Source organism: Staphylococcus sp. FSL W8-1268 (genome assembly GCF_038003965.1).
GTDB lineage: Bacteria > Bacillota > Bacilli > Staphylococcales > Staphylococcaceae > Staphylococcus > Staphylococcus hominis.
The window spans coordinates 1845487-1960829 of the sequence record NZ_JBBOQE010000001.1; the positions used below are offsets into that span (position 1 = coordinate 1845487).

Consider the following 115343-nt stretch of genomic DNA (forward strand, 5'->3'; position numbering starts at 1 on the left):
TGCACTTGAAGACTTAATTAACGAATAGTATTTGGAGATTTAGTAATGAATGACAACAAGTTAACGTATATCTTACTACTTATCGCTAGTGTATTTTTAATTTTAAATGGTATCTTTGCTTTCGAAAAGAGTATTATTATGGTACTTTTATCTTTCTTCTTTATTATTATAGGATTATTATTAGGGTTTGTAGCTATACATTATTTATTAAAAACTAAAAAACCATAAAAAAAGGAAGAGCATCAATGCTCTTCCTTTTTTACATGTTAAACAATTCTATTTACATATCTTCAGGTTGCATTACATGATCAATTAAACCATATTCTTTTGCTTCATCAGCAGTTAAGAAGTTATCACGATCAGTATCTTTTTGAATTGTTTCAATATTTTGACCTGTACGTTCAGCTAAAATACGATTTAATTTTTCACGTGTTTTTAAGATATGGTTAGCAGCAATTTCAATTTCTGTCGCTTGACCTTGAGCGCCACCTAATGGTTGATGAATCATAACTTCAGCGTTTGGTAAGGCAAAACGTTTACCTTTTGTACCAGCTGCTAATAAGAATGATCCCATTGACGCAGCCATACCAATACAAATTGTTTGTACATCTGGTTTAATGTGTTGAATTGTATCGTAAATAGCAAATCCTGCTGTTACACTACCACCTGGAGAATTGATGTATAAATAAATATCTTTTTCAGAATCTTGAGCTTGTAAGAATAATAATTGTGATACAATTGAATTTGCAACATTATCATCAATTGCTGAGCCTAACATAATAATGCGGTCTTTTAATAGACGAGAATAAATATCATATGCGCGTTCACCACGATTTGTTGTTTCAATAACTGTAGGAATTAAATTCATTATATTTCCTCCTTGTAATTAACTGTTATATTTATTTTACAATAAAAGTCAAAAATGGTCAAAAATAATACCTTTACATTTATTTGACGTTGCGTTTTATAATTTTATACACTATTCATATATTCAAATTGTACTGTTAATTATATATTTAGTACAGAAATTAGTTTTTATATTATACTCCTCGTAGTGTAATGGATAGCACGTAAGATTCCGGTTCTTAAGATAGAGGTTCGATTCCTCTCGAGGGGGCTATTATTAAAAATAGGATGAAACGTTATATTAATGTTTCATCCTATTTTTTAAAACACATTTTATTTTATAATTCGACTTTTTCTCCATTTCTAATTTTATCAGCGAGTTCATTTAATTTTCGTAAGCGATGATTTACTCCTGATTTAGAAATAGGCCCATTTGATATCATTTCTCCTAATTCTTTCAAAGAAATTTCTTGATGTTCTACTCGTAATTTTGCAATCTCTCTTAAACGATCAGGCAAATTATCTAAACCTATTTCTTCATCAATTAATTGAATGCTTTGTACTTGTTTCATAGCTGCACTCACAGTTTTATTTAAATTAGCTGTTTCACAATTTACTAGTCTATTGACAGAGTTTCTCATATCTCTCACTATTCTTACATCTTCAAATTTTAATAGTGCTTGGTACCCCCCTATCAAACTTAAAAACTCAGAAATTTTCTCCGCTTCTTTCAAATAAGAGATACTTCCTTTTTTTCGTTCTAAATGCTTAGCATTTAATCCATAACTGTTCATTAGTTTAGTTAATCCCTCAGCATGCCCTTCATATTGAGAAAAAATTTCTAAATGGTAGGAAGAGGTTTCTGGGTTGTTTACTGATCCACCCGCTAAAAATGCTCCCCTTAAATAGCTTCTACGCATTTCATCATCTTTAATCATACTCGCATCAATATCATGAACAAAAATACCATTTTTTAAAATACCTAATTCATCAAGTATTTCTTTAACACGTACTTTAGTTCGACAAATATAGATATTATTCTTTTTTAATTTCATTTTTTTTCGTACTAAAATTTCTACTTCCACATTAAAAATACGCTTAATTAATGAATATATTCTTCGAGCCGTAGTCGCATTTTCAGTTTGAACATTAATTACAAATTGTTGATTAGATAAACTGAGTGCACCGTTCATCCGAATCAAAGCGCTAAGTTCAGCTTTAGCATTACTTTCATCGACTTCAATACGGGTCAATTCACTTTTCATATCTGATGCAAAACTCATTGATGCTCCCTCCTTTTCTCATCATCATTATTATATGTAATTAACATCTCAAAATATATAACACTCTATATCAAATTATTTTTAAATTCATTAAAATTTATTTTTTAGGTTTAAATTGAATTGTACTTGTTAATTCAAGTGCTAAATCATATATAAGGTTAGCAAGCACCTTTGTATTATGACGAACGAGGACGTGGTCATAAACTTCTACAAGATTTTTAGAAGTAATCATTTTAATATGATTTTCTGTTAATTTTATTTTATTCATATTAACAGGATGAGCATTACGTTCTTTATATCGTTGAAGAATCTGTTCATCAAATGCATCATTACTACAAATAACATAATCAATAAATGGTTCTCCAGCATGTTGATGAATAGCTTTAATATGATCGTAGACATCATAATCATTTGTTTCTCCTGGTTGAGTCATAATATTAGATATGTATAATTTCGGTGCTTGTGAACTTATTATTGCTTTAGAAATACCTTCAATACACAAATTTGAAATTACACTCGTATACAGTGAACCAGGACCTAGAACAATTAAATCCGCTTCTTGTAAAGCATCAACAGCTTCCTGCATGGGTTCTACATTAGATGGTTCTAAATAGACACGTCGAATTTTTTTATTTTTTTTAGGTATTTTAGATTCACCTTCAACAATCTCACCATCTTCTAATACAGCATTTAACATAACATTAGTATTAGTAGATGGAATCACTTTTCCTTTAATGTTTAAAATTTTACTTAATTCTTTCACTGCATGACCAAAGTCATTTTTTATATTTGTGAGTGCTGCAAGTAATAAATTACCTAATGAGTGACCTTCAATTTGATGTTCTTCAAAACGATACTGAAATAATTCTTCTAGAATAGGTTCCGCATCACTTAGCGCTGCAATGACATTTCTAATATCTCCTGGAGCAGGAATAGACATTTCATCCCTAATTTTACCTGTACTACCACCATCATCTGCGACTGTAACAATAGCAGTGATATCTATTGGATATTCTCGTAATCCTCTAGCTAGTACTGAGAGTCCCGTACCTCCTCCGATTAGTACTACTTTCAACTGTTTCATTTCTTCACGCCACTTTCAATATGTGCATCTCTATGATGAACATACACATTATAATCAAATATATCATTTAACTCTTCTCCGATACGCTTAGCTAAGGCTACAGAGCGATGTTGTCCGCCGGTACACCCTATTGCTATAACCAGTTGCGATTTACCCTCTTTTTTATAACCTGGAATCATAAAAATAAGTAAATCCATTAGTTTTTCAAAGAAAGTTTTAGTTTCTTTCCATTTCATCACATAATTATAAACTGCTTCATCTTCTCCAGTCATCGGTCTCAAGTCTTCAACATAATATGGATTAGGTAAAAAGCGTACATCGAATACTAAATCAGCATCTTTCTGAATACCATGTTTAAATCCAAAACTAGTTACATTAATACTAAATGAATTCATTTTTTCATTGGCGAAACGACGTTTGATTCTTTCTTTTAATTCTTTAGGCTTTAACTCTGTAGTATCAATAATGTAATTCGCTATTGACCTAATATTTGAAAGCAATTGTTGTTCTTCTAGAATTGAATCAATTAAAGACATTTGACCATTTTGATTTAAAGGGTGCGCTCTACGTGATTCTTTATATCTAGAAATTAATTTTTCAGTTGTAGCTTCTAAAAACATAATATCTACAATAACATCATTTCGCGTTTTAATTGCATCAATTTCATCTACAAGTGATTTAAATAACTCTTTTCCTCTTAAATCAATTGCAATTGCTACTTTTTGAAGTGAAGGATTACCTTGCTCCATTAACTCCACAAGTTTAGGTAGTAATATAGGCGGTAAATTATCTACACAGAAAAAGCCAATATCTTCTAAACATTGAATAACTAATGATTTACCAGCGCCAGACAATCCCGTAATAACTAATAGTTCACTTTTGCTCATTTCATCATTTATTTGATTAACCATTCTAAGCACCATCCATTTAAGCATACATATATTTATATAACATCATAGCATATATTTTTACATTGCTAACAATTTATATCGACTTTACTGCTAAGAAAAAAGCTAGTAATAATACTTCTATCAGAAGTGATTATTCTAGCTTTAATTAATATCTTAAGCTTCTTCTTTATCATTTAATTCTTCGATATAATCAATTGCACTTTGTGCAGCAATACTACCATCACCTGTAGCAGTTACGATTTGACGTAATCCTTTATCTCTCACGTCTCCAGCTGCAAAAATCCCTGGTACAGAAGTAGTCATATCATCTTTTGTAATAATATAGCCCATATCATTTGTAATACCTAAATTATTAAATGGTGCTGTTAGAGGTTTCATACCAATATAAATAAAGACACCGTCTGCATCTAACGTTTGCTCAGACGCATCTTTTGTTGAAACTAACGTTACAGATCCTACTTTTCCATCTTTTTCATTAATTGATTTCAAAGTGTGACTCCAAATAAAATCAATTTTTTCATTTTTAAATGCACGATCTTGTAGAATTTTTTGGGCTCTTAATTCGTCTCTTCGATGAACAATTGTTACTTTATCAGCGAATTTAGTAAGGAATGCACCCTCTTCTACCGCTGAGTCGCCGCCACCAATAACAAATATATTTTTGTTTTTAAAGAATGCGCCATCACATACTGCACAATAACTTACACCACGACCACCTAATTCTTGTTCACCAGGGACACCAATTTTTTTATATTCTGCACCTGTTGAAATAATCACTGCTCTAGCTGTTATTGTTTTATTTCCTAGATTAATCACTTTGTGATCGCCATTATCTTCAATTGATTTGATATCTCCATATTGATAAGAAGCACCAAATTTTTTCGCATGTTCAAACATTTTTGTTGATAAATCTGGACCTGTAATCATTTCAAAGCCTGGAAAATTTTCAACTTCTTCCGTATTTGCCATTTGTCCTCCAGGCATACCGCGTTCAATCATCACTGTATTTAGATTTGCACGTGATGCATAAACTGCAGCAGTCATTCCAGCTGGTCCAGCCCCAATTATCGCAACATCAAAATCTACTTCGTTCATTTTTATACCTCCTACGTTTATATTAATACGCGCATTATATAGTATTATTTGCTTTTCATAAATTTATATGCTCAATAATTTATCAATTGCGTTATCTAATTTATATCTTGTAGTATTAAAAATTTCAATAATTTTCTTTTTAGTTATATGCTTTTTATGATAACGGTAATATAAATAAACATGTGCCGCAATATATCTATTTAACTCTTTAAAATTAACGCCTTCAACGATTAAAGCTTCTCCTTTATCAATCCAACTGACAAATAATTCTGTATCAAACGATAGTTCTTCAACGTCATATATTTTCTTTAAGCCTTTATGAATAAAATCAAGCTTATTTAAATGTAATCCTTGAACTAAGTAAGTTAAATATAACTTTTCATAGTCATTCATGTTTTCCAATACTGACCAAATGTCTTCAGTCATTAGTATTTCTTTTCCATTTAACTGATTTAATAAAAATACGCCATATAATCGATAATGACTGTCATCATCTAATAATAAAGGTAATATTTTTTGTTCAAATGTGTATTTACTTTCTTCTAATACCCATGGGGCATACCCCACATTTACTTCAGAAATTTGCAATAATTTATCCCAAAATAGTTTACTTTGTTCTTTATTTCCTAAGTAATAATAGTTATAACTTAAAGCATTAAACATTTGAACTGAAACAAACTTACCCTTTTTATATAAAGGTAATAAAAGTTGTTGAGACGCTTTGTACTGTTTAAGATAACTTAGTACAATACCTAACTTAAAACTTTCATCTTCATTCATCGGCATCACTTTATTTAATATTTTTATATATTTGTGATACTTCTCTGTTTCATTAGTATTATATAATAGCAATGTATAATGACATAGTGCATGAACATCCGAGTTATCTTCAGCAAGCAATGTTTCGAATAATTCTTTAGCAATCTCATATTCACTCAAATAAAGATAACACATTGCTAGTAAATTTCTAATAACGCGATGCGACTGAATATCATCGTTTTGTTTTAAAATATACGTTCGTGCTTCTTGTAACCGTCCTTGAGCGAATAAATATTGAAATAATAATTGAACTGCAAATAATTGTGCTTCCATTTCAATTTTATTTTCTTCAATATAAGAAACTTCGAACATGTTTTCTAATTCTTCTCTAAAAGAATCATCATTTGATAAAACTACATAATTAATACCAAACAAGAAGGCCTTGTTTGGCTCATTAAGTTTAATATTCAGTTGACTCAATTGATAATAACTTTCTGATACATTATGATCATTTATAATGCTTTCATAAAACATTTTTTCTGCTTTTTTATTCAAATTCAATTCATTTAAACAATCGGCATACTTAAGTTTTATATCAAAATCTTCAGGTGACAAATCTAGCACATTTCCATAATATTCAGCTGCTTTTCTATAATTTCTCTGTTTATATTTTTGATCTGCCATCTTTCGATAAAAATTCTCATCAAAAGTCATTGGAATAATTTTTTGTTCCTTTCGTGCCATGCTTTGTCACCACTTTCTTATTTATTATGAATTTGCATGGGGTTTCCAAAAGCAATAGTATCATTGGGAACATCTTTAGAGACGATAGTACCTGCTTTAATCATAACGTTATGACCGATTTTCACTCCAGGTAAAATGGTCACATTTGCTCCAATTAAAGTATGAGAACCAATGTCCACTCGTCCATAACGATACTCATTTACTAAAATTTCATGCGTTAATATTGTTGTATTATAACCAATAACAGTATTACTGCCAATAGATATTAACTGGGGATGAAAAATATCAGGCATTACCTTATAGGCAAATGCAGTTCGTTCCCCAATTGACATCTTCAAGAAATGAATATAAACATATCGTTTCACATTTAAAAAAGGAATAAATCGACTTATTTCTATTATTACTGTATTTTTTAACACTTTAGAAAAACGAACAAATTGGTAAATGCGCCATAAGGGATTCATCGACTGTGTATTAATAATAGTTAATCGTCTCATTATTTTACTTTCCCTCTTGAATTCCAAGTTAATGGTCCAGCATTTTTATAAATAGCTGGTTGATATTTTATTCGACGATAGATAATCAAAGTCATACCAATAATAATTAAAATAATTGAAACAAGTTGAGCTACGCGAATATGACTTGTTAACATTAAACTGTCTGTTCGTAATCCTTCAACGAAGAAGCGCCCTAGTGAATACCAAATGAGATATAATGAAAATGTTTCTCCAACGCGTAGATACTTTCTAAGAGTAATTAATATAATAAAACCAAGTATATCCCAAATAGATTCATATAAAAAAGTAGGATGATAGTATACACCTTCAATATACATATTTCGAATAATAAATTCTGGAATATGCATATTTTCTAGAAATGTTCTTGATACTGGTCCGCCATGAGCTTCATGATTCATAAAATTGCCCCATCGCCCTATACCTTGAGCTAATATAATGCTTGGTGCAACAATATCTCCAATTTGAAAAGGATTAAGATTTTTCAATTTACATAGAATAATTCCAGTAATAAAGCCACCTATTAATCCACCGTGAATAGCTATCCCGCCATGCCAAATTTTAGGTATTTCTGATGGATTTTCCATATAATAAGGCCATTGAAATATAACAAAATAAATTCTTGCAACTAGAAATCCGAAAATTGCACAATAAAAAATAATATCTACTAATGTATCTTTATGTAGTCCTATAGATTTCAAGCTTTCTTGAGCAATAAAATATCCAATCAATATTCCTACTGCAATAATAATTCCATACCATTTTATCGATAAAGGACCTATATCGATAGCAGTAGGATTGATATAATTCAAATTAAAAAGCATATACTATATCCCTTCATTCTGATTCCCATTCTTGAGAATTTCTTCATTTAAACGTTGATTAAATTCTTCAGCTGTATTAATACCCATGATATTTAAACGATAATTCATTGCAGCTACTTCTATAATAACAGCAACGTTTCTTCCTGGTCTTACAGGGATTGTTTTTTTAGTTATTTCCGTATCTAAAATCTTTAACGTTTCTTCATTTAAGCCAACGCGATCATATAATTTATTCTTATCCCAATTTTCAAGATTTATATTTAACCGTATTTGTTTTTGGGTTAGAATTGACCCCGCTCCAAATAAAGTCATGACATTGATAATTCCTAGTCCACGTATTTCTAATAAATGTTCAATTAACTTAGGTGGTGTACCAATCAATTCATCTTTCGTAATTTCGCGAATTTCAACATTATCATCTGCTACTAAACGATGACCTCGTTTTACTAATTCTAATGCTGTTTCACTTTTTCCGATGCCAGAGTCTCCTGTAATCAATACGCCTACACCATATACGTCTACTAAAACGCCGTGTAGAGAGGTCGTTTTAGCTAACTCATGTTCTAAAAATGTCGTTAATCGACTCATTAAACTTGTCGTAGCATCTTTAGAAACAATCAAAGGTGTCTCCATTTCTCGAGCCGCTTCAATCAGTTCCTGAGGGGGTTCTAATCCTCTTGTCACAATAATTGCTGGGGTTTCAGGACGACATAATTTTCTCATTCGTCCTCGTCTTTCTTCATCTGGTAATAAATTGTAAAATGATAATTCAGTGGTACCTAATAATTGAATACGATTTGCTGCATAATGAGAAAAATAACCTGCCATTTCTAAACCAGGTCTAGAAATATCAATATTTTTAATTGTTTTATTTAATCCTTTTTCTCCAGTAAATAGCTTCAGTTTTAATACTTTAACCAATCTCTCTGTCGTTAACATGAGTTCACCTCAAAATTCCCTTGAATTAATTCATCTCTTATCATATCAAAAATATAACAATATGTTATATAAAAAAGGAGTAGAAAATTATTTTTCTACTCCTTTTTTCAAAACCATTAAAATGATATTCTACTTCATTTATACTCTAAAAAAGCACTATCGCACATTAAATTCTATTTTATTCATCTCGCACTTTATCACGTTCTAACACTGTTTTTAAGTACTTACCTGTATAAGAAGCTTCCACACTTGCAATCTCTTCTGGCGTTCCAGTTGCAACGATAGTACCGCCACCTTCTCCGCCTTCTGGTCCTAAATCTATAATATAATCTGCTGTTTTAATAACATCTAAATTATGTTCAATAATAACCACTGTATCTCCATTTTCCACAAGACGATTTAATACTTTTAATAATCGACTGATATCGTCAACATGAAGGCCTGTAGTAGGTTCATCTAAGATATAAATTGATCGTCCTGTAGAACGTTTGTGTAATTCTGAAGCCAGTTTCACACGTTGTGCTTCCCCACCAGAAAGTGTGGTTGCTTGTTGCCCTAGAGTAATATAGCCTAATCCTACATCTACAAGTGTTTGTAATTTTCTATGAATTTTAGGAATATTTTCAAAGAAATAAGTCGCTTCTTCTACTGTCATTGCTAATACATCTGCAATATTTTTTCCTTTATATGTGACTTCTAAAGTTTCTCTATTATATCGTTTGCCATCGCACACTTCGCATGGCACATATACATCTGGTAAGAAGTGCATTTCTATTTTAATAATGCCATCGCCTTTACAAGCTTCACAACGACCACCTTTAACATTAAAACTAAAGCGTCCTTTTTGATATCCTCTAATTTTAGCTTCATTCGTTTGAGCAAAAACATCTCTAATGTCATCAAATACACCTGTATATGTCGCCGGGTTAGAACGTGGTGTTCTTCCTATAGGTGATTGATCAATATCTATAATCTTATCCAATTGATCAATACCTTTGATCTCATCATGCTCTCCAGGTTTAACTTTAGAATTATTAATTGTTTGAGCTAATGATTTATATAACACTTCATTAACTAATGAACTTTTACCTGATCCAGAAACACCTGTTACAACCGTCATTACTGACAATGGAATATCTACATCAACATCTTTTAAATTATTACTTTTTGCACCTTTAATTGATATTTTACGATTCGTAATTTCTCTGCGATGTTCCGGGACGTCAATACGTTTTTTACCGCTCAAATATTGACCAGTTAAGGATTTCTTGTCTTTCATTACCTTTTTAGGAGTCCCACTTGAGACAATTTCACCGCCATGATTACCTGCACCAGGTCCGACATCAACAAGGTAATCGGCTGCTCTCATCGTATCGTCATCATGTTCAACTACAATGAGTGTGTTACCTAAATCTCTCATCTCTTTTAATGTATTGATTAAACGATCATTATCGCGTTGATGTAACCCGATAGAAGGTTCGTCTAATACATAAAGCACGCCTGTCAATCGTGATCCAATTTGAGTAGCAAGACGAATACGTTGTGCTTCTCCACCTGATAATGTTCCTGAAGAACGATTCAGTGTTAAATAATCAAGCCCTACATTATTTAAGAATGTTAATCTTGAAATAATCTCAATTAAAATTTGTTTAGCAATCGCTTTGTCTTGCTCTGATAACTCTATATTCTCATAAAATTTGAGTGCATTTTTAATGGAATATTCTACAACTTCTCCAATATTATATCCACCAACATATACTGAAAGTGCTTCTTTACTTAAACGTTTACCGTGACATGTTTCACATGGAAGTTCAGTCATATATCTACTCATCATTTCACGTGTATATTCTGATGGTGATTCGTGATAACGTCGATCTATATTAGGGACTACGCCTTCAAATTTCATTTTTCTACGACGTGTGCCTCCATTTCGACTATGAAATGAAAACTCAATTTCTTTATCACCTGACCCATTCATAAGAATATCTTTTTGTCTATCAGTCAATTTTTTATATGGCTTATCCATATTAATTTTATAAACTTCACATACTCGTTTTAATAATGTTGGATAAAAGTCGGAACTTGTGGGCTCCCAGGGTTCAATCGCGCCTTCATTTAAAGTTTTATTAGTATCAGGAACAACCAAATCTAGATCTACTGTAAGTCTTTGACCTAATCCATCACATGTCGGACAAGCGCCGAACGGACTATTAAAACTAAACATTCTAGGTTCTAATTCACCTATAGAAAATCCACAAATTGGACAAGCATGATTTTCAGAGAATTTGAGATCTTCTCCACCAATGATATCAACAGTAAGGTTTCCTTCACCCAGCTCTAAACTTGTTTCTATTGAATCTGCTAATCTTGTTTCTATTCCTGATTTTACAACTAAACGATCTACAACTACTTCAATAGTATGATTTTTATTTTTATCTAGTGCAGGAACGTCGTTTACATCGACCACTTCACCATCCACACGTAATCTGACATATCCCTTTTTGCCAATATCTTCAATTAATTTTTCATGGCTCCCTTTTCTATGTGAAACTAAAGGAGCTAAAATTTGAATTTTAGTTCTTTCTTCTAATTCTAATATACGATCTACCATTTGCTGCACGGTTTGCGATTCAATTTCGATTCCATGATATGGACAAAATGCTTTCCCCACACGTGCATATAATAATCGAATGTAATCATATATTTCAGTCACAGTAGCTACTGTAGAACGCGGGTTTTTACTTGTCGTTTTTTGGTCAATTGAAATTGCAGGTGATAGTCCCTCAATGGTATCAACATCTGGCTTATCCATTTGTCCTAAAAATTGTCGTGCGTAGGCACTTAACGATTCTACATAGCGACGTTGTCCTTCAGCATATATTGTGTCAAATGCAAGTGATGATTTTCCCGACCCAGAGAGACCAGTCATCACTATAAGTTTGTTCTTTGGTAACTCAATATCGATATCTTTTAAGTTATGTGCTCTTGCACCTTTAACTACGATACTTGGACCTTTCATGTAATAATCACCCTTCTGCTTTTAGTTCAAATAACATATCTCTCAATTCTGTTGCTCTTTCAAAGTCTAAATCTTTAGCTGCTTTTTTCATTTCTTTTTCAATATTTTCAATTGTTTTCTGACGTTCTTTCTTTGTCATTTTCTTAGGTACTTCAGTTTGTTGCTTTTCATTTGTTTCATCATTATCCACTGTAGCACTAATGACATCATGTATTTTTTTATTGATTGTTTTAGGAGTAATACCATATTTTTCGTTATGTGTCATTTGTATTTCTCGACGACGCTGTGTTTCATCAATTGCGTACTGCATAGAGTCTGTTATCTTATCGGCATACATGATAACTTCTCCTTTATCGTTACGTGCAGCACGTCCGATAGTTTGAATAAGTGAACGATTTGAACGTAAAAATCCTTCTTTATCTGCATCTAAAATAACTACTAACGACACTTCAGGTATATCAATACCCTCTCTAAGCAAATTGATACCTACTACAGCATCATATGTGCCCATTCTTAAATCACGTATAATTTCTATACGTTCAAGTGTTTTGATTTCAGAATGAAGATAATTCACTTTAATTCCTGCCTCTTTCATATATGTTGTCAAATCTTCACTCATTTTTTTAGTTAAGGTTGTGACAAGTACACGTTCATTCCTATCAATTCTTTCTTGAATTTCACTGAGTAAATCATCAATTTGATTCTTCGTAGGTCGAACATCAATTTTAGGATCTAATAAACCAGTTGGTCGAATAATTTGTTCTACCATTTTATCAGTATGTTCAATTTCATATGGACCAGGTGTTGCTGAAACATAAACGAGCTGTTTAGTTTTTTGTTCAAATTCTTCAAATTTAAGCGGACGGTTATCCATAGCACTTGGTAAACGGAAACCATGATCTACGAGTACTTTTTTACGTGCTTGGTCTCCATTAAACATACCTCTAATTTGTGGTAACGTCACGTGCGACTCATCTATCATTACAAGCCAATCATCACCAAAATAATCAAGTAAAGTATAAGGTGTGGAACCAAGTGGTCTTAATGTTAAATGAACAGAATAATTCTCTATTCCAGAACAAAAGCCCATCTCTCTCATCATTTCTAAGTCATAATTTGTACGTTGTTCTAGACGTTGTGCTTCTAATAATTTATTTTCAGCTTTCAATTCTTTTAATCGCTCTTCAAGTTCTTTTTCAATACGTTCAATAGCGACTTTCATTTTTTCTTCTCTAGTAACAAAGTGGGAAGCAGGGAATATGGCAAAATGTTCTCTTTCACGTATCACTTCACCAGTTAGATAATTTACTTCTCTGATTCTATCAACTTCATCGCCAAAGAATTCCACTCGGATACACATTTCTTCTCTTGAAGCAGGAAAGATTTCTACAACATCTCCTCTTACTCTAAATGTACCACGTTGAAAATCGATGTCGTTCCTTGAATACTGAACATCGACTAATTTTCGAAGAAGCTCACTTCTATCCATTTCCATTCCTACTCGAACGCTAACAACTAAGTCTTTGTATTCTTCTGGATTACCTAAACCATAAATACAACTTACACTTGCAATAATAATCACATCATCACGTTCGAATAAAGCACTTGTAGCTGAATGTCGTAACTGATCAATTTCATCGTTAATTGAGGCGTCTTTTTCGATAAATGTATCCGTTGATGGTACATATGCTTCAGGTTGATAATAATCGTAGTAACTCACGAAATATTCTACCCTATTTTCAGGAAAGAACTCTTTAAATTCACTATACAATTGACCTGCTAACGTTTTATTATGCGCTATAATTAATGTAGGTTTTCCAACTTCTTTAATAACATTACTCATGGTAAATGTTTTACCAGTACCCGTTGCACCAAGTAATGTTTGATGACGTTTACCAGCTTTAACACCTTCAACGATTTTTTTTATGGCTTGAGGCTGGTCCCCTTGTGGTTCAAATTCAGAATTTAATTTAAAAGGATGATGTTCTACCATTCTTTCAAGCGCCTCCTCAGTTTATTTTATTAATTGTTTATTTCAGTAAAAATAATATTATTTATACTTATTTTAACAAAAAAGCGAATAAAAAAACAAACGTTTGTTCGCTTACGTTTGCCATCATTTTTTATACATATATAAAAGATGAGACACAAATATAAATTCATTTCTATATTTATGCCTCATCTTAATATGTTGACGTATTTTTATTAGATATGTATTAATAATATAAAACAAATGGTATAGTACTGCAATTTTTTTGGCTTAGTCTTGATGTTTGTGAAATTCTAAATTATCAATTATCACATAACCAGCTAGGATAGATACTACATCTAAAAATATAATCCATTCATTATGAAAAAATCCTTTATACACTGAAGCGGCAATTAATATCAATGTTACAATAACGCCCACCCATTTACTTCTGGTAATTACACTAAATAAAATAACTAAGATACAAGGAAAGAAAGCAGCTAAAGTATACCATACCATTCTATTCACTCATTTCTTCTTCGTCGTTCTAAGATTGTCATTGTTGTTTCACGTAGTTCAGCACGAGGAATAAAGTTTTCCGTAAGCATTTCCGGTATAACGTGATCAATAAAATCTTGTACTGAACTTAAATGATCAAATTGCATTATTGTTTCTAGGCTATGTTCATAAATTTCAAAAAACAGATCTTCCGGATTACGTTTTTGAATTTCACCAAACGTTTCATATAATAAGTCAATTTTATCAGCTACTGATAAAATTTGGCCTTCTAAAGAATCATCTTTTCCCTCTTGAAGTCTTTTACGATAAATATCTTGGTATGGCTTCGGAATTTCTTCATTAATGAACGTATCTACCATTTCTTCTTCGACTTGAGAAAATAACATTTTTAATTCTCTACTTGCATATTTAACTGGTGTCTTAATATCCCCTGTAAATACTTCTGCAAAATCATGGTTAAGGGCTTTTTCATACAAGCTTTTCCAATCAATTGAATTACCATGATATTCTTCAACTGTTGCTAAGTATTGAGCTATTTTAGTAACTTTAAATGAATGTGCTGCAACATTATGCTCAAAATATTTGAATTTTCCTGGTAATCTTATTAATTTTTCAAGATCAGATAAACGTTTAAAGTATTGATGAACCCCCATAATGCGGTTATACCTCCTTATATTATTAAATAGAAATTATACTTGTATTTATTATATCAATCAATCGTTTAGTAAAAAGTTTTAATTGTGATAATTTCATAACTTTTATTTCTTTTTTTAAATAATACATTGCATTATTAATAACTAAAAAAACATCAACAAAACATAAGCTTTGTTGATGCTTTAACATTATAAATCCTTTGAAAATTTAATGTATAAAATTATAACTAGACGAATTATAAATTGTTCTATTTGTAACATCATTGAAATGACCATTCCAATTCATTTCTGAAACATAAAATGAACCATCATTGTTCACACGTTCTACGATGCCCACGTGACCATAATAACCCGCTGGTGTTTGGAAAACAGCACCTACTTCAGGACGATGATCGACCACTAAACCAGCATTTCTAGCTGAGCTTGCCCAATTATTCGCATTTCCCCAATAGCTCCCTACTGAACGTCCTAATTGTTGTCTACGATCAAATGCATAATATGTGCAGTTACCAAAATAATAATGATTACCTTGGTTATTTAAAGCACTATTATTATAATATACTGGTGCACTTACTGTTTCAGTATTGTAATTATTACTAGTAACATATGATGGAGACGCTACATATGACGCAGTTTCAGCGCTATTATAACTTAATGGTGCAGTTTCAGTTTCACTTGAATAAGGCGTAGCATATACACTACTATCACTTATCAATTGACTTTCTAATGTTGCTGAACCTTTGTCACTTACTGCGATTAAATCACCAGGATGAATTAGCGGTTTTACTCCTGGATTAAATGCATATAATTCATCTAATGTTAAATGATGAGCATTCGCAATGTTGTTTAATGTATCACCCGATTTAACTTCAACAATATCTTTATCAGGTACAACTATTGAAATATCTTTTTCAACTTCCTCATTACCTATATGATTTAATTTTTTTATCTCATCTGCAGTTGTAGAAAATTGTTGTGCCAATGCTTCTACATTTGTTTTTTCTTTAACAATGTGTGTTTGTTGTGCATGTGCTAACGTATTTAAACCTGTAATTGCTGCAATTGAAGCAAATGTTACAGTCATTGATTTTTTTAACATGTTGTCATTCCTTTGCTGTAGTGTATGCTTGTTCATTAATACTTTAGCATAAACAACATTAAAAAAGAGGAATGTTAAAACCTTGTAATATAAAGGTTAAATAACACTCCTAAATTAGTTTAAATTGATTAAATTAGTAATATTACAAGTCACGAATTACATTTTAAAGTTAGATTTATTTAGATTTTAAAATTTTATTTTTTATTAATAAACAACTCAATCAATCATTTTGTGACATCGTTTGTCGTAAATAAGCTTCTATAAATGGCGCAATATCTCCATCCATTACTGCATCTACCTTAGCAGTCTCTTCATTTGTACGATGATCTTTTACCATAGAATATGGATGGAATACATACGAACGAATTTGACTACCCCATCCTATTTCTTTTTGTTCACCACGAATTTCTGCCATTTCACGTTCTTGCTCTTCTAACTTCAATTGATATAATTTAGATTTCAACATTTTCATTGCAGCTTCACGGTTCTTGATTTGAGAACGTTCATTTTGGTTATTCACTACAATTCCAGTTGGATGGTGAGTAATACGGATTGCAGACTCTGTTTTATTGATATGTTGTCCACCTGCACCTGATGCTCTAAATGTATCTACTGTAATATCATCAGGATTAATTTCTATTTCTATCTCATCATTATCAAATTCTGGTATAACATCACAAGAAGCAAATGACGTATGACGTCTTCCAGATGAATCAAAAGGTGAAATTCTTACAAGTCGGTGTACTCCTTTTTCTGCTTTTAAGTAACCGTAGGCGTTATGACCTTTAATCAATAATGTAACGCTTTTTACTCCCGCTTCATCACCTGGTAAATAATCGATGGTTTCTATTTTAAAGCCTTGTTGTTCACCATATCTTTGGTACATTCTTAATAACATGCTAGCCCAGTCTTGAGATTCGGTCCCTCCAGCACCAGGATGCAACTCTAAAATAGCATTATTTGCATCATGTGGACCATCTAATAATAATTGTAATTCAAACTGATCGATTTGTTCTCTGAATGATACAATATCTTGTTCTAAATCTTCTTTGATTTCATCATCATATTCCTCTTGAAGTAATTCCCATGTTGCATCCATATCTTCTAATTTATGATTGAGCTCATAGTAACCATTAACTATCGATTTTAATGCATTATTTTTATCAATAACATCTTGAGCTTTATTTTGGTTATCCCAAAAGTCTGGTTCTGTCATCATTTCTTCATATTCTTGAATATTTGTTTCTTTATTTTCTAAGTCAAAGAGACCCCCTAATTTGTTCTAAATCATTATTATATTCATCAATATTACGTTTGATTTCTGATAATTCCACTATATATGTCTCCTTTATTTATAAATTCTTTAAATAAAATACGAGATCGCGACAAAAGCTTTTAAATGATAAGCAATATACGTCTCGATCTCGCCTAATTATAATTACTTGATATTAATCTTCTTTACCATGGCAATTTTTATATTTTTTACCACTACCACAAGGACAAGGATCATTACGTCCGATTTTTTCACCTTTTACAATAGGTTGTTTTTTTGCTTTTTCTTTGCCATCTTCAGCAGATACGTGTTGTGCCTTGCCAAAATCTGTTGTTTTTTCACGTTCAACTTGTTCGTCTACTTGAATAACAGATTTTAATATATATTTAGACGTATCTTCTTCAATAGCTTGCATCATTAAGTCAAATAACTCGTGTCCTTCATTTTGGTAATCACGAAGTGGATTTTGTTGTGCATATGAACGTAAGTGTATACCTTGGCGTAACTGATCCATTGTATCAATATGGTCAGTCCAATGAGTATCAATAGAACGTAATAAAATCATACGTTCAAATTCAGGCATTTGATCTCCAATTTTTTCTTTTTGGCTTTCATAACCTTTTTCAATTTTAGTCCATACCACTTCAAAAATGTCTTCAGAATCTTTACCTTTAATTTCTTCTTCAGTTAATTCTCCTTCTTGAATAAACACATCATTAACATAATTTATAAATGGTCCATAATCAGGATTATCATCTTCATCGTTGTTAATATAGTAGTTAATCGCTCTCTGTAAAGTAGTACGCATCATCGCAATAACAATTTCTGAACTATCTTCTGAATCTATAATGCTATTACGTTCATTATAAATAATTTCACGTTGTTTACGTAATACTTCATCATACTCGAGAATACGTTTACGTGCATCAAAGTTATTTCCTTCAACACGTTTTTGAGCTGATTCAACTGCGCGTGAAACCATTTTAGATTCTATTGGCGTTGAATCATCCATACCTAAACGATTCATCATTTTTTGAAGTCTTTCAGAACCAAAACGAACCATTAATTCATCTTGTAATGATAAGTAGAAACGACTATCCCCTTTATCTCCTTGACGACCTGAACGACCACGTAATTGATCATCAATACGACGAGATTCATGTCTTTCAGTGCCTATTACTGCAAGGCCACCTATTTCTTCTACGCCTTCACCTAATTTAATGTCTGTTCCACGTCCAGCCATATTAGTAGCAATAGTAACTGCACCTTTTTGTCCTGCATTGGCTACAATTTCAGCTTCTCTTTCATGATTCTTCGCATTTAATACATCATGACGTATACCGCGTTTTTTCAATAAATTTGAAATGTATTCACTTGTTTCTACTGCAACAGTACCTAATAAAACTGGTTGTCCTTGTTTATGTTTTTCAACCACATCGTCTACAACTGCATCAAACTTTCCTTTTTGACTAATATAAATTAAATCAGACTTATCTTGACGTTGAACAGGTTTGTTCGTTGGAATTTGAGTTACTGTCATATTATAGATATTACGGAACTCTTCCTCTTCAGTTTTAGCAGTCCCAGTCATTCCAGCTAATTTATTATACATACGGAAGTAGTTTTGGAAAGTAATTGAAGCCATTGTTTTAGATTCATTTTGAATTTTCACGCCTTCTTTAGCTTCAATAGCTTGATGCAATCCTTCAGAAAAACGACGTCCAGGCATTGTACGACCAGTGAATTGATCTACAATTAATACTTCTCCATCTACGACCATGTAATCGACATCGCGTTGTAAAGTCACATGTGCTCTTAAAGCAGTATTAATATGACTAATAATATCTACATTTTGAACATCATATAAATTATCAATTTTAAACATTCGTTCTGCTTTATCTGCACCTTGTTCTGTTAAATGAACAGCTTTTGTTTTTTCATCATATTTATAATCTTCATCCGCTTTTAACATCTTAGCAAAAACATTCGCTTGAGTATAAAGAGACGTTGACTTTTCAGCTTCACCTGAAATAATTAGCGGTGTTCTTGCCTCATCTATTAAAATAGAGTCAACCTCATCAATAATAGCAAAATGTAATGGTCTCATTACGCGTTCTTCCGCATAATTCACCATATTATCTCTTAAGTAATCAAAGCCTAATTCATTATTTGTACTATAAGTAATGTCTTTTGCGTATGCTTCACGTTTTTCTTCAGTAGATTTGCTATTTAGATTTAAACCAACTGTTAAACCTAAAAACTCATATAATTCAGCCATTTCTTCACTTTGAACACTAGATAAGTATTCATTGACTGTAATAACATGAACGCCTCGTCCTGCTAAAGCATTTAAATACGTTGGCATTGTCGCAGTTAATGTTTTACCTTCACCAGTTCTCATTTCTGCAATATCGCCTTTATGAATAGCAATACCACCCATAACTTGGACTTTATAAGGTGACATGTTAAATACACGTTTTGCACCTTCACGTACTAATGCAAATGCTTGTGGTAAAATTTTATCTAAATAGTCATTTTGTTTTTTTACATCTTCAATTGCTTGTGCTTCTTCTTGAAATTGCTTTGTTTTATTTCTGATTTCTTCGTCAGTTAAAATCGCCATTTTTTCCTCTAAAGCAAGTACTTCATCAGCTTTTTTACTTAAACGTTTCACTTCTTTCTTATTGCCGTCAACAATTTTTGATAAAAATCCCATTATGTTCGCTCCTTTAGCTAAAAAAACTGTTTGGCCTACAACAATTTATAATATCATTTATAAGTTCAAATTTATACTTAAATACTCATATAAACGATATGCTTAATTGTGTACAATAATTACTTTTATATTTAAACTTTCTTTCTATTTCAAAAAACTTACTATCTTTTAATTTTTAATTACCTCATTACATTAGCATAGCATGATTATACCGTCCATGAATAAGTGTAAAATAGCTAGTTGATAGTAGCTTCATACTCATTCTTCACATTGTACGATACATATAATATTTATTATTCTCTTCTAAATAATAAAAGTACCTGGGACATCAACTTGTCTCAGGTACCTTTAAACAAGGGAGTAGTCATTGACTGAATTGAATACGTGCCTATGTCATGCATTTTCAATTCTAGTCATAGCTCCTCTCATACTTAAACTTTCGTAAAGAACGTCTACATTCAACTATTCAATTGTTTCAATCAGACCATATTTACCATCTTTACGTCGATACACAATACTTGTACCATCTGTTTCACGATCTGTAAAAATGTAAAAATCATGCCCTAATAAATCCATTTGTAATACTGCTTCTTCAGAATCCATTGGTTTTAAGCTAAACTGTTTAGAACGAATAATTTCTATTTCATTCTCATTTGATGATTCAGAAGTCGCTTCCACATCCTCATTCACTACTGTTTGTTGCTCAGCAATAAATGGTTCTGGTTCTCCATTATCTCTATTCTTACGATTCACACGCGTTTTATATTTACGAACTTGACGTTCTAATTTGCTTGTAACTAAATCAATGCCTGCGTATAAATCGTCGTGTCGTTCTTCAGCTCTCAATGTAACATTTTTCAAAGGAATTGTTACCTCGATTTTAGTAGCTGAATTTTGATACGTTTTAACTTTTACATGTGCAACTGCATTTGGCACATTATTAAAATAACGTTCAAGTTTACCAATTTTTTCCTCAATATAGTTGCGGATAGCATCTGTAATAGTGAGGTTATCTCCATGAATTTCAAATCTAATCATAGTTATCTCTCCTTTAACCTCTAATATTGGTATTCTTACTATTATAATATCATGTTTAAGTCATCTTGAAAACGCAAACACTTTGAATTTTCTGACTTTTTTATTACATAATACACTCCCCGCATAATGAACTGTCAAACCGGTAGTATAGATATCATCAATCAGTAAAATATTTTTATTCGTAATATCTATATTTTCTTTAAGATAGAACGGATTGTCAGCTTTAAATCGCTCTTTTTTTCCAAGTCTTGATTGCTTAGGTCGTGAACGTGTCCCTAATAATTCTATATAGCTTATCCCCATTTTGTCCAAAACAGTGGTTACTGGATTAAACGTTCGATGTTCATCTCTTTTATAAGGGGATGGGATAGGGACAATATAGTCATATGACGTTTTAGGCAATGTTAACTTTGAAGCTAAAACCTCAGCTAAATAGTAATCCTTCATAAATTTGTAATGATGAATCGTTTCTTTCATTATTCCATCATATTTATATTCACAATACAGTTGTGACATTAGAGTAAATTGTTGATTGAGACATTTACAGTCTAAACATTCATCACTTGCTTTTATTTTATAATTAAGACATCTTGTACATCTTTTTTTATCATTGATATCAAGTTTAATGGCTTGCCATTGTTTTGTGCATGTTTCACAAAATTGTTGTGGTGATTTATAAAAATTAAATATAGATAGTTCTTCGTGAATAGGAGTAGCACACTGAATACATTTATTCATCAATCCACCCTCTTTGAATCCCTAATTTATTCATTTTTGTAATATCTTTTTTAGCCATCAACATTGATATACTCACACCTTCATGAAGAAATAATACCTTTCCTGTGGGAGCTTCTTGTTTACGTCCAACTCTTCCAGCAATTTGTACTAATGCAGCCTTTTCAAATGTATCTGCATTAATTACGATAACGTCTAATTGAGCCATAGTAAATCCACGTTCTAAAATTGTTGTTGTAAAAACAATTCGATGTTTTCCTTCACGAAGTGCTTTCACTTTTTCAAAACGTAAAGCATCTTCACTTGAAATACATATCAAATCTGAAAATATTTTTTTATAGTATTCGGATATCTTAATCATATTTTCTATATTATTAAAAAATACTAACGTAAATCTTTTATGTTCAATCTGATTTAATAACATGTACTTTAAAAAACTTTGAGTACGATTCATATTTAATTTAAAATATTTAAATTTTGGAACTGGTAATGGGTGTCTATGAAAGCGAGCAGGTAACTGTATAATGCGATGTTTTGGTATATGATGCAGTAAATGTCTAGGTGGCGTTGCAGTCATATAAATCAATGTAGATAGCGGTTTAGCCGCTTGTTTAATAGCATTTTGTAGATGATGATCCATAGGAAGCGGAAATGCATCAACTTCATCGACAAAAATAACTTCAAAGTGATTTTTAAATCGATATAGTTGATGGATAGTACAAATTACAAAATGTCCGTTATATTGTTGTTTACTTGATTGATGCAATACGTCAATATTTTCTTTCAAAAAAACTTCTTTAATACGCTGGCTAATCTCTATTACTACATCTACTCTTGGAGAGATGACTGCTACATTAAATCCTCTTTTACGTGATAAGCTAATACCCTCATATATCATCTCTGTTTTTCCTGCACCAGTTACCGCATATAATAGTAAGTTTTCACAGTTTTCTATAGCAGATAAGATTTTTTCTGATGCATAACATTGCTGTTCAGATAATTTAAAAGATAATGTATATAATCCCTCTGATTTAACATTTTTACTTTTAATGATTTTATATTCAGTAATATTATCCATTCTTCCTAGATGTATACATTGTCGACAATATATTACTTCTTTATTAAGAATAGAGGAAAAATATTGATAGAAATGAGCACTATCTTCATTACCACATTGAATACATCGATATCCTTTTGAACTCTTTACGATACCTAACGTTTTCTCACTGATTATTTCATCTTTTAATTCTATTTCTGAAGATACTAATCTTCCATAATATTTAATATTTCATCACTTCCTTATTAAAATAAAAAAAGTCTAATCGAAAAGGAGATGGGTACCTTAGCCCTCCATGTTCTCACTTTTAACGATTAGACCTTCATCTTATTCGATTACAATTTTTCTTGGGAAATATCCAACTCCGATTCCACCTGAACCTAAATGAGATGCAATGACTGGTCCATATTCACAATATTGAATATTAATGTTTGAATATTTCTCTTTTAATTTAGCACAAAAATCTTTACCCTCTTTTGTTTTATCTCCATTAATCACAAACACTGTTACATCATTAATATTTTTCGCAATATCAAGTGCATGTTGTTCTATAGAATTATAAGCTCGCTTACGTGTACGTACTTTTTCTAAAGGATGAATTTTTCCATCTTCTTCAAACTTAAGCACTGGCTTCATTTGTAAAAGTGTTCCAATCCATGCTTGGGCACCAGTAATACGACCACTTTTTTGTAAATTTTTTAAATCATCAACAAATAAGTATGCACCTGTATCTTTACGAATAGACGTTAATTCCTCAATAATTTCGTTAGGGGTTGCTCCGTCTTCAATCAATTTTAATGTATAAATCACATAGCTGCCTTCAACCATAGAAGCTAATCTTGTATCAAATGTGTGGACTTGAATGCCATCTACCATTTCACCTGCTTGTGTTGCTGATTGATAACTCCCACTAATACCACTTGATAAATTAAAGACGATAACATCTGTATAACCTTTATCTCTCAATTCCTCGTAGTTCTTTATCCATTCACCAATAGCTGGTTGACTTGTTGTAGGAATTGTTTTAGATGCGGCCATTTTTTTATAAAAAGATTCTTTTGAAAGATCTGGATGTTCAGTAAATGTTTCTCCATCATCAAATGTTACACTCAGTGGTGCAACTGGTATCTGATATTTTTCAATAATATGTTTTGGCAGATTCGCAGTAGAGTCTGTCATTACTGCAATTTTCATAATCGTCCTCCTCAATTATACTCACCAGTATTATAAATTATTTTAATAAAAAAGGAAATTCATAATCAATTATTTATCTAAAAGAAAACAAACGTGTATAATAAAATTCATATTAATCATATCGTGGAGGTATTTATCAATTGAGTGATCGTGTTATTACTATAAAAAAAGAACATATTATTGAAAATACAATTAATAAATCTCGATTTATTGCTCATATCAAACCTATTTCCTCAGAAGATGAGGCTAAGATGTTTATAGAAGAAGTAAAACAAACTCATAAAGAAGCAACACATAATTGTTCTGCATACACTGTTGGCAATCAAATGAATATACAAAAAGCCAACGATGATGGAGAACCAACAGGAACAGCAGGTATTCCTATGCTTGAAATATTAAAAAAACTGGATATTCACAATGCTTGTGTGGTAGTTACTCGGTATTTTGGTGGTATTAAACTTGGCGGTGGCGGATTAATTCGTGCATATAGTGGTGCAGTACGAGATGTGATTTACGATATCGGCCGTGTAGAATTAAGAAATGCTATTCCCACTACTGTTACCATTAATTATGACTTAACAGGTAAATTTGAGTATGAACTTGCTTCAACTTCTTTTTTTCTAAGAGACAAAGTTTACACTGATAAAGTGAGTTATAAGATTGATGTTGTAGAAACAGAATACGATTCATTTATCGAATTTTTAAACCGTAATACAGCAAGTCAATATGATTTAGAAAAAGATACACCTAAGCAATTACCTTTTGATATTGAAACAAATTAATTAAATTACAAAAGCCAGCAAACGCTTAAGATTGCTGGCTTTTGTAAATAAGTGAATAAAAATATTATTTGTGGTTTGTCTTATGACGAGATGCATCGTCATTTTTTTTAGAAATTAAATTAAGAATAGGACGATAACTATCATCTATTAAACCAGTAAATTCAACGATGAGTTCAATTGTGATGACGATTAAGATAAACATTAGTAATACACCTAATGGTTGAGATAAATACAATATAATACTCGATAAACTAAACATAATCGCAATAGAGTATATCAGTAATACTGTTTGACGATGTGTATATCCTAATGCAAGAAGTTTATGATGTAAATGTGATTTATCTGCTTGCATAATGTGTTGACCATTTCTCACTCTTCTAATCATTGCAAATAAGGTATCAATAAATGGTACCGCTAAAATAACAATTGGGAAGAATAAAGAAATAAATGTGATATTTTTAAAACCTAGTAAGGATAAAAAGCCAATAATAAATCCAATCATTAATGCTCCACTATCGCCTAAAAAGATTGTAGCAGGATGGAAATTAAAGAATAAGAAACCAAGTAATGCGCCAATCAGCAAACTACAAATCATAATGATAAATACATTTCCTTGTAATATAGCTATGAAACCAATGGTAGTTAAACCAATAACTGACACACCTGATGCCAAACCATCTAAACCATCTATTAAATTTATTGCATTTGTTATTGCTACAATCCATATAATTGTAATCGGTATACTTAAAATACCAAAATGAATGGTTGGACCAATTGGAAAAGAAATAAAATCTATGGTAATCCCGTAAAAAACAACAACTGATGCCGCTATAATTTGTCCAATTAACTTTAAAATTGGCTTCAAATCATAAATATCATCAATGATGCCTACAAAATACATAATAATTAAACCAATTACCAAAGGTTTAACTGCCCTCTCTATGGGATGGCCTAACCATAAACCAATAAGAAATGAAAGTAGTATGACAGTACCTCCCATGACTGATACTGGTTTTGTATGTACTTTTCTATAGTTAGGTCGATCTACTAAATTAAATTTAAAAGAAACCTTTATTATAATAGGCGTTATTATTAAACTGATTACCAATGTTACAACAATAAGTAATAAAGTATACATCAGTTCACCTTCAATATATTCCTGTTATTTTTTCATCTATACTATTTAAACAATTATTATCAATTTTTTAAATTAGACTATAGTAGTATATATACTTTTTCAATTTTATATATTATTAGTCTGTTTATTTTCTTCGTAATAATCTATTCATTAAACAGACCACTTTTAATCATGTATCATAAACTAATTAAAATTAATTGTAAATTTTTTGTAAAGATACGTATTTTTTATATCATATCATTTTGTTATAAATTTGAACATGAAAGTCTATCTGAAATTCATAATATATATTTTATAACAAACAACTTAATGACAAATAGTAAGTTTTCACTTACAATTACTAATGGTTAATTTAAAGGAGTCGATCCCAATATGTTTGAAGCAACTATTTACAATATTGCCGTTATGGTAGCTGGAATTTATTTATTCCATCGATTACAATATTCAGAAAATAAAATCATGATATTTTCTAAAGGTTATGTCACAATTTTAATGACTTTGGTGGCATTACTAATAACAGCTTACCCTATTCCTTTTCATCATCAATATCTTATTCGTCTAACTTTTGTTCCGTTACTATTCCTTGGTCGCTATACAAACGTCGGTTACACTTTTATTGCCTCACTTATCATAAGTCTAGTGGATATATTTTTATTCGGAAATTCATTTTTTTATAGCGTCGTTCTTATTATAATAGGTATTATTGTTAGTTTAATTGGGCCGTTTCTTAAAAAAAATGATATTATTGCTTTAATTATTTTAAATGCTATCAGTATTGTTATTATTTTTGTTTTATCTATCTTCACAACTTTATATGATTTAACTGAATTAATTATACTTATACCTATTTCATTCGTACTAACGATTACTTCTGCTGTTACCTTTGTTGATATCTGGCATTTCTTTTCGCTTGTTACACGGTACGAAAATGAGGATAAGTATGATTATTTAACAGGTTTAGGTAATGTAAAAGAATTTGATAGACATTTAAATAAGATTTCTCAAAAAGCCGAAATAGAACATACTAGTCTCGCACTTTTACTCGTTGACATTGACGGATTTAAAGATGTTAATGATACATATACTCATAAAGCAGGAGACGCTGTACTAAAACAAATGTCTCAATTGCTTAAAAATTATGTACCACATCAATTTAAAATCTTCCGTAATGGCGGTGAAGAATTTTCTATTGTCATCTTCGATTATTCTTTAGATCAAAGTGTGAAACTTGCTGAAAATATTAGGATGGCAGTCGAAAAATCTTCGTTCCATTTACCTAATAAAGAAGTTATAAAACTATCTGTATCTATTGGCGTTGGTTATTTATCTCCAGATGAATATAAATCTCAACGTAAAGTATTTAAAGACGCCGATGATATGGTCCATGTAGCTAAAAAAGAAGGTCGTAATCAAGTAATGTTTAATCCTATAATTAAATTATAGACGTTACGATTTAATTTGAGATGGAACGTGGAATTCGAAATGAATTCTGTTGCATCTCTTTTTTATACTCTTTTAACATCTATATTATTTATTTGTTATTCTACTTTTAAAATGACTGATTTAGTAATAAAGTATTAATACAAGCGAAGAATATTATAGATATACACGAAAATCATTATATATTTTAATTATTGTGGAGGTGCTTTTATGAATAATTCAATCACTATTATCGATGAAAATAAGGTGATTGATGTTGTATTAATAGCTGGTCGCATTCTCTTAGAATCTGGAGCTGAAACTTACCGCGTTGAAGACACTATGAATCGAATTGCTCATAGTTATGGTTTAAATGATACATATAGCTTTGTCACATCGACCGCTATCATTTTCTCACTTAATGATCGAACAAATACAAGGCTTATAAGAATTAGAGATCGTACTACAGATTTAGAAAAAATTGCTCTTACAAATAGTCTTTCTAGAAAGATTGCTAAAAATGAGCTAACCATTGATGAAGCTAAATCAGAACTGATTCATTTAAGTAAAGCTTCATTACAATATTCTTTTTTATTGAATTTTTTTGCTGCGGCAATTGCATGTGGCTTTTTCTTACTCATGTTTGGCGGTGTTGTTTCTGATTGCTGGATTGCTATTTTAGCTGGCGGCGCTGCGTTCTTAACTTTTAGCTTTGTCCAGCGTTTCATTCAAATTAAATTCTTTTCTGAATTTGTAGCATCAGCAGTAGTCATTACAATTGCTGTTACATTTACTAAACTAGGCATTGCTACAAATCAAAATATTATAACAATTTCTAGTGTTATGCCCTTAGTACCTGGAATTTTAATTTGTAACGCTATTAGAGATTTAATGGCTGGCGAGCTACTTGCTGGAATGTCTCGTGGTGTAGAAGCTGCACTAACATCATTCGCTATTGGTGCAGGCGTAGCGATTGTTTTATTAATTCTTTAAGAAAGGCTGTTTATGTATGTTATTTTATCTATTTCATTTTGTTATCAGTTTTATTTCAACAGTACTTTTTTCTATTATATTTAATGCTCCTAAACGACTTTTGCTTGCTTGTGGATTTGTCGGCGCCTTAGCTTGGACAATTTATCAATATACTGTAGATATGGATTTAGGAAAAGTTGGCGCTGCGTTTTTAGGTAGTTTAATTCTTGGTTTATTAAGTCATGTGATGAGTCGACGCTATAAAAGACCCGTGATTATCTTCATTGTGCCAGGTATAATCCCTCTTGTTCCTGGTGGTACAGCATATGAAGCAACACGATTTTTAGTATCTAATGACTATACTCATGCTGTGAATACATTTCTAGAGGTCACATTAATTTCTGGTTCAATTGCTTTTGGGATATTGGTAGCAGAAATTCTCTACTATATTTACACACGTATTAAGCAATTTTATGGTAAAATCAAAGGAAAAACGTATAGAAAATCTTACAATATGAACAATAGAGTCTAAGGGGATGTTTCGTTATGAAAGTACAGATTATAGATAGATTATCAAGATATGTAAAAATAGATACACAATCAAATCCCGAATCGAAATCGACGCCTTCTACTGAAAAACAATGGGATTTATTACATTTATTACAAAAAGAACTGCAAGACTTTGGATTAGAAACAGAATTGGATAATAATGGTTATCTGTTTGCCACTTTAGAAAGTAACATAGAAAAAGAAGTTCCTACGGTCGGTTTCTTAGCACATGTAGATACCTCACCAGATTTTAATGCGACAAATGTTAATCCTCAGATTATAGAAGATTATAATGGTCAACCTATTAAATTAGGTCAAACAAATCGAGTATTAAGTCAAGATGTATTTCCAGAACTTAAAAAATTAGAAGGTCACACTCTAATGATTACAGATGGTACATCTTTACTCGGTGCCGATGATAAAGCAGGTGTTGTAGAAATTATGGAAGCAGTAAAATACTTGCAGACTCATCCAGAAATTAAACATGGTCGCATACGTATAGCTTTTACACCTGATGAAGAAATAGGTCGTGGTCCTCACAAGTTTAATGTGGAACGCTTTAATGCCGATTTTGCCTATACTATGGATGGCAGTGAATTTGGAGAATTACAATTCGAAAGTTTTAATGCAGCAGAAGCAACAATCACTGCCCATGGTGTAAACGTTCATCCTGGTTCTGCAAAAAACGTAATGGTTAATGCTATTGGATTAGTACATCAATTCCATAGTCTACTACCTGCTAATGAAGTACCAGAACGTACAGAAGGTTATGAAGGATTCTATCATTTAATGAAAATAGAAGGAACAGTTGAAAAAGCTTCTTTACAATATATTATAAGAGATCACGATAGAAAATCTTTTGAACTCAAAAAGAAAAAACTTTTAGAAATTCGTGATGATATTAATATTCATTATGAAGATTATCCAGTAAAAGTAGATATCGAAGACCAATACTACAATATGGCTGAACAAATTAAGCCACATCCGTATATTATTGATATTCCTAAAAAAGTATTTGCAGATTTAGAGATAAAACCAAATACTGCGCCTATACGTGGTGGTACTGATGGTTCTCAGCTTTCATTTAAAGGTTTACCTACACCTAATATTTTTACAGGATGTGGAAACTTCCATGGTCCATTTGAATATGCTTCTATCGATGTAATGGAAAAAGCAGTACAAGTGATTATTGGTATTGCTCAAGAAGTAACACAATATGAAAAATAATAAATAAAAAAAGTTTAGTTCATTCTTTGAACTAAACTTTTTTATTTATTTTATTCCCTTAGCTGTAGTTTTTAATAATCGTAAAGCTTGAACTGTATAATGTCTAATTTGAAGACCCATTTTAAAATCTGTGTATGTTTTCGGCATTTCAATAAATGTGTTAAACATGGCTGTTACGCGATGATGATTAAATATATCAAACTTATCATTAGTCGCACAAATTGCAATAGATGGTTTGTGATATTTTTCTGTAAGTTCCGCAATAGTCAATGTGGTTGTTTCAAGCATATGATCTTCTTCTTTTAAACCCTCTCCAAAGATAATTAAATCTGCCTGAGATACTAACTCATCTAAATGTGTAATTTGATTTACTAGTTCATGACTCGTTAAAATTTCTGTGTTGTATAATGCTTTCAACACCGCAGCTATACCGCCACCGGCTCCGCCACGTTCAATAGGTCCTAAAGCAATATGTAATTCATTTTTCATAATCTCATTTAAGTACCAAATTAAATTATCAATTTCCACTGCTTTTTTGTGTGGAATTTGATGGTTATAGCTTAATTTCATAATTTCACTATTTTTTCCATACAACTTACTAGAAAAATCCGTCATCACTTGTAGTCTGACATTTTCCAATGTACTAGGCAGTCCAGAAATGTCAATATGACGAATGAACTTAATCATTTGTGCGCCTTCTCGTGCGTCAAGTTCTCTATTTTCATCATCATAAAATTTAGCTCCTAAAGCTTGTAGCATCCCTACGCCACCATCAAAACTATCCATACCACCTAAAGATATAATAATATGATCTGTGTCCTTGTTTAATGCATCTAAAATAACTTCTCCTAACCCAAAACTAGTACGTTGTTCAATTGCTTTATGACCTTTTGAAAATAAATTACTTTCAATAATTACAGTACCTTCTTCAGTTTGTCCATATATCGTTTCAATCTCATTCATATCGGCATCATGAACATTCACTTTATATTTTGTACCTGAGTGCCAAAGAAATACTGAATTTAATAATTCATGACGTCCGTTAAATAAAGGTACCTGTACAATATCTGCATGATCAATTTGACTTGCTATTGCCTCTTCCACATAACGATTCGCTTGATAACTCGAAATAATACCGTTAAATTCATCCATGGCTACTAAAATTTTCATTCTATTTTCACCTCATGCCACTTTCTATCTTTCTTAAATTCATACGTTATAACTTCACTTTCACATTATACATAGGTTCATCGCATATTTCATTTTTTACATTTTATAAATATAAAAGTCATTTAAAATGATAAAAATGTAGATATAATAAAGAGCTGGTAACAAAAAATGTACCAGACTCTTAAATCGATATATTATCTTTCTTATTCTTCAGCTTGTGCTAATGTAGATACATTAATATCACTATGACTAGCATTCCATACAGCTTTTCCATCTACAAAATAAAAAGCTTGTGGTGATTCATGTTTCACATTTGTCTTTTCAGCAATATAATCAGAAAGTTTTCTTTCTTCTTGAACTACTAGATAATATCCATCTATGTCTCTTTCATATAAAAACTTATTAAATTGATCAAATGCTGCAGCTGAAATTGGACATGTGTCACTATGTTTTAATACAAATACATCGTTATGTTCTTCTAATACTTGTTCAAACTGGTCAATCGAACTCAGCTTTATAGCCATTCTATTCACCTCTAAATTTTTTAACTTTGTCCCTTTTTTTAAATTAAACTTCTCAATGGCTACAATTATACACATTTCATCATATAATGTTAACCAAAAATTTAAATTTAGGTTTTATTCGTTTTGCTATACTTTTTCTAATTTTGTTTTAAAGTTGTGATTTCCCTTACTTAAATCTTTACCCGTTTTAGGCAGTTTCTCAACATTAATTTTTGAAAGTTGATCTTCAATCTTAATAGTTGTTTCACGTGTCTCATAATAATTAAGTAAATTATAGTACATTTCTATCGCATTTTTACGAGCATTGTTTACATGTGAATCTGTAATATTAGTCTGATTTAAATCTTTAATCTGTTTTTGTATCAGTGGTTTTATATGCTCATTAATTGCTTTTGAAGTAGGATAATTATCTTTTTCTAAATATTTTTGAGCAGTTTTTCGTAAATTACGATTATTGTTTTCAATTTTAGATTTTAATAGATGTGCATTTTCTTGATTATTTGTTTTACGTATATCTTTTTCTACTAGTGCTCTATTTATTTCAAATGAATGTGTATAATTTAGAATTTTTTCATTTTCCACAACTGATTGATTATATAAATCTACAAATGATTTAATTTCATTTATAGATTGATGTTGCTTACTCACATGATTTAAATAATCTTTCTTTAATTGACGAGTTTTATTTGTCTTAGCCGGAAGATGTTTAGCTTCTTTTTCATACTCTTTAAACTCAAGCACTAAACGGTGATTTATATTTTTCTGTAGTCGTTCAAATGACTTTTTATTTTTATCTGTTGTATCGGTTTTACTTATATCATTTAAACGGTTCAGCTCTAATTGATTCATCACTTTTTCCACGCTTTTTTGCTTGGTCTCTACTTTAGATAGGTGTTGTTTGAAGCGATTTAAATCTTCGTTATTATTCTGACCACAACCAGAAAGTATCAAACAGTATAGTGAACATAATGAAAGTATTATTAATTTTTTCATTTTTGCACTCCTAACACCCGTATTATACATAAAGTTATTTATATTGAAAATAAATTATGTTATAGTATTTCAGAATTTGTATAATTATTTAATTGAAGGAGTTACATATGTATGCATCTGTTCAATCATTTATAAATTGTCCCAACGTCAATGATTATCATCAGTTGTATGAAAACACTAAAGCTCTGTTATTTAACTTGTTAGATTCTCCAGTAAAATTCACACAACATATCGGGGGAACAAAACATTTTTCTTATCCCACAGAACCGATTTTAGATGTTTTAGTTGGAGTCAATAATCTCCATGATATTACCTCTCTTGATGAAAAGAGATTGAATTATGTAGGCTTTTATCGATTACACCATCCTTATAAAAAGAAAGTGATGATGGCAAAATTTGATAATATGATCAATCTTAAGCAAATAATACGATTACACATTATTCAAATAGATACGCCCTTATTCACTCAATATTTAGCTATAGATCACGTACTGTCTACACAAAAACACGTAGCACAGATGTTTTCTAATCAGAAAAATGAATTTATCAATTTAAATTCAACAATCCGATACTACGAAAACCAAAAACAGAAATTTTTTGATAATTTGTATCATACACTTTAATGATATACAAATTGTTTTAAACTCTTTTAGCAAAACATATGTAAAGTTGCTATAATAAAGTTTAGATTATAGAAGAGAAGAAAGGATGTACTTATGTTAGAACAAGAAGACATCTTAAAAGATTTAAAATCTTTAGTACCTGACAATATTATTAAAGTTAATGAACCGTTAAAACGTTATACATACACGAAAACTGGTGGAAATGCAGATTTTTACCTTTCACCTATCGAAAATGAACAAGTACAAACTATCGTACGTTATGCTCAAGAACATCAATTGCCTGTTACATATTTAGGGAATGGTTCAAATATTATTATTCGCGAAGGCGGTATCAGAGGTATTGTGATTAGTCTATTATCCCTTAATCATATTAATGTCTCAGATGATGCAATTATAGCAGGAAGCGGTGCAGCAATTATAGATGTATCGAGAGCGGCAAGAGATCACGTTCTTACCGGCTTAGAATTTGCTTGTGGCATTCCTGGTTCTGTTGGTGGTGCTGTTTATATGAATGCAGGCGCCTATGGAGGAGAAATTAAAGATTGCATCGATTATGCTTTATGTGTAAATGAACACGGCGATTTGATACAACTGACTAAAGAACAATTACATTTAGACTATAGAAACAGTGTCGTTCAAAAACAACATTTAGTAGTTCTTGAAGCAGCATTTACTTTAGAACCAGGTAACTTGAACGAGATTCAAGCTAAAATGGATGATCTTACAGAACGTCGTGAATCTAAACAACCACTTGAATACCCGTCATGCGGTAGTGTATTCCAACGGCCTCCAGGTCATTTTGCTGGAAAATTAATTCAAGATTCAAATCTTCAAGGTCATCGTATTGGTGGCGTAGAAGTCTCAACTAAACATGCTGGGTTTATGGTAAATGTCGATAATGGTACAGCAACAGATTACGAGAATTTAATTCATCACGTACAAAAAGTCGTGAAAGAAAAATTTGATGTTGAATTACATCGTGAAGTTCGAATCATTGGCGAATATCCAAAGTCAGAGTAAATTCTCAATGTTAGGAGATGTGAAACAATGTCAAAAGTTTATGGTTCTCTCGTAGACAATGAAACACGTTGTATTCACTATCATACATTGCTTGACATTATAGCGATTAAATTTAAATGTTGTGAAAAGTATTATCCTTGTTATCAATGTCATAACGAACATGAATCTCATAATATTCAGCGTTGGTCAGCAGAGGAATTTCATAAAAAGGCGATACTTTGTGGAGTTTGTCAAAATGAACTCTCTATTCATGAATATATGATGACTGAAACTTGTCCAAGTTGCCAAGCACATTTTAATTCACGTTGTAAATTTCACTATCATTTCTATTTTGAAATTTAATACTTAAATTAAATGATATATAGAATAACATATAAAGACAAAGTATTTTGGCAAGACTCTTGAGGGAACAGGACAAACTAAAGACTACAGACTAAAGTTGTCCCCTAACAAAGTAAGCCAACAGTACGAAGTATTGTGAATAAAGAAGCCAGTAAATGAATTTATAATAAAATCATTTACTGGCTATTTTTCTAGGATGTATGTCCCACTCTTTTATTCATTCTACACTTAGTATCCTAGATTTATTTTTTAGTTTTATCAATTACTTTTTCTAACTCATCAATTTGTTTTACTGTTGTTGTTGTTGAACCTGAAGCAAAGTACCATAGTTTAGGGTCTAATTCATAAACATTGTTATTTTTAACTGCTGTTACATCTTTAATAACATCATTTTTTAACACTTGTTTAGCTGTCGATTTTCCACCCACAACTGATCCACGATCCATTGCTAAAATGATATCTGGATTATGATTACTGATATATTCATTATTAATATTTTGACCATGTGGACTTATTTTAACGTGTTTATCCGCTGGTTTAAAGCCTAGCGTATTAAATACTAAATCACCAAATCTTCCGCCTGGTCCGAATGTAGAAAGTTCTCCTTCATTAACTAAAAGATACATTACAGATTTATCTAAATCCTTAGTTTGTTTTTTCATATCTGAAATTTTTTGATCTAATTTTGTATTCATATCTTTTGCTTTATCTTCTTTGTTATAAATTTTACCTAGATTTTCTGTATTCTTTTTCATATCTTTAATATAATGATCTTCACTTGCACCTACATAGACAACTTTAGCTTTAGGCGCTGCCTTTTTAAACTCATTTAGATTTTTCTGAGTGGCTGCTCTACTTGAAATATAAATAACATCCGGTTTAGCTTCAGCTATTTTATTGAAATTTATTTCTTTTAAATTACCAGTATTAATATATTTATCCTTTTTAAATTCACTTAGAAAACTTGGTAAAGATTCATTATTTTCACCTTTTGGTAAGCCTTTCACTTTATCAGCTACACCCATTTCTTTTAAAACATCTAGTGCTCCATAATCTAGAATAACCGCGTTCTTAGGATTTTTAGGCACTTTCACAGTGTTACTAATTTTTTTACCCTCATTACTACTTTCGTCATTTCCACTTGCTGAAAAGCTATTTTTAATTGAAACTGTATCTTTTGAATCATTTTCATTATTTGATTTATTACCAGAATTATTACTACACGCTGATAATACTAAAGCTAAAGTTAAGACTAAAAATAAGACTGTTTTCTTCATATGTATTTCTCCTTTTATAAGTTAACTTTGGCACTCAATTTTTCAAGTATTTACTTTTATATTTTCTAAGCATCACCCCTTTAAATATAAAAACATTTATCTCATTTTAAAAGATAACCTCATCATAGTATAAACAAATACGTTGGCCTCTAATTTCTTCTACATGAACATTCATTTCATATAAATCTCTTAACACATTTGTTTCAATTACACTATCTTTTGGGCCAGATTTAACAATTTCACCTTTCTTTAGTGCAACAATGTAATCTGAATAACAAGATGCAAAATTAATATCGTGGAGTACAATAACAATCGTTTTATTTAAATCGCGACACAATGTTCGAAGTATCTGCATAATTTGAACTGAATGTTTCATATCTAAATTATTTAACGGTTCATCTAACAAAATGTATTCTGTATCTTGAGCAATTGTCATAGCAATATACGCACGTTGTCTTTGTCCTCCAGATAGTGTTTTTATATTTCTATCTTTGATTTCCCTTAGATGTAGTAAATCAATGGCATATGCCACTTTCTCATAATCTTCTTTTTTCATTCGACCTTTTGAATAAGGAAAACGCCCAAAATTTACAAGCTGTTCTACAGTGATATTCATATCAGTATGATTTGTTTGTTTTAAAATACTTAACTTTTTTGCTAATTCATCACTTTTATAATCATCAATTAATTTATTTTCAATATTAATTGTACCGTTCTGATATTCAAATAATCGACTTACTGCTGATAGAAGTGTACTTTTTCCTGCTCCATTTGGACCTATCAAAGAGGTTAACTTACCCTTTTGTATATCAACATTTATATCTTTCAAAATAGATTTACTCTGAATTTTTTTATCTAAATTTCTAATCTGAATCAATCTTCATTCCTCCTTTTAATAAGTAAGTATATGAAGTAAATACCTCCAACTAAATCTATAATAAGACTAAATTCAGTGGTAGCTTTAAACATATTTTCTATAATCCACTGAGCTATAAATAAACTAATCCAACTTATAAGAATCGTTGCGGGTAAAATATATTTATGTTCATATGTTTTCATGAATTCATGCGCTAAATTGACTGTTAATAATCCTAAAAATGTAACAGGACCTACTAAAGCAGTAGATATTGATACTAATAAAGCCACTAAAATTAATAAAAGTTTTGTCATTTTTTCATATGATACACCTAAGTTAATAGACTGATCTTTCCCTAGTAATAACACATCTAAATAAGGTCTTAATATAAAAGCAATTACAATTAAAATAATTAAAAGTATACTTGAAATAAGAACAAGTTTAGAATTAGAAGCGTCAAAACTTGCAAACATCGCACTTTGAACGGTTAAAAAGTCATCTGGATTCATAATAAGTTGAATAAATCCAGTGATACTACGGAAAAATGTTCCTAATACTACCCCAACAAGTAAAATAAAATAAACCGAAAAATGTCCTAATTTAAACATGCCTTGAAATAATACTAAAGAAAAAAGAACCATCACTACGAGAGTTAGAAGAAAATTCAAATAAGTATTTGTCACTACACTGGCTTGTGTACCTAATAAGAACACAGGCAAGACTTTAATAAATAAATAGACTGAGTCTAATCCCATAATTGAAGGAGTAAGTAATCTATTCGCAGTGATAGATTGGAAAATAACAACTGCCGTACTAATAGATCCACCAACAAGTAAAATTAAAACTAATTTTCTTATTCGACTTTCAAACTGATATTGAAAAATTTCAAAATCCAAACCTACTAGTAAGTAGAAAGCAGCCATGCAAATTGTAAAAAGAAAGAGAATTAATATTTTTTTATTAGCACTAATTTGCATAATTATTTCTACCTTTCATCAATAAAACTAAGAAAATAATCGTTCCAAATACTCCTATTGTTAAACCAATATTTATTTCATAAGGGTAAACAATTAATCTACCAATAATATCGGAAAACAATACAAATATAGAACCTAGCATTAATGTATGAGGTAATGCATTTTTCAAGTGGTCGCCTCTATACATTGAAATAATATTAGGAACAATTAAACCTAAAAATGGTAATGTTCCAACTGTCACGACAACTAATGCTGTCAATGTTGCAGTGATTAAAAGCGCAATATTTATAATTTGTTCATATTTAACACCTAAATTATGACTAAAATCTTTGCCCATTCCAGCAATCGTAAAGTGATTGGCAAATATATAAGCGATAATTAATAAAGGAATAGCTAAATATAAAATTTCATAACGGCCGCTTGTAATAACAGCAAAATTCCCATTCAACCAATTATTAATACTTTGTAGTGCATTCGTTCTTAATGCTATAAAAGTGGTAAAACTTGAAACAATGCCACCAATCATAATACCTAAGAGCGGGACAAAAATAACTTCTTTCACTTTTATAAAATTGATTAGTTTAACGAATAAAAATGTTCCTCCTAGGCTTAATGCTACTGCAAAAGTCAATTTGATCAATATATGACCTTTTGGGAAAAACATGAGTGAAAGTAATATTCCTAATTTTGCCCATTCCATTGTTCCAGCTGTAGTAGGACTTACAAATTTATTTTGCATCATCTGTTGCATAACTAGTCCTGCTAAAGCAAGAGAACTTCCAGATAAAAGAATACTTATAGTTCTAGGAATACGACTAGAAAATAAAATATTTTTCTGATTATCTGACAAATGAAAAAGATCAGTTATTGATAATTGACTTACGCCAATAAATAAAGAAAGTATACTTAATATCACTAAAATGATTAATAATGTATAACCTTTGAATAGAAACTTCATTCGTAATGCTCCTTAGTATATATACCATTTCCATTGAAAATGATTATCATTTAACTATATATTAAATTGTCATAATAAATTTTTCAATAGTAATACTAATATTCTTTTATTTTTTATAGAGAAATTAAAAAAACTAATTGCAGTGATGATTCTACAATTAGTTTTTCTAAAATTAGTTATTATTCTAATCTTCAAAAATAAAATCTTCGTCTTGTAAAGCTTCCACGTTAAGTGCTAATGTATAGCCGTCTCCTTTTACTGAGAAAAAGTCATGATTTTTTGTTGATGTATCTAATGCATTTTCAATAATAGGATTAAACTCTTTTTCTTCAAAATAAGGTTCAAATCCTAAGTTTGATAAAGCTTTATTCCCATTATATTGTACATAATTTAAAACATCTTCAGTTAAACCGATATCATCATATAACATATGTGTATACGATACCTCATTTTTATATAGTTCTTCTAACAACTTATACATTTCTTTATCAGCTTTTTGTTTTTCATTTTCTGATAGCTCATTACGTAAACTTTGAGCATCTAAACCGGTAAAAACTCCATGAATTGATTCATCAAGTAAAATTTTTCTAATAATTTCACCAGAAGTTGTCATTTTTCCTTGACCCGCAAGATAAAGTGGATAATAGAAACCAGAATAGAACAAGAACGTTTCTAAGAAAACACTTGAAACTCTTGCCATATATTGATCAAAAATAGAGGCTTCTTTTCCCCAAAGTTTATGATAATTAGAGATAATTTTATCAGATTTATATTTTAAATGAGGCTCTTCAATTACCCAAGTATCTAATAGATAATTTGTTTCACTAGATGGAAGTAACGTTGTAAAAATATGTGAATAACTTTTAGCATGAATTTGTTCCATCATTTGCATAAATGAATAAACTGCTTTTTTACGTAAATCCGTTGTATGTAGCATAATTAATGGCATACCATCATCCGCTTGATGTGTATCTAATCCAGTTAAACCTGCTAAAGCACGTTTAAACGTATTTTTTTCATCCTCTGTTAGTGTCTTCCAACTTGCTATATCCTTTGAAACTTTAAATTCTGTTTCTACCCACATTTGTGAAATGTTTTGACGCCAAAACATATTTGTCATATCTTCTTGAGTATTCCAATTGACGGCCTTCATTAATAAAATCCTCCTCTATTTATTAACCATTACATTATTTAAGAGGATAAGATTAAAATGCTTCTCTATGAGAATAATTTAATCTTTCCTCTAAATATTTATTTCACTATTAATTAAATTGCACAACTTGTACATTCTTCAACACTTAATAATTTATTACGTGTATAGTATAAAGATTTCAATCCTTTGTGATGTGCGTATACGTATAATCGTGACAATTCACGTGTTGAAATTTCAGAATTAACATATAAAATTGTTGAAATCCCTTGGTCCACATGTGTTTGAATTGTTGAAATTAAATCTATAAGTTTCATTTGATCAGTATTAAATGCTGATTTATAGTACCACATTGTTTCAGGTGATAAGAAAGGCATTGGATAAAATGTTTCAGCATTTCCATACGTACGTCGTTCAATTTGATCTACGATTGGCATGACCGAACTAGTTGCATTCTGAACATATGAAATACTTTGAGTTGGTGCAATAGCTAATCGATAAGCATGATATAAACCATATTCTTGTACTTGTTGTTGTAATGATTTCCAGTCTTCTGATGTAGGAATTTGCATATTAGCAAATAATTCTTTTACTTTTTCAAATTGTGGCACGAACTCTTGTGATGTATAAAAATCAAAATATTTGCCACTTGCATAATCTGATTTATCAAAATCTTGATATGCTTCTCCACGTTCTTTAGCAATTTCCATAGAACGTTCAATTGAATAATAGTTCATCATCATAAAGAAAATATTAGCAAAATCTTTGGCTTCTTCAGATTCATAGCCAATTTTATTTTTCGCTAAATAGCCATGTAAGTTCATTACACCTAAACCTACAGAATGTAACTCATTATTTGCTTTTTTCACACCTGGTGCATTTTGAATATTTGCTTCGTCACTTACTACTGTTAATGCATCCATTCCAGTATGTACTGAATCTCTGAATTTACCCGTTTCCATTACATTCACTATGTTCAATGAACCTAAATTACATGAAATATCACGTTTAATTTCATCTTCAATTCCATAGTCATTAATAATAGACGTTTCCTGTAATTGGAAAATTTCAGTACATAAATTACTCATTTTAATTTGACCAATATTTGAATTCGCATGTACTTTATTCGCATTATCTTTAAACATTAAATATGGATAGCCTGATTGCAGTTGTGTTTGAGCAATCATATTCAACATTTCTCGTGCATCTTTTTTCTTTTTAAGAACATTAGGATTAGCTACAAGTTCATCATAATATTTTTCAATATCAATATCGTCTAATGTCACTCCATATTCTTGTTTTACAGTATGAGGTGCAAACATATAAAAGTCTTTACCTTCTTTAGCTAAATCAAAGAATTTAGATGGAACAATAAGACCAGTGGAAATTGTTGATAGACGTAAGTCTTCATCGGCATTTACTTTTTTAGTATCTAAGAATTCTTCAACATCATAATGGAAAATGTTTAAATATACTGCTCCAGCTCCAGGACGTTGACCTAATTGATCAGCATAACTAAATCCACCCTCTAATGCTTTTGCTACAGGTAATACACCTTTAGCTACGCCTTTAATACCTTTAATTGCTTCACCACGTGCACGTAATTTAGATAAATTGATAGCCACGCCACCACCAATTTTACTTAATTGTTTAGCAGTAGAATCTATGAAATTAATTGAGTTTAGACTATCATCAACTTCTAGTAAAAAACATGAAACAAGCTCTCCACGACGTGCGCGTCCTGCATTTAAAAATGTAGGTGTAGCAGGTTGATAACGTTGTTCAATCATCGCTAAAATAAATTGTTTAGCTTGTTCTTTATTACCATCTGCTAAATATAGAGCAACTATAGCAACATGTTGATTATAGTCTTCTAAGTACTTAGATTTATCATTTGTTTTTAAAGCATAATCTTTATAAAATTTGCTTGCAGACATATAACTAGCAAATTCAAAATTAATAGATTTTGCGAATTCGATAATTTCTATTAAATCTTCTTCGCTATATTTCTTAAATACATTAAAATAAAAATGATTATCTACTAAGTAATGTAAACGTTCAATTTCGCTATCAAAATAAATTGTTTTATCGCTAATTTCTTCTAAGTAAACGTTTAAAGCTTCTTGATCTTTCTCAAGATTAAAAAAGCCATTGTCTTTACGTTTAGTTACTTCATTGTTTAATTCAATATGATTGTACTTTTTCTCGTCCATAATCTTCATTGAAATGCCCCACCTTATCTCTAAATTCGATAACATCTTTATTTGTACCTTGAACCTCAAATTTCATTAATAAAGGCACATGGTATGTTTCAGAAATTGTTCGACCTGCTTTCGCAAAGTTTTGTCCCCAGTTACGATTACCACTAGCAGCAACAGCACGTATATAGGCATGATTAACTTCTAGAAAAGACTGTACTTCCTTAGGAACTTCACCAAAACCAATTGTACCTGTAACTAAAATATAAGGTTCTTCTATACTATCCTTACAATTGTCTTTATTGATTTCTAATACATTTTTAATTTCACTACGTTTTATAAATCTTCGTACATTTCCTGAAAAAGAGAAATAAACTACTTTCATAGGAACGCCCTCTTTCGACAATCTTATTAATTAAAAAGAAGTTCTCTTAGTCTTATAAGAAAACTTACTTTTAGAACGAATATCATTTCGTTAACTTAATCAAGCTAATACTACATATTGTGTTTCTAATTATTAATCTTTAAAAATCATTATTTGTAAATCGTTCATGTAAATAGTGTAGATTCCGAAAAAATCAACCCAAATAAGTGTGAAATTGCTACTAAAATGAATTATTCATACAATCTTTCTATTTTCCTCAAACACAACATATTGTGTCTCAATTCAAAACCCAACACTATATTCTGTGTTTCATTATACATAAATGGTACCCTAATTAAAAGTTAATATTTGATGTCAAATGTTCGTGAAATCGGTTAAAGGTGCATCATAGCTATATTAAAAACTAAGAAAATTTTATTTTAGTTTTTTTAAGGTATTTCACTTGATTTTTTGCCTACCATTACTAAACCTTATTTATTCGGGATTTCCAATACATAAGAATGTAAATCGTAATATATTGTTAACCATTTATTAAAAAAAATAACTCATTTTTTATATTAAAAGCCGAATAAATTTCTATTTTACGAATTAAAAATTTAGAGTATATCTAACCATATTAAGAACATATGTTCGTTATCATTATAATTTTTCTTTTTTATCTTTGCAAGTACTTATGCATCCACAAATAAATTATGCTAATATATAGACGTTAAATTTTTATAAATGAGGAGATATACTTTGAATCCTAAGGTAAAAGGTATCATTGCTATTTTAATTTCTGCTATTGGTTTTAGTTTTATGTCTGTTTTTTTTAGACTAGCCGGAGACTTACCCGTATTTCAAAAATCTTTAGCAAGAAATTTGGTAGCCATGTTTATTCCATTATTTTTCATAATAAAATATAGGCAACCTATATTGGGTAAAATGAGTAGTCAACCCCTTTTAATGACTAGATCGACGTTAGGTCTTATAGGGGTATTATTAAATATTTACGCTATTGATCACATGGTGTTAAGTGATGCTGATACTTTAATGAAGCTTAACCCTTTTTGGACTATTTTATTAAGTTTAATATTTTTAAAAGAGAATATTAAAAGGTATCAAATTATAGCTATGTTAATTGCTATTTTTGGTATGTTATTCATTGTTAAACCAGAATTTTCTTCAACTATGTTCTCTTCTTTAGCCGGTTTATTCTCAGGTATCTTCGCTGCATCTGCATATACTTGTGTACGAGCATTAAGTAAACGTGAAGCACCTTATACTATTGTATTTTATTTTTCATTATTTTCAGTCATCGTTCTTATTCCATTTTCTATTGCAACATATGAACCGATGACAAAGTTACAAATTATATATTTATTAGGAGCTGGATTATCAGCGGCAGTAGGACAAATTGGTATTACATTAGCATATAGTTTTGCTCCAGCAAAAGACATTTCTATTTTTACGTATGCTTCTATATTATTTACTGCATTATTTGGCTTTATATTATTCGGAGAAACACCAGATTTCTATGCATTTATAGGTTATATCATCATTATTGGCGCTAGTTACTTTATGTTTGAAAAAGCACGTAGACAATCTAATACATCTAACAATTAGGAGGCAAATTATGACACAAGGTCGCAATAAAGAAGAATTACAAGATATTACATTATTAGGCAATCAAAATAATAAATATGAATTTGACTATACACCCCAAGTACTCGAAACTTTTGATAATAAACATCAAGGAAGAGATTATTTTGTAAAGTTTAATTGTCCAGAATTCACTTCTCTTTGCCCCATCACTGGACAACCCGATTTTGCTACAATTTATATTTCATATATACCAAATATAAAAATGGTAGAATCAAAATCACTAAAATTATATTTATTTAGTTTTAGAAATCATGGTGATTTTCACGAAGATTGTATGAATATTATCATGAATGACTTAATTGACTTAATGGATCCTCATTATATAGAAGTATGGGGTAAGTTCACGCCACGTGGAGGCATTTCAATAGATCCATATACAAATTATGGTCGTCCAAACTCTAAATATGAAAAGATGGCCGAACATCGTTTAATGAATCACGATATGTATCCTGAAAAAATAGACAATCGATAAAATGTTTTTAACTCCTTTTATTTTTACTAATGTAATATAAAAGGAGTCATTTTTATTCTAGTTTTTTTTAATAAACTATTGCGATTTATTAAATTAAAGCGTATTTTAATATTATCGTTGAAATTTATAAAGATATAGGTCTTTTATTTTTATAAGTTATTATATTTTATTTGACTGAAAATTCTAAAAATTTATATTTTTAAGAAATTTTTGTAAAACTTAATTGTACAATCTTATTTACATAGTAATCAGTCATATTAGGAAAGAAAGGAGTGGGATGTTAATGGCAACAAATAACTCCCATGAACAAACAATTCAATCAATACCACAGAAAGGATTTTTCGGTCATCCTAGGGGATTAGGTGTGCTCTTTTTCGTAGAGTTTTGGGAAAGATTCAGTTACTACGGTATGCGTGCGATGCTCATATTTTATATGTATTTCGCAATACACCAGAATGGATTAGGTATTGATAAAACTACAGCAATGTCAATTATGTCAGTATATGGAGCACTGATTTACATGTCTTCTATTCCTGGCGCATGGATTGCTGATAGAATTACAGGCACACGTGGTGCTACTTTATTAGGTGCTGTACTTATTATTATTGGACATATCTGTTTAAGTTTACCATTCGCCTTATTTGGTTTATTCTCATCAATGTTCTTTATTATTATCGGATCAGGTTTAATGAAACCTAATATTTCAAATATTGTAGGTCGTTTATATCCTGAAAATGATACACGTATTGATGCAGGTTTCGTTATTTTCTATATGTCTGTTAACTTAGGTGCATTAATTTCACCTATCATACTGCAACATTTTGTAGATATACGTAATTTCCATGGTGGCTTCCTTCTTGCAGCTATTGGTATGGCATTAGGTCTTGTTTGGTATTTATTATTTAATAGAAAAAATTTAGGTAGTGTTGGAATGAAACCTACGAATCCACTATCTAAAGAAGAAAAGCGTAAATATGGAATGATTATCGGTATCATAGTAGCAATTGTGATTGTCGTATTATTAGTTACATATTATACCCATACACTTTCCTTCGATTTAATTAGTAATACTGTATTAGTTCTAGGAGTAGCTTTACCAATCATTTACTTTACAACTATGCTTCGTAGTAAAGACGTTACCGATGGAGAACGTTCTCGAGTAAAAGCATTTATACCTTTATTTATTTTAGGTATGTTATTCTGGTCAATTCAAGAACAAGGTTCTAACGTTTTAAATATTTATGGTTTGGAACGTTCTGACATGCAACTCAACTTATTTGGTTGGACAACTCGATTTGGAGAAGCTTTGTTCCAATCTATCAATCCATTATTTATTTTATTATTTGCACCAGTTATTTCTATGATTTGGTTAAAAATGGGTAAAAAGCAACCTTCTTTAGCTATTAAATTTAGTATTGGTACATTACTAGCAGGTTTATCATACATTCTAATTGGATTAGTTGGTTTAGGTTATGGACATACACAATTCTCAGTTAACTGGGTTATTTTATCATATGTAATCTGTGTTATTGGGGAACTTTGTTTATCACCTACAGGTAATAGTGCTGCTGTTAAACTTGCACCTAAAGCATTTAATGCTCAAATGATGAGTGTATGGCTATTAACAAATGCTTCAGCACAAGCAATTAACGGTACATTAGTAAAATTAATTAAACCACTTGGTCAAACTAATTATTTTATTTTCTTAGGCACAGTTGCTATTGTTATTACTCTTATCATTTTAGTTTTCTCACCTAAGATTACGAAAGCTATGAAAGGTATTCACTAATTAAATACAAAATAGTAAAAAATACTTCTAGTTATAACATATAGAAGTATTTTTTACTTATATATTTAAAATTATAAAATTCAGGGTAATTATTTATAATATAATTTTAAATGAAAGTAGGTTGAACTATGGAGCAACAGTATAATCATGGGGTGTTATTTTACCATGAACATAGCGGACTTAAAGATATCTATGATGGATTGGGAGAAGTCGCTAAATCACTAACTCAGTTATGTAAGCATCTTTCAATACAATTAAGTGAAAATGAAGGTAACATTGAAAGATATTGTAAAGAAATAAAAGACCATACTTATAGTAATGATATCGATATCGTTTTTATATTGGGAGGAGACGGTACAGTTAACGAATTGATTAATGGTGTAATGAAATATGATCTAAACCTTCCTATAGGTATCATTCCAGGTGGAACATTTAACGATTTTACTAAAACATTAAACTTAAATCCTGACTTCAAAAAAGCTAGTGAACAATTGTTGTCTTCACATGTTGAGTCATATGATGTTATGAAAGTAAATGATAATTATGTACTTAACTTTGTCGGGCTAGGACTTATGGTGCAAAATGCTGAAAATGTTCAAGAAGGACGCAAAGATATCTTTGGAAAATTAAGCTATGTTGGTTCCACTGTAAAAACACTCATGAATCCCGACCATTTTGACTATACAATGACAGTAGACGACAAAGAATATAAAGGAAATACGTCTATGCTAGTTATAGCAAATGGACCTAATATTGGTGGCAGTCGCATTCCACTTACAGATCTTTCTCCACAAGATGGAAAATTAAATAGTTTTATATTTGAACAACAAAGTTTTAGTATTTTAAACGATATTTTCAAAAAAAGAGATAGCATGAATTGGAATGAAATTACCGAAGGAATTAATCATATTCCAGGTTCTCACATAACATTACGCACTGAACCAACTATGAAAGTAGATATTGATGGAGAAATTAATTTAGAAACACCTATCACTATTGATGTGTTACCTAAAGCAATCAATATCCTTACTTTTTCGAATGATGAGAAATAACAACTATATCATAATCAAAAGGTATGTATGATTGCTTCAAGCTTCATACATACCTTTTTACTTTAATTGTTATTTAAAAACATTGCTTCTACATCTTTCCAGCCATTCACTCGTTTAAAACGTGTTTCATTTATATTATGTGCAGCCGTAAAGATAATAGGTTCTCCTTCGAAAATTTGAAGCTGACGAGGATTATCATCTATTAAATAATCTGTTTTAACAATATTTTTTCTTCCACAAAAAATAAAATGCTGTGGATCTAAAAATGGAAAATATTCTAATAACCATTCATATTTATCATGAAATGAAGTGGGTACGTCCATTGCCGCTGTAGCGATGTATACATCATAATGCTCATTAAGTTTTTCTACTGCCTCTTGAGCATGTGGTATCACTTTAAGATGTCTAAAAAACTCTGGCGCTCTTAAAATATCTCTTACTAACCCATCATGTTCAGGAATCACATGGTTTAATTTGTGACCATTTAATGATTCCATTGTAATTCCTAATTTAGTTTCAATATTAACTGCTTCAATAATTGCACCTAAAGTATCTGCTAATACTTCATCCATATCTATTGCTATAGATTTACGTGCCATGCTATCACTTCCTTAGTTATCTTTTGCACATTTTCAAAGTATAGCAAAAAACCTTTAATTCGTCATGAATCGTAATTAAAGGTTTTTCATTAGTTTAATAATTAAATTGTTTTAATACTTCAATCATTTTATTATTTTGTTCTTCAAATCCAATTGTAATACGTACTCCATTAGGAAATGGTCTAGTGATACAGCCAACGTTTAGTAATTCATTATACAATGCTTGTGGCTTATCTGTTACTACAAATACAAAGTTCGTTTGACTAGGTAAAAAGTGTTTACTTTGTTCAATGTCATAAAACTTTTCACGTTCTTTTGCATTTTTTTTAGTAATCTCTTTTAAATAATCTTGATCCTCTAATGCTGCAATCGCTGCATATTCTGAAATTCGTGTCACATTAAATGGTGGACGAATGATATTCCATTTTTCAATAGCTTCATTTGTTGCCACAACATATCCTACACGTAAACCTGCTAATCCATATGCTTTAGAAAATGTTCTTAATAAAAATGCATTATCAAAGCGTTCTTGTAGTTTTAATGTATCAGGATAATCTTCAGCAGTGACGAATTCGAAATACGCTTCATCAATTAAGACTGGCACATGACTTGGAACACGTTCCAAAAATGACTCTAATTCATCATGACTAAAATATGTACCTGTAGGATTATTAGGATTACATAACCATACTAATGAGGTATCAGAATTAACCTCTTTTAAAATGCCTTCCAAATCAAATCCGCCATTTTTTAACGGTACTTTTACAACTTCAGCTGATTCAACAATCGCATTATGATAATATTGTCCAAAAGTAGCTTCACTTGTCACAATTTTATCTCCTGGTGTTAAAACTGCTCTAGAAATCATAAGTATTACTTCATCTAAACCTGCGCCAAATAAAATTCGAGATTCATCAACATTTAAATGCTTACTAATTGCTTTTCGTAATGATGGAGAGCCTGTTTCCGGATAGTAGAATAACTCATCTAAGTGCGCTTCAATTGCTTCTTTTACACGAGGTGATGGTCCATATAAATTTTCATTCGATGCTAGTTTATATAACTCACCTTCTATACCAAATTTTTCTTTAAGTGCTTGCGGTGATAACCCAGGTTGATATGCCGATAATTGTTGTAGTTGTTTTTTCATTTATGATCACTCCTATATAAATTAAGTTACTTTCCTTTTTCACTTATTAATTAAAATAGTACCATAAATTATCGATTTATACTTTATGTGTTAAAAAGCTCATAGATAAAATGTATCTATGAGCTTTTTACAAATTTAATGTGCCAATCCTTCTTTTTCTAAATATTGTTTAGCAACTTTATATGGATCTTCATTTTTCACTGTCACTTTATAATTCATTTCTTGCATTTGTTCATCCGTAATTTTATTTGATAATTGATTTAAAGCTTTTTTAATTTCCGGATGTTCTTTTAGAAACTTTTCTTTAAACATTGGAGCACCTTGATAAGGTGGGAAAACATGTTTATCATCTTTAAGTACTACCATATCATATTGTTTTAATTCAGCATCTGTAGAATACGCATCAATAAGATTAATGTCGCCTTTCTCTACTGCCGTATAACGTAGTTTAGGTTCCATTTGTTTAATATTAGAAAGATTCAAGTTATATTTTTTAGCTACTGCTTTATAACCATCATCTCTATCTTTAAATTCCATAGTAAATCCTGGTTTAAGTTGACCTTGTACTTTACGTAAATCACCAATTGATTGTAAATTATATTGTTTAGCAAAATCTCTTTTAACAGCTAAAGCATAGGTATTATTATATTTCATTGGTTTAAGCATCGTCATATCATATTTTTTCTCTAAACTTGCTTTAGCTTGGTGATATACATCAGCTTCTTTTTTAGATTTTAGATCCTCTTTAGTAAGTTCTCCTAGTACTGTACCTGTAAATTCTAAGTACCCATCTATATCGTCTGATTTTAACGCATTAAATAAGAATGAGGTTTTACCCATACCACTTTTAACGTTAACTGTATCATGTGTTTCCTCTTCAATTAATATTTTATACATATTCGTAATAATTGAAGGTTCAGAACCTAATTTTCCTGCCATAGTAATCGTTGCACTTTTTTTACCAAAGAGTGGAACAACAATAACAAGTAAGATAATTAATAGAATAATACCTAGTGTAATAAGAAGTTTTTTATAAGATAATTTCGCCATATAACGCAATATAAAATCAAATAAAATAGCTAATAATGCAGCTGGAATAGCGCCAATCAATATAAGTGCTGTATTGTTACGATCAATGCCTAATAAGATCAAATCCCCTAATCCACCTGCTCCAATTAATGCAGCTAATGTAGCAGTACCAATAATAAGCACCATAGCTGTACGTATACCTGCCATAATGACTGGCATTGCAATAGGTAACTCGACTTTAGTTAAACGTCGCATTGGTTTCATACCGATACCTTTGGCTGCTTCTGTTAGAGAAGGCTCTACTTCTTTAATACCTGTATATGTATTTCTTAAAATAGGTAATAGCGCATATACTACTAATGCAATAATTGCTGGAACTTTTCCTATACCAAAAATTGGAATCATTAATCCAAGTAAAGCAAGGGATGGAATAGTTTGTAATACCGCTGCGATATTCATTACAACTTCAGATAAACGCTTTGTTTTAGTTAAAGCAATACCAAGTGGTACTGCAATTAAAATTGCGATAAATAAAGCAATAAAAGAAATTTGTATGTGCTCAAAAATTGTTCTTAGTAATTCTCCTCTACGATCATTGAGCGTTGTTAAAAATTCGTTCATGTTTTAACCCTCCTTATCATTTTTAGATAGATAGTCAAAAACATCTTCTCTTCTTAATAATGACTGTGTTAAAGCATGATTATTTTCTACAATGACTGCTTCATGTTTAGCAAGTATCTCGTAAATATCTTGAAGTTTCATACTATCTTTTATAATTGGGTATCCTTGTTTTTCGTCATATTCAGTAAGTGTTCTTGTAAGATTTAGATCGGAGATTTTTGAATTATTGATATCTTTATGCAAGTGATCGCCCATAAACTCTCGAACAAATTGATTTCTAGGATGCTCTTGGAATCCTTCAGGTGTGTCAATTTGTTCAACACGACCATCATTTAATAAACAAATACGATCTCCTAATTTCATTGCTTCTTGTATATCGTGTGTTACAAAAATAATTGTCTTTTTAATTTTCGTTTGTAATTCTAATAAATCATCTTGTAATTTTTCTCTACTAATGGGGTCTAACGCACTAAAAGGTTCGTCCATTAATATTACTGGAGGATCAGCTGCTAATGCTCTTACCACGCCTACACGTTGACGTTGTCCTCCCGATAATTCATCTGGTTTACGATCTCGGTATGTATTTGGATCTAATCTAACCATATCTAATAATTCATCTACACGTCGATGAATATCTTTGTCTTTCCACTTTTTCATTTGAGGAACTTGTGCGATATTTTCTTTAATCGTCATATGCGGAAATAATGCGATTTGTTGTAGTACATATCCAATATCCCAACGCATCTCATAAACTGGATAATCACTCACTGGCTTATCTTTAAAATAAATGTATCCTTCACTTAACGGTATTAATCGATTAATCATTTTTAAAGTAGTTGTTTTTCCACAACCTGAAGGTCCGATTAAAATAAAAAATTCTCCTTCATTAATTTTAAAACTCACATCATCAACTGCAACATTCGTTCCATAACGTTTTGTTACATTTTTAAACTCTATCATCTTGTCACCTTCATTTCCTTCACATCACTATAAAATTTATATTGCTTATTTTCTATTAAATCATGTTTATTGATAAATTCATACTTAATAGATTTAAATACTAATTATTTTTTAACAATAAAAAATAAAACAACTTAAAACATTTTTCTAGCTTCTAAGTTGTTTTATTAAGTCATATTTAATTTTTTGTTAGATATTCGTTTTATATGATTGGATTGTTTCAAGAAATTTAGGACAATAATGTTTTAACTTATAGCTTCCTACACCATCTATCGCAATCATTTCTTGTTTAGATTCTGGTTTACGTTTAGCAAACTCTTCTAATGTATAGTCAGAAAAAATACTCACAGGCGCAATATTCAACTTTTCACTTAATTGACGGCGAACTTCTACTAATTCACTATATAAAGCACGATCAACGCCTTCTATTGTATTAATGAAAACTTTTTCCTTACTTTTATGTTTAAATGGCGTCGTATACACTGTGACATCATTATTCAATAATTCTTTCACACTTTCATCACACGTTAGAATTTCATTATATTCATTTAAAAAGCCTTTAAACCGTAACTCATCAATTAAATGACTTAACTCTGAAGTAGTATAGTCTTTCATCAATCCATGTGTTGTAAGTTGATGATAATGATTGTATTTAATATAATCACTTAATTCTCCACGTAACACTTGAATAATAACATGATAGTTTTCTTGTTGACGCATGCGTGCGATACAACTAATAATCATTTTTGCTTCATTGGTCATGTCATAAGTTTTATTTTGTTGAATGCAATTACTACATTGACCGCATTCCTCTAGACGCGCATTCGGTTCAAAATAATGTACAATTGTCGCTTCTAAGCACTTTTTCGTTTTAGTATACTGAATCATTTTAGTTAGTTTCTCGCCCATTTTATCTTTATAATCATCATCTGCTTGCGAAACAGTAATAAAATATTCATGTAATCCTTTATCTCTTTCACTAAATAATAAAATACATTCACTTTTTAAGCCATCTCGTCCTGCACGACCCGCTTCTTGATAGTATGATTCAAGATCTCCAGGCATGTTGTAATGAATAACATAACGAACATTAGATTTATCAATACCCATTCCAAATGCATTTGTTGCGATAACAACTTTAATACGATCGTATACAAAGTCATTTTGAGCTTCTTCTCTTTCTTTATTTGTTAAACCTGCATGATAAATAACAGAAGCAATATTTATAGATTCTAGAGATTCTTGTAATTCTTCTACTTGTTTACGCGTAGAACAATAAATAATACCTGCTTGATCTTTATGAGCTTTAGCATATTCAATAACAAATTTTTGTCTTTGATATGTCGGATTTACTTTAAAAATGAGATTACGTCTTTTGGTACTTGTTTTAATTTCATCTTCTTTTCGGATATTTAATTTTTCCATAATATCTTGTTGAACTTCGGCCGTAGCTGTAGCTGTAAGAGCTACAATCGTAAAATCTTGAGGTAGTGTAAACACTTTGTTTATGACGCTTTGATAACTAGGTCTAAAATCATGTCCCCATTTTGAAATACAGTGAGCCTCATCAAATGCAATTAAGTTAATATCAATTTGACTAAGCAACTTTAAAAAATAGTTACTTTCAAAACGTTCAGGTGCCACATATAAAAATTGAATGCCTTCAGTGATTAACTTATTTTCAATCTCAGATTGTTGTTTTTTATTTAAACTACTATTTAGATAGGCTGCTTCGATACCCATTGCTTTTAACTGATCCACTTGGTCTTTCATTAAAGAAATCAATGGACTTATTACTATCGTTGTACCACCTAACATTAAACCAGGCACTTGATAACATATTGATTTACCACCACCTGTAGGCAAGACACCTAATACATTATGATGATTTAATATTTTAGAAATTATCTCTTTTTGACCTGGTCTAAACGTATCATAACCAAAATAATGTGACAAAGTTGCTTCCATACTTACATTCCCCTTATTGCTCTTTTATTTCTTCTAATTCACTCCATCTCGTGATGTCTACATCATATGATTGCTCTAGATGTTCTTTTTCTTCATTTAATTCTTTTATTTTAGCGTAGTCAGCGCTCGCTTCTACCATTTCAGTATCAATCTGCTCTAGTCTATGTTCTGTCGTTTCAATACGTTCCATTAGGGCTTCATATTCACGTTTTTCTTTATAAGACAGTCCCGTCTTTTTACGAACGTTTGATTTAGTTTTAGGTTGTTGAGCTTGTTTTTCAAGTATATCCTGTCGATCTTTTTCTTTTTTATAGGCCTCATAATCTTCGAATGTTCCAATAATACGTTCTAATTGGCCATCGTGAATATACCAATATTCTTGTGCTACTTTATTTAAAAAATAACGATCATGACTTACTGTAACTACTGCCCCTCCGAATGTACTAATGTAGTCTTCTAAAATTGTTAATGTTTCAGTATCAAGATCATTGGTTGGCTCATCAAGTAACAGAACATTAGGTTGATGAACAAGCAATCTTAACAAATATAATCGTTTTTGCTCTCCACCTGATAATTTATAAATCTTTTTACCATGAGTAGCACTCGGAAATAGAAATCGCTCTAACAATTGAGTAACTGAAACTGAAGTACCATCTTTTTCTTTTGCCACTTCACTTTCTTCTCTCAAATAGTCAATCATACGTATGTCTCTATCCAAAGTTTCTTCTGTTTGTTTAAAATAAGCTATTTTTACAGTTTGGCCAACTTTTAATTCTCCAGAATAATCAGTATCATCTTGATTTAAAATATTTAACATTGTCGTTTTCCCTGCACCATTTGGGCCAACAATACCAATTCTTTGACCACTTTGAATAATTTCAGTTACATCTTTGAATAATATTTTATTTTGAATCTTTTTCGTTAAATGATCTAACTCAAATACTTGTTTGCCTAATCTAGAATAAGCAAGATTGAGTTGACCTTTATCTTTTTGATGATGAGATTGAACTTCTGTCTCTAAATCATTAAATCGATTAATTCGAGCTTGTTGTTTTGTCGTTCTTGCTTTTGCGCCTGTACGCATCCACGCAAGTTCTTGTTTATAAAGTGCTTTTTGCTTTTCTTGTTGTTTTTGTTCAATCACTTCATTTTCAGCTCTCATTGCAATGTAATCTTCATAGTTTCCTGGATAAGATTTAAGTTTTCCTCTATCTAATTCCACAATACGTGTAGCAATCTCATTTAAAAAATAGCGATCATGTGTCACAAATAAAACTGTATGTGGATATTGCTTAACATAGTTAATTAACCAATTAATTGATTCAAAGTCTAAATGGTTTGTAGGCTCATCTAACAATAACAAATCAGGTTGTTCAATAAGCGTCTTAGCTAAGACAACACGTTTTTGTTGTCCCCCTGATAATTCTTTAACTTTTTTAGTCGTATTATTAATACCTAATTTTGATAAAATAGTTTTAATTTCAGCATTGTAATCCCATGCATGGTGTTGATCCATAAGTTCTTGAGCTTCCATCATTTTTTTAAAATTCGCATCGTTTTGATGTTCTGTATATATAGTCACAGCTTCTTCATATGTTTTAATAATACGTAAAGTATCTGTATCGGAACTTAGAACAGCTTGAAATACTGTCATATCACCATTTAAATGTTGCTTCTGTGAAGAATAACGAATGCGATACTGATTAGGATGAGTTATATCGGCTGAAAAATCTTCATCTAAACTACCAATGACTTTTAATAAAGTACTTTTACCAGTACCATTTATACCTACAAGTCCAATTTTTTCATGTTCAGAAATAGAGAGATTTAAGTCATCAAAAATAACTTTATCAGCATATGATTTATTTAGTTGTTCTATTTTATACGCTTCCATATTTTTACTTCCTTTTTAATATCGAAATTTCAATATATTTCTGATAAGCTTAATTCAGTTCTATATATTATACACCTTTTTAATGCTAAATGATATAAGGAGAAAATAGATATGATAGACTTTTTCGAAAATTTACCACCTTATCTTCAAGCACTTATTGCCGGTATTATTACTTGGTTATTAACCGCTTTAGGTGCTGCATCAGTCTTTATTTTTAAGACTGTAAACAAAAAAATTCTAACTTCTATGCAAGGTTTTGCCGCTGGAATTATGATTGCTGCAAGTTTTTGGTCTTTATTACAACCTTCCCTTGATTATGGTAAAAATGGTCATTTACCTGCTTGGTTACCTGCTGCGATTGGTTTTATTCTAGGTGGTGTGTTTATTAGAGGACTTGATGCAGTCATTCCACATATACACCAAAAAATCGGTGATAAAAGTCAATATCGAGAAGGCGTTAAAACTTCTTTAAGTAAAAATGCTTTACTAGTATTAGCTATCACTTTACACAATATTCCTGAAGGTTTATCAATTGGTGTAGCATTTGGTGGAATTGCAACTGGAAATGGACAAGCTACCTTTTTTGGAGCCCTTGGTTTAGCAATTGGTATTGGTATTCAGAATATTCCAGAAGGAGCTGCTTTGTCCATGCCGATTAGAGCCGCTGGTGCAACACGTTTTAAAGCATTTAATTATGGTCAAGCATCAGCAATAGTAGAACCTATTTTTGCAACTATAGGTGCCATTGCAATTATTTTTATCACTCCAGTACTACCTTATGCATTAGCTTTTGCAGCAGGAGCAATGATTTTTGTAGTTGTAGAAGAGCTTATTCCTGATTCTCAATCGGGTAATAATACAGATTTAGCTACATTAAGCTTAATGCTTGGTTTTGTAATAATGATGATATTAGACGTATCATTAGGATAATTAAATTAAAGAATAAGCCTGAGACATAATAAATTGTTTTAGGCGTTTTTTATATATTGGCAGTCAATTCTAGTCTCGGAACTCCAACATAAAAATTTTCAATAAGAAAGTCTACGTCTAACGCAAGTTAAGAATACGTTGCCACAATAAAACGACGAATTCAAAATGAATTCTGTCACACTCCCTTTCTTTTTTGTTTATTTTTAATGCAACTATAAAAAACCCGTAGATAAAACTTATCTACGGGCATTTAATATAGAATGTTTATTTTACACACTCTCTAATATTGAATTATTTTTGATTTCCATAAGGACCTATTTTGTAGTCATATTTTGACGGATTAATTTTTTTGAAATCTGGATTATTGTAGAATCTGAATAGGTCACCATTTAATACGTCGTCACTCATTTCTAAATCTTTTTCCACCTGTTTCTTATTTTTTTCTAAATCTTTAGGTGGCGTTGTTATTAATTCATTATTTTTATTTGAATATACTTTACCATTCACAAATTTATAATCTTTTGTGATGAAATCACCATTACGGAATGGAATCACATCATTATGATCTTTAGATAACATATCTGTACCCAACATTAAATAATTCTTCGAGTCAATACCAACTAAATGTAAAATAGTAGGCATAACATCCACTTGTCCAGCATATGTTTCATCTACAGTCCCATTTTTACCAGGAATTTTTAACCAGAAGCCAGTACGATTTAAATCTGTGAATTTAGCTGGTGTAATTTGCTCACCCAGTAATTTTTCCATTGCATTGTTATGGTTTTCAGAAATACCATAATGGTCACCGTAAATCATAATAACTGAATCATCATATAATCCTTTAGTTTTCAAATCATTAATATACTGTTCTAAAGCTTGATCTAAGTAATGCGCCGTTTGAATATATCCATCTACAGTAGAATCGCCTGTATTCGGCTTATCAATACTTGCATCTTCTGAATTTAAAGTAAATGGATAATGGTTAGTTAATGTAATTAAATGGGAATAAAAAGGTTGTTTCATTTTAGATTGATATTCTGCTGATGCTTTAAAGAAAGGTTTATCTTTTAACCCTAAGTTCACGACATTTTCATCCGACATATCGTAATATGTTGCATCGTAAAATTTATCTATACCAAAATGTTTATAAATTTGATCACGGTTCCAAAATGTTTTGTAATCCCCGTGCATAACATCAGAAGTGTAACCTTCTTTTTGATCTAAAATTGCTGGTAAAGATTGATATGTGTTATCTCCTTTTAATGAATACGCAGATCCTTGAGGTAAACCATATAAACTATTATCCATTGTAAATTCTGAATCAGAAGTTTTACCTTGTCCTGTTTGATGGAAGAAGTTTGGATAATATCTAAAGTCATCGTTACCAGTCGATAATTTATTTAAGAAAGGTGTAACTTCCTTACCATTTACTTTTTTATTAATTAAAAATGTTTGAAAACTTTCCAAATGTATTTTTATGATATTTTTCTTCTTAGCAATACCATAATATTCAGGGTTTGGTTCCGTATTTTTTTGTTTCGTATAATTTAAAACACGAGTTAAATCATCTTCAGAAGCCAATGCTTTTTGTTGATTGTTTTGAATCGTTTTAACACCATCATATACAGTAAAATTATATGGTCCTAAATATTTAACTAAATATTTGTGATCAAATGTACGAGTTAATAATTCAGGTCGATCAGTTTCAGCAAAAGCTAAGTTTAAAAAGAACAATGCAATTGATGCTGCCATCACTACTGGTACAAACTTTTTACTAAATACACGTTTGTCTAACCAACTTCGTTTAAAAATTAAAATAAACAGATATACAATCGTATCTAAGAAATACACAAAGTCATACCATTTAAAAGAGGCACTTACTGCGCCCCCCATCGATTCAACGTTACTCGCTTGATTTAATGTACTAAACGTTAAAAAGTCTGAGAAGAACCTAAAATAAACAACATTAGCATAGAGTAAAAATGTTAATAAGAATCCTCCAATAAAAATAAACCAATATGCTTTCTTACCTTTAAAGAACAAAAAGATACTTAAAATAAGCGCGATTAAACTATATGGATTCATCAATAGTATTAAATTTTGAACTAATCCTTTAACACCTAAAGAAAAATCTACATAGTATGAGAAATACGTTTTCAAGGTTACTGTAAATACAGTCATTAAGAAAAACGCAAAAAGACTTATTTTTCTTTTGTGTAAACTCATGAATGTTTCCTCCGTTTATAGTTATTCAAATACGGCCATTTACAAATGCTATTTTTAAAATTTAATATATTTTAAAAACAATAAAATTTTTAATTATCATTTAATAAAAGAACATTTTTTATCACTACATTTAATTGTTAACTATTTATTAAAAAAATACGAATTTTGTAATATTTTTGTAATAATACTTCATAGTTCAATATATAAATATAAAGTATTTTTACTTATTTATCAAGAAAAAGCTCAAGTTCAGCCTTCCCATTTATATACCTAATCATTTCTAAACTGTTAAACTGATTGATATATTATAACGCCTAATCTATTCAATTTAATCAGACTATAGTCCTATACCTTTACATTAAAAAATATCATTAAAATATTAATGTTCAATATTTTGATGATATTTTTATTTTAACATTTCTAATTGCATTCGAAATTCGATACCATGAAATAATTGATTCGTCCAATTACTAAACTTCACAGTATTTTTTTCAGCCGTTTCAATATCTATAAATTGAAATTTCAAACGAGATCCTTGTGGTTTTTGAGCTAGTTTAGTCAAATGATAGCTTGCTATAGTACCTATTTGTGGATAACTTCCAATAGTATAATGATCATTTAATAAAATAATAGGTGTACCATCACGTTTTACTTGAATAGTGCCCTTTTTTACTGGTTGATACTCAGGCATATCTTCATAATAGGCTTTGATACTAGGACCCTCTAGTAACATCCCTACACGATTAGACTTATTCGTTACTTTGTACTCTCCATGTACAAATGTTTGTTGTGTATCAGTATCAAAATCATTTGTTCCTTTATTAGCAATGACATGAAATACATCAGAAACGTAATTAAACGATAAAGCATAACCATCAATTCCCCAACTTGTTGTTCGCTGATGTGCTAAATTTTCAAAAAGTTTACGATGTCGTGATGTATAATCACGTTTCATTTCAATTTCATCGCCTTCTTGAATTGTTCTCCCCTGAAATCCTCCAACACCAATATTTAAATCTGTTGAAGTTGAATTTAACCAAGAATCTAATTTAAATCCTCCTCCAATAGCTAAATAAACACGGGATGTTGTACTCGTTTCTTTGAAAGACAATACTTCTCCTTTTTCTACTAAATACAATTTATAAGGTTTAATTTTCATATTTTCTGTACACGCTTCAAAGTGATGACCTGTTAAGGCAATTAAAGTAGGCTCTGTGAATCTAATTTTCGCCATAATATGTGTCATTTCTAAAGTTGCTTCGTTTTTATCATTTGCTACAAGACGATTCGCAATTTCATGTCCTAATGTATCTAATGCACCGCCAGGGATGACTCCCTCATATTCATACCCTTGGCGTCCAAAGTCTTGGAACGTGCTAAAAAGTCCAGGTTTTTCTATTATGATTGACATTATTTAAAATCTCCTAATTCAGTATCATTTGGGTTTTTAGGATGAAATAAGACATTATCTCCTAATTTTAATAAATTAAAGTGATCGCGCTCTGGTGAAAATAATTTAATTGGGGTATAGCCAATGACTAACCAATCGTTATAAGTATCTGTCGTTACAATGCCACATTTTTTCCCTTCAATAATGACAGAACCTGCAGGCACTCTTTTTTTCTTCTGACTTGTATGATTAACATATAATTTTTCATTCATTCCTGTTAAATAAGGAAAGCCTGGGGAGTATCCCATCATAGAGACAAAGTAATGTGATTTTGAATGAAGTTGAATAAATTCCTCTTTAGATAGACGATAGTATTTTAATAGAGCCTCTAAATCAGGTCCAAATTGATCACCATAAACCACAGGAATATTATGAAAATGACACGCTGTTTGTTTATTTTCGATATGTTCTAATTCAATTTGAATTGAATTTACAAGTGCCTTCATATATTGAAATGGCGATGAAATATTATAATGCTTAATCATATCTCGAGCATCATAACAAATCATCATACTAGACTCTGTAGGTACAATATCAGTGATGAAAGGTAAGTCTTTATTTAATAAATGTGTACGTACAGCAACTAAATTTTTAGTTACATCTTCAGCGACTTCTTGTTCAATATCTATAATAATCGCTTGGTCTCCTTGACTATAAATTTTCATTATTGCACCTCTTATTACATTCTAAATTATTTGAATCTATCTTATTGATGATAAAATAAATTTAATAAATGCGTAGCATATGGCATGATGGATTGAATTAAAAGATATACTAGTACAAATTGAAACAACACAGTCATTGTTCCTACAATACGCGGTAGCATAATTAGATTATGCTTCAAATATCGATTGATTATATATTTACTTAAACTATTGAGTAATACGATAAGTATTAACCATAATAATGTCATAACCTTCTCCATTATTAACTAAATTAAATTTCACAATATCTATCAATTGTATTTTATATATAAATAGATACCTGAGCAACTTCACGTAGACTATTCAGTAAATAAACTTCTACTTCTTCATTTTCCAGTTTGATCATTAATTCATCTTTAGTATAATCTTTCACCTTAAGTTTATGATTTTCTAATAAACTTTCTCTCATACATCCTCGTAAAAAATCTTTATTATATCGTGGCGTATAATAGTTTCCATTTTCTTTAATCATAATATTTCCAATATCAAATTCTAAAATTTTGCCACTATCATCATACAGTAGTATCAAATCTGTTTCATGATTATGCGTTAAATATGCTCTTTCTGTTGTTTTATTTATAATGAATTTTTGTGGATAATCACTGTTAGATTTTTTAAAACGTGCAGTAAAAATGTCTTTAGAAGATAATGGCTGAATAACGTGAGTGAATTGTCCATCTTTATCAATTTCTACTTTCAAACGATATAAGCGGTCATTATAATTTTGTTTTAAATTTTCAATATAACTATACCAAGCATTCTCTGAAAACTGAAAACCTAATTGTGAACAAGAATGACATAGTCGACGCGTATGATAGTTTAACCTTGGTATATGACCATGATTAAGTTGCATTGTTTCAAATAATTTCAATCATAACTCCTCCAATATTTTGGTTTTGTCTCGAAATTCTTGAATTTCATTTAATGGAACAGAATCAATGGTAATTCCCGCACCTACACCGTAAAGAGCCATATTATTTCGATATTCTACTGTTCTAATTGGAATGTTAAAAATCATTTTATCATCTGGTAACAATAAACCTATTGTGCCGCAATAAATATATCTTGGACTGGTTTCTAAGTGTTTGATATAAGTCATTGTACTTTGTTTAGGCGCACCAGTGATCGATCCACATGGAAACATTGCTGTTAAAATCGAATGAAGAGATATAGCATCTTCTAGTTGCCCTGTTACCATACTTGTCATTTGATATACGGTTTGATACGTTTCAATAAAGAACAATTTATAAACCTCGATGGTTCCAGTTTTTGAAATCCTTGACATATCATTACGTAATAAATCAACAATCATTACATTTTCTGCTCTATCTTTATGAGAATACATTAATTTTTCATAATTCAACTGATCTTCTACACTAGTTTTCCCACGTGGCATTGTTCCTTTCATCGGCTTACTAACAATCACGTTTGCTTTATCGTTAAATGTACCTTTTTGAAAAAATAACTCTGGAGAAATTGACGCAACTTTTACTTCTTCAGTATCTAATAAAGCTGTATAGCCACCGTTATTGTTGTGAGTCAAATAGGTATATAACATTGAAATAGGATAATGCACTTTACTGGATAAACGAGTAGTATAGTTAACTTGATAAGTATCTCCTTCTGTAATAGCTTCTTGTATTTTAATAATTTTTCTTCTCATTTGTTCGTCACTTTCTTGGAATTGAAAGTGATGTACTGAATGATATTGTATATTGTCCTTATTATTATCAGAGTTTAAGGGTTGATTAAAAGCGTATGCAGCAGCATATACTTCTTTTTCTATTAAGTGATACGTTTCTAATTGATTATTAAAAAATGGCGCTGATTCATAAGTTAAATATAACGCTACATAATGCCCCTTTGTCTGTTGTTCTTCAGCAAATTGAATAACTTCACCTACTTCTTCTAAAGAATAGGCAATTGATTTTGAAATATATTGATCAAATCGCAATTGATAATCGATGTAGTCATCTTCGTTAGTATAATAACGGTAATTAAACGTAATATTCATGTATTTTTCCTACTTTCTCTATAAAGTATTGAATCTGCTGATGACCATATTCACTTAATATAGATTCAGGATGATACTGTACTGCAAAAATAGGTAGGGTATCATGTTCAAATGCCATCATAATACCTTCATTATTTGTAGCTGTAGTATTTAATTGAGAAGGTAATTGTTGCCTATTAGCAATTAAGGAATGATAACGCATGACATTAAAATTTTGAGGTAAATGTTTGAAAAGTCCTTTGCCTGTATGGATTATAGGTGTTGTATGACCATGAACAGGCTTTGGTCCATGAATAATTTCTCCTCCATAATATTCATAGATGAGTTGAAACCCTAAACAGATACCTAATATAGGTACCGATGAGGCATATCTATCTAAAACGCTTTTTAAAATTGGATAGTCACTTGGTTTTCCCGGACCTGGAGAGATGACAATAGCCTCAATTGTTAATTCTTCAAGTAATGCTACAGTCACTTCTGTTACCTTTAATACCTCTACACAATGAGAGGTTTCTATTTTTATGTAATCAATCAAGTTATATGTAAATGAATCATTATTATCTATGACTATAATCATAATTATTTCCAACCTTCAAAATAATATATTTAAAATACAATTTTTATATAAGCGCTTACTTTAATATTCTATAAACTAGCACTTGATTTTAAGATATGAATATATTAAGCTATCTATCGTATAATTCGAATATAAAGAGGTTCCTAGCTGAAACCCTCTATAAAAAACTAGACCTTTGTAGAAATATTTATACATACTTTTTAATGTACATATGTTCTACATATTTTAAGTCTATCTTTTTATAGAGATAGGCTTTTTTTATATTTTATATCAAATGTTTTCATTCTATTTCATCATAAATTAAAAATATTAACTTTTAAAGGAGAAACGTTATGCCAAACAGTGTTTTGAATTCTGAAAAAGCAATTGTTGTGTTTAGTGGTGGTCAAGATAGTACAACCTGTCTTTTCTATGCCAAAAGACATTTTAAAGAAGTTGAACTTGTCACATTCAATTATGGGCAAAGACATAATACAGAAATCGAAGTAGCTTCTAAAATAGCAAAAGATCAAGGGTTAAAACATCATATTTTAGACATGTCTTTACTATCCCAACTTACTCCAAATGCATTAACAAAACATGACATGACAATTGAGACAGGGGAAGATGGTATACCAAATACTTTTGTACCTGCTCGTAATTTATTATTTTTATCATTTGCTGGGGCTCTTGCCTATCAAGTGAATGCGAAACACATCATTACTGGTGTATGTGAAACAGACTTCTCTGGTTACCCAGATTGCCGAGATAGTTTTATTAAATCTATGAATGTCACACTTAGTTTATCTATGGATAGAGATTTTGTTATTCATACACCCTTAATGTGGTTAGATAAAGCGCAAACTTGGGAACTCAGTGATGAATTAGGTGTTCTCAATTATGTGCGTCACAATACGCTTACATGCTACAACGGTATTATTGGAGATGGATGCGGAAAATGTCCAGCTTGTAAATTAAGACAACGTGGACTTCATCAATATTTAGAACAAAAAGGAGATGCGTCATTATGATACAACAAGTTTATCCTACAGTGAATCACCCTTATACATTTGAATTAAATAAAGATTTCAATTTTTCAGCAGCACATTTTATTCCTAGTGAAGATGCTGGAAAATGCATGAGAACACATGGACATACTTATTTTGTTAACTTAACTATTGTTGGAGATGCACTCGACCATAATGGATTTTTAATTAATTTTAGGGAATTAAAACGATTGGTCCATGACCAATTTGATCACTATTTATTAAATGAGTTACCTCAATTTAAAGATAAAAGTCCTTCTACTGAAATTGTGGCACAGACAATTTTTGAAATCGTACAAGCTCATCTTAACGAGTATGACAATAAACCTAAATGTGTACAAGTTTATTTACGTGAAACACCATCAAGTTATGTTGTCTATCGTCCAAAGGAGATTAAATAATGCCTTCAAAAATACCAGTTTTAGAAATTTTCGGACCTACTATTCAAGGAGAAGGACGAGTTATAGGACGAAAAACAATGTTTGTCCGCACAGCAGGATGCGATTATCGTTGTAGTTGGTGCGATTCCGCCTTTACGTGGGATGGTAGCGCTAAAGATGATATAGAGTTATTAACTGCTCAAGACATTTATGATCGTTTAAAAGAAATTGGCGGTAATCAATTTGATCATGTCACTATTTCTGGAGGTAACCCTGCATTAATCAAAGGGATTCAAGATTTAGTAGATTTATTTGAAGAAAAAAATATTTTTACGGCATTAGAAACCCAAGGCAGTAAATTTCAAACTTGGATGCGACAAATTAACGATTTAACAATTAGTCCTAAACCGCCAAGCTCTAATATGGTGCCTAATTTAGAAATATTAGATAGTGTCATAGAACAATGTATACCATCAACATTGAACTTGAAAGTAGTTGTTTTTGATAAAGAAGATTATCAATTTGCTAAAATGATTCATCATCGTTATCCTAATATTCCATTTTATTTGCAAGTAGGAAATCCCTATTTAGATGATGATGTTGAATATCATACCGAAAAATTACTTGGTCGCTATGAAACTCTTGTAGACACAGTAATGAATAGCAGTGATATGAATCATGTGTATGTTTTACCTCAGTTACATACATTGTTATGGAGTAATAAGAAAGGTGTATAATTAGTAAATTATAATAGAATAATATTTATTAAGTGTTTTGAAATGATTAAGTTTATTTTAATTGCTATAATATTTTAATGAACTACACATACGTGATAGGAGTACAACATGATTATATATGTATTTATTAATATAGCCATTACCATATGTGTTCTGGGCTTTGATTTATATCGGCATCATTTCAAACAACTAACGTTTAACTCCGTTCTATTATCCATTGTTATCAATGCTATTATTAATAGTGTTGTGATTGAAAAGTTCAATTTTATAACATTTGCTTCAATTATATTTTTCTTAAGTTGGACAATCTTACAATATTATTTAAATCGTAAACATATATACTTAATGATTTCAGAGTATAAATCTCTTGCATTCATTTTTGCAATTATGATTAGTTGCTCATTATTTATCACTTTTGAATCTAGCGACCAATCAGTCTATATGTCTATTCCTTATTTAGCTCCAGCTATATTTATCATAGGCTTAAGCATTGATTTCATAAGTACTTTTTCAAAAAATGAAATGAATCATCTTAAATTTTTGAGTAAGCTACAACACCCTATTATGATTGGTCATACAATTATTATTATTTCAATTATACTTTTGACTTTATTAACATCATTTTGGTATATCTTCATAATTATTTATGCTTTATTTGATATATATTTATTATGGCAACTAAAACATAATAATTTTGAAAATGACTTAAAAAAATAAACATGTAAGAAGCTATGATGTAAGAGCTTTTACATGTTTATTTTTTTATTAATAAATTTTTTCCTTTTCTGCAACTACTTTTTCAATAGGTGTTTTTAAATTGGAAGCTTCCACAATATATTTTGGTCTTTGTTTTACTTCGTAATAAATTCGCCCAATATATTCGCCAACGACCCCAATAGACATTAACTGAATGCCACCTAATAACAATACAGCTGCTATTGTTGTAAAATAACCTGGATGATTAATTCCATTCATTAAAATACCTATTAACAAATAAATAATATAAATGATGCTTAATCCAAAGATAAACATTCCAAGATATATCATTGCTCTCAGTGGTTTATTATTAAATGATATTAATCCATCAATCCCATAATTTAATAACTTGGTAAATGTCCATTTAGATTCTCCAGCTTCTCGTTCTACATTTTTATAAGTAAAGATCTTTGTATTATACCCTATCCATTCAAATAATCCTTTAGAAAATCGATTATATTCATTTAATGAAACAATCGATTTAACTGCACGTTGACTTAATAATCGAAAATCGCCTACACCATCACTAAATTTAATATCTTCGACAAAGCTATTAATGAGCTTATAGTACAACTTTGACATTGTTTTACGTGCAACATTTTCACCACTACGATCTCGTTTAGCGACAACTTGATCAAAACCTTGTTGATACATTTCAATCATTTTAGGTATAAATTCCGGAGGATGTTGTAAATCTCCATCAATCATTACGACTGCATCAACATTCACACTGTGTTGAAAACCAGCAATCATTGCTGCTTCTTTACCAAAATTTCGACTGAAAGAAATATATTTAACATGTTCATCGTATTTCGCTAAATTTTGTATATGCTCAATCGTATTATCTTTACTACCATCATCAATAAATAACAAGTCATAATAATAACGACGAGTGTTACTATTCTCCGTCAAAATTTCAGTCAATCTATCGTAAGTTTTTTTTACGACTTTACCTTCATTGAAGCAAGGTATAATGACTCTGATTTTCATCTAATTACATCCTTTTCTACATTCTTTCTAATATTGTATCAATAAAATCAATAAATATTCTACTAATAACCATGTAATTAACAAATAATTAATATTAACTCTAGCTTTTGTAATAATTAAACTATATTATTTTAAATCACCTATTGCTACATCATCTGGATCTTTACCTTGACGTGCATTTCTATTTAAACTATCAATTTCCGCAATCTCAGTAAGTTCTAAATTAAAGTCAAAAATATCATAATTTTCACGAATACGAGATGGGGTTTTTGATTTAGGAATAATAATTCTGTCATGGGCTAGATGCCAACGTAATACAATTTGTGCTGGTGTTTTGTCATATTGTTCTGCTAATTTTGTAATTACTGGATCATCTAATAATCCTCGATTTCTCATAAGTGGCATCCAAGCTGTGACAGTAATATCATGTTTATCACAATAATCTTGTACATCTTGTTGATTAAAATAAGGATGAACTTCTATTTGATTAATTTGAGGTACAATAGTTGTCTCTTTCATCAATGTTTCTAAGTGATGGGGTTTAAAGTTACATACACCAATCGCTTTAATTTTACCTTCATTATATAATTTTTCTAATGCTTTATAAGATTCAATATATAAGCCATCTTTTTCACATGGCCAATGAATTAAATATAAATCTAAGTAATCCAATCCTAAGTTTTCTAAAGATTTATTAAAATATTCTAATGTATTATCATATCCTTGATAATCATTCCATAATTTAGAAGTAATAAATACGTCTTCTCTCGCAATATCACTGTTGTTTAAAGCTTTACCTAGTGCTTGTTCATTACCGTAAAAATAAGCAGTATCAAATGCACGATATCCCGCTTCTAATGCGGTTTGTACTGCGGTTTCCATCTCATCATCTTCCATTTTATAAACGCCTAGTCCTACTTTAGGCATTGGGTAACCATTATTTAACACTTGTGTATCATTTATCATTTATGCCACATCCTATTCAATGTATTTTTTCAACTAAAAATTAGCATAACTTAATTTCTTTTACGCATACAAATAAAGACACTTAGGTTTACATACCCAAGTGCCTTTATTTTTATTCATCCGATTCATGTTTATGATCGTGATTGTCTTCTTCCTCTTCATCACTAATCACAGGTCTTGTTTCATTAAATTGGTATTTAAGTACAACCCATACCAATTGGTGATTATCCATTTCAGAAACAATCCATCGATCGTATTTTGTATCTATATAGTCTTCAACTTGAAGATTAGTATTGTGTGCTTGTAACCATCCACCTATTGTATCGATATCTTCAGAATCTTCAAAAGTGATATCAAATTTTTCATGTAAATCATCAAGTAAGACACGTCCGTTAATTTGATATATATCTTCCTCTAATTTAACAATATCATTTATTTCATCATCATCAAATTCATCTCTGATTTCACCGACAATCTCTTCAAGAATATCTTCCATTGTTAGAATACCGGCAGTACCACCATATTCGTCAATAATAAGACTAATATGAACATGTTCACGTTGCATTGAAACTAATGCATCGCTAATACGAGTTGTTTCTGAAATCATAGGTAATTCATGAATATAATTAGAGATTTTAATTGTTCTACCTGAAGCATATTCTGTTAAAAATTCTTTTACATTAATAAAACCTTTTATATGGTCTTTATCCCCATCTTCAGTAATTGGATAACGTGTAAATTGATGTTCTTTAATCGTGTCAAGTAATTCGTCAACATTAAATGGTTCGTTTAACGTTACCATTTGTGTACGTGGAACCATGATATCTTTCGCATGTCTTTCGTCAAATGAAAAGATATTTTGCATGTAATTCAGTTCTGTTTGATTAATTTCTCCACCATTATAACTATTATTAATAATGATTTTAATTTCTTCCTCAGACATTGCATCTGCTTGCGCATCAGGGTCAACACCAAGCATTCTAATAATTACTCGTGCCGAACCATTCATTAACCATATTAATGGCTTCATGACATTACCAAAATAATATAATGGTCTAGCATAAGTTAATGCTAGTTTTTCAGTATGTTGTATTGCTATTGATTTAGGTGCTAACTCACCTAACACTACATGTAAATAAGTTACAACAATAAACGAAATCACAAATGAAATGGTTGTAGTCACTGCACTTGGCAAATGTAATAGATTAAAAAGTGGATGTAATAGTTTTTCGAATGTCGGTTCACCTAACCAACCTAAACCTAAAGATGTAACTGTAATACCAAGTTGACATGCTGATAAATAATAATCAAGATTAGCAATCATCTTTTTAACAATTTTTGCACTTCCATTACCTTCATCAGCAAGTTGTTCAATTCTTGTTGAACGTACTTTTACTAATGCAAATTCAGATCCAACGAATACGGTTGTTAAAGCGATTAATAGAAAAAATATTACTAAATTAATTATGGTCACTGTTTCCAATTAGTTCCCTATTTCTAGGGATTCACCTCCAAATATTATGTGTCTCTAATGAGTAACACGAATTTAATACGTCATACTTATCACCGTTATAAACGCATGTTAAGACCTTCCCATTAAGACACCCCCAAAAAAAATGTATTACTTTAATAATACCATATTTCTATACTAAATGGTTAAATAAGAATAAGAAAGCTTTTAACATTTAAAATCATTTAAAAAGCATTATATAATGATTTTCTTACTACTATTTCATATATACTTCAATAGTCCTTGTAATAAATTTTTAAGAAAATCAGAGAAATGATATGTGAGGAATTTTTAATTAAATGCTATAAAAGTACAATAATACTCCAGGATGGTTATTTGTTTCTTAAACTCAAATTCCCATTTAAACCTAATCTGTAGTAATAGTCAAGTACATATATATCTATGTCTTTTTAATTATATACTAACTATATAATAAAAGATTGGACAGAATTCGTTAATCCCTTCGATAATGTAACCCCAGCTTTCGTTGAACGTTGGGTTTCCCAGGAAACCCTTTTTGCTGAGGCCCCAACCCCAGCTTTCGTTGAACGTTGGGTTTCCCAGGAAACCCTTTTTGCTGAGGCCCCAACCCCAGCTTTCGTTGAACGTTGGGTTTCCCAGGAAACCCTTTTTGCTGAGGCCCCAACCCCACTTTTCGTTGAACATTGGGTTTCCCAAGAAACCCTCTTTGCTGAGGCCCCAACCCCAGCTTTCGTTGAACGTTGGGTTTCCCAGGAAACCCTTTTTGTTGGCACTCCACCCCAAATTTCTTTGAACATTGCTTTTTTACAAAGATTTCGATGCTAGTACTCCTTGAAATAATCTTGATGCAACACGTTTTCAATTCAATGACCAAATATCAATATATAAAAAAATGCCTGAGACAACTCATTATGTCTCAGGCTCATTAAATTAATGTTTATTATTCATCCATAGATTCTGAAGCTTTAATTTCTTGTTCTGTTAATTTTGGTTTCAGTAAACCATAAAGTACTGCTGAAACAAGTGTACCTATAATTAAAGCAATGATAGTTTGGATAATATGACTAAAGTCTGTGGCTGCTATAACGATGATACCACCATGAGGTGCATTAATTCTTGAACCAAGTCCTAATGCAATCGCTCCAGCAACACCTGAACCGACCATCATTGATGGAATCACACGTAATGGGTCAGCAGCTGCAAAAGGTATAGCACCTTCTGTGATGAATGATAGACCCATAACATAGTTAGGTACGATTGAGCCACGTTGCTCTTTTGTAAATTTACGTTTAAAGATAAACATTGCTGTGGCAATTGCTAATGGTGGAATCATACCACCAACCATTGCTGCTGTTAATTGGTGCAGCATTACCTTCAGTTAAAGCTGCTGTCGCAAATACATAAGCTGCTTTATTGAATGGACCTCCCATATCAATTGCCATCATAGCTCCAATAACTAGTCCTAATAGCATAATGTTAGAACCAGATAAACTATTTAAACCATTTAATAATAGATTGTTTAACCATGCTGCAGGTGGATTAAATACATAAATCATTAATAATCCAGTAATTGTCACACTTAATAGTGGATAAATTAATGTTGGTTTTAAACCTTCAACTGCTTGAGGTAAATTACGAGTAATATATTTGATACCTTGTGTTAAATAACCCGCTAAGAAACCAGCAATAATACCACCGATAAACCCAGAGCCACCAGAAATTGCTAACATACCGCCAACTAGGCCAGCTGCAAAACCTGGTTTATCTGCAATACTACGAGAAATAAAACCAGCTAAGATTGGAATAATTAATGCAAAGGCACTCTTATTACCAATATTCCACAATTGTTCTGCAAACGCATTGTGTTCAGGACTTTTTGGATCAAATGAGTTGGCGCCAAATAAGAATACAATCGCCATTAATATACCACCAGCAATAACAAGTGGTAACATATTAGAAACACCATTCATTAAGTGTTTATAAAATGCTTTACCTGGACTTAATTTTTCATCATTACTATCTTTATCTGTATTTTTTTGTCCACCATGTGCTTTAAATGGTTTTCTACTTGTATCAAGTACTGTATTAATTAACTCTTCAGGACGTTTAATCCCGTCTGCTACTGGAACCTCAACTACATTTTTACCATCGAAACGATCTGTTTCTACATGAACATCGGCAGCTACAATAATCCCAGTTGCACGTTCAATATCTTGTTGAGTTAAATGGTTTTTAATACCACTTGAACCATTTGTTTCAACTTTTATTTTCACTCCCATTTTTTCTGCTTGTTTTTTCAAAGCATCACGGGCCATATACGTATGTGCAATACCTGTTGGACACGCTGTTACAGCTAAAACATAAGGTTCGTTAGCATTATCATTCGCTGATGCGCCAGTTGTTGCTTGTGCTTCAGCCTCTTGTTCTTGAGCTTCTTTTTCTTCTTCTTTAGTTGCTTCATCATCAGCATCATCAATAATACGAAGTATTTCTTCTTTCGAATTAGCCTGTAATAGATTTTCTCTTACTGTATCGTCCATTAAAATGCCTGACAATTTAGCTAATGCATCTAAATGTGTTTGTGCGCCACCCTCTGGTGCTGCAATCATAAAGAATAAATGCGCAGGTTGACCATCTAAACTTTGATAGTCCACACCTTCTTTTGATTTACCAAAAGCAATCGCAGGTGATGTCACTGCTGCTACTTTAGCATGTGGAATGGCTATTCCTTCACCAATTCCCGTTGTACTTTGTGACTCACGATTATGAATCGCTTCCTTAAATTGAGCTATATCGCTTAATTTACCAGCTGAATCTAATTGATTAACTAATTCATCAATGACGCCATTTTTCTCACTAGCTGATAAATCCATAGCAATAGTTTCTTTTGTAAGTAATTCTGTTATTCTCAACTCTATCACTCCCCATCAAGTACAGAAATTGTAACTTGTGACTTGATTTTTTCTATATCTTCTCTTAATGCTAAGTCATCATTAAATGCCGTAGCCGTACCTGAAGCTACTGCTTGGCAAAATGCTTCTTCAAGTGATAGTCCCAACTCAAGACCCGCTACCATACCTGCAACTGTACTGTCACCAGATCCTACTGTATTTACAACTTCACCTTTAGGATTTTGGGCTTTAATACTTCTTGTCTCGTCAACATATATGGCACCATCTCCACCTAAAGAAATAATGACAGATTGAGCTCCATTTTTTACTATTTCTCTACCATACTTAACGACATCTTGATCTGATTTAATTGTGACATCAAACATTTCTTCTAATTCATCTTTATTCGGTTTAATAAATAAAGGATGATATTCTAACACTGTATTAACTAAATCTCTTTCAGCATCCACTACTAATTTTGCACCTGTTTCTTGAGTGATTTTTGCAATTTGAGCATAAGCATCACTCGGAATACTTTTTGGAACACTTCCTGCTACAATGACAGTGTCCTCCTTAGAAGTATGTCTAATCTGATTTAATAATGCTTCAAACTGCTCAGACGTCACATTCGGACCAGGTGCATTAATTTCAGTTTCATCGCCGGATTTTAATTTAACATTAATACGAGTATCTTCATTTACTTTAATAAACTCCGTATTAATATCGCTTTGTTCCAAAATGCTAGAAATAAATTCCCCAGGAAAACCTCCAGCAAATCCTAATGCCGTAGATGAAACATCTAAGGTTTTCAAGACGCGAGAAACATTAATACCTTTTCCACCAGCAAATTTGTATGTTTCTCTAGCTCTATTAAGCCCTTTTAGCTCAAATCCATCAGTAAACATGATGTAATCAATAGATGGATTAAATGTCACTGTATATATCATAATTAACCTCCTAAAAAGTGGTATTTCTCTTTGTATTCGTTGTAGCGATTATGATGACGTAATTGCTCAGATACGATGTACTCAACATGGCATGCTTTGGTTGAGACATGCGCAAAATATGTTTCATCTAATTTTGAATGGTCTAATAAAACATAAGATGTGGTTGCTTGATGTATTGCTCTTTCTTTAATTAATGCTTCTTTTTCATCTGGTGTGGTTAATCCATGATTCAAATCTAAGCCATTCATACCTATGAAAGCTTTATCAAAACAATAACGTCTTAAAACTTCAAGGGCACTTGCTCCGACAGTAGCAAAAGTGGTAGCTTTTACTTCTCCACCAATCATCAAGGTTTTAATACCTCGATGAAGTAATCTTTCAACGTGAGACAATCCGTTTGTAACCACTACGATATCTTGTGCTTTTATAAATGGAATCATCTCAATTGTAGATGAACCTGCATCCATAAAAATATAATCATTATCTTCAATGAGCTGAGCTGCCTTTCTTCCAATTTCTCTTTTTTCTTTTAGATTTGTAGACAGTTTTTCAGATAAAATAGGTTCTTGGTTTCTATGACTATTAAGTGTTGCACCACCATGAACACGTTGAAGACGTCCAAGTTGTTGTAACTTTGATAAATCTCTTCTTATAGTTGAAGCACTACAACCTGTTCGTTCAATTAACTCTTGGAGTGATAAAAAATCTTTTTTCTTAAGTTCTTGTAAAATTAAACTTTGTCGTTTTTCAGAAATCATCTTTAACACTCCTTTACAACTTTTATTATAGTGTTCACGCTTACATATTTCAATCAAAAATTATCAAAAACGTTCAAAAACGTTCAAAAAAACCGAAAAATTAACAGAGTGTTCACAATGTATATCATTGCTCACTCTGCTAATACATTTAATGTTGAGTAATACGTGCTGTTTGTGCCTGTGTAACTGCAATTAAATCATTAGGTTCAAGTATAATTTGCATGCCTCGTTGACCACCACTCACATTGATTTTGTCTCGTGATAAAGCTGACTCATCAATAATCGTTGGAAACGAATGTTTCATTCCTATTGGAGAACACCCTCCTCTTATATAGCCAGTAACTTTTTTTAAATCATCCATCGGCATCAAATTAAGTTTCTTTTCACCTATGACATGTGCCGCTTCTTTTAAGTCTAATGTTTCACTAACTGGTATAACACATACAAAATGATCATGATTAGCATTTTCTAACACTAATGTTTTATAAACGTCTTTCACATTCGCATGCACTAATTCCGCAATTGTTTCTCCATCTAAATGTTCTTCACCTATTTCAAATGTATTTACTGAATAATTAATCTTAGCTCTATCAAGCATTCTCATTGCATTGGTTTTCTTATGTTTCAATGTAACACCTCATTTATCTTCTTTATATATCTAATTTTACTACTCTTTGTGACAAATAAAAAATAGAGTAAGATAGAAACCTTTAGATTTCACTTTCTTACTCTGATTTTACATTACATTTTTATTTAACTTAATTTGCAGAAATTATCTCAACTTTACCCACTTTATTAATTGTTATATCTTCAGCTTTTTTGTTTTCTGGATACGCTTCAAAAGTGATGGCTTGATTAGTTTCATTCAAACCCTCTAACTTTACAGGCTGTTTATAATTTTGTTGCATATAATTTTCAACTATCGTTTTACATTCCTCTGTTGAGTATAAATATTTTTCTTGAGCTTTCTCAGTCAACCTATAATTAACGTTTTGATTTTGACGAATATCTGCTTTGTATTGCGTTTGATTTTTCTCAGAAGCTTCGGCGGTGTGATTGCTGTTTATATTTAATATATTTTTAGTTTCGACAATACTTCCGACTTTTGAAAAAGTAGAAATTGTTCGATGTACCTTAGCTAAGGCATTTTGATTCGTTGCGATAAATAATAGAAATGCCAAACAAATTGATAAAATGATAGCTACCACACTTAACAATATATTTTTTAAATTCATCTCCTTACCCACACTTCTCTTTGAATTTTTTTATATCTTAACATACAAATATAGATAAAATAATTCAGTAGAAGGCAATTTAAAATAATTGTAATCTTTGTAACAGTTATATTACCTAACGACTTTTTATTGTTACATTTCTATTATATAAAACTTATTTAATCACATCTGCTACGATTTAACTGTAACTTTTTCTCTATGAAAATAATTACTACCCCAAATAACATTACAATAATAGACATATATAAAGGAAATTCAATATTAACATCAAATAACGAGCCTGCTACCAATGGGCCTACAAAATTACCCATACTTGTAAATGTAGAATTAAGTCCTCCAGCAAAACCTTGTCGATTACCTGCTATATTTGAATAATAATTAGTTAGCGCTGGACGAATTAAATCAAATCCAATAAAGACAATAAAACTAATTAACATAATTGACCAGTAACTATGAGCGATTATAAGACTAAATATAACAATGACAGAATATAATAATGCCCAAGTAATAAATGTAAGTTCAGTGGTATATCTCATAAATTTATCAAAAAAGAAAATTTGGAATACTGCTCCTGCAACACCACCACCTACAATAGCAATTGAAATATCGCCAGGTGCGTAGTTTGCTTTCGCTGAAGTATACAGAGAAAATAACGTCTCAAAAGAAGACAAACCAAAAGCAAGTACAAATGTTAAGATAATTGGAGTAATAAAAACACCCCATTGGATTTTAGAAAGTTCTTTAGTTTCAAAGTGAATATGATGACTTTCCGCTGTATTTTGCGGTTGGCGAATCAATATTACAGATATAACAAACGCAATAATACCTAATGCACCTGCAAAATAAAATGGAAGACGATGTGATACTTCTGCTAAAAAACCACCAATTCCTGGTCCTAAAATAAAACCAGAGTTAATAATTGCAGACATATAACCAAAATTTTTCGCTTTATCTTTAGCTATAGAAATATCTGCAATCATTCCTGTTACACCAGGCATTACCATCCCTGCACTAAAACCACCAAGTATTCTTGATACTATTAGAAGTATAAAAGAATGACTCATAGCAAATAAGAATTCAGAGATTGTAAAAAATACTAATCCTAAACAAATAATTAATTTTTTACCCAATTTATCAGCTAAACTTCCTCCAAAAGGAGAAATAATCATTTGAGACAATGAGAAAATAGCTACTAAAATTCCTAAATCGCTTCCTTTTAACCCTAAATCTTTCAAATATACTGGAAGAACAGGAATAACAAGGCCAATTCCAACGAATATTAAAAATATATTAAAATATAATGTAAATAATTGTTTTTTCATGAAGACCACCTCTCTTTTATCTATAATTAAATACGCTTAATGAAATTCATCTAATTCATATTCTGAGAAAAGTTAAAAATTCTAAATTTTTCATCTTTCATTTAGATACTATTATATATTATTTTTTATTTTAAAATATACTATCTTACTTAATAGTTTATTCAAAGTATTTTAAATTTATGTTATATATAATTAAATTATCCTAATTATAAAAATGAAGACAATAAGATGCCCAAAAACGGACAACACTCTCTTCTTGTTTTAGAACATGGAGAAGATATTATAAAAGAGGTTACTCACTTTGCTCAAAATTAACATATTAAATTTGATTCAGTGAGTGGTATCGGAGCTTGTGATGAGGTCGTGTTAAACTATTATAATTTGGAAACAAATGAATATGAAAAAAAGAAATAAATGAAACATTAGAATGAACAAGTTTATTAGGGAATATTTCTCGTATTGATAATTAACCATTTGCACATTTACATGGTACATTGGTTCTCAATATTTTGAGACGTTAAGTGGACATTTAACAAAAGCTGTGGTTTCAACAACAAGTGAAATTTTCATTACGATGACTGATTGTGATATCAATCGAACATTTGACTCGTAGACTAGACTCAACTGATTAAAATCGTAAAATTTCTTTTTCAATCAAGATTAGAAACCTCAATTCAACCGCTTCATTACAATATGTTATCACTTTTATTTAACATCATTGAGATTCTTTTCTTACAGATTACACATCTATTTTACAATTATTAATGCTTCTCTAACTTTAATTATTCTACCTTCTTTTTTCTTGATTACTTCGACTTTAACCTTTACTATAATAATTCAACTAAATCGTTAGAAAGTAGTGCATATTATGACTTCACGTTATATTGCAAGAATCTATTTTATTATTCTTTTTGTAATATCATTATTTGAAACGCGTGTATTTAACTTTGTAAGCTTAAATTTATTTTTAGCTTACATTCCACTTGAATTATGTTTCTTATTAGATTTATTTAAACCTAGAAAAAAGTTTGAATGGCCTATATTTATTATTTTTGCTCTTATTTTTATTTTATTAGTGCCCAATACATTTTACATGGTTACTGATCTTATTCATCTCAATCAGTTTACATTTGATTTTTACGTCCAACTTAATTTAATAGAATGGTTATACTTTACTTTCTTACTGCTAAGTGTATTTTTTGCGATTTATTGCATGGCTCTCATATTTGTTCATTTATCTCATTTCACTTCAAAGCTATGGTTAAATCGATGTTTATTAATAGCACTTATGTTTTTAAATGGTTTAGGAATATTTATGGGTAGATTTTTGAGATTTCATACTGTTCATTTAATTACCCGTCCATTTACTATTATCATAGAAGTCATTAGTGCCTTAAATGGTAGTAGTTTAATATTTATTTCATTAATGATGCTACTTCAATTTGTCATTTTATTATTCATTAAAGGGATAAGAATGGCACATTGATATATTTCTATTTAATACAGTCTATTCATGTAGAAAAATTTTATAAGACGTTTAGTTATGTATTTAAAAAAGCTAGGGGTGGAAGCATGAACTCAATTTGAACTCTGTTTCCTTTTCCCAGCTCTTTTTTTATATATTTTTAAATATTGTCATCACATGTTCGCGCGCAACTTTATGATCTACAATTGGTTCAGGATAATCTTTACCTAATTGTATTCCTTTTTTTACTAATTGTGTTTGATGTTGAAATGGGTGATGTAATAATTTTGCGGGCACATGATCGAATATAGGAATATATTTTTTGATATATAAAGCGTCTTTATCAAAACGTTCACTTTGTCTAATAGGATTAAACATCCTAAAATACGGCACAGCATCTGTCCCAATTGAAGCTGACCATTGCCAACCATGTATATTTGAAGCTGCATCATAATCGATTAATTTTTTTCTAAAATAATCTTCGCCCCAAGCCCAATCAATAAACAAATCTTTAGTTAAAAATTGAGAGACTACCATTCGCATGCGATTATGCATAAATCCTGTCTCATTTAATTCATTCATGGCAGCATCAATAATAGGAAAACCAGTTTGACCTTCACACCAGCGATTAAACTCTTCTTTGTTATATGACCATTGTATAGTACGATATTTTTCATTAAATGCTTCATGTGCAATATGAGGATATTGGGCCATAAGAACATAATAAAACTCACGAAACATTACTTCTCTAATAAAACTTTCGTAATTACTTTCATTTTCCTCATATCGTTCTAATAAATCTGTAATAATTTGTTTAATATCTATTAGACCATATGCTAGAACAATACTTAATTGACTAGTGAGTATTTCCGGAAGATACTCTCTATCCTTTTTATAGTTTTGAATACTATGATTTAAATAATCTTTCCAATTGTTTAACGCTTGATCTTCTGATTGTCCATCATGATGATAATCATTAGTTATCGTTTGTTGTGATTGGCTACATTTATTAGCGATATCACTTAATTGATATTGATACGGAGAATGCTGTCTAAGTTTTGAACGGTGTGCTTTATAAAAACTTGTAAATACTTTATATGGTTGTCCTTGCTGATTCATAGTGTTACTTGGCTTAAAATAATGATTAACGTTAATAGTTATTACGGGTATATCGTGATTTTTAAACGCTTGTTTTAAGTGGCGAATATCATATCTTTCTTGATGATAACTCATGATATCGCCAGCCATAACTATTTCTTTAATATCATGTTCAGTACAAAACATACCTAGTTCACTGTAATCGATGACATATGGCTCTATATGATGTTCTTTCAACTTATATAAAAATTTTTCTAAAGTGCCATAATAATAGTTTGCTTTTTTATCTGTACCTTTCTCTTCAAATGTTTCCTTAGGAATTATAAGATAGCATTTATCAAATGCATCTTTTTGTTGATTAATATATTCGAATAATGGATTATTATTTATTCTAAATACTCTATTGAGAATGACGCCAATATTCATATTTTCACTCCTAGACTGATGTTTGTTAATAATTTAACTACCCTATTTATCTTAAAATTAAAAGGAGTGACTATAGAATTCAATACAAATTCTAAAGTGACTCCTTTCACTTAATTTATATAATGTGATTAATACTTTTATTAACCAAATATTTCTCTATTAAGTCCAAAAACGTATAGTAAAGTAAAGAAAGTTGCTGCACTTAAAATAGTTAAAATTAGCGTTAATATGAGTGTACGTTTGTACTTATTAATAAATGCGATAAACAATATTCCTAAATTATAACCAAAGAACAATCCAAATAGTGCCATTGTGATTTTTATATTTGTAAAAAAGATATTTAACAATAGAATAATAATTGCAAAAATTAAATATGGGATTGTAATCCACTTAAACTCAAAGCGAATTTGTTTAGTGCGTTTATCTTCATTATGATTCATTAATATATCCTCCTTATTCTATTATAAATGATATATTTTTTTATTCTCATGACAAGACTATGACATATTTATTAGAAATTTAGAATACTCATAACCACTCCCATAACAATTAAGGAGTCATTTTAAGTAAATTGAATCATTTCTAACTGGTTTTTCAAACGTGTTGTATCAAGCATTTCACCAATAATAACAATAGTTAATGGAACTTCTCTATCAGTTATTCCATAAGTAGGTAATCCCATTGAAAATTGAAATTCGTATGTTGAATCCGACTGATCTTTAAATTTTACAAATCCTTTTAATCTGAATACTTCATCTGGCAAACGCATTATAAATTGGTAAAATAATTGTCGATCAATAGGAGAACTAAACGTATATTTCATAGATTGTACATTATGATGGTGGACATGAACATGCCTATTAATATCAGCAGCTTTATTTTTCACTACTACATCATCTAATTTACTATATGTAGTCACGTAAATCGTTGCTTTATTATTAATAGAAACCAATTGTTTTTTTATATTTTCTAATTCTACTTGGGTCACTAAATCCATTTTATTAAGAATAATTATATCACTATATTTAATTTGCTCTTTCATTAACTCATTCGTCTCTACCGTATATTTCATTCTATTATTAAATCTTAACGCATCAACAAGGCCTATTATTTTAGGAATTTCCACGTCATTAACTATTGTTAGATCTTGACACGCTGCAAAGACTTCTAAAGGATGTGCAATTCCAGTCGATTCAATAAGAATGTGTTGACTTTCACCTTCTTTAATAAGTGATTGTAATTGTAATACTAAATCATTATTTAAGTCACAACATACGCATCCATTGATTAATGATTTTACAGTAATATCTTCTTCGATAAGTAAACTATCAACGTCAAAAGAACCGAATTCATTCATAATAATTGTTATTTTCTCATCTTTTTTTAATAATTGGCTTATATAATTATTCAAAAGTGTAGTTTTACCACTTCCTAAAAAGCCACTAATTATTGTAATAGATATTTTTTGTTTTTTATTATTTATCATTTTAAAAACTCATTTCTATATAAAATGTATTTGAAATTAATATTATAAAAATGTACGTTAGATTACACTTGATTAAAATAGTGTTTTCTTCTAAAATTTAAGCATACTTTAATTTTAGCATGGCATTGAAATGAAGTGTGTGATAATTTATATTTTACACAACATAGACGAACTTTAATCCGAAATAAAGAGAAACGGATAAATGTCTGGAGGAGAACTTTAATGTCTGAACAACACAATTTAAAAGAGCAACTTTGTTTTAGTTTGTACAATGCACAAAGACAAGTAAATCGCTACTATTCAAACAAAGTCTTTAAAAAGTACAATCTTACTTACCCACAATTCTTAGTTTTAAGTATTTTATGGGAAGAATCCCCTGTAAATGTTAAGAAAGTAGTCACTGAATTAGCTTTAGATACAGGTACAGTATCACCCTTACTAAAAAGAATGGAGAACGTTGATTTAATTAAACGGGAACGTTCTGAAATTGACCAACGTGAAGTATTTATTCATCTTACTGAAAAAAGTGAAAATATTAAACCCGAATTAAGTGATGCATCTCAAAAAGTTGCCATCGCTTCTTCTTTGAGTAACGATGAAGTCCATGAACTTAATCGTCTATTAGGTAAAATTATTACTGCTTTTACCGAAAACAAATAATGTGACATGCTAGTACTAAACTAATTAAAGTTATTCATTTCAAAATGTAATTTATATATTTATCAATAGTAGAAAACCTGAGATCATTTTTTAAAGCTATCTCAGGTTTTTTATTTTATAATTTATTAATATGAATCATGCGATTTAAATAACCCTTATTTTGACTTAATGATACATAATCTCCGTACTCAACAACCTCACCTTCAACCATTACGATAATGGTATCGAAATATGGAAGTAAGTCTAAATCATGTGTAGCAACAACTAATGTTTCTGCTTGCTTGTTAATTTCTTTCATTACATTGGTCGTATTATCTTCATCAAGCGCTGTAGTTGGCTCATCTAATAGCCAAATGTTAGATGATTTTAAAAATAAACGTGCTAAAGATAAACGTTGAATTTCACCGCCAGATAAAGAAGTTCCATCTAAAGTCAATTGCGTGTTCAAATTTAAGTAACTTAAATTCAACATATTTAAAACATCGATTAAGTTTTCATCTTTTTGATTAGATAATAAATTTTCTCTAACAGTACCATCAAATATTTGTTGGGATTGTAATAACGCATTGATTTCATTATATCTATCGTTTTCATTAATTTGAGTAATAGATTGTCCGTATAACTCAACACGACCTTCTTCTATTTCATATAATCCACATAGCAGTTGCATTAACGTACTTTTCCCTGAACCAGAAGGTCCAATGATAGCTACTTTTTCACCTTTATGGATGGTTAAATTAATATCGTTTAATACTAATGTTTCTTGATTAAAATATTTAAATTTTAGATTAGAAATACTAAATACAGGTTCTTGTTTCGTCTGTACAGTTAACTTAGGTGTAGTGATCGAAGAATGAAACACCTCATTAATATCTGTTAACGCTTGATCTGTATCTGCTTTATAATAAGCAAAATTACTCATTGGAATAGCCTGTTCGAACAAAGTTAAAATCATTAATATCATACTCGTTACATATATAACATCTAAATATCCATGTTCAATTTGTACCACGGCTAAAGCTAAACTTAAAAAAATCGTTATAATAGAAATGAGATTCAATATATAATCATAAAATGTTAAAAAACGATTTTCTTTAGCTTGTAATCTATCATAGTATTCTAATGACTTAACGACTTTCTTTTTATATGCATCTTGTTGATTAAAAGTAATTAACTCTTGATAACCCGCTTTATAATCATAAAACTCACCTAACATTTTTTGTTCATGAGTAGTAACTTGTTGTTTAAGTATGCGTACACGCTTAGCACTTAGCCATGGTATAATCCATAAATAAAATAGCATACTTATGACAATTAAAATAGCATGAGCAATACTAAAATAAATTAATGCAACAGCAGCAATTAGCGCAGTTAAACCTATTACAAAAGGAGGATAATATACACGTAAATATATATTTTGTAGTGACTCTACTTTATTGACCATTCTTGAGATTAAATCGCTCGATCTAAATTTACGATAAATATTAGGCACTCTTGGAAAAAGTTGCTTTACAAACTGTACTCTTATATTCCTTAACATTGTAAATGTAGTTCGATGGGATAATAACCTTTCAACATATCGCGTCATAGCACGTAAAAATCCAAATAATTTTACAGAAACGACAAGTATCATCAATGCATAAATAGGCATGCCTAGTGCACTTTGAGTTACCATATATCCACTTAAAAAGAACATTGTAAGTGCTATTAGGCTTCCGGTAATGCTTACTAATATTGCTAAAAATAAATCTTTATCTAAATGAAATTTAATATGTGGTTTCATCTTTATTCACCACCTTATTTAATTGCGTAGAAATTCGATTATCATCTTTAATAAGATGACCTTCTTTTACATATAAACGTCGGGTTGCACGACGTATAGTCGAATTACGATGTGCGATTGTAATTGTGGTAGCATGCTTAAAGTTATGCTCTAATGTTTGTTGAACAACACGTTCAGTTTCAATATCTAAACCTGTAGTAGGCTCGTCAAATATTAGAATACTTGGACGTAGTAATAGTACTCTACAAAGTTCTATTCTTCTCATTTGACCACCAGATAACATTTCCCCACCTTCACCAATTACAGTGTGAATTCCTTTATTTAAGCTTAAAATCTTTTCTTTAAGTCCTACTGTTTCTAAAGTTTGTAAAATTTTTTCATCTGAAACCTCATTAAACATTGTAATATTATCTTTAACAGACGCTGAAAAAATATATGGCCGTTGGTTTAACATACCTATATCTGTAACTTCAGAATTAAATATAATGCGACCTTTTGTAGGTGTTATCATTTGCTGAATAAGATTCGCTAATGTGGATTTTCCAGCGCCACTTGGACCAACAATTGCAATTTTTTCTCCTTGATTGATCGAAAAAGTTATATCTTTTAAGGCATATAGAGTCGTATTAGGATATTGATAACTTACTTTATCGAAATAAATTTGATTTTGCTGATTCTGATTTATGGTAGGCGTGTTGATATTTGATTCTTCAACATTATTTAAAAAATCAAAAATAATATCACTTGCTCCTTCACTTTGTTTACCAGTATGGAAGGCTTGACCTAAATCTTTAATTGCATTGTAAAATTCTGGCGCTAAAATAATCGCAATTACAGCAATTTTAAAGTTGATATGGTGAAACACGACTAAACTTAACGTCGCTTCTAGTGCAATTAAACCAATACCTAACATACTTATAAACTCAAGCATAAGGCCAGATAGAAATGCACTTTTCAAAATTTTCATCGTTAAATCCCTAAAGCGTGTGCTCTCTTTATATATGCGATTTTCCGTCTCCGTTGTTCGTCTAAATAGTCTTAAAGTAATCAAACCTTTAGCTATATTTAAAAAGCGTTGGCTAAATTGATTTAAATACGTCATTTGTTCTTTAGATTCGTCTCGTGTTTTCAAGCCAAAAATAATATAAAATAATGGAATAAATGGTGCAGTAACCGCCATAATAATAGCAGTATTAAGATGTATAAAACACATTACAATAATAATGACGAAAGGTATGCACATAGATTTAAACACTTGTGGCAAGTAATTATTAAAAAAGGGTGTAATTCCATCTATAACTTCAGTTAAAATGTTTGTTTGTACGCCAATTGAAGCTTTAGACTTACTTGTTACTATTTTTTGACGAAGGTCATGTTTAACTTTGTAAGCTAAAATATCACCTAATCGTTGATTCAACATATTAAACGTTACTCTCAAAATTAATACGATTAAAATAGTAAATAACAATGGATAAATAGCTGAAACCTTGTGGTACAAGACTTGATTCAAAAACCCAGCAATTCCAATATTTTGAATCACTACACATATGGCTAACAATACACTAGTCATCCCCATAAAAATTGGAAATAATTTATATTTAAAGACTAAACTCATTAAATTTTTCAAATTTCTTCACCTAATGCTTTATTATAGAAGCTTGATCACAAATAATCATTTAATTGATTTCAAAGTTAAGTGACAATATTATGTCATTTCTTTGAATTAATTATCTTTCACACAATACAACAAAATAGTTTTTTTATTTCAAAACAACATGATATTATTATCATATCCACCGGTAATTATTAGTAAATTATTATTTCAATATGCTATGATAATAAAGTGAATTTTTTAAAATAAAACATTTAGCATAAATGAAAGTTCATTTTTTACATAAAAGAAAGAGGTTACTTATGATAATTATTGAATTTATTAAGGCGTTAATTTTAGGTATTGTAGAAGGTCTTACTGAATTTGCTCCTGTTTCATCTACAGGACATATGATTCTTGTAGATGATATGTGGTTACAATCGTCTCAATTTTTAGGTTCTCATTCAGCTTTTACTTTTAAAATTGTCATTCAACTCGGTTCTGTGTTTGCTGCTGCATGGGTGTTCCGTGAACGTTACTTCGAAATGTTACATATCGGAAAATACAAACATGTTGCTCATAGTGAGGGAATGCGTTCTAAACCTCGCCGATTGAACTTACTCCATGTATTAGTAGGTATGATTCCAGCTGGAATTTTAGGTGTTCTTTTTGATGACTTTATTGAAGCGCATTTATTTAGTGTACCCACTGTAATGATTGGTTTATTCATTGGTGCTATTTATATGATTATTGCTGATAAATACAGTACTAAAGTAAAGCACCCGCAAACAGTCGATCAAATTAATTATTTCCAAGCATTTGTCATTGGTATTTCTCAAGCAGTTGCAATGTGGCCTGGTTTCAGTAGATCTGGATCAACAATTTCTACTGGGGTATTAATGAAACTCAATCATAAATCTGCTTCTGATTTCACGTTTATTATGGCAGTCCCAATTATGTTAGCTGCAAGTGCATTATCATTACTTAAAAATTATCAATATATTGATCTTGCACATGTCCCATTTTATATTATTGGATTCTTAGCAGCATTTATTGTCGGTTTAATTGCAATTAAAACGTTCTTACATTTAATTAATAAAGTGAAGTTAGTACCATTTGCGATTTATCGAATCGTACTAGTTATTTTTATTGCTATTCTTTATTTCGGATTCGGTATTGGTAAAGGTATTTAATGATATCACACTAAAATTCTTTTTGAATTTTAGTGTTTTTTTATAAAAATTTTAGATAACTATTTTAATCTAGTGCAATCGTTTGAATTCCTGTATCATAGGGTAATGAAAGAGAAAGAAAATTTTATGGGGGCAACGAGTATGGACAAAAAACAAGTTATTAAAACAGCAATTAACGTGTTACCGATATTTATCGTACCACTAGTTGTAGAACGTAAAAAAATTAAGTCTCATCCAGATGTTCAAAAAGCTTCGCATGCAACTTCACATGCTACACATACGGTAGCAAATAAGGCATCTAGTGTTAAAGATTACTTTGGTGATAAAAAACAAGAGTTCGATAATAAGCGTGAACTCAAAAAAATTGCTAAAGAAAATGATCCTAAATATATTAAGAAAAAAGGATCAAAATTAGCTAAAAAGAACCATAAACAATCTTCTAAATTAGAGAAAAAACTTCAAAAAAATATTGATAAACGTCATAAAGAAGAAGAAAAAATTCAAAAACATAATGAAAAACAGCGAATTAAAGAAATGAAGAAATATGATAACTATAATGCTGACAGTATTATTACTCAAGATAAAGCGTTACATTCAGAAAAGGTTACAAATAAATAATGACAACCATATTTGTTGATGGTGATGCTTGTCCAGTCGTTAATGAAATTATTGATTTAACAGCTGAGACAGGCTTTTTTGTTACGATTTTACGGAGCTTTAGTCATTTTTCTCATTCTCATTATCCAAGTCATGTAAATATACTATACGTTGACGATGGACCAGATGCAGTTGATTACAAAATTATACAACTTGTAACAACGAGTGATATTGTGATTACTCAAGACTATGGATTAGCTAGTTTATTACTAAAGAAAGCTAGAATTATAATGCATCATAAAGGATTTATCTATAACGAAAATAATATGGATATATTACTTCAACAGCGTTATAATAATGCACAAATTAGAAAACAAGGTGGACGTCATAAAGGACCCTCCCCTTTTTCAAAAGCAGACCGACAGCATTTTTGTGATGTTTTTCAAACCTTACTTAATCAATTAATGGAGGATACAAAATGAAACGTATAGCAGTATATTGTGGAGCAAGTAAAGGGAATAATCCCATTTATATTAAAGAAGCGTATCAATTAGGAAAATATATGGCTGAACAAGGTTATGAACTCATTTTTGGAGCTGGTTCAGTAGGTATCATGGGCGCTATTCAAGACGGCGTACTAGATTACGGAGGCCATGCAATTGGAGTCATGCCTAAAATGTTAGATGAACGTGAAATTACTAGTCAAAAAGTAAGTGAGCTCATTCTTGTAGACTCAATGCACGAACGCAAAGAAAAAATGACTGAATTAGCAGATGCTTTTGTTATGGCACCAGGAGGAGCTGGTTCTCTTGAAGAATTTTTCGAAATGTATAGCTGGGCACAAATTGGTATACATCAAAAACCAATCGGCATCTTTAATTTAAATGGATTCTTTAATCCGCTTCAAACTTTGATTGATCATATGATTGAAGAAGGTTTTATCGATAAAAAATATAAAGCGTTAGCACCTTTATATGACACTAAAGAGGCTCTAATTGATGGATTACTTAATTATAAATCTCTTGGTGTTAGAACCTATGATTGATTAATACTATAAAAAAGATGGGCCAACGAATTCTTTTTGAATTCGTTGGCTCATCCTGGTTTCGGCACCCAAATGTAGAGACTTTCGTGTTGAGTGTTTCTATATTTAGGTTTAGGATTAGCAATAAATTTGTTTTTTATCGTCACATTTTTTATGTAGCCCATGACTTTTAATATGCTAAAAAACCTCTGGGGTTTCTATCTATTTTCTAGTCTTTATTAATATTTATATGTTTAACTTTTTTTGATATCTTACATGTCTTTTAAGTGGATGATATTTACTTAGTTCAGGTAGTTCAAAATAATCAAATAATGACATTCCAATTTTTTCCATTACTTTTCGAGAGGCCAAATTCCCCTCAGCTGTAAGACTAAATACTTCTTCTATGCCTTTTTCTTTTGCATACTCTAAAACAGCCATAGCACCTTCAGTAGCAATACCATTCCCCCATACTTCAGGGATAAGTCGCCATCCAATTTCATATATAGGTAAATTTTCAAAAGGATATTTACTATCTTTTGGTAAGTAGTTTAACCCTATATACCCTAACCATGCTCCTGTCTCTTTAAGCTCAACAGCAAACAGCCCAATTCCTTTTTCCTTTAAAATGTCATCCATTTGTTGCATATCTAATTCTGAACGTCTATAACTTAATAGACTTGGAAAATAGCGTCTTACCTGAGGATTTGCATTCATTTTTTGAAAAGATAATAAATCTTTTTCTTCCCAATCACGCAATCTCAATCTTTCTGTTTCTATATAAACAACCATTTATCCACACTCCATTACCCAAATACAATTATGAAAAAAGTGTGACATGGAGTATATAACCATAACACACTTCGTTTCGTTCATTTTGATTAAAAGATTATTAATTTTTTGAAATATAACTTATTAATTCGATATGTACTGGAATCTCTTTTAACTTATTACGTTGATTTTTAGGTGCTACAAATGTTGCATCGATATAATCATTACGATGATTAAGTTTGAAAGTAGCTACAAATGTATCACTTTCTGATTCAAAATTTGGCAAGTGTGCCACAACACGTTTAATGTCTCCAGTTGAATGAGTTACTGTACGTCCAGTAATATTTTCAATCTCTTTACCTAATTCTGGAAGTGTAATGTCACGTCCCTCTAAGATTTGAAAATCATGTTCATGCATAGTTATCTCTCCCATACTATAAATTATGTACTGAATTTTATTATTATATTTTTAAACTTTATTTTCAAATATATGAATATTATATTCAAAATGTATTTAAATACTATTACCCTTCTTATTCTATCGTCAAACCTGCAGCCTTTTAAAACCTATATTAGTTACTCTTTGTAGACGAACTAGAACTTGTATTATTATTTGATTGTTCACTATTTGAGTCACTACTTTGTTCTTCAGTACTACTAGAACTTTCATTTGATAGATTCGTTTGATTTGAGTTATCCTTTTTGGATTTTTCAGTTTCTTGTTTAACTGATTCTTTGGCAACAGAACTATCTACTTCTTTTTGTAACTTTTCTCGTTGCGCATTGAGCTTTTCTTTTTGTTTCTCTAGATTATTTTTTTCATTTTTTAAATCTTTATTTTCTTTTTCTAGCTGTTTAATATCATTTTCTAAAGATACTTTTTCTTCACTTTTACCACATGCTGACAATATTAAAGTCGCTAATAGTAAAAGTACAATCCACTTCTTCATATATTTCTCCTTTAAATATATATCAATAACACTTATTTTAACATGAAATGTGGCTTGATTCATTTTATTATTTTAAGTTTTTTCGCATTTTAACATGAGCCATATCATATTCTTGTTTACGATTGATATGACTCATTTGATTATTATTCGCCTCCACTGTACTTTCGATAGAATGAGCATTTTTTCTATCGCCCATTGTTCTAATGTCAGTTTTAAATTAGTAGCTATCCCACTGTTTAGAAAACGAGGGTGTGTATATAACATTTCAATCGTTACCACTTTCGTACTCGTTTCAAATTGATCTCAAGTGAAAGCAAAAGGTTCTCTAAAATCATGGTTTGACTCAATAACATAAATAATATCTTGGTTCGTTTTTTAATCTTCTCTCAAATATTTCTTGTCTTAATGCTATAGAAAGTGTTGTAGCATGATAATTTAATTCACTTTTTTCTAAGTAATATTCATGAATACGTGCAATATTCTCAATTAATTGATAATCAGTCATTGAAAGAATTCTCATTTTATATTCTCCCTATTTATACATTATATTCTTTACATAACTATGATATGATTATTCATATTTAATATGTAATAATCAACTTTTAAAATTTTTAAATATTTTTATTTTTAAGGGGATAATAAATGAAATCGACTGCAACATTAGCCCGTGAAAACAACGTAAAATCAATGCGTTTAAATAATACGGATCGAGAAATTTTTGAAAACTATATGACTTATATTAGAGCAGATTTACGTGTAAATCCACATGATAGTGAACTCATGCTCAATCGTATTTTGAAGGAGTTACTTGCCGCAGAGAAGGATGGAACTTTAGCTCTTGAATTTTTCGATCATGATCCAAAAGCACATGCTAAAAAACAACTTAAATCCCTACCAAATGAAACAATTAAAAATATTGTTAAATCTATTTTTAGAAATTTTATCTTTTTAGTGGGTATATTCTTTTTCTTTAAAGGGTTTATCGGTTTTTTTATTCCTGATAATCATAATGAAGTATATTTATATACCTTTCCCATTACGCTCTTCATTGGTTTAGCTATTATATTTCTCTTTATTTTAGTCGTTTTTAAAACTGTTCAATTACAGTGTTTTAATAATTCGCATTGGATTTGGTGGTTTAATTACTGTATTATCGCATTACTAGTAGTAGCACTGTTTTATGTGTTTTTTATTCCACAGTCATTTTTGGCATATGGACCTAGTATTCGAATTAATAATTGGGCATTTATTATCATCTCTTTAATTATTACACCTATTGCTTTCTATATAGAACATCATTTTGTTGATGAAGATTCAAATACTGTGTTATAAAAATATTAAATAAGAGCCTAGAATATTATTTTCAGAAAAATAACAACTCATTGAGCTATATATAAACAAAATAATTATAAAAAAGACCCTTTTCCTATTATTTCAATAGAAGAAGTGGTCTCTTTCATTTGTCGAAGTATTTAATGTCCTAGACTTTTATTTTCATACATCATCATTTCTATTAATTATTGTATATTCATACTTGAAGATGTAAACGTTTGATCTTTAGTGAACCATATTAAAATCATCCCAATAAAAATAGATAAGGCAGAAACATAAAAAACGTTTTCTAATCCGACCCAATGACTCATTACGCCCCCTAATAAGTTTCCACATAATTGTCCTATTACCATTGCATTAGCAAATAAAGTCGAAGCATAACCAGGAAAGTCAGGTAATATATCTTGGAAATAACTAATACCCAGTCCTAATAAAATCGCTAAATAAAATGCTAAAAATACTTGTCCTATCATCATCATATATATATTTTCAAATATACCAATACTAAAATAGAATAGACCACCACTTATGGCTCCTAGTATAAGCAAAGTGCGTGTAGATAATTTGGATGCTAAAATCCCCAATATAACCATAAAAGGAACCTCTAAGCCGGCACATAAACTTGCTAAAGTACCTACATAACCTTCTCGTTCTTTCAAATATTCTGTAACGAATAATGGCATATTCATTGTATACATCCACTGACCAATATGTAGAAGTATAAAAGCAATAAATGGAATAAATAAAGTTTTATCTTTTAACATATTAGGTGCAGTTATTTCAATACTAGCAGTATCTTTAACTTGGTCGTTTATAGTCAGATTTAAATCCTTATAAAAGAATATTTGTAACAACAGTGTAAATAATAAAATGATAACCGTGCCGCCAAATAGCCCTGCATAACCCATAAATTGAATGAGGTATGCACCAATGAGTGGACCAAATAAAAAGCCAAAAGAGAACATTGATCTTAATACAGTATTAGCAAATTTCGCATTATTTCTTGATGAAGAGGCATTAATAGATTCTCTAGCGGATGCATATAATTGGGGCATTGCAGGGGCGAATAATCCTTGAAATATCGCATATACTATAATAAATAGCCATATATGATGTATGTAAAAATATATAGAAAAACTAAGTGCCCCCATAAATAGTGCGCAAATAATAAGTATTTTCCGATTAAGATGATGTGTATCTGAAAATCTAGCAACAATCGCATTTACAGTAAATTGACTTACTGCAGCCAAAGCCAAAAGCACACCAAACTGATTTGTCGACATTCCTAGTTCTTTTGTTGCGAATAAAACAAAGTATGGCACTGTAATGGCAATACCCATTCCTAAGAGCATCATATTAATAAGAAATAATTTATAGTTTTTAATATGCAATAGTGCTGAAAACATATACTATACCTCTATTCTTCTTTTAAATTGCAATATTGATTAACTATTATTTAGTAAAATTAAGCATTAAAGATACAAAAGTATCAACTTGTGGTAGTTGCAATATACTACTATCATAACTCATATACGTTGAGCGGATTAACGGAAGACCATCAATGTTGACTTTTTCAAATTCAAATACGTGATGATCAATATTCTTCATCATTATTTCTGGAAGAATAGTTACGCCTACACCACTTATTAGCATTTCTTTACATGTTGCCACTTGATCTACTGTAATGGTAGCATGATAATCTTGTCCAAATTTTTCACTATACCAATGATTAATTTGATTTATATATATTGGATCTGCTTGAAATTCAATAAATGGTAATTTTGAAACATCTTCATGACGTTCTTTTGGATAAATAAAATAATGTTCATCATCAAATAAATGGATATTTTTTAAATTCATTACTTTATTCCCTCTAGTAATTAAAAGGTGATAATCTCTATGATTAGACCTAATTTGCTCTGTTGAACCCACTTGAACCTGTATTTCTACATTAGGAAATTGTGTATTATACAAACTCAATACACGGGGCAATATTGTTTGTCCAATTAAAGATGAACATCCTATAGATATGGTTCCATTTACTTCCCCTATATGTGCTTGTATTTTGTCGAAAAACATTTTTTCTCGATTCAACATATCACGTGCATGTTCGATGATCATTGCACCTTCTGTAGTAGTAATCAATTGTTTTTTAGTACGAATAAATATTTCTACTCCAAACGCATGTTCAATTGTTTTTAAGCGTTGTGTGACTGCTGGTTGTGATATATATAAAATTTCAGCAGCTTTTCTTAACGTTTTCGTTTCATCTAATGTAATTAATAATTGATAATCTTCAATTTTCATAGCTTCCCCCTTATGTTTATCCACGAATACGGCTATGATGGTAAATAAAATTGATACTATTTCATTATTGTTTTAGTACTAAAGAAATATAATTACGCTTTCTTATGCTTATTTAATTTACCTATCATCTTTTTATAACAATGCATAATTCGATGATGTATCTCTGCAAAATTGTCATCAATCTCAATCATCAATTGATGCGCGATAATATAGGCTTCATGGAATTGTTTCTTCGTAATTTGTCCATTTTTCAAAGCTAGTTCTAAATCATGTTCATCTACTAACTCATATTCACCAGTAGATGGTAAAACCAGCACATCTAAAAATAAATCTAATGTTCTCGCGTTCCCTTTTTGAGTAATATTTTTAATGTTAATATCAAAATAGTACTCTAATGGATTCCCCTTATCATCAAACATTGCAGTAATACTATAGCGTTTTTTTTCCGGCAGAATTTGTAACCATTTATAGTTATTATCTACTACAACTACATTTTGATCGACCACCGTCACCTCTAAAGGCTCACGCACCTTTTTCATCGTGACCAAGCCAATAATACCTTTAAACCTATTATTATTTACCTTAACTTCTATGTAATCACGTTCAATTAGGCGACGCCAGTGACGTTTATCTATGTATTTAATTTTCACAAAGCCACCAACTCCTTGTCATTATTATATTAAACTAAGTAAACCATGTCATCTTATGGCATGTTTTATTACTTTTAACATATAAATTATTTAAATTTTCAATTTCATTTTACTATAACTATTAAATTTTTAGGTAAAATTGACAAAAACACTAAGTTTTGATAGTTTTATTCTATATTATCTGAAAATTCTAAATAAAAGGAGCATTTTTAATTATGACAGTTAGACCTTTTCGAGCAGATCACGTGGGAAGTTTATTACGTCCTAAGCGCCTAAAAGAAGCACGATTTAAATTTAATAATAACGAATTATCTTTAGATGAATTAACACGTATTGAAGATGAAGAAATCGAACGTATTATTGAAAAACAAATTGAGATTGGTTTACATAGCATTACAGATGGAGAATTTCGTAGAAGTTGGTGGCACTTTGATTTTCTAGAGAATATTAATGGCGTTGAAGGATATACTCCTGATCATGGATTAGAATTCGAAGGTGTAGAAACACGTGCACATAATGTGAGAATTGTGGACAAAGTATCATTTAATCCAAATCACCCACACTTTGAACACTTTAAGTTTTTATATAAAAAAGTGGCTGGTCGCGCAACTGCTAAAGTATCAATACCTAGTCCAAATCAATTGTTCCATCCTAATATTTTAAACGAAACGATTTATCCTAATATAGAAGATTTTGCAAATGATATTGCAAAAGTTTATCATGAGACGTTACAAGCATTTTATGACTTAGGAGCACGCTATATTCAATTAGATGACGTATACTGGGCTGGTTTAACTGACGGTACTCAAAAAGTGAGAGGTCGTCAACGCTCTGAAGATGAAAAACTAAAAGCACGTGATTTAGCCTATAAAGTGATTAATAAAGCTATCGAAGGACTACCAAATGATTTAATTCTGACTACTCATATTTGTCGTGGTAACTATAAATCAACTTGGGCAATTTCTGGAGGATATGAAGCCATCGCCCCTTATCTATTTAAAGAAAATTTAAATGGTTTCTTTTTAGAGTATGATGATGAACGTTCAGGTGATTTCGAACCGCTTCGTTTCTTTAATGACAATGCTTATGCAGTTCTAGGACTGATCACCTCTAAAACAGGTGAATTGGAAAATAAAGAAACAATTAAAAAAAGAATTAAAGAAGCAGAACAATATGTAAATATTGACCATATCTGTATTAGTCCACAATGTGGTTTTGCTTCTACAGAAGAAGGCAACGCTCTAACTGAACAAGAACAATGGAACAAATTAGCCTATGTTGTAGAATTAGCTAATGAACTTTTTGGCACTGCTGAATAGAAAATGGTCAGAAATGTTGTCCTCTATCTCTTTTTAAAATAAATCTTTTTAAAAAAGACACTTCATTAATGTAGTTATACTTAACTCGATTAATGAAGTGTCTAATTATTAATACTCAATGTTTTTCAATGCATATTTTTGAATCATTCGGCGATATTGTGGATATGCTTCTGTCAACTCATCTTGTGTGAATAATTCAAAATACTTAAATTCAAATGCAGGTTGACACATACAGCCTACTAAACTATAACCTTCCGAATGAGGTACACTCGAAGCAAAAATGGTTCCTTTGGGAACAACATATTGTAGTACTTCTCCATGGTCTACATTTGGACCTAACAAGACACTACGATATTGGCCATCTTCAGTTAACATATGTATCTCTAGTGATACACCAGCATGATAATACCATACTTCATCAGCATCTATACGATGAAAATGCGAAATATCATCTGCTTTTAATAAGAAAAGTATACTACTAAAAGATGCCCTTTCATCTTTCTTTACACCCTCCGGTCGAATAGTTTCTTTATAATATCCACCTTCTGGATGAGATTCCAAGTCTAACGATTGTATCCAAAACGAAGCCGTGTGTTTCACTATTTTAAGTCCACATTATGGAAAACATTTTGAACATCTTCTAAATCTTCAAGTGCATCAATAAGTTTTTCAAGTGTTGCTTGATCATCTGCTGAAAGTTCAATATCAGTCTGAGGTAACATTTCAAACTCTGCAATTTTAAAGTCTTCTACACCTGATTGACGTAGTGCCTCTTGTACTTGTGCAAATTGATCAGGTTCTGCATACACAATCGTCAAGCCATCTTCTTCAATAACGTCTCTTACATCTACATCTTGTTCCATCAATGTTTCTAGGACGTCATCGGCAGATTTTCCTTCGACACCAAACGTTGCAGTATGGTCAAACATATAAGCCACTGAACCAGATACACCCATATTACCACCATTTTTTCCAAATGCTGCTCTAACATCTGATGCTGTACGATTCACGTTATTAGTTAAGGCATCTACAATAAGCATAGAACCACTTGGACCAAATCCTTCATAACGTAGATGGTCATAATTTTCATCTCCACCGCCTTTAGCCTTATCGATGGCTCTATCTATAATATGATTTGGAACAGAATATGTTTTTGCTCTTTCTAGCACAAGTCTTAATGCTTGATTTGATTCAGGATCTGGCTCTCCTGATTTAGCTGCTACATAAATTTCTTTACCAAATTTTGCATATATTCTACTAGTATTTTTATCTTTTTGGGCTTTTTTTTCTTTAATATTATTCCATTTACGTCCCATATTGTCATCTCGCTTTCTTACTCAATAATACTTATTATATAGTATTAATAATTTATTGTCTAAATTGAAAAAAACGTTACTTCCTTATAAAAAATAAAATACTGACAAAGCATCCCCTTGTCAGTACTCTCCCAATTCATTTAGTTAATTATCTAAAAATCTTTCTACATCATTAAATAAAGCATTAAATTGATCAATATTAGATTTGTTCATATAGATAAAAATTTTACGTTCATCTTCTGTTGATCGAACTTTACTTAATTTCTCTTTTTCTATTAATCTGCGTATAGAAACAAGTAATTTTGTTCTACTTAATTCTAGTTCTTCAATTGCAACTTTTAAGAATGTTTGCATTAAAATTTGATCGTCTGCTGTGTATTCATAAGCTAATTTTAATAAAGCTAAATCATTTAAGGTTAGTTTGTATTCTTTCTCTATATATTCAGACAACGCTTTATATTGTTTATAGATTTTCAGCAAGCGATTTAATTCATCGTTACTCAAGCATTTGCACCTCCAATAAAAGCGAACAATTCAACATATATTATCCTTTAATTTTGGAGTTCTGTCTTTTGCATTTGTTTTGAATTTTTTGTTAAATTTACCAACAAACTCAAATATTGTTGTGAAAAACTTTTTTGAGATGAAATTTATTATTTATATATCTCAATTATATAAAGCCCGTTATAATCAAGTTTAATTTGTAATGCCTCTTTATTAAAGTTGTGTTCTCTAATTTTAAAAGAAGGATGTAATAAACGATTTACTTTCTTCAAGAATGTTTTAGACCATTGATAACGATTACGTATGTCTTCAGTAATAATATGATTAATATTGCCGTTATAATCATCAATCTGTTGAATTTTTATAAGATGATTTTTATTTGTCTTATGTTTAAAATCTACATATATATCAGTTTTTTCATAATTAGCATTTCGTGATTCACTTTCTAGAACACGCCAATCATATATAAATAGTATGAATTTATTTTCTTTTTCAATTACTATATAATGATCTTTAATGTATTTTGGTTCCTGACTAAGCGTCATGATATGGGCCATCATTGTTCCTAATATTGTTTTAAAACCTTTTTCATCAAAAAGATGTAAAGCATTAAATTGATGACTATCCTGTCTAAAATTGAAACCAATACCGTCAAAGTGTTGAGCTGATTTAATATTTGTTTCTACAATTAACGGGGCACTACTATTTAAGTCATTATATTCACTATTTAAAAACACATGATTTTCAACGTTTAAAAATATGATTCTTTGATTTTCTAAATCAATGTGATTTAAAATTTCACGTATATTTTGATAATGTAATATATTCTTTACTAATAAACGATTATTACCTTCTATTAAATAGGGTTGATTTAGTTTTGAATTATCAATAAACAGAAATTGGAAATTCACTCTTTTAATTTGCGATTCTAAAGTTTTAAATAAAACTGGATTATTTAGCAGGTTGCTAATTTCTAATCCAAAAGAAAACCGATTTGTTTTATGTTGTATTTTTAATATCATACGATAAATGGCTTTTAAATCAATCTTTTCTAAATCAAAAACAATACCTAATTCGTGATTTACATTTACTTCAACTTGGTGTATTTCAAGATAATCTAGTACATTTTCATATGTTATTTCAAGAAAATTAATTAGGTTTAAATCCTCAAGTTTAAAACTTATATTTAGATTTTTTCTAATAATATATTCAAATATTCGCTGAAGTTCTTTAACAGTGAAGTGTTCTTTTATTTCCTTCATATCCACTCTTACATAAATCATTAATGATGGACTCTCGTCAAGATAATCGATATATTTTTCTAAAAATAACAGTTTTATTTCTTCAATCGTATTGATTTGTACTACACATTGATAAGGTTTAATAAACATATCTAATTTTGAATCGAGATATATTTTATGTTCTGTTTTCTTTTGATAATAATATTGTTGTGACAGAATTATATCTCTTATATTTTGTAGACTATCATCAATATGAGTTTCATAATCCATAAAAATCATTTTTTCATATTTATTACATGATCTATATTCATTTGGTGTCATCCCCATATAACTTTTGAACGTTTTAGAATAACTTGATGCATTACTAAACCCTACTTTTTCACTAATTAAACTAATCGTATCGTCTGTTTTCAATAATAATTCAAATGAATTTGCAATTTTCAAAGTGTCTACATAAGTTTTAAAACTAATATTTAACAACTGTGTAAATTGTGATGATAAATTAGATTTAGATGTAAATAGATTAGATGAAACGTCTTTTAATGTTAATTTCTTTTCAATATTTTCATTAATATAGTCTAATACTTCACTTAACTCCCCATAATAAGCATAATTATATTGATCATTAGCAATATCTATTTCAACACTACCTTGTCTTCCAATAATTTGAACAATGTCAACTATGTATTTGTTATCTTCTGAAACAGATTTATGATTAATATGATTCATTGTTATCTGTAATAATGCTTTTTTTATTGCATTAATAGATTTAACTAAATTAATTGAATATTTATAATCAAAGAAATTAAATCCTTCTTCTTTAAACCAATCACTTGCAATATAAATCATTAATGTTTTCTCATTCTTATTAATTGAAAAAATATCTTTATTGTTTATAACGTAGAGATCATTATTAATCGTCACTTTTTTGGCAAAATGTTGAATTTCTAATGAACCTTCTATTGGGAACAGCAATATGATACCATCTTGACAACGTGTCATTTGATATTCATGCTTAGTAAGTACCTGAAAATACCCATTAGACATATACTAACCTCTTTCTAATCTTGGTAGTCCTTCTTTTAATGTGTTTATATAAAAATGCTAATTTATAAGTGTTTAAATGTAAATCTATCACAACATTAATACTAAATCAAAAATATGTATAAAATTAAATTAAGTCTGATTTTATATTAAATACATTTCATAATTATTTAAAAAAGATGCTCTATAATTGCCTTCTTACTTTAATAAAATAAACAGCTTAGACTACTCTTTATTTAAAATGTTTTGAAAACAATGTGAGAACATCTTTTCTAAATATTCAACTTATTATAAATATGAATGACTAGTTTTTAAAGCGGTTTGCTAAATTCAATATATCTTTAATGATGTTTAATAAATTAAGAAATAAATTAAACCCCATTTCTCTTGGCGTAAATCTACCATGTTTCATGCGATTAAAATCAAATAATGTATATAGTAAAAACAAGACTAAACTAACCATTGTAATAACGATATGGAATATTGAATTATGAATAAATAAGCCAACTAGACTAGCAATAATAAGGGCAATTAACGTTACAAATAAATATTTACCTAAGCTAGAAGCATCATGAATAACAAAATACCCCAATATTCCAAATACAATGAATGCTATAATGGCTAACAATATATTTTTATAAAAAACCTCTGCTCCTAAATTTTGCATATACATTGAAAATGTTGCATACGATAATAAACCAATAATAATAGCATAGATATGCGAAATAATAAGACCATATTTACGTGCTCTTTTAATAAATAACGTCGCTAATACAATGACAAATAATGTAATTGATAAAGGACGTCGCCATTCTACAGGCAAATATTGACCTAAATAACAGCCAATCCCAAAAATAAGCCAATAATATGTAAAAAATAGCCAAACTTTACGATATGCATGGTTTTGTCGAGTATTATCTTTTGAACGTACGCTCTGATGTTGATGATTTACTAAATTTGAAGAACTTGACATCTTATACTCCTCTTTTAAATAGTGTCTTACAAATATTGTACAATATTTGTTGGGAATACAAAAATAGTATAATTTATTTACTTTTAAGTAAGCATCCTATCAAGAAAATATAAAAATTATTACAAGTTTAAATCATTAAACACAATTCAACCTACTTCTTACATGATACGTACTTGCTTCAATTTTACTATAAGAAATATTACAAATTTCTTTTTAAAAAAATTTAATTTTATCTAAATAAAACTGTTAAAGACTACTGTATCAAGGTTTTTATCTATTTACAAAAAATAGTATTACTTTTAATAATATTACAAGATAATAACAACCCACATATTCTTATATTTTTTTGATAGTATATGCATGTGATATAAAAAGATGAATTATACAAATTTAACAATATTAAATTCTAAAAATAAATTTTAAAATTCAAGGAGGATACGTAGTTTGAAAAAGTTAGCTTTTACGTTGTCTATTGCGTCAGGCGCTGTAGCATTTTTCTCTCATCATGCTGAAGCATCAACACAATATACTGTTCAACCTGGAGATTCCTTATGGAGTATTGCAAACAAATACAATACGCCTGTTGATGAGCTTAAACGAAATAATCACTTAAATGGTAATTTAATTTTTCCAGGACAAGTACTAACTATTAATGGATCATCTACTACTACATCAAGTAGTTTATCAAGTAAGTCTTCTACTACTTATACTGTTCAATCTGGTGATTCACTTTCTCGTATCGCTAATAAATATGGAACTTCAGTTACTGACTTAATGAATACAAATAATTTTTCAAATTATTTAATTTACCCTGGTCAAATATTAAAAATTCCAAGTAGTTCAAGTACTACAAACTCATCGTCTACTACTGCTTCTCAAAGCACTGGTTATTCTTCACCAACCTTTAACCATCAAAATTTTTACACTGCTGGTCAATGTACGTGGTATGTATTTAATCGTCGCGCTCAAGCTGGATCACCCATTAGTACATATTGGTCTGATGCTAAGTATTGGACTTATAATGCTGCTTCAGATGGTTATATTGTTAATCATACCCCTACTGTTGGATCAATTATGCAATCGACTGCTGGGTATTATGGCCATGTAGCATATGTGGAGCGTGTGAATCCAGATGGTAGTATTCTAATTTCAGAAATGAATTATACATATGGGCCTTATAATACAGATACTCGTGTGATTCCTGCTTCATTAGTTTCTAGCTATAACTATATTCATTAATATGATTCAAACCACAAAATAAGCTTGAGACATGTTTATGTCTCAAGCTTATTTTGTGGTTAATTTACCTTAAAGAAAAATATTTAAAATCCAAAATATAATTGCTGCTAAAATAGCAGAAATTGGCAACGTAATAATCCATGTAATAATCATACGTTGAGCTGTATTCCACTTTACACCTTTTGCACGATTTGATGCACCTACACCTAAAATTGATGACGATACAACGTGTGTTGTAGATAATGGGAAGTGTAATGATGAAGCAACGAAAATCGTTAATGCTGAAGATAAATCAGCAGCTGCTCCATTAGCAGGTCGTATTTTCATTATATTTCCGCCTACTGTTTTAATAATTTTCCAACCACCAATTGCAGTTCCTAGACCCATTGCTGTGGCACAAGCAATTTTAACCCATAATGCCGGTTCCACATTCGTTGGATCTTGTAAATTCGCTACAATCAAGGCAAGAGTAATAATACCCATTGATTTTTGAGCATCATTTGTACCATGTGAAAACGATTGAAGCGCTGCAGTAAACATTTGGAAAAAGCGGAAATTACGATTTGCTCTCGTAAGATTCGCATTTTTAAAAACAATTTTAACAATTGTATACATGATAAAACCAACACAAAATGCGATAATTGGTGAAATAATTAATACAATGATAATCTTAGTAAAACCTTGATAATGTAATACTGTAAATCCCTGTGCAGCTATTGCAGCTCCAGCAATAGCACCGATTAAGGCATGCGATGAAGAACTTGGTATACCATATAACCAAGTCACCAAATTCCAAACAATAGCAGCGATAATAGCCGCTAATACTACTACTAGACCATTTTGTAATTTAAATGGATCTACGATATCTTTAGTAATTGTTCCAGCTACCCCTGTAAAAGTAAGTGCCCCTATAAAGTTCATAACTGCAGCTAGAAAAATAGCTGTTCTTGGTGTCAATGCACGCGTAGAAACCGCAGTAGCAATTGCATTTGCTGTATCATGAAAGCCATTGATAAAGTCAAAGACTAGAGAAAATACAACGATAGCTATAGTGATGACTAATACATATTCCATAATTTAAAACTCCCTTAGCTATTTTTCATGATAATTGTTTCAAAGTTGTTAGCAACAGCTTGACATTTATCAGCGATATTTTCTAAGCTTTCGTAAATATCTTTAATTTTAATTAAAGTGATTGGATCTGTTTCACTATTAAAGATATGTTTAATTGATTGTCTTAATATACCATCACAATTTGTTTCAAACTCTTTAATATTAATTGAATGAATTCTCATGTGAGATAATTTTTTATCAACAAGTAAACCAACTGCTAATTTCATTTCAGCGACAGCTTTTTGAATATTGTCAACAAATTCAGCCATATATTCATCAGTATATTCAATTGAATACATTTCAAACATTCCAGATGTTTCTTCCATTGCATCAAGTACATCATCGATTGCATTACACAATGATAGAATGTCTTCTCGTTCAATAGGAGTGATAAATGTTTGATTTAAGTCGCTAATGACCTTGTGCATAAGTTCGTCACCATGTGACTCGTACGTTTTAATGTTATCAGAATAAGCTTTTAAATCTAAATGGGTATTAAAATCCATTTTCCCGAATTCTACAGCTGCACGGTCCAGATTAAATACCATTTCTTCTAATTGAACCATAAACTTATCCTTTTTCTTAGTGAACATTATAATGCCTCCATTTTAGCGATTGCTATCAATCACACGTTTATTATTTAATTTAAGACAATTTAAAAATGAGCTACATTTACAATAGCTTATTTTAAAACATTATTTAGAAAGCTTTTGTAAAGTTTATGTAAATATAATGTTATACCAATTACGATACACTTCTACTTAACACCTAATTTGTCTCTAATTGAAAATATCATAATTTTTTCATCTCTACAATAAATTTACAAATTCTTTACAAACTCGAAATATTCTCTCTTAAATTGAGTGATTGATTGTTCGCTTAGAATGATTATAAGCAATAAATGCAAACATACTATATACTATTGTATAAATAATCATAACTATAAAAATGGACATTTGATTTGTAAATCCTATAAATTTCATAAATACAAGTGCTGCAAAATATGCATGCAGCAAAGCAATAGCCAAAGGTAGTCCAAAGTTAAACGCCACTTTCAATTTTAGACCTCTAGCCATGTCTTTTTGAGTAAAACCTAATTTACGTAATATTGAATAATTTTCTAATTCATCTTCAGTTTCATCAATTTGTTTAATATAGATAATACATCCAGTTGCTATAAGAAATGCAATACCTAAAAAAGAACTTACAAATAATAAAATTCCTGTTAAACTTGAAATTTCGCTTGCTATCTGACTTCTAGTTTTTAAATTCTGATTCATGTGATTGATAGTCTTTTCTAATTTAGGTATATCTTTTGTATGTTTTAAATCAAAACCATGTTGAGAAATGATGTCCTTATTTTTAACATGTTGTTTTATAAATTGATAATCCCCGTTATTAAGCACGAGTGTCGGTCCACCTAAATCTACACTCTCTTTAAAATAAACTTTATGAATCACTTTTTGAAGTTGAACTTTAGTATGATGTCGCTTCGTACCAATCATTGTTGTTCCGTGTGGCCGATGTTTAGTTAATTCAGGAATAACATCTTCTGGGATAATTAAATCTGCTTGTCCTTTTTTCAAAGAAATATTTGAAAAGTAATCTTCACTTGTTATAGTCACCGAATAAGGTCTAGCTGCATTTACATCAAATAGATGATCTTTATATAAATGCGTGTACACTACTTGCTTATAATTATAGTTATATGCAATATGCTGTTGCTCTAATTGATATTTTAACTTCTCGGACAAGGTGTCGTTGTTCGTTGTTACTTCATACGGTGATTCTAATAAAATTTCTTTACTTAAAGATCCTCGACTAATTGCTGCAAAACATAGGACAGATACAGTAATAGCAGAAATAATAGAAATGATTGTTAAAGAAAAAGCATTCTTTCTAATCCTAAACATTAATGAAGAAGTGAAAATAACATCATTTACAGTTACATTTCCACTTTTAAATGATTTAATTATTTTTAATATTAGAGACACTGAACTTCTAAAAAAGAAATAGGCTCCGATCACAGTTAAAAATAAAATAATGAAAGGTAATACGATATCATCTAATAATTCAACAAATCGTGTGGATAAATAATATCCTGCCAAAATGAAAACAATACCTAAAATTCCTAGAATAATTTCTCCAAATGTAATATGTTTACCTGTTTCATCTATATATTCTTCAGACTCCATTAATTGTGTAACAGAATATTTATTTAAGAAAATGATAGCTTGAAGAATAATTAAAATATATGCAACGATTAAAATAAATAAGGTTTGAATTATAGCGTCTACACTAAAAATAAGCGATACCGAAGTATGTATACCTAATAATTTCAATATAATCATAAGTAAAATTTTAGACCCAACACTCCCTATAATCATACCTAAAACTGCAGTGATCAAGAAAATAAACAATTGTTCTAACATAAACATATAAATAATACTTACTTTATTTAACCCCATAATCTGTAATAGTCCCAATTCGTAACTTCGTCTTTTAATAAAAAGAATATTGGTATACATAATAAAGACAACGATGATTATAAATAGAAAATAACTTCCTATTTTAGAACCCTCTCTAATAATAGATAAAGACTCATGTATATGGAGATGATGAACATATTTAATCGTAATAAAACTAAAATATAAAACAGTACTAATGACTAATGAAAACATATAAATAGCATAGTGCTTAATATTTCTTAGGAAATTTCTCCAAATAATATAGCTAAAACTCATAAACCTTGCCACCTAATATACTTTGGGCTCTTAATATTTCTTCATAAAATAATTGTTTATTATCTTGTCCTTGATAAATTTCAGTAAATATTAAGCCATCTTTCAACATTACAACACGATTAGAAAAACTTGCTGCAAGTGGATCGTGTGTAACCATGATAATAGTTACATCATAGATTTTATTTATTTTTTCAAAACGTATGAGTAAATCTCTAGTGTTCTTAGAGTCTAAAGCCCCTGTTGGTTCATCCGCAAAAATAATTTTAGGATATGTAATAAATGCACGCGCTGCAGATGTTCGTTGACGTTGTCCCCCTGAGATTTCAGACGGATATTTATCACTAATATCATATATATTAAGCGCTTCAGTAATTTGTCTATAACGTTTATTCATTTCTTCCTTATTTAATTTAAGTACTGATAAAGGCAACATAATATTTTCTTTTACAGTAAGTGTGTGTAATAAATTATATTCTTGAAAAATAAATCCAATATCTTTTTTTCTAATTTCTGATAGTTCCCTATTTGATAACTTTTCCAATTGTTTTCCATTTAGTATGACAGATCCTTGTGATAAATAATCTATTGAACTTAAAACATTAAGTAATGTTGTTTTACCAGAGCCAGAAGGTCCCATAATTGAAACAAACTCTCCTGTTTCAATGTTTAAATCAATACCTCTTAACACTTCTTGTATCGTTTGTTTTGTCCCATATGTTTTAACAATTTGCTTTGCTTGTAATATTGTCAATTTAGAATGTCCCTCACTATCATATATTTTAACTATTGAATGATATAGATGAACCTGAGACGTCATTATAAAGTCTCAGGCTTTACCCAATGTTCTGCTCACTTGTTATACTAAAATGTTATTTCCATAAGCTTAATTTATGTATTTACTTTAAATATTATATAAGTTTTAGTTCAAACTTTTTATAGTAAAGTCCAATATCTTCTTTCTATAAAACGAACAATTACATTTATACACTATTTTAACAACACCATTATGATAAACTTAATTTCTCTTGTGACATTCTTTCTATGACTTCGTTTTGCATAGGGAACGTTAAAATAAATGTTGTTCCTTCTCCCACCGTCGACTCGACCTCTACTTCAATACCTAATGGATGTCTTACACTTTCTACTAAGTATAAACCAATTCCAGAAGAAGTTGTTTCATTACGATTTGCGGTAGAAGTATAACCTCTTTCAAAGATACGTGGTAAATCTTTAGCGCTAATCCCACGTCCATAATCAGTAATTTCTAAAGCGATATGGTCTTTTTTAGCTAACGATCGAATAACAATATCTTTTCCTTGAGAATATTTCAAAGAATTAGATAAAATCTGTCTAATCATCATGCGACACCATTTTACATCTGTAAATACTTCTGGATTCGTATCAAATTCTAATACATAGCCAATACCTTTAACTTGACTGATATGACGAGTAAGTTGAATTTCTTCTATCACTAAACGTTTTAATGGTACTTTTTCGAAATACATATCTCTATTTTTAGATTCAAGACGTGTTAAATAAAGTTGCTTATCTAATAATTCATTCACTCTTGACCATTCATAAAGTAAGGCTTTCTTACGTTCCATATCTTCAGCTTGATCAATTAATAATTTCATTGCTGTAACAGGTGTTTTAATATCGTGAACAAATTCAGTTAACGATTGTTCCGACGCTTGTATATGAATTTGTTGTTCAGTAGCTCTTTCTTTGTGAAACAATAATTTACGATATAAATAGTCCACCATTTCTTGTTGAAATGGATTCTCAGCTAATTCTTTGTGTTTAATTTCTTCGATTTCCTTATTATTATAAAAATGTTGATATAATTTTACTTCTCTTAAAAAAGTAAAAACAAGAAATATACAAGTTAAACCTATATTTAATAGGACAATGTACACTACACTTTCAATTGCCATATCATAGTCTATATATGCCATCCCTAAAAATACAAACTGTAAAAATATAATCCAAAATATCCAATTACTTCGTGTTTTAAGAAATAGCCAAAACCATTTCACATTACTCATGTGCCATATATCCTTTACCTACTTTTGTTTCAATTTCTGTTTCCATACCGATCTCAGATAATTTTTTTCGTAATCGATTTACATTGACTGTTAATGTGTTATCACTAACAAACGCTTCGTCATCCCATAACGCTGTAATTAATGTATCTCTAGTCACAATTTGATTTTGTTTTTGAATTAACATTTCTAAAATAATCATTTCAGTTTTAGATAAATAAATGATTTTATCGCCTTTTTGAATACTATCTTTTGAAAGATCGACTAGTGCATCTTGCCAATTTAATGTACGTCTTTCTTCTGCGCCAAATTGATATACGCGTCGATAAACTGCTTGTAACTTCGCAATTAGTACGTTGGTATGAAAAGGCTTTTGCATATAATCATCTGCACCTAATTCCATACTCATCACTTGATCCATAGGATTATCACGTGACGATAAAAATAAAATAGGCACATTAGACACTTGTCTAATTTGACGACACCAATAGAATCCGTCATATTTAGGTAATTGCACATCCATTATAACAATTTCTGGCTGAACATTATGATATGTTTCCATTACGTTACTAAAATCATTGACACCATAAACAAAAAAATCCCAATTTTCTAATTCTTTCTTTAGTTGTTGAAAAAGCGTCTGATCATCTTCTACTAATAATATTTGCATATGTTTTCATCCTATCACTTTGTATATTTCATTTTTTCTCCTGATTGCACACGTCCATTGAAATGCCTAATACGACAATCAATTTCAAACCCTCTCATAATTAAACCTTGTACGGGAGCTTGAAAAAAATAATAGAGTGGCCATAACAATTTAGGAATATAATCATATAGTTGAACAATTACTAAACGCGTTCCTTTAATTTGACGAAATTCCAATTTCCCTTGTTTTTTAGAACGTTTTTTTATAATTGAACCGCCTACTAAATTAAATGTAATTAAACGATTATCATTTACTTCTTTTTTCATTACTAATAGAGGCTTAAACTCGTTACGAGCATATATTATATATCGATTTTCTATATATTTCGTGTGTAAAAATGTACCACGTGTATCATTCAGCCATTTAAAAAAATAAGCGACTAATTGTTCTAAAGACCATTTCCTAGGTAATATCATTCTTAATGCTGTCCGTATATCATTATATTTAGACATTTGTAACTCAACATTAATATGAGAGCGCTTGATATAGGTCTCAGTCGTTTCTACAGGAACACCATAGTTTTTTAAACACTGTATTGTCTCATTATCAAAGCGACTCCCCCTTACGTACAAAATTTTATTTATTCCTTGTTGTGCTGCTGCCCTTGCAAAATTATCGGCTGCAATGAGATTTAAATCACGTGCCGTTGCTTGAGTAAGCTTGGCAGAATTTTTATTAGGATCTAAATAAAATACTGCAATATTCATCCCTGACATTGCTGATTTAACATCTTCATAATTATAAATATCTTTTTTTAGCCATTTTATATTATGATTAAATTCTTTTTTTGTATTTGGATATTTAGATAAAGCAAACAAATTTGCATCATTTTCTATCGCACTACTAATATTCTTACCTATATATCCACTACCACCCGCTAATAATACATTAGGTTTCATTATTCTGTTACTCCTTTTTAAAATTCTAAATATGTATATTTTTTAAATAATTGGTATAATGTATGTTATATTACTATCTCAGGAGGAAGCCGAATGGCTCATATTATTCGTGAAATTAGTATAAAAGATACTGAAGCTTTGACAACATTATTAACTAAAATATATGATGAATCTGATTATACACTTTATAATCCTGGAGAATTTAACCCTAGTGTGTCTTCTATTAGTAACCTTCTAGAGCGCATCATCACTTCTCCGAGAAATACCATCTATGTAGCTGAAGAAGATGATCAACTCGTTGGATGTATATTCGTCACTACTGAAAAATACGAGCGTACACAACACGAAGCAGTTATTACACTTGGCGTTACTAAATTGTATCAAAAAAAAGGTATTGGACTTGCTTTAATTAATGCTGTTGAAGCTTGGGCTCTTAACCATAATATTAAACGTCTTCAAGCTTCAGTCGTTCCTGAAAATACACACGCAATCATGCTACTTAAAGGCGCTGGATTTAATATTGAAGGCGAACTTAAAAATAAATTACTGATCAACAATCAATATTTTAATAAATATATTATGGCTAAATTACTACTTTAATTACAATATGTATTATACGCTACGTTCAAAATGCAAAAAAGCAATTCGTGTTAATTACACGAATTGCCTTAGACTGTCTATGAGTTATTTAACTTTGTAGGCAGTTTTTTTATGGAATATTTATTTTATCAATTTTAAGCAATGTGATCTTTGTTATCACTTTTACGTAAATAATATTTAATAAGCACTGCTACTACAATAAATAATCCAACTACGCCCATAATGTTATATAAGAAGTTGATTAAGTCTGCAAAACCAACGAAACTTAAAATAAAGGCTGCAATCATCATAATAATAATAAATATATGATATTTTTTACTGTATGGCTCAGTGAAACGTGCAGCAAACGAATAAGTCAATCCTAAAATAGTATTATACATTACTGCTAACATAATCACTGTTAAAACTAATCCAAGCCATGGATGAATTTCATTCGCCAATTTTAAAGTTGGAATTTGTTCATTTTTAATTTGTGGATATTCTGATTGTAGTGCAAAGTTAATCAGTGCAAGTAAAACAGTATACACTACACCGCCAAATAAAGCACCGGCACCAGATACTTGACGTTTAGATGCATCTCCACCAATCGCTACAACCGTACTAAATCCTACAGCAAAAGCTAATCCACCGTACATTAATCCTCTAATAATACCTAAGAATAAACTTGGGTGATCTACTGTACTATTAACTTTACTGATAGAGATACTTCCAGCAAATAGATAATATATAGCAATAAGAACTACCATGACAATCAAGAATGGTGTAACGAAACCTAACGCTCTTACGATCTTATTAAAGTCTAATAATAGTGTTAAATAAATAACGACCGTCATAATTAACGCGCCAAGCCATGTAGGTATACCAAAACTTTCTTCGAACGTTGCGCCTGAACCTGCAATCATTGTTACAGCAATTCCAAATAAGAAAAAGACTAGAATATAATCAAAGATTTTACTAAATTTTTCACCAAATAAATATTGTAATGTTGATTCATGATTTGTTGCTTCAAAAGCCGTTCCAATTTTAGCGACTTGTCGCCCTATAAATCCTAAAATTAATCCTGATATTAACACGCCAATATATGACCATAGACCATAAGGCGTGAAGAATTGCATTACTTCTTGCCCTGTAGAGAATCCTGCGCCTACTACAATCCCCACATAAGCAAAACCTATTTTTATAGATTCTTTATTCAACCCCATGTATTGATTAACCTCCTTATTTTTGACACATTCAAAATTATAACGTACTAATAATAATATGCAACAGTGCATAAACGTTGTGAGACAACGCTTATCGCTTCTAAGTACTAGCATTAATACTCTTACAAACAATTTAAAAATTTTAATATTTATAATAATTTGTCACAAAAATTATATTTGAGTTACTAAGTAAAACATTATTAAAAAAAGTTAGATAAACTGAATAACCATGGCTATTCATTATCTAACTCTCTTATTTCACTATATTATTTTATTTTGAACTTCCAAATTTCTTTAATTCATCAAAATTGACTATAACATTATCCATGCGTTTAGCTGAATCTTTTAACACATTTCTTGCTACATGATTATTAGGATCTAATTTTAAAATTTGTTTAGCTACTTTAAACGCTTCAGAATCTGAAATAATTGGGTCGGGTATAGCATATAATAATAGCATTTGAAGCAAACTTTTTATTTCCTTACCATTTGTTAACTGAATAGAAGCATCTGCATGATAATATGCCGCTTCTAAAGCGCCTTCTACTTCACTCAAAGGATAGACTAATAATAAAAATGCTAAATCATGTAATTCTGCTGTTTCATTATCCTTCATCATATCTAATATACAAGTATAAAACATAATGTTTTCTTGTTCATGAGCACATGATATATATACTTCTTCGAATTCCATAAAATCAATATTGGACATTATATTTTTAATTTCTTTAAATTTGCCGTTCAGAACGTAAAATTTAATATCTTCTTGTAGCGTAATGTCCACCTACTTTCGTCATCAATATCATGCTATTTATTTTATCATATTCATTTTGGATAATCATTTTATAACCTTTTTTTTATATAAAAAAAACATCAAAATTCATCATTACTTATTTAAATGCTGTAGACTTAAATGAAGATCGATTCACTTCTTGAATCGCTTCATTAGCAGTTTTACCAACACTTAAAGACATTGCTGCTGTAAAGCTTCCTTCTACAATGGGTGCATTTACTTTGTAAATATGATACTTACCTTTATACATATCAATTGCTAAATCAATATTCATTTCTGATGATCCTAAATCATAAAAACATAATGCATCATCATCTAACTGATTAATCAATTGTTCAATATCATCATATGAAGTTCCAATTTCACCGTTTACTCCACCATAAGCAATCACATTTATGTCATTTGTCATTTTATTTAATAAATCTTTAGTTCCCTTAGCTATATTTTCACTATGACTAATAATAACTATAGTTGTCATCATTTCAACTCCAGTCAATCAATTAAATAACGACATTGATTTTTTATTAAAGTGTATCTTAATCAGCGTATTTTCATTATAAAATAACTTATCTGAAAGCGCGAATATTTGTGTATCAAACAAAATATTAGTCATTGACTGCCCATATATTAAAAATGACTGAGATAGGTATCCAACATCATAATAATTGTAGCTGTGTTGCTGAAGTTATAATGGATCTCACCTTTTTTCAAGTAAATTGTAAGTGACTAAAAGTGGTTTCCCTGTTCTAGGATCTTTTCCTAATACTGCATCTATATTAAACACACTTTCTAATATCTCTTTAGATATGACTTGGTCAGTAGGTCCATTATCTATAATTTGTCCTTCTTTCATGATTAACAAATAATCCGAAAATCGAATTGCCTGATTGATATCATGTAAGACCATAACAATCGTACACCCTAATTCTTTATTCAACTGTTGCACCAATTGTAAAATTTCTAACTGATGAGAAATATCTAAGTACGTTGTAGGTTCATCAAGAAAAATAATATCTGTTTTTTGTGCTAAAGCCATTGCTATCCATACACGTTGTCTTTGTCCTCCACTTAAATCATTAATCGATTGATGACGAAATTCTGTAATGCCTGTTACGTTTAATGACCATTCAATTTCATCTTTATCTTTTTTAGATAATCGTCCAAATCCTTTTTGATGAGGAAAACGTCCATATGAAACAAGTTCTTCAACTGTTATACTGTCAGTCACTGTTGGAGTTTGAGGTAAAATGGCAATTTTTTTGGCTACTTCTTTTGTAGATTGATGTTGAATGTTTTGATTATCAAGTAATACTTCTCCATTTTTCACTTCAATCAGTCTTGAAAGTGCTTTTAATAATGTAGATTTCCCACAACCGTTCGGTCCAATAATTGATGTGATTTTACCATCACATATTTGAACATCTAATTCTTTTATAATTGTCGTATTTCTATATCCTATATCTACTTGAGATGCATTTAAACGATTCATATATAGGCCCTACCTTTGTACAAAAAATATTTACGACATCTATTGATAATCGTTCTCAATTAATTATTACTAGTATACCATTTATACACAGTTTTGACTATTCTTTTTACTATGAGACAACTATAAAAAATAACCCTAAAAATCTGAGATATACATAAAACACCTCGAATTTTTAGGGTCCTTTTTTTATTCATCGATTAAAAAACCATTTCCATAAACATCACGCACATCATGAATAACCAAGAAAGCATTCTTATCTATTTTTTTTATAATTCGTTTGGCACGAGTTACTTGAGTTTTAGCTACAACAACATACAAAACGTCTTTTTCTTCTCTACTATAATAACCATGTCCATTCAATATAGTAAGACCTCTACCAACTTGTTCATCAATGGCCTTAGCTACCTCTTCAGGTTTGCTAGAAATAATTGTCATTGCTTTTTTTGTATTAAGTCCTTCAATAACATAATCCATTACTTTCGTGCCTATATAAAGTGAAATCACAGTTACCAATGCTTTACTTAACGGTAGCACTGTTAAAGAAATGGCTACTACAATTAAATCAAAAAATAATAATGCGTATGCTGTACTAACATCTAAGTATTTATTAGCTATTCTTGCTAATATTGTTGTTCCAGCTGTAGTGCCACCTGCTAAAACGATTATTCCAATACCTAGTCCAACACTTGTGCCGCCAAATACCGCATTGATGATGACATTACCTGTTTCTACGTGCCATGATTCTGTAAGACTTAAAAAAACAGAAATAAGTACAGTAGCAATAATTGTTAATATCGTACTTTTTTTACTTAAAAATTTATACCCAATAACAATCAATATTGCATTAGCAACGAAATTAGTGAGCGCTGGTGAAATATGAAAAGCGTAATATAATACAATAGCAATACCTGTGACGCCACCTTCACCTAAATTACCTGATATAACAAATGCATTGACCCCTACTGAAAAGATAAAAGAACCTAGTATAACTAAAAGTATATTTTTTATATTTTTGTTCAAAAACACCCACTCCTTTTACGACTATAACGATTAAAATGTTAGCACAGTCTCATCATTTCCTACAATATACTTTTAAAAATTAAATGTATTAATAAATTTTAAATATCTTAAAATATAAATATTTAATTTAAATATGATACATAGTCATCTTTAAATCTAATGTACTAATAATAAATACGTGAAAATTTTCTGAATTTTTCGTTTACTTATAAATATTAGTTTGCTATACTATGTATAACTTCTTAATTATAAGAAGTTATCTCCTTTGTGTTGTTTATAGTAACAAAACAAATTTTGCTCGAAGTACTGTGACAGTACCTAGTCCTTACCGTTACAAGTACATTAATATT

Annotated in this window: 111 protein-coding genes, 1 tRNA gene and 3 pseudogenes (1 of these 115 running past the window's edge); 31 read left to right on the forward strand and 84 right to left on the reverse strand. The window is 30.2% G+C overall.

The features are described from left to right. Both NST64_RS09415 and NST64_RS09420 read left to right on the forward strand, forming a co-directional pair. Window positions 1-28, forward strand: partial view of a TIGR01777 family oxidoreductase gene (locus NST64_RS09415; RefSeq protein WP_049418656.1) — the 3' portion only. Its footprint begins 872 nt before the window's first position; the window shows 28 of its 900 coding nt (coding positions 873-900); its start codon lies off the left edge, out of view; the stop codon is at window positions 26-28. A 17-nt stretch (window positions 29-45) separates the two neighbouring features. After that, complete coding sequence (locus tag NST64_RS09420) at window positions 46-228, forward strand: hypothetical protein (protein WP_002448125.1); 183 nt, start codon at window positions 46-48, stop codon at window positions 226-228. Between the two features lie 52 nt (window positions 229-280). Here NST64_RS09420 and clpP read toward each other — a convergent pair whose 3' ends face one another. After that, window positions 281-868 (reverse strand): ATP-dependent Clp endopeptidase proteolytic subunit ClpP, encoded by a 588-nt coding sequence (clpP, locus tag NST64_RS09425; RefSeq protein ID WP_002448228.1) that lies wholly within the window; start codon window positions 866-868, stop codon window positions 281-283. 177 nt (window positions 869-1045) lie between these two features. On the opposite strand from clpP, the gene NST64_RS09430 reads away from it, so the two are divergent. Continuing rightward, window positions 1046-1117 (forward strand) — tRNA-Arg (locus NST64_RS09430). Window positions 1118-1184: 67 nt separating this feature from the next. Here NST64_RS09430 and whiA read toward each other — a convergent pair. The 19 genes from whiA to fakB1 form a co-directional block, all read right to left on the reverse strand. Then, a complete protein-coding gene (gene whiA / locus NST64_RS09435; protein ID WP_002448139.1) occupies window positions 1185-2129 on the reverse strand; it encodes a DNA-binding protein WhiA in 945 nt (314 codons plus the stop codon). A gap of 97 nt (window positions 2130-2226) precedes the next feature. Then, complete coding sequence (locus NST64_RS09440) at window positions 2227-3213, reverse strand: gluconeogenesis factor YvcK family protein (RefSeq protein WP_002455608.1); 987 nt, start codon at window positions 3211-3213, stop codon at window positions 2227-2229. Beyond that, window positions 3210-4124, reverse strand: a complete 915-nt coding sequence (rapZ, locus tag NST64_RS09445; protein ID WP_002448066.1) for an RNase adapter RapZ — start codon at window positions 4122-4124, stop codon at window positions 3210-3212. The genes NST64_RS09440 and rapZ overlap by 4 nt, the downstream gene beginning before the upstream one ends. A 153-nt stretch (window positions 4125-4277) precedes the next feature. Then, window positions 4278-5219: a thioredoxin-disulfide reductase gene (trxB, locus tag NST64_RS09450; RefSeq protein ID WP_002448085.1), complete on the reverse strand. Its 942-nt coding sequence runs from the start codon at window positions 5217-5219 to the stop codon at window positions 4278-4280. A 63-nt stretch (window positions 5220-5282) separates the two neighbouring features. Then, complete coding sequence (locus NST64_RS09455) at window positions 5283-6722, reverse strand: tetratricopeptide repeat protein (protein ID WP_002448040.1); 1440 nt, start codon at window positions 6720-6722, stop codon at window positions 5283-5285. A 17-nt stretch (window positions 6723-6739) separates the two neighbouring features. After that, window positions 6740-7219, reverse strand: coding sequence for an acyltransferase (locus NST64_RS09460; protein WP_002455611.1), 480 nt, complete (start codon window positions 7217-7219; stop codon window positions 6740-6742). Beyond that, entirely contained in the window at window positions 7219-8061 is an 843-nt protein-coding gene (lgt, locus tag NST64_RS09465) for a prolipoprotein diacylglyceryl transferase (protein WP_049418653.1), read from the reverse strand. Before lgt ends, NST64_RS09460 begins: the two co-directional genes overlap by 1 nt. A gap of 3 nt (window positions 8062-8064) precedes the next feature. Beyond that, the gene (gene hprK / locus NST64_RS09470; protein ID WP_049335074.1) at window positions 8065-9000 is read right to left on the reverse strand and encodes an HPr(Ser) kinase/phosphatase; all 936 of its coding nucleotides are present in this window, start codon (window positions 8998-9000) and stop codon (window positions 8065-8067) included. Between the two features lie 178 nt (window positions 9001-9178). After that, entirely contained in the window at window positions 9179-12019 is a 2841-nt protein-coding gene (gene uvrA, locus NST64_RS09475) for an excinuclease ABC subunit UvrA (protein ID WP_049418651.1), read from the reverse strand. A 7-nt stretch (window positions 12020-12026) separates the two neighbouring features. Then, window positions 12027-14012: an excinuclease ABC subunit UvrB gene (uvrB, locus tag NST64_RS09480; protein ID WP_002448241.1), complete on the reverse strand. Its 1986-nt coding sequence runs from the start codon at window positions 14010-14012 to the stop codon at window positions 12027-12029. Window positions 14013-14279: 267 nt separating this feature from the next. After that, complete coding sequence (locus NST64_RS09485; protein WP_002448072.1) at window positions 14280-14507, reverse strand: CsbA family protein; 228 nt, start codon at window positions 14505-14507, stop codon at window positions 14280-14282. Window positions 14508-14512: 5 nt separating this feature from the next. Further along, complete coding sequence (locus NST64_RS09490) at window positions 14513-15160, reverse strand: YfbR-like 5'-deoxynucleotidase (RefSeq protein WP_002448191.1); 648 nt, start codon at window positions 15158-15160, stop codon at window positions 14513-14515. Window positions 15161-15368: 208 nt separating this feature from the next. Beyond that, window positions 15369-16259 carry a CHAP domain-containing protein gene (locus NST64_RS09495; protein WP_002448211.1) on the reverse strand — a complete coding sequence of 297 codons (891 nt, stop codon included), beginning with the start codon at window positions 16257-16259 and terminating at the stop codon, window positions 15369-15371. A gap of 220 nt (window positions 16260-16479) precedes the next feature. After that, window positions 16480-17593, reverse strand: a protein-coding gene (gene prfB / locus NST64_RS09500; RefSeq protein ID WP_100066499.1) for a peptide chain release factor 2 whose coding sequence is annotated in 2 segments (ribosomal slippage) — window positions 16480-17520 and window positions 17522-17593 — 1113 coding nt in all. Because the reading frame shifts where the segments join, the coding sequence is not laid out codon by codon here. A 114-nt stretch (window positions 17594-17707) separates the two neighbouring features. After that, on the reverse strand, window positions 17708-20248 hold the full coding sequence (secA, locus tag NST64_RS09505) for a preprotein translocase subunit SecA (protein WP_340731168.1): 2541 nt from the start codon (window positions 20246-20248) through the stop codon (window positions 17708-17710). A gap of 462 nt (window positions 20249-20710) precedes the next feature. Further along, entirely contained in the window at window positions 20711-21286 is a 576-nt protein-coding gene (gene hpf, locus NST64_RS09510) for a ribosome hibernation-promoting factor, HPF/YfiA family (protein WP_049418648.1), read from the reverse strand. Window positions 21287-21346: 60 nt separating this feature from the next. Further along, window positions 21347-22024, reverse strand: coding sequence for a ComF family protein (locus NST64_RS09515; protein ID WP_049418646.1), 678 nt, complete (start codon window positions 22022-22024; stop codon window positions 21347-21349). Then, complete coding sequence (locus NST64_RS09520; protein WP_340731169.1) at window positions 22017-23099, reverse strand: DEAD/DEAH box helicase family protein; 1083 nt, start codon at window positions 23097-23099, stop codon at window positions 22017-22019. The genes NST64_RS09515 and NST64_RS09520 overlap by 8 nt, the downstream gene beginning before the upstream one ends. Window positions 23100-23405: 306 nt before the next feature. Beyond that, complete coding sequence (fakB1, locus tag NST64_RS09525) at window positions 23406-24272, reverse strand: fatty acid kinase binding subunit FakB1 (RefSeq protein WP_002448078.1); 867 nt, start codon at window positions 24270-24272, stop codon at window positions 23406-23408. A 140-nt stretch (window positions 24273-24412) separates the two neighbouring features. On the opposite strand from fakB1, the gene NST64_RS09530 reads away from it, so the two are divergent. Further along, complete coding sequence (locus tag NST64_RS09530) at window positions 24413-25054, forward strand: YigZ family protein (RefSeq protein WP_049418644.1); 642 nt, start codon at window positions 24413-24415, stop codon at window positions 25052-25054. Window positions 25055-25118: 64 nt separating this feature from the next. Here the strand turns inward: NST64_RS09530 and NST64_RS09535 are convergent, their stop codons facing one another. Next, the gene (locus tag NST64_RS09535; RefSeq protein WP_049418643.1) at window positions 25119-26192 is read right to left on the reverse strand and encodes a glycosyltransferase family 4 protein; all 1074 of its coding nucleotides are present in this window, start codon (window positions 26190-26192) and stop codon (window positions 25119-25121) included. Window positions 26193-26564: 372 nt separating this feature from the next. Between NST64_RS09535 and gdpS the strand changes: the two genes are divergently transcribed. The 4 genes from gdpS (at window position 26565) to pepT (ending at window position 30359) form a co-directional block, all read left to right on the forward strand. Continuing rightward, the gene (gene gdpS / locus NST64_RS09540; RefSeq protein ID WP_002448119.1) at window positions 26565-27635 is read left to right on the forward strand and encodes a GGDEF domain-containing protein GdpS; all 1071 of its coding nucleotides are present in this window, start codon (window positions 26565-26567) and stop codon (window positions 27633-27635) included. A gap of 207 nt (window positions 27636-27842) precedes the next feature. Then, window positions 27843-28604 (forward strand): threonine/serine exporter family protein, encoded by a 762-nt coding sequence (locus tag NST64_RS09545; RefSeq protein WP_002448186.1) that lies wholly within the window; start codon window positions 27843-27845, stop codon window positions 28602-28604. A gap of 16 nt (window positions 28605-28620) precedes the next feature. Continuing rightward, window positions 28621-29115: a threonine/serine exporter family protein gene (locus NST64_RS09550; RefSeq protein WP_002448047.1), complete on the forward strand. Its 495-nt coding sequence runs from the start codon at window positions 28621-28623 to the stop codon at window positions 29113-29115. Window positions 29116-29129: 14 nt separating this feature from the next. Further along, window positions 29130-30359, forward strand: a complete 1230-nt coding sequence (pepT, locus tag NST64_RS09555) for a peptidase T (RefSeq protein ID WP_049418640.1) — start codon at window positions 29130-29132, stop codon at window positions 30357-30359. 45 nt (window positions 30360-30404) lie between these two features. On the opposite strand, the gene NST64_RS09560 is transcribed toward pepT, so the two are convergent. From NST64_RS09560 to NST64_RS09570, 3 genes are all read right to left on the reverse strand, one after another. After that, on the reverse strand, window positions 30405-31529 hold the full coding sequence (locus tag NST64_RS09560) for a glycerate kinase (protein ID WP_002449068.1): 1125 nt from the start codon (window positions 31527-31529) through the stop codon (window positions 30405-30407). A 203-nt stretch (window positions 31530-31732) separates the two neighbouring features. After that, the gene (gene ytxJ / locus NST64_RS09565; RefSeq protein WP_002449093.1) at window positions 31733-32053 is read right to left on the reverse strand and encodes a bacillithiol system redox-active protein YtxJ; all 321 of its coding nucleotides are present in this window, start codon (window positions 32051-32053) and stop codon (window positions 31733-31735) included. Window positions 32054-32179: 126 nt separating this feature from the next. Next, entirely contained in the window at window positions 32180-33046 is an 867-nt protein-coding gene (locus NST64_RS09570) for an EMYY motif lipoprotein (RefSeq protein WP_002449074.1), read from the reverse strand. Window positions 33047-33153: 107 nt separating this feature from the next. On the opposite strand from NST64_RS09570, the gene NST64_RS09575 reads away from it, so the two are divergent. From NST64_RS09575 to NST64_RS09585, 3 genes are all read left to right on the forward strand, one after another. Next, a complete protein-coding gene (locus tag NST64_RS09575) occupies window positions 33154-33669 on the forward strand; it encodes a GrpB family protein (protein ID WP_002449072.1) in 516 nt (171 codons plus the stop codon). A gap of 93 nt (window positions 33670-33762) precedes the next feature. Further along, a complete protein-coding gene (gene murB / locus NST64_RS09580; RefSeq protein WP_002455623.1) occupies window positions 33763-34689 on the forward strand; it encodes a UDP-N-acetylmuramate dehydrogenase in 927 nt (308 codons plus the stop codon). 27 nt (window positions 34690-34716) lie between these two features. Beyond that, entirely contained in the window at window positions 34717-35031 is a 315-nt protein-coding gene (locus NST64_RS09585; RefSeq protein ID WP_049418637.1) for a CHY zinc finger protein, read from the forward strand. Between the two features lie 242 nt (window positions 35032-35273). Here the strand turns inward: NST64_RS09585 and NST64_RS09590 are convergent, their stop codons facing one another. From NST64_RS09590 to nrdI, 7 genes are all read right to left on the reverse strand, one after another. Next, complete coding sequence (locus tag NST64_RS09590; protein ID WP_107632296.1) at window positions 35274-36308, reverse strand: ferrated catecholamine ABC transporter substrate-binding lipoprotein SstD; 1035 nt, start codon at window positions 36306-36308, stop codon at window positions 35274-35276. Window positions 36309-36414: 106 nt separating this feature from the next. Beyond that, a complete protein-coding gene (locus NST64_RS09595) occupies window positions 36415-37185 on the reverse strand; it encodes an iron ABC transporter ATP-binding protein (RefSeq protein WP_107632297.1) in 771 nt (256 codons plus the stop codon). Further along, window positions 37182-38141, reverse strand: coding sequence for an iron chelate uptake ABC transporter family permease subunit (locus NST64_RS09600; RefSeq protein ID WP_002449066.1), 960 nt, complete (start codon window positions 38139-38141; stop codon window positions 37182-37184). The genes NST64_RS09595 and NST64_RS09600 overlap by 4 nt, the downstream gene beginning before the upstream one ends. Continuing rightward, entirely contained in the window at window positions 38131-39099 is a 969-nt protein-coding gene (locus NST64_RS09605; protein ID WP_107632298.1) for an ABC transporter permease, read from the reverse strand. The genes NST64_RS09600 and NST64_RS09605 overlap by 11 nt, the downstream gene beginning before the upstream one ends. Window positions 39100-39283: 184 nt before the next feature. After that, window positions 39284-40252 carry a class 1b ribonucleoside-diphosphate reductase subunit beta gene (gene nrdF, locus NST64_RS09610; protein WP_002455627.1) on the reverse strand — a complete coding sequence of 323 codons (969 nt, stop codon included), beginning with the start codon at window positions 40250-40252 and terminating at the stop codon, window positions 39284-39286. 113 nt (window positions 40253-40365) lie between these two features. After that, the gene (nrdE, locus tag NST64_RS09615) at window positions 40366-42471 is read right to left on the reverse strand and encodes a class 1b ribonucleoside-diphosphate reductase subunit alpha (RefSeq protein WP_002488027.1); all 2106 of its coding nucleotides are present in this window, start codon (window positions 42469-42471) and stop codon (window positions 40366-40368) included. Continuing rightward, window positions 42434-42832, reverse strand: a complete 399-nt coding sequence (nrdI, locus tag NST64_RS09620; RefSeq protein ID WP_002449085.1) for a class Ib ribonucleoside-diphosphate reductase assembly flavoprotein NrdI — start codon at window positions 42830-42832, stop codon at window positions 42434-42436. Before nrdI ends, nrdE begins: the two co-directional genes overlap by 38 nt. 738 nt (window positions 42833-43570) lie before the next feature. On the opposite strand from nrdI, the gene NST64_RS09625 reads away from it, so the two are divergent. From NST64_RS09625 to NST64_RS09640, 4 genes are all read left to right on the forward strand, one after another. Then, window positions 43571-44437 (forward strand): DMT family transporter, encoded by an 867-nt coding sequence (locus NST64_RS09625; RefSeq protein ID WP_002449096.1) that lies wholly within the window; start codon window positions 43571-43573, stop codon window positions 44435-44437. Window positions 44438-44447: 10 nt separating this feature from the next. Continuing rightward, window positions 44448-44948, forward strand: coding sequence for a preQ(1) synthase (gene queF / locus NST64_RS09630; protein ID WP_002449091.1), 501 nt, complete (start codon window positions 44448-44450; stop codon window positions 44946-44948). A gap of 283 nt (window positions 44949-45231) precedes the next feature. Then, complete coding sequence (locus NST64_RS09635) at window positions 45232-46737, forward strand: S-Cys-Gly-3M3SH uptake peptide MFS transporter (RefSeq protein ID WP_002449073.1); 1506 nt, start codon at window positions 45232-45234, stop codon at window positions 46735-46737. A gap of 128 nt (window positions 46738-46865) precedes the next feature. Continuing rightward, the gene (locus NST64_RS09640) at window positions 46866-47789 is read left to right on the forward strand and encodes a diacylglycerol/lipid kinase family protein (protein ID WP_002449080.1); all 924 of its coding nucleotides are present in this window, start codon (window positions 46866-46868) and stop codon (window positions 47787-47789) included. Window positions 47790-47851: 62 nt separating this feature from the next. Here NST64_RS09640 and NST64_RS09645 read toward each other — a convergent pair whose 3' ends face one another. The 6 genes from NST64_RS09645 to NST64_RS09670 all read right to left on the reverse strand — a co-directional run bounded on the left by NST64_RS09645 (window position 47852) and on the right by NST64_RS09670 (window position 56010). Next, window positions 47852-48388: a 5' nucleotidase, NT5C type gene (locus NST64_RS09645; protein WP_002455631.1), complete on the reverse strand. Its 537-nt coding sequence runs from the start codon at window positions 48386-48388 to the stop codon at window positions 47852-47854. A 94-nt stretch (window positions 48389-48482) separates the two neighbouring features. Next, complete coding sequence (hisC, locus tag NST64_RS09650; protein WP_002449088.1) at window positions 48483-49538, reverse strand: histidinol-phosphate transaminase; 1056 nt, start codon at window positions 49536-49538, stop codon at window positions 48483-48485. A 135-nt stretch (window positions 49539-49673) separates the two neighbouring features. Continuing rightward, window positions 49674-51188 carry an ABC transporter permease/substrate-binding protein gene (locus NST64_RS09655; protein ID WP_002455632.1) on the reverse strand — a complete coding sequence of 505 codons (1515 nt, stop codon included), beginning with the start codon at window positions 51186-51188 and terminating at the stop codon, window positions 49674-49676. Window positions 51189-51191: 3 nt separating this feature from the next. Then, window positions 51192-52148 (reverse strand): ABC transporter ATP-binding protein, encoded by a 957-nt coding sequence (locus NST64_RS09660; RefSeq protein WP_002449069.1) that lies wholly within the window; start codon window positions 52146-52148, stop codon window positions 51192-51194. Window positions 52149-52337: 189 nt separating this feature from the next. Then, the gene (gene recQ / locus NST64_RS09665) at window positions 52338-54116 is read right to left on the reverse strand and encodes a DNA helicase RecQ (protein ID WP_002449083.1); all 1779 of its coding nucleotides are present in this window, start codon (window positions 54114-54116) and stop codon (window positions 52338-52340) included. A 13-nt stretch (window positions 54117-54129) separates the two neighbouring features. Further along, a complete protein-coding gene (locus tag NST64_RS09670) occupies window positions 54130-56010 on the reverse strand; it encodes an ABC-F family ATP-binding cassette domain-containing protein (RefSeq protein WP_049418629.1) in 1881 nt (626 codons plus the stop codon). A 111-nt stretch (window positions 56011-56121) separates the two neighbouring features. Between NST64_RS09670 and NST64_RS09675 the strand changes: the two genes are divergently transcribed. Next, window positions 56122-56940: a ZIP family metal transporter gene (locus tag NST64_RS09675; protein WP_049418627.1), complete on the forward strand. Its 819-nt coding sequence runs from the start codon at window positions 56122-56124 to the stop codon at window positions 56938-56940. 291 nt (window positions 56941-57231) lie between these two features. On the opposite strand, the gene ltaS is transcribed toward NST64_RS09675, so the two are convergent. The 7 genes from ltaS to NST64_RS09710 form a co-directional block, all read right to left on the reverse strand. Next, window positions 57232-59169 carry a polyglycerol-phosphate lipoteichoic acid synthase LtaS gene (gene ltaS, locus NST64_RS09680; protein ID WP_002449089.1) on the reverse strand — a complete coding sequence of 646 codons (1938 nt, stop codon included), beginning with the start codon at window positions 59167-59169 and terminating at the stop codon, window positions 57232-57234. A gap of 406 nt (window positions 59170-59575) precedes the next feature. Then, entirely contained in the window at window positions 59576-60580 is a 1005-nt protein-coding gene (locus tag NST64_RS09685) for a 5-oxoprolinase subunit C family protein (protein ID WP_002449095.1), read from the reverse strand. Beyond that, window positions 60580-61284 (reverse strand): 5-oxoprolinase subunit B family protein, encoded by a 705-nt coding sequence (locus NST64_RS09690; protein WP_049418623.1) that lies wholly within the window; start codon window positions 61282-61284, stop codon window positions 60580-60582. Before NST64_RS09690 ends, NST64_RS09685 begins: the two co-directional genes overlap by 1 nt. A 41-nt stretch (window positions 61285-61325) precedes the next feature. After that, window positions 61326-61532, reverse strand: a complete 207-nt coding sequence (locus NST64_RS09695; RefSeq protein WP_002449078.1) for a hypothetical protein — start codon at window positions 61530-61532, stop codon at window positions 61326-61328. Window positions 61533-61585: 53 nt separating this feature from the next. After that, entirely contained in the window at window positions 61586-62194 is a 609-nt protein-coding gene (locus NST64_RS09700) for an aminotransferase class IV (protein ID WP_002449082.1), read from the reverse strand. Next, window positions 62195-63337 (reverse strand): chorismate-binding protein, encoded by a 1143-nt coding sequence (locus NST64_RS09705; RefSeq protein WP_002449090.1) that lies wholly within the window; start codon window positions 63335-63337, stop codon window positions 62195-62197. Next, the gene (locus NST64_RS09710) at window positions 63321-63914 is read right to left on the reverse strand and encodes an anthranilate synthase component II (protein ID WP_002455637.1); all 594 of its coding nucleotides are present in this window, start codon (window positions 63912-63914) and stop codon (window positions 63321-63323) included. The genes NST64_RS09705 and NST64_RS09710 overlap by 17 nt, the downstream gene beginning before the upstream one ends. A gap of 332 nt (window positions 63915-64246) precedes the next feature. On the opposite strand from NST64_RS09710, the gene queC reads away from it, so the two are divergent. From queC to NST64_RS09730, 4 genes are all read left to right on the forward strand, one after another. Beyond that, window positions 64247-64924 carry a 7-cyano-7-deazaguanine synthase QueC gene (gene queC / locus NST64_RS09715; RefSeq protein ID WP_002449071.1) on the forward strand — a complete coding sequence of 226 codons (678 nt, stop codon included), beginning with the start codon at window positions 64247-64249 and terminating at the stop codon, window positions 64922-64924. Beyond that, a complete protein-coding gene (queD, locus tag NST64_RS09720) occupies window positions 64921-65340 on the forward strand; it encodes a 6-carboxytetrahydropterin synthase QueD (protein WP_049418621.1) in 420 nt (139 codons plus the stop codon). The genes queC and queD overlap by 4 nt, the downstream gene beginning before the upstream one ends. Then, window positions 65340-66056: a 7-carboxy-7-deazaguanine synthase QueE gene (gene queE, locus NST64_RS09725; RefSeq protein WP_049418620.1), complete on the forward strand. Its 717-nt coding sequence runs from the start codon at window positions 65340-65342 to the stop codon at window positions 66054-66056. The genes queD and queE overlap by 1 nt, the downstream gene beginning before the upstream one ends. 108 nt (window positions 66057-66164) lie before the next feature. After that, on the forward strand, window positions 66165-66773 hold the full coding sequence (locus NST64_RS09730) for a hypothetical protein (protein ID WP_002449079.1): 609 nt from the start codon (window positions 66165-66167) through the stop codon (window positions 66771-66773). Between the two features lie 48 nt (window positions 66774-66821). Here the strand turns inward: NST64_RS09730 and NST64_RS09735 are convergent, their stop codons facing one another. The 10 genes and pseudogenes from NST64_RS09735 to norA all read right to left on the reverse strand — a co-directional run bounded on the left by NST64_RS09735 (window position 66822) and on the right by norA (window position 77413). Beyond that, window positions 66822-67802: a glycosyltransferase family 2 protein gene (locus tag NST64_RS09735; protein WP_049418618.1), complete on the reverse strand. Its 981-nt coding sequence runs from the start codon at window positions 67800-67802 to the stop codon at window positions 66822-66824. A gap of 126 nt (window positions 67803-67928) precedes the next feature. Next, window positions 67929-68768, reverse strand: coding sequence for an aldo/keto reductase (locus NST64_RS09740; protein ID WP_017175966.1), 840 nt, complete (start codon window positions 68766-68768; stop codon window positions 67929-67931). 112 nt (window positions 68769-68880) lie between these two features. Next, a complete protein-coding gene (locus NST64_RS09745; RefSeq protein ID WP_002449560.1) occupies window positions 68881-70251 on the reverse strand; it encodes a hemolysin family protein in 1371 nt (456 codons plus the stop codon). Between the two features lie 441 nt (window positions 70252-70692). After that, window positions 70693-70956 (reverse strand): hypothetical protein, encoded by a 264-nt coding sequence (locus NST64_RS09750; RefSeq protein WP_206749257.1) that lies wholly within the window; start codon window positions 70954-70956, stop codon window positions 70693-70695. Between the two features lie 244 nt (window positions 70957-71200). Beyond that, window positions 71201-73172 (reverse strand): annotated as a pseudogene (locus NST64_RS09755) (PTS fructose transporter subunit IIABC). Between the two features lie 5 nt (window positions 73173-73177). Beyond that, on the reverse strand, window positions 73178-74098 hold the full coding sequence (pfkB, locus tag NST64_RS09760; RefSeq protein WP_002449570.1) for a 1-phosphofructokinase: 921 nt from the start codon (window positions 74096-74098) through the stop codon (window positions 73178-73180). 2 nt (window positions 74099-74100) lie between these two features. Next, a complete protein-coding gene (locus NST64_RS09765; RefSeq protein WP_002449563.1) occupies window positions 74101-74856 on the reverse strand; it encodes a DeoR/GlpR family DNA-binding transcription regulator in 756 nt (251 codons plus the stop codon). A gap of 148 nt (window positions 74857-75004) precedes the next feature. Beyond that, window positions 75005-75460, reverse strand: coding sequence for a Cys-tRNA(Pro) deacylase (gene ybaK, locus NST64_RS09770; protein WP_172457931.1), 456 nt, complete (start codon window positions 75458-75460; stop codon window positions 75005-75007). A gap of 154 nt (window positions 75461-75614) precedes the next feature. Continuing rightward, window positions 75615-76091: a hypothetical protein gene (locus NST64_RS09775; RefSeq protein WP_049418733.1), complete on the reverse strand. Its 477-nt coding sequence runs from the start codon at window positions 76089-76091 to the stop codon at window positions 75615-75617. Window positions 76092-76249: 158 nt separating this feature from the next. After that, window positions 76250-77413 (reverse strand): multidrug efflux MFS transporter NorA, encoded by a 1164-nt coding sequence (gene norA / locus NST64_RS09780; RefSeq protein WP_002449564.1) that lies wholly within the window; start codon window positions 77411-77413, stop codon window positions 76250-76252. A gap of 228 nt (window positions 77414-77641) precedes the next feature. Between norA and NST64_RS09785 the strand changes: the two are divergent. Beyond that, window positions 77642-78026 (forward strand): annotated as a pseudogene (locus tag NST64_RS09785) (PPC domain-containing DNA-binding protein). Between the two features lie 255 nt (window positions 78027-78281). Next, complete coding sequence (locus tag NST64_RS09790; RefSeq protein WP_002449567.1) at window positions 78282-78899, forward strand: DUF1361 domain-containing protein; 618 nt, start codon at window positions 78282-78284, stop codon at window positions 78897-78899. Between the two features lie 129 nt (window positions 78900-79028). Here NST64_RS09790 and NST64_RS09795 read toward each other — a convergent pair whose 3' ends face one another. The 3 genes from NST64_RS09795 to NST64_RS09805 form a co-directional block, all read right to left on the reverse strand. Then, a complete protein-coding gene (locus NST64_RS09795; protein ID WP_002455645.1) occupies window positions 79029-80402 on the reverse strand; it encodes a cryptochrome/photolyase family protein in 1374 nt (457 codons plus the stop codon). Window positions 80403-80542: 140 nt separating this feature from the next. After that, window positions 80543-80842 carry a hypothetical protein gene (locus NST64_RS09800; protein ID WP_002449572.1) on the reverse strand — a complete coding sequence of 100 codons (300 nt, stop codon included), beginning with the start codon at window positions 80840-80842 and terminating at the stop codon, window positions 80543-80545. Between the two features lie 122 nt (window positions 80843-80964). Continuing rightward, window positions 80965-81888, reverse strand: a complete 924-nt coding sequence (locus NST64_RS09805; protein WP_107632499.1) for a CobW family GTP-binding protein — start codon at window positions 81886-81888, stop codon at window positions 80965-80967. Between the two features lie 222 nt (window positions 81889-82110). Between NST64_RS09805 and NST64_RS09810 the strand changes: the two genes are divergently transcribed. After that, the gene (locus NST64_RS09810; protein ID WP_002449577.1) at window positions 82111-82548 is read left to right on the forward strand and encodes a MarR family winged helix-turn-helix transcriptional regulator; all 438 of its coding nucleotides are present in this window, start codon (window positions 82111-82113) and stop codon (window positions 82546-82548) included. 115 nt (window positions 82549-82663) lie between these two features. Here NST64_RS09810 and NST64_RS09815 read toward each other — a convergent pair whose 3' ends face one another. Continuing rightward, window positions 82664-84331: an amino acid ABC transporter ATP-binding/permease protein gene (locus NST64_RS09815; RefSeq protein ID WP_064207277.1), complete on the reverse strand. Its 1668-nt coding sequence runs from the start codon at window positions 84329-84331 to the stop codon at window positions 82664-82666. Continuing rightward, the gene (locus tag NST64_RS09820) at window positions 84315-85958 is read right to left on the reverse strand and encodes an ABC transporter ATP-binding protein/permease (protein ID WP_107632460.1); all 1644 of its coding nucleotides are present in this window, start codon (window positions 85956-85958) and stop codon (window positions 84315-84317) included. Before NST64_RS09820 ends, NST64_RS09815 begins: the two co-directional genes overlap by 17 nt. Before the next feature lie 287 nt (window positions 85959-86245). Here NST64_RS09820 and NST64_RS09825 point away from each other — a divergent pair, with 287 nt between their 5' ends. The 4 genes and pseudogenes from NST64_RS09825 to NST64_RS09840 all read left to right on the forward strand — a co-directional run bounded on the left by NST64_RS09825 (window position 86246) and on the right by NST64_RS09840 (window position 88757). Next, entirely contained in the window at window positions 86246-87115 is an 870-nt protein-coding gene (locus NST64_RS09825) for an undecaprenyl-diphosphate phosphatase (protein WP_002455649.1), read from the forward strand. 141 nt (window positions 87116-87256) lie between these two features. Then, a pseudogene (locus NST64_RS09830) lies at window positions 87257-87709 on the forward strand (hypothetical protein); the annotation flags it as partial. Between the two features lie 23 nt (window positions 87710-87732). Then, window positions 87733-88194 carry a YaiI/YqxD family protein gene (locus NST64_RS09835; RefSeq protein WP_107632461.1) on the forward strand — a complete coding sequence of 154 codons (462 nt, stop codon included), beginning with the start codon at window positions 87733-87735 and terminating at the stop codon, window positions 88192-88194. Beyond that, window positions 88191-88757 carry an LOG family protein gene (locus NST64_RS09840; protein WP_107632462.1) on the forward strand — a complete coding sequence of 189 codons (567 nt, stop codon included), beginning with the start codon at window positions 88191-88193 and terminating at the stop codon, window positions 88755-88757. Before NST64_RS09835 ends, NST64_RS09840 begins: the two co-directional genes overlap by 4 nt. Window positions 88758-88982: 225 nt before the next feature. Here the strand turns inward: NST64_RS09840 and NST64_RS09845 are convergent, their stop codons facing one another. The 5 genes from NST64_RS09845 to NST64_RS09865 form a co-directional block, all read right to left on the reverse strand. Then, a complete protein-coding gene (locus tag NST64_RS09845) occupies window positions 88983-89528 on the reverse strand; it encodes a GNAT family N-acetyltransferase (protein ID WP_002449584.1) in 546 nt (181 codons plus the stop codon). A 100-nt stretch (window positions 89529-89628) separates the two neighbouring features. Further along, entirely contained in the window at window positions 89629-89925 is a 297-nt protein-coding gene (locus NST64_RS09850) for a hypothetical protein (protein WP_002449559.1), read from the reverse strand. A 154-nt stretch (window positions 89926-90079) separates the two neighbouring features. Further along, a complete protein-coding gene (locus NST64_RS09855) occupies window positions 90080-90457 on the reverse strand; it encodes an SA0632 family lipoprotein (protein WP_049437518.1) in 378 nt (125 codons plus the stop codon). A 67-nt stretch (window positions 90458-90524) separates the two neighbouring features. Beyond that, window positions 90525-90653, reverse strand: a complete 129-nt coding sequence (locus NST64_RS09860) for a hypothetical protein (protein WP_275126705.1) — start codon at window positions 90651-90653, stop codon at window positions 90525-90527. A 147-nt stretch (window positions 90654-90800) separates the two neighbouring features. Beyond that, window positions 90801-90977 (reverse strand): GNAT family acetyltransferase, encoded by a 177-nt coding sequence (locus NST64_RS09865; protein WP_107632463.1) that lies wholly within the window; start codon window positions 90975-90977, stop codon window positions 90801-90803. A 122-nt stretch (window positions 90978-91099) separates the two neighbouring features. Between NST64_RS09865 and NST64_RS09870 the strand changes: the two genes are divergently transcribed. Beyond that, window positions 91100-91789, forward strand: a complete 690-nt coding sequence (locus NST64_RS09870; RefSeq protein WP_002455652.1) for a DUF1129 family protein — start codon at window positions 91100-91102, stop codon at window positions 91787-91789. Window positions 91790-91974: 185 nt separating this feature from the next. Here NST64_RS09870 and NST64_RS09875 read toward each other — a convergent pair whose 3' ends face one another. The 3 genes from NST64_RS09875 to NST64_RS09885 all read right to left on the reverse strand — a co-directional run bounded on the left by NST64_RS09875 (window position 91975) and on the right by NST64_RS09885 (window position 94746). After that, window positions 91975-93195, reverse strand: a complete 1221-nt coding sequence (locus NST64_RS09875) for a sugar efflux transporter (RefSeq protein WP_002449565.1) — start codon at window positions 93193-93195, stop codon at window positions 91975-91977. Window positions 93196-93241: 46 nt separating this feature from the next. Next, the gene (locus NST64_RS09880) at window positions 93242-94096 is read right to left on the reverse strand and encodes a LysR family transcriptional regulator (protein WP_049418600.1); all 855 of its coding nucleotides are present in this window, start codon (window positions 94094-94096) and stop codon (window positions 93242-93244) included. Between the two features lie 92 nt (window positions 94097-94188). Next, a complete protein-coding gene (locus NST64_RS09885) occupies window positions 94189-94746 on the reverse strand; it encodes a DUF402 domain-containing protein (protein WP_002449585.1) in 558 nt (185 codons plus the stop codon). Window positions 94747-94961: 215 nt separating this feature from the next. Between NST64_RS09885 and NST64_RS09890 the strand changes: the two genes are divergently transcribed. Then, a complete protein-coding gene (locus tag NST64_RS09890; RefSeq protein ID WP_049418598.1) occupies window positions 94962-96065 on the forward strand; it encodes a 5-methyltetrahydropteroyltriglutamate--homocysteine S-methyltransferase in 1104 nt (367 codons plus the stop codon). A gap of 108 nt (window positions 96066-96173) precedes the next feature. On the opposite strand, the gene NST64_RS09895 is transcribed toward NST64_RS09890, so the two are convergent. From NST64_RS09895 to NST64_RS09915, 5 genes are all read right to left on the reverse strand, one after another. Then, complete coding sequence (locus NST64_RS09895; protein WP_049335017.1) at window positions 96174-96665, reverse strand: cupin domain-containing protein; 492 nt, start codon at window positions 96663-96665, stop codon at window positions 96174-96176. Beyond that, window positions 96665-97381 (reverse strand): YebC/PmpR family DNA-binding transcriptional regulator, encoded by a 717-nt coding sequence (locus tag NST64_RS09900; protein WP_002455657.1) that lies wholly within the window; start codon window positions 97379-97381, stop codon window positions 96665-96667. The genes NST64_RS09895 and NST64_RS09900 overlap by 1 nt, the downstream gene beginning before the upstream one ends. Window positions 97382-97525: 144 nt before the next feature. Then, window positions 97526-97885: a transcriptional regulator, SarA/Rot family gene (locus NST64_RS09905; RefSeq protein WP_002449574.1), complete on the reverse strand. Its 360-nt coding sequence runs from the start codon at window positions 97883-97885 to the stop codon at window positions 97526-97528. Between the two features lie 149 nt (window positions 97886-98034). Further along, window positions 98035-100173, reverse strand: coding sequence for a helix-turn-helix transcriptional regulator (locus NST64_RS09910; protein WP_107632385.1), 2139 nt, complete (start codon window positions 100171-100173; stop codon window positions 98035-98037). A gap of 301 nt (window positions 100174-100474) precedes the next feature. Continuing rightward, window positions 100475-101143, reverse strand: coding sequence for a Bax inhibitor-1/YccA family protein (locus NST64_RS09915; protein WP_049418595.1), 669 nt, complete (start codon window positions 101141-101143; stop codon window positions 100475-100477). 444 nt (window positions 101144-101587) lie between these two features. Here NST64_RS09915 and NST64_RS09920 point away from each other — a divergent pair, with 444 nt between their 5' ends. Next, window positions 101588-102382 (forward strand): LysM peptidoglycan-binding domain-containing protein, encoded by a 795-nt coding sequence (locus NST64_RS09920; RefSeq protein ID WP_107632384.1) that lies wholly within the window; start codon window positions 101588-101590, stop codon window positions 102380-102382. 69 nt (window positions 102383-102451) lie between these two features. Here NST64_RS09920 and NST64_RS09925 read toward each other — a convergent pair whose 3' ends face one another. From NST64_RS09925 to NST64_RS09955, 7 genes are all read right to left on the reverse strand, one after another. After that, entirely contained in the window at window positions 102452-103456 is a 1005-nt protein-coding gene (locus NST64_RS09925) for an inorganic phosphate transporter (protein ID WP_002449135.1), read from the reverse strand. 14 nt (window positions 103457-103470) lie between these two features. Beyond that, the gene (locus NST64_RS09930) at window positions 103471-104088 is read right to left on the reverse strand and encodes a DUF47 domain-containing protein (RefSeq protein ID WP_002449132.1); all 618 of its coding nucleotides are present in this window, start codon (window positions 104086-104088) and stop codon (window positions 103471-103473) included. Between the two features lie 261 nt (window positions 104089-104349). Continuing rightward, window positions 104350-106239: an FtsX-like permease family protein gene (locus NST64_RS09935; RefSeq protein ID WP_107632383.1), complete on the reverse strand. Its 1890-nt coding sequence runs from the start codon at window positions 106237-106239 to the stop codon at window positions 104350-104352. After that, entirely contained in the window at window positions 106229-106990 is a 762-nt protein-coding gene (locus tag NST64_RS09940; RefSeq protein ID WP_037556016.1) for an ABC transporter ATP-binding protein, read from the reverse strand. Before NST64_RS09940 ends, NST64_RS09935 begins: the two co-directional genes overlap by 11 nt. 253 nt (window positions 106991-107243) lie before the next feature. After that, the gene (locus NST64_RS09945) at window positions 107244-108284 is read right to left on the reverse strand and encodes a sensor histidine kinase (RefSeq protein WP_049418589.1); all 1041 of its coding nucleotides are present in this window, start codon (window positions 108282-108284) and stop codon (window positions 107244-107246) included. After that, entirely contained in the window at window positions 108277-108951 is a 675-nt protein-coding gene (gene graR / locus NST64_RS09950; protein WP_049418586.1) for a response regulator transcription factor GraR/ApsR, read from the reverse strand. Before graR ends, NST64_RS09945 begins: the two co-directional genes overlap by 8 nt. Before the next feature lie 14 nt (window positions 108952-108965). Continuing rightward, a complete protein-coding gene (locus tag NST64_RS09955) occupies window positions 108966-109889 on the reverse strand; it encodes an NAD(P)H-binding protein (RefSeq protein WP_049418584.1) in 924 nt (307 codons plus the stop codon). 93 nt (window positions 109890-109982) lie between these two features. Between NST64_RS09955 and NST64_RS09960 the strand changes: the two genes are divergently transcribed. Next, window positions 109983-110489, forward strand: coding sequence for a GNAT family N-acetyltransferase (locus tag NST64_RS09960; RefSeq protein WP_049418583.1), 507 nt, complete (start codon window positions 109983-109985; stop codon window positions 110487-110489). 134 nt (window positions 110490-110623) lie between these two features. On the opposite strand, the gene NST64_RS09965 is transcribed toward NST64_RS09960, so the two are convergent. The 5 genes from NST64_RS09965 to NST64_RS09985 form a co-directional block, all read right to left on the reverse strand. After that, a complete protein-coding gene (locus NST64_RS09965; protein ID WP_002449130.1) occupies window positions 110624-111691 on the reverse strand; it encodes a YkvI family membrane protein in 1068 nt (355 codons plus the stop codon). Between the two features lie 271 nt (window positions 111692-111962). After that, a complete protein-coding gene (locus tag NST64_RS09970; protein ID WP_227967701.1) occupies window positions 111963-112403 on the reverse strand; it encodes a hypothetical protein in 441 nt (146 codons plus the stop codon). 178 nt (window positions 112404-112581) lie between these two features. Next, window positions 112582-112962: a dihydroxyacetone kinase phosphoryl donor subunit DhaM gene (gene dhaM / locus NST64_RS09975; protein WP_049418578.1), complete on the reverse strand. Its 381-nt coding sequence runs from the start codon at window positions 112960-112962 to the stop codon at window positions 112582-112584. A 219-nt stretch (window positions 112963-113181) separates the two neighbouring features. Further along, on the reverse strand, window positions 113182-113973 hold the full coding sequence (locus NST64_RS09980; protein ID WP_002455667.1) for an ABC transporter ATP-binding protein: 792 nt from the start codon (window positions 113971-113973) through the stop codon (window positions 113182-113184). Window positions 113974-114159: 186 nt separating this feature from the next. After that, entirely contained in the window at window positions 114160-114993 is an 834-nt protein-coding gene (locus NST64_RS09985) for a YitT family protein (RefSeq protein WP_107632382.1), read from the reverse strand. Window positions 114994-115343 lie beyond the last annotated feature (350 nt).

What these genes read in the sequence shown, in the direction of transcription:
- NST64_RS09840 (WP_107632462.1), top strand. Translation starts at nt 88,191, where the DNA reads ATGAAACGTATAGCAGTATATTGTGGAGCAAGTAAAGGGAATAATCCC.
- hpf (WP_049418648.1), bottom strand. Translation starts at nt 21,286, where the DNA reads ATGATTAGATTTGAAATTCATGGAGATAACCTCACTATTACAGATGCT.
- NST64_RS09855 (WP_049437518.1), bottom strand. Translation starts at nt 90,457, where the DNA reads ATGAAGAAGTGGATTGTACTTTTACTATTAGCGACTTTAATATTGTCA.
- NST64_RS09970 (WP_227967701.1), bottom strand. Translation starts at nt 112,403, where the DNA reads ATGTCCAATATTGATTTTATGGAATTCGAAGAAGTATATATATCATGT.
- hprK (WP_049335074.1), bottom strand. Translation starts at nt 9,000, where the DNA reads ATGTTAACGACAGAGAGATTGGTTAAAGTATTAAAACTGAAGCTATTT.
- NST64_RS09925 (WP_002449135.1), bottom strand. Translation starts at nt 103,456, where the DNA reads ATGGAATATGTATTAGTCATCACTATAGCTATCGTTGTATTTTCTCTA.
- pepT (WP_049418640.1), top strand. Translation starts at nt 29,130, where the DNA reads ATGAAAGTACAGATTATAGATAGATTATCAAGATATGTAAAAATAGAT.
- NST64_RS09740 (WP_017175966.1), bottom strand. Translation starts at nt 68,768, where the DNA reads ATGATAAATGATACACAAGTGTTAAATAATGGTTACCCAATGCCTAAA.
- queC (WP_002449071.1), top strand. Translation starts at nt 64,247, where the DNA reads ATGCCAAACAGTGTTTTGAATTCTGAAAAAGCAATTGTTGTGTTTAGT.
- NST64_RS09420 (WP_002448125.1), top strand. Translation starts at nt 46, where the DNA reads ATGAATGACAACAAGTTAACGTATATCTTACTACTTATCGCTAGTGTA.
- fakB1 (WP_002448078.1), bottom strand. Translation starts at nt 24,272, where the DNA reads ATGAAAATTGCAGTAATGACAGACTCTACTGCGAATCTGCCAAAACAT.
- NST64_RS09660 (WP_002449069.1), bottom strand. Translation starts at nt 52,148, where the DNA reads ATGATAGAGTTTAAAAATGTAACAAAACGTTATGGAACGAATGTTGCA.
- NST64_RS09865 (WP_107632463.1), bottom strand. Translation starts at nt 90,977, where the DNA reads ATGAGAATTCTTTCAATGACTGATTATCAATTAATTGAGAATATTGCA.
- ybaK (WP_172457931.1), bottom strand. Translation starts at nt 75,460, where the DNA reads ATGAGAATGCTTGATAGAGCTAAGATTAATTATTCAGTAAATACATTT.
- NST64_RS09810 (WP_002449577.1), top strand. Translation starts at nt 82,111, where the DNA reads ATGTCTGAACAACACAATTTAAAAGAGCAACTTTGTTTTAGTTTGTAC.
- NST64_RS09730 (WP_002449079.1), top strand. Translation starts at nt 66,165, where the DNA reads ATGATTATATATGTATTTATTAATATAGCCATTACCATATGTGTTCTG.
- NST64_RS09735 (WP_049418618.1), bottom strand. Translation starts at nt 67,802, where the DNA reads ATGAAAATCAGAGTCATTATACCTTGCTTCAATGAAGGTAAAGTCGTA.
- trxB (WP_002448085.1), bottom strand. Translation starts at nt 5,219, where the DNA reads ATGAACGAAGTAGATTTTGATGTTGCGATAATTGGGGCTGGACCAGCT.
- NST64_RS09675 (WP_049418627.1), top strand. Translation starts at nt 56,122, where the DNA reads ATGATAGACTTTTTCGAAAATTTACCACCTTATCTTCAAGCACTTATT.
- NST64_RS09765 (WP_002449563.1), bottom strand. Translation starts at nt 74,856, where the DNA reads ATGATTTCTGAAAAACGACAAAGTTTAATTTTACAAGAACTTAAGAAA.
- NST64_RS09655 (WP_002455632.1), bottom strand. Translation starts at nt 51,188, where the DNA reads ATGAACGAATTTTTAACAACGCTCAATGATCGTAGAGGAGAATTACTA.
- NST64_RS09710 (WP_002455637.1), bottom strand. Translation starts at nt 63,914, where the DNA reads ATGATTATAGTCATAGATAATAATGATTCATTTACATATAACTTGATT.
- NST64_RS09670 (WP_049418629.1), bottom strand. Translation starts at nt 56,010, where the DNA reads ATGGAAGCGTATAAAATAGAACAACTAAATAAATCATATGCTGATAAA.
- NST64_RS09545 (WP_002448186.1), top strand. Translation starts at nt 27,843, where the DNA reads ATGAATAATTCAATCACTATTATCGATGAAAATAAGGTGATTGATGTT.
- NST64_RS09460 (WP_002455611.1), bottom strand. Translation starts at nt 7,219, where the DNA reads ATGAGACGATTAACTATTATTAATACACAGTCGATGAATCCCTTATGG.
- NST64_RS09560 (WP_002449068.1), bottom strand. Translation starts at nt 31,529, where the DNA reads ATGAAAATTTTAGTAGCCATGGATGAATTTAACGGTATTATTTCGAGT.
- NST64_RS09690 (WP_049418623.1), bottom strand. Translation starts at nt 61,284, where the DNA reads ATGAAAATTTATAGTCAAGGAGACCAAGCGATTATTATAGATATTGAA.
- NST64_RS09590 (WP_107632296.1), bottom strand. Translation starts at nt 36,308, where the DNA reads ATGAAGAAAACAGTCTTATTTTTAGTCTTAACTTTAGCTTTAGTATTA.
- ytxJ (WP_002449093.1), bottom strand. Translation starts at nt 32,053, where the DNA reads ATGGCTATAAAGCTGAGTTCGATTGACCAGTTTGAACAAGTATTAGAA.
- uvrB (WP_002448241.1), bottom strand. Translation starts at nt 14,012, where the DNA reads ATGGTAGAACATCATCCTTTTAAATTAAATTCTGAATTTGAACCACAA.
- queF (WP_002449091.1), top strand. Translation starts at nt 44,448, where the DNA reads ATGACACAAGGTCGCAATAAAGAAGAATTACAAGATATTACATTATTA.
- hisC (WP_002449088.1), bottom strand. Translation starts at nt 49,538, where the DNA reads ATGAAAAAACAACTACAACAATTATCGGCATATCAACCTGGGTTATCA.
- uvrA (WP_049418651.1), bottom strand. Translation starts at nt 12,019, where the DNA reads ATGAAAGGTCCAAGTATCGTAGTTAAAGGTGCAAGAGCACATAACTTA.
- nrdI (WP_002449085.1), bottom strand. Translation starts at nt 42,832, where the DNA reads ATGAAAGTAGTTTATTTCTCTTTTTCAGGAAATGTACGAAGATTTATA.
- NST64_RS09800 (WP_002449572.1), bottom strand. Translation starts at nt 80,842, where the DNA reads ATGAATCATAATGAAGATAAACGCACTAAACAAATTCGCTTTGAGTTT.
- NST64_RS09935 (WP_107632383.1), bottom strand. Translation starts at nt 106,239, where the DNA reads ATGAGTTTTAGCTATATTATTTGGAGAAATTTCCTAAGAAATATTAAG.
- graR (WP_049418586.1), bottom strand. Translation starts at nt 108,951, where the DNA reads ATGCAAATATTATTAGTAGAAGATGATCAGACGCTTTTTCAACAACTA.
- NST64_RS09520 (WP_340731169.1), bottom strand. Translation starts at nt 23,099, where the DNA reads ATGGATAATATTACTGAATATAAAATCATTAAAAGTAAAAATGTTAAA.
- NST64_RS09805 (WP_107632499.1), bottom strand. Translation starts at nt 81,888, where the DNA reads ATGATAAATAATAAAAAACAAAAAATATCTATTACAATAATTAGTGGC.
- ltaS (WP_002449089.1), bottom strand. Translation starts at nt 59,169, where the DNA reads ATGAGTTTACACAAAAGAAAAATAAGTCTTTTTGCGTTTTTCTTAATG.
- NST64_RS09915 (WP_049418595.1), bottom strand. Translation starts at nt 101,143, where the DNA reads ATGTCAAGTTCTTCAAATTTAGTAAATCATCAACATCAGAGCGTACGT.
- rapZ (WP_002448066.1), bottom strand. Translation starts at nt 4,124, where the DNA reads ATGGTTAATCAAATAAATGATGAAATGAGCAAAAGTGAACTATTAGTT.
- queE (WP_049418620.1), top strand. Translation starts at nt 65,340, where the DNA reads ATGCCTTCAAAAATACCAGTTTTAGAAATTTTCGGACCTACTATTCAA.
- NST64_RS09845 (WP_002449584.1), bottom strand. Translation starts at nt 89,528, where the DNA reads ATGGTTGTTTATATAGAAACAGAAAGATTGAGATTGCGTGATTGGGAA.
- NST64_RS09910 (WP_107632385.1), bottom strand. Translation starts at nt 100,173, where the DNA reads ATGTCTAATGGGTATTTTCAGGTACTTACTAAGCATGAATATCAAATG.
- NST64_RS09485 (WP_002448072.1), bottom strand. Translation starts at nt 14,507, where the DNA reads ATGGTATGGTATACTTTAGCTGCTTTCTTTCCTTGTATCTTAGTTATT.
- norA (WP_002449564.1), bottom strand. Translation starts at nt 77,413, where the DNA reads ATGAAAAAACAATTATTTACATTATATTTTAATATATTTTTAATATTC.
- NST64_RS09685 (WP_002449095.1), bottom strand. Translation starts at nt 60,580, where the DNA reads ATGTCAATCATAATAGAAAAACCTGGACTTTTTAGCACGTTCCAAGAC.
- NST64_RS09570 (WP_002449074.1), bottom strand. Translation starts at nt 33,046, where the DNA reads ATGAAAAAATTAATAATACTTTCATTATGTTCACTATACTGTTTGATA.
- NST64_RS09605 (WP_107632298.1), bottom strand. Translation starts at nt 39,099, where the DNA reads ATGAAGTTTCTATTCAAAGGTTATACATTATTAATCATTTTAGTGATA.
- NST64_RS09695 (WP_002449078.1), bottom strand. Translation starts at nt 61,532, where the DNA reads ATGACATTATTATGGTTAATACTTATCGTATTACTCAATAGTTTAAGT.
- pfkB (WP_002449570.1), bottom strand. Translation starts at nt 74,098, where the DNA reads ATGATATATACAGTGACATTTAATCCATCTATTGATTACATCATGTTT.
- NST64_RS09550 (WP_002448047.1), top strand. Translation starts at nt 28,621, where the DNA reads ATGTTATTTTATCTATTTCATTTTGTTATCAGTTTTATTTCAACAGTA.
- clpP (WP_002448228.1), bottom strand. Translation starts at nt 868, where the DNA reads ATGAATTTAATTCCTACAGTTATTGAAACAACAAATCGTGGTGAACGC.
- NST64_RS09795 (WP_002455645.1), bottom strand. Translation starts at nt 80,402, where the DNA reads ATGAATATTGGCGTCATTCTCAATAGAGTATTTAGAATAAATAATAAT.
- NST64_RS09815 (WP_064207277.1), bottom strand. Translation starts at nt 84,331, where the DNA reads ATGAAACCACATATTAAATTTCATTTAGATAAAGATTTATTTTTAGCA.
- NST64_RS09965 (WP_002449130.1), bottom strand. Translation starts at nt 111,691, where the DNA reads ATGGGGTTGAATAAAGAATCTATAAAAATAGGTTTTGCTTATGTGGGG.
- NST64_RS09775 (WP_049418733.1), bottom strand. Translation starts at nt 76,091, where the DNA reads ATGAATTTAAAAAATATATTGTTAAGTGTGGTAGCTATCATTTTATCA.
- queD (WP_049418621.1), top strand. Translation starts at nt 64,921, where the DNA reads ATGATACAACAAGTTTATCCTACAGTGAATCACCCTTATACATTTGAA.
- NST64_RS09835 (WP_107632461.1), top strand. Translation starts at nt 87,733, where the DNA reads ATGACAACCATATTTGTTGATGGTGATGCTTGTCCAGTCGTTAATGAA.
- NST64_RS09980 (WP_002455667.1), bottom strand. Translation starts at nt 113,973, where the DNA reads ATGAATCGTTTAAATGCATCTCAAGTAGATATAGGATATAGAAATACG.
- NST64_RS09960 (WP_049418583.1), top strand. Translation starts at nt 109,983, where the DNA reads ATGGCTCATATTATTCGTGAAATTAGTATAAAAGATACTGAAGCTTTG.
- NST64_RS09575 (WP_002449072.1), top strand. Translation starts at nt 33,154, where the DNA reads ATGTATGCATCTGTTCAATCATTTATAAATTGTCCCAACGTCAATGAT.
- NST64_RS09880 (WP_049418600.1), bottom strand. Translation starts at nt 94,096, where the DNA reads ATGAAAATTGAAGATTATCAATTATTAATTACATTAGATGAAACGAAA.
- NST64_RS09900 (WP_002455657.1), bottom strand. Translation starts at nt 97,381, where the DNA reads ATGGGACGTAAATGGAATAATATTAAAGAAAAAAAAGCCCAAAAAGAT.
- NST64_RS09860 (WP_275126705.1), bottom strand. Translation starts at nt 90,653, where the DNA reads ATGGGCGATAGAAAAAATGCTCATTCTATCGAAAGTACAGTGGAGGCG.
- secA (WP_340731168.1), bottom strand. Translation starts at nt 20,248, where the DNA reads ATGGGATTTTTATCAAAAATTGTTGACGGCAATAAGAAAGAAGTGAAA.
- whiA (WP_002448139.1), bottom strand. Translation starts at nt 2,129, where the DNA reads ATGAGTTTTGCATCAGATATGAAAAGTGAATTGACCCGTATTGAAGTC.
- NST64_RS09515 (WP_049418646.1), bottom strand. Translation starts at nt 22,024, where the DNA reads ATGAATAAATGTATTCAGTGTGCTACTCCTATTCACGAAGAACTATCT.
- NST64_RS09890 (WP_049418598.1), top strand. Translation starts at nt 94,962, where the DNA reads ATGACAGTTAGACCTTTTCGAGCAGATCACGTGGGAAGTTTATTACGT.
- gdpS (WP_002448119.1), top strand. Translation starts at nt 26,565, where the DNA reads ATGTTTGAAGCAACTATTTACAATATTGCCGTTATGGTAGCTGGAATT.
- NST64_RS09850 (WP_002449559.1), bottom strand. Translation starts at nt 89,925, where the DNA reads ATGCATGAACATGATTTTCAAATCTTAGAGGGACGTGACATTACACTT.
- nrdE (WP_002488027.1), bottom strand. Translation starts at nt 42,471, where the DNA reads ATGAAGATTATGGACGAGAAAAAGTACAATCATATTGAATTAAACAAT.
- NST64_RS09790 (WP_002449567.1), top strand. Translation starts at nt 78,282, where the DNA reads ATGACTTCACGTTATATTGCAAGAATCTATTTTATTATTCTTTTTGTA.
- murB (WP_002455623.1), top strand. Translation starts at nt 33,763, where the DNA reads ATGTTAGAACAAGAAGACATCTTAAAAGATTTAAAATCTTTAGTACCT.
- recQ (WP_002449083.1), bottom strand. Translation starts at nt 54,116, where the DNA reads ATGGAAGCAACTTTGTCACATTATTTTGGTTATGATACGTTTAGACCA.
- NST64_RS09870 (WP_002455652.1), top strand. Translation starts at nt 91,100, where the DNA reads ATGAAATCGACTGCAACATTAGCCCGTGAAAACAACGTAAAATCAATG.
- NST64_RS09640 (WP_002449080.1), top strand. Translation starts at nt 46,866, where the DNA reads ATGGAGCAACAGTATAATCATGGGGTGTTATTTTACCATGAACATAGC.
- NST64_RS09705 (WP_002449090.1), bottom strand. Translation starts at nt 63,337, where the DNA reads ATGAATATTACGTTTAATTACCGTTATTATACTAACGAAGATGACTAC.
- NST64_RS09585 (WP_049418637.1), top strand. Translation starts at nt 34,717, where the DNA reads ATGTCAAAAGTTTATGGTTCTCTCGTAGACAATGAAACACGTTGTATT.
- NST64_RS09930 (WP_002449132.1), bottom strand. Translation starts at nt 104,088, where the DNA reads ATGTTCACTAAGAAAAAGGATAAGTTTATGGTTCAATTAGAAGAAATG.
- NST64_RS09645 (WP_002455631.1), bottom strand. Translation starts at nt 48,388, where the DNA reads ATGGCACGTAAATCTATAGCAATAGATATGGATGAAGTATTAGCAGAT.
- NST64_RS09635 (WP_002449073.1), top strand. Translation starts at nt 45,232, where the DNA reads ATGGCAACAAATAACTCCCATGAACAAACAATTCAATCAATACCACAG.
- NST64_RS09875 (WP_002449565.1), bottom strand. Translation starts at nt 93,195, where the DNA reads ATGTTTTCAGCACTATTGCATATTAAAAACTATAAATTATTTCTTATT.
- NST64_RS09945 (WP_049418589.1), bottom strand. Translation starts at nt 108,284, where the DNA reads ATGAGTAATGTGAAATGGTTTTGGCTATTTCTTAAAACACGAAGTAAT.
- NST64_RS09455 (WP_002448040.1), bottom strand. Translation starts at nt 6,722, where the DNA reads ATGGCACGAAAGGAACAAAAAATTATTCCAATGACTTTTGATGAGAAT.
- NST64_RS09825 (WP_002455649.1), top strand. Translation starts at nt 86,246, where the DNA reads ATGATAATTATTGAATTTATTAAGGCGTTAATTTTAGGTATTGTAGAA.
- NST64_RS09600 (WP_002449066.1), bottom strand. Translation starts at nt 38,141, where the DNA reads ATGCAAATTAGTGCTAATAAAAAAATATTAATTCTCTTTCTTTTTACA.
- NST64_RS09440 (WP_002455608.1), bottom strand. Translation starts at nt 3,213, where the DNA reads ATGAAACAGTTGAAAGTAGTACTAATCGGAGGAGGTACGGGACTCTCA.
- NST64_RS09495 (WP_002448211.1), bottom strand. Translation starts at nt 16,259, where the DNA reads ATGTTAAAAAAATCAATGACTGTAACATTTGCTTCAATTGCAGCAATT.
- dhaM (WP_049418578.1), bottom strand. Translation starts at nt 112,962, where the DNA reads ATGACAACTATAGTTATTATTAGTCATAGTGAAAATATAGCTAAGGGA.
- NST64_RS09490 (WP_002448191.1), bottom strand. Translation starts at nt 15,160, where the DNA reads ATGGGGGTTCATCAATACTTTAAACGTTTATCTGATCTTGAAAAATTA.
- NST64_RS09955 (WP_049418584.1), bottom strand. Translation starts at nt 109,889, where the DNA reads ATGAAACCTAATGTATTATTAGCGGGTGGTAGTGGATATATAGGTAAG.
- lgt (WP_049418653.1), bottom strand. Translation starts at nt 8,061, where the DNA reads ATGCTTTTTAATTTGAATTATATCAATCCTACTGCTATCGATATAGGT.
- NST64_RS09535 (WP_049418643.1), bottom strand. Translation starts at nt 26,192, where the DNA reads ATGTATACTTTATTACTTATTGTTGTAACATTGGTAATCAGTTTAATA.
- nrdF (WP_002455627.1), bottom strand. Translation starts at nt 40,252, where the DNA reads ATGAAGGCCGTCAATTGGAATACTCAAGAAGATATGACAAATATGTTT.